This window comes from Cupriavidus sp. KB_39, from assembly GCF_052114485.1.
Lineage (GTDB): Bacteria > Pseudomonadota > Gammaproteobacteria > Burkholderiales > Burkholderiaceae > Cupriavidus.
Window position 1 is genome coordinate 1 of record NZ_JBFREV010000007.1, and the last position, 115,343, is coordinate 115,343.

Consider the following 115,343-nt stretch of genomic DNA (forward strand, 5'->3'; position numbering starts at 1 on the left):
CCTCCCTCGCACCAATCATCATTTGTGGGTTATTCGCCACAATTTCCTGCCTCACGCGGGCTACCCAGCCAACGGGGGTCGTCCCCTGCGTCGCGGCACAACCGGCCCCTAACGAGACCGGTCCCCCCCCTCAATTCAACGGAAAGCGCTTCGCCAATGCGGTGAACCGTGCATCTTCCTTGCGCACCTGTGCGGCGAATTCTTCTGGCGTGTTGACCAGCGGTTCGGCGCCAACGGCCGTGATCGCTTTTTGCAGTTCGGCATGACCCATGGCTTCGCGCACGGCGGCGTAGATGCTCTGGGTGACGGCTGGCGGCGTGTCTTTCGGTGCGAACAGGCCGAACCAGGTGGTGTACTCGTACTGCGGCATGCCGGTCTCCACCACGGTGCGCACATCCGGCGCCTCGCTGAACCGATGGGTGCCCTGGTTGGCGACGATCTTCAGCGTGCCCGCCTTCTGGTGCGGGAGCGCCGACGCCACGCCGGTCACGGCGAAGTTCACGTTGTTGGCGATCATGTCGGTGATGATGGCYGCGGTTCCCTTGTAGTTGACCACGATCAGGTTGGGCAGCGCTTCCGCCTTCAATTGCTGGCCGAAGAGCTTGGCGACGTTTTCGCCCGTGCCCATGGAGCAGGGCGTGGCGGCTGTCTTGCAGTACTTGATCAGTTCGGGCAGGGAGGTTGCGGGGAATTTTCCGTTGGCAACGATTACGCCCGGCGATTGCGCGATGTTGGTGACGGGTACCAGGCTGGTCAGCGGATCGGTGCCCGTGAACGAGGGCGCGTGCTTGGTGAGGACGATGGCCGGCGTTTGGAGCAGCAGCGTGTAGCCGTCGGGCTTGGCCTCGGCGACCTTGCGCGTGCCGATCAGGCCGTCGGCGCCAGGCAGGTTGACCACCAGCACCGGCTGGCCCCATTGCTCGCCCAGCAGTTTGGCCGTCGCGCGCGCGGAGGCGTCGGTGCCGCCGCCCGGTACGTAGGGCACGACGATGGTGACGGGGCGATTGGGCTTCCACGCCGTCTGCGCCAGCGCGGGTGTGACAGCGCCCCAGGTGGCGGCTGCCAGGACGGCGCAGCGCAGCAGCGGGCCCTGATAGGCGTGGCGGCGGGGGTTGGTGTGGGTGATCGGCATGTTGGGTCTCCTCCTGTGATTTTTTCTAGTGTCGATTGGCGGGTCAGCGCGCCCAGCGCTTCTCGAAGTCCCAGACCTCTTCGAAGCCGATCAGCCTGCAGAACTCGTTGAAGTCCGCCATGGGAATCTCGGGCGACAGGCTGGTGCCCGCCTCCTTGAGGTGGCGCAGGGACTTCTCCATCGCGGCGGCGGCGACCAGGCTGGTCATGGCGGGGAAGATGGCGAGCGAGTAGCCGATCTCCTTGAGCACGCTGGCTGGCAGGATCGGCGTCTTCCCGCCGTCAGCCATGTTGGCCATCATGGGCAGGTCGAAGGCGTCGCAGGCGCGGCGCATTTCTTCCTCGGACTGGGGCGCCTCGAAGAACAGGATGTCGGCGCCGGCCTTCGCATAGGCCTCCATGCGGCGCATGGCATCGTCCACGCCCAGGCTGGCGCGGGCATCGGTACGGGCGATGATGAGGAAATTCTCCTTGTCCTGACGGGCTTCCGACGCGACCTTGATCTTTTCGACCATGTCCTCGATCGGCACGCAGCGCTTATAGGGCGTGTGGCCGCACTTCTTGGGAAATTCCTGATCCTCGATCTGGATGGCGGTGACGCCGGCTTCCTCGTAGCCGCGCACGGTGTGGTGCACGTTGAGCAGGCCGCCGTAGCCGGTATCCGCATCGGCGATCAGCGCCGCCTTTGAGGTGCGGGTGATGGTGCGCATGCGGTCCACCATCTGCGTATAGGTGGCAATGCCGGCATCGGGCAGCCCCAGGCTGGAGGCGGTGAGCCAGTAGCCGGAGCCGTAGATGATCTCGAAGCCGACCTTGTTGGTCATGACGGTGGCGATCATGTCCTGCACGCCGGGGATGACGATGAACTCGCCGGCGGCAAGTTTTTGTCGGAGGATGGGATTGGCCATGGCGGCTCCAGTAGGCTAGAAAAGGGAAGGGAAGTGCGGCTTAGTCCATCGAGGCCAGCCACGGCTGGTCGCGCTGCACGCGCGCCTCATAGGCGCGCAGCGCCGCGTCATGACGCAGGGTGCGGTCTACCTCGTCTTCGGCCGAGAGCAGTTGCTCCGCATGGCCGTCGGCGAGCGTGACGGGAATGACGTTGCCATCGGGAAGCCGCAGGCTGCGTTCGGCCACCAGCAGGTGCAGCGGCGCATCTCCTGCACCGGCGAGTGCTTGCAAGAGGCGCGCATGATCCGCTGGCGTCACGGTGGCGGCCACCACGCCGTTCTTCACGCAGTTGTTGCGGAAGATGTCGCCAAACGACAGCGCGACCACGGCCTGCACGCCGTAGTCCGACAAGGCCCAGACGGCATGTTCGCGCGATGAGCCGCAACCAAAGTTCTGCAATGCGACCAGCACCTGCGGCGGCGACGGTTGGGCCATGAACGCCACTTCCGGGCGGCCTTCGGCCAGCCAGTCGGCAAACAGGTGCGCTCCCATGCCAGTGCGCTGCACCAGGCGCAGGAAGCGTCCCGGGAAGATGGCATCGGTGTCGATGTCGTCGCGCTGCATGACCGCAGCGCGGCCTTGGACTTCTGCGATAACGGCTTTCATGCGAGGTACTCCCGGGGGTCGGTCAAGCGTCCTTGCAGGGCGGATGCCGCGACGGCGGCGGGGCTCATCAGGTGGGTACGGCCGCCTTGTCCCTGCCGGTTCTCGAAGTTCCGGTTGGAGGTGGAAGCGCAGCGCTCGCCCGGCGCGAGGCTGTCGCCATTCATGCCGATGCACATGGAGCAGCCCGATTCACGCCACTCGAAACCCGCGTCGACAAAGACTTTCGCCAGGCCCTCGGCCTCGGCCGCGCGCTTGACGCTGCCCGAACCCGGGACCACCAGCGCACGTACGCCCTTGGCCACGTGGCGACCGCGCACCACATCGGCAGCGGCGCGCAGATCTTCCAGTCGACCATTGGTACAGGAGCCAATAAAGGCCACGTCGATCGGCACCGAAGACAGCGCCTGGCCGATCTTGAGACCCATGTAGGCGAGGTTTTCTTCCAGACGGTTGCGCTCGGCTTCCTCGCCGAGCATGGCGCCGTCGCCGACGTTGCCGGAGAACGCAGCGCTGTCGGCTGGCGTGGTGCCCCAGGTGACGAGCGGGGAGACGGTGGCGGCATCGAACGCCACGCTGCGGTCGTAGTCGCCCGTCGCATCGGTGCGCAGCGCGCTCCATGCCTGCGCGGCCTGCTCGAAATGGTCGCGCGCGGCGCCTTGTACGCGGTCGCGCAGGTAGGCGAGGGTGGTCGCATCCGGTGCGATCAGGCCGAAGCGTGAGCCGGCCTCGATGGTCATGTTGCAAAGCGTGAGCCGCGCCTCCATCGACAGCGCATCGACCATCGGGCCGAAGTATTCGACGCCGTAGCCATTGCCGCCGCTGGTGCCGATGTGATGGATGATGGCCAGCGCCAGGTCCTTGGCGTAGACGCCCCTGGCCAGCGCGCCCGAGATGGCGATGCCCATCGTGCGCGGCTTGCGCATCCACAGGCTCTGGGTGCTCATGACATGGGCGACTTCCGAGGTGCCGATGCCCCAGGCCAGCGCGCCCAAGGCGCCCAGCGTGGCGCTGTGCGAGTCGCCACAGACCACGGTGCTGCCCGGCAGCACGTAGCCCAGTTCCGGCGCGATGACGTGGACGATGCCCTGCAAGGGGTGGTCCAGGTCGAACAGGCGCATGCCGGTGGCCTGCGCATTGCGCCGCAGGGTGGCGATCTGCTCGCGGCTTTCCGCGTTGGGGATGTGGGTCAGGCGGTCGGCCGTGGTCGGTACGTTGTGATCCTGCACGGCGATGTGGCGCGGCGACGAGCGCAGCGCATGACCCGCCTCGGCCATGCTGGCGAAGGCTTGCGGACTCGATACCTCCTGCACCAGGTGCCGGTCGATATAGATCAGGTCCTCGCCGGCATCGTTACGGGCCACCGCGTGGGCCGCCCAGATCTTGTCGAATAGAGTTGTCATGGTGTGGGTTCACTCAGCATGGGTCGGTGGTGCCACCGTCCAAAGTCAATCGAGCTTGATGTGGGCAGCCTTGACGATCGCCTTGTTCTTGTCGAGGTCACGCACGATCTCGCGGCCATAGGCATCAGGCGTGCCCGGCGTGGCGACGATGCCGAGCGACGCCAGGCGCTCACGCATCGCGGGGTCGTTCAACACTTTCTGTAGCGCGGCGCTGAGCTTGTCGATCACAGGCTTRGGCGTGCGGGCGGGGGCCATCAGACCCACCCACGAGCTGATCTCGAAGTCCTTCATGCCGGCTTCGATCAGCGTCGGCACGTTCGGCAGCGAGGGGGCGCGCTCGCGCGACGTCACGGCCACCGCATCGACCTGGCCGCTCTTGACGAAGGGCATGGCGCCCGTCACCGCCGCGAAGGTCACGGGCAGGTTGCCGCCGACCACATCGAGCAAGGCCTGGCCGCCACCCTTGTATGGCACGTGGGTCATCGGGATGCCGGTGCGCTGATGGAACATCTCGCCGGCCAGATGGGTGGTGCTGCCATTGCCCGCGCTMCCGTAGGACATGCCCCCAGCCACCGTCYTGGCGTAGTGCTGCAAGTCCGCCACGGTCTTGATGCCCAGCTTCGGATTGGCGGCGATCATCAGCACGGCGTCACCGATCTTGCCGATGGGCGTGAAGTCCTTGACCGTGTCGAAGGGCACCTTGGCATAGACATTGGGATTGATCACCAGCGTGCCGTCATAGCCGAGCAGCAGCGTGTAGCCATCGGGATCCGCCTTCGCCGCCATCTGCGTGCCGATATTGCCGCCAGCGCCGGGCTTGTTATCGACGATGATCTGCTGGCCAAGCTGCTGGCCGAGCTTCTCTGCCACGATGCGGGCGCTGGTGTCGGTCACGCCGGCATTGGCGAAGGGCACGATCAGGCGGATTGGCTTGTTGGGATAGTCGGCTTGCGCATGCGCGGCGGATATGCCGCAAGCGGTCAATGCCAGGGTGGCGCCGAGCAGGCGGCGGCGGGCTTGGGCGGACAGGCTGAGAGGCTGTTTCACGATGGTTGTCTCCGGTCTTTGTAGTGGGGAAGGCATCGACGTGCCTTTTCTATGACGATTGCAGCGGAACTTCGAAGTCGGTGTGGCTCAGGCTCGTGGGTCGCGGGCGCGACGGTTGGCGGCTATCGCCATCAGGTTTTCATCGCGCCAGGCCCGTCGGGATTCCAGGTCTGACTGCGGCAGGTGCTCGCGGCGTTGCGCCTCCACTTCCCGGATCAGCGCCGGGTCCCAAGGTGTCTCGTGGCCGCGTGAATTCGCGATGCGCTGGTACAGCGGACCCAGCCGCACCGCATAGTCGGCCACGCCGCCCGGCGCGTTCAGGTCGATGGTTTCGAATGGCCCCATGAACGACCAGCGCCAGCCCAGGCCGTCGCGTATGGTCTTGTCGATGTCCTCGCAACTGGCCACGCCTTCCTGCGCCAGCGCCCACGCTTCGCGCAGCAGCACAGCCTGCAGCCGGTTCARGACGAAGCCTTCCACTTCCTTGCGCACGTGGACCACGGTCTGGCCCACGGCGCGCATCAGGGCGTCGGCAAAGTCGACTGTGCTCGACGCCGTCTCCGGCGACGGCACCAGCTCAACGACCGGGACCAGATAAGGCGGATTGACCGGATGGGCGATCAGCACGCGCGGCGAGATGGACAGGCCCAGGGCAAACGCCGATCCGGGGATGCCGGACGTAGAGCTTCCGACGACCATATCGGGGGAGGCCAGCGCGTCGAGATCCACCATCAGCTGGCGTTTCACCTCCACGCGTTCGAGCACCGACTCCTGCACATAGGCAACGCCTTCCACCGCCTCGGCCAGCGTGGCAACCGGCGTGATGCGGGCCAGCACGGTGGCGGGGTCCTCATCGATCAACCCGTGCCGCTGCAAGCCGGCCAGTTGCCCTTCGATGAGCGGCACCGCCTGGCGCGTGATCTCCGGGTTGGCGTCGAACATCGTCACGTTCAGGCCAGCCCGGGCAAAGACGATGGCCCAGCCGGCGCCTACCAGCCCGGCGCCGACGATGGCTACCGGGCGGCCGGCGCAGAGCGCCTGAATCTTATGGTTGTCGGTCATGTTGTCTTGGGTCTCCTGCTATGTGGCGTCGCGCTTGCGTACGGTGCCGCGCTCGACCAGCACGCAGGGCACATCCACGCTGCTCGCCATGACCTGTCCGCCGATCTGCTCGAACAGCAGGGTCCGCGTGGCGTGCACCATCTGCTCCACGTTCTGCTGCACGGTCGTCAGGTCGAAGGACGGCCACGCGGCTTGCGGCACGTTGTCGAAGCCCACCACGGAAACATCGCGCGGCACTTGCATGCCCAGTTCGGCACGCAGGGTCTCCAGCGCCGCGATGGCCATGTGGTCATTGGCGGCGAACAGCGCGTCCGGGCGGTTGTCGGGGTCACGGAACAGCGCGAGCACCGCGCGCCGCGCTTCGGCGAAGTCGTAGTCGCCGACGCCCCGGGCATGCAGCGGCAGGCCGGCTGCAGCGAGGGCATCGCATAGCCCGGCCTCGCGGTCGCGGCTGGTCGATGCGTTCTCCGATCCGGCCAGCCAGGCAATGCGGCGGTGGCCGGTGCGCACCAGCAGTTCCCCGACTTGCCGGCCGCCCGCGCGGTTCTGCGAGGTGACCGAACTGGTCGAGTAGCCGCCCATGGGGCCAACCTGTGCCACCCGGTTGAACAGCACTACGGGAATGCCGGCGTTGATGCAGTCGTTGGCAAGTGCCGACGACAGCGTCGTGGAGGCCATCACGATGCCATCGACCTGATACTGGAGGATGTCCGCCAGGACGTTGTCGGCCTCTTCCGTCTCGCTGATAAACAGCAGCACGTGATAGCCATCCTGCTGCAGCGCCTGGCACAGGCGTTCGATGACCACGGGGTAGAACTGGTTCTCCAGATAGCTCATGACCAGGCCGATGATCCGGCTGCGGCGGGTGATCAGGCTGCGGGCGATGGCATTGGGCCGGTAGCCGAGCTTGCGGGCGGCGGTCTCGATACGCTCACGCGTTTCGGGCGCCACGCTGGCGCCGGGCGTGAAGGTGCGGCTGACGGCGGACTGCGAGACTTCCGCCAGGCGGGCCACGTCGTGGGCGGTGACTTTTTTCATGCCGCTGTCCATCCCCCGTCAAGCATCAGCGCGCTGCCCGTCATCAGGCTGGAAGCGTCGCTGGCGAGGAACACCACCGGACCCATCACCTCGTCGATCCGACCCAGCCGGCCCAGCGCGATCTTGTCGAGCACAAAGCGGCGAAACGACGGGTCCTCGAACATCGGCGCGGTGAGCGTCGTCTCGATAAAGGTAGGGCAGAGCGTATTGACGCGGATGCCCGCCGGTCCCAGCTCCCAGGCCAGGGCCTTGCTCATGCCCTCGATCGCATGCTTGCTGGCGCAGTAGAGCGCACGGCGCGGGCTGCCCACGTGCCCCATCTGCGAGGAGACGTTGATGAAAGAACCGGGCAGGCCCGCCGCCTGCAGGCTGCGCGCCACTTCGCGGGAGACATAGAAGGTCGCCTTTACGTTCAGCGCAAAGACCGCGTCGATGTCTTCGTCGGACGTTTCGGTCAGCAGTTTGGGCCGATTCATGCCCGCGTTGTTGACGAGRATCTGGAACGGSGGGCGGCTGCTGATCGCGCGCTCGACAGCCGAGGGGTCCGTGACGTCCAGCACCATGAAGTCGGCGCTGCCGCCTTGCGCACGAATGGCGGCGCAAGCGGCCTCCAGCTCGGCMCCGGACCGGGCGGCCAGGGTGACCTCGGCACCAGCCTGTGCCAGTGCCACGGCCGCCGCCAACCCCAGGCCGCGGCCTCCGCCGGTGACGAGGGCGCGCTTGCCATCGAGACGAAAGCCGCCGAATGCCGGCAATGGCGTCACGGCTGTCACCCCTGCAACGCCGGCACCGGCGCGTACCACGGCACTTCGGGACGTTCGCCGTAGCGGCGCACGCGGATATTGGCCTGCTCGCCATGGCCCGCGAAGTTCTCCATATGGCACAGGCGCGAGCAGTATTCGCCGATCTCGGCGCTGGCGGCATCCGTCGTCACGCGCTGGAACGTGCAGGTCTTCAGGAATTTGCCGACCCACAGGCCGCCGGTATAACGCGCCGCCTTGTTGGTGGGCAGCGTGTGATTGGTACCGATGACCTTGTCGCCAAAGGCGACATTGGTGCGCGGTCCCAGGAACAGCGCGCCGTAGTTGGTCATCTGGTTCAGGAACCAGTCGGGATCGCGGGTCATCACCTGCACGTGCTCCGAGGCGATCTCATCCGCCTTCTGTAGCATCTCTTCACGCGTATCGCAGACGATCACCTCGCCAAAGTCCGCCCAGGCCTTGCCGGCGATCTCCGCCGTCGGCAGGATCTTGAGCTGCCGCTCGATTTCGGCCATGGTGGCGTGCGCCAGCGCTTCGCTATCTGTCAGCAGAACCGCCGGCGAGGTCAGACCGTGCTCGGCCTGGCCCAGCAAGTCGACCGCACAGATTTCGCCGTCTACCGAGTCGTCGGCAATGACCAGCGTTTCAGTGGGACCGGCGAACAGGTCGATGCCGACACGGCCGAACAGCTGGCGCTTGGCTTCCGCCACGAACATATTGCCCGGACCGACCAGCATGTCCACGGGTGCGATGCTGGAGGTGCCGACGGCCATCGCCACCACCGCCTGCACGCCGCCCAGCACCAGGATCTCGTCCGCGCCCGCCATGTGCATGGCGGCGACGATCGCCGGGTGCGGCTCGCCGTGGAAGGGGGGCGCCGTCGCCACCACGCGCTTGACGCCGGCGACCTTGGCGGTCAGGACGCTCATGTGGGCCGAGGCCAGCAGCGGATACTTGCCACCCGGGATGTAGCAGCCGACCGCATTGACCGGAATATGGCGGTGGCCCAGGAACACGCCGGGGCGGGTTTCGACCTCGACGTCGAGCATGGAGTCACGCTGGATCTGTGCGAAGTTGCGAACCTGTGCCTGCGCGAAGCGGATGTCCTCCAGTTCGCGCGCCGAGAGGCTGTTCATCGCCTTCTCAATGGCGGCCTGCGGCAGACGGAAATCCTGGGGGTCCCAGTTATCGAACTTCTTGCTGTATTCGCGCACGGCCGCATCGCCGCGCGCTTCGATGTCGCGGATGATGCCTTCGACGGTATTGCGAACAGCGCTGTCGTCATTGGCACGCGCCTGGACGTCACGTCCACGCTTGAGGTAGCGAATCATGGGGAGTTCCGAGGTTGGTTGTGCATACGTATGCACAGTAACTTTCTTGCATTCGTATGCAAACTCAGTGTTTTCCCTAGCCGATTCTGCGTGACGGGTAAGTCTCAAGTATTCTCCGAACCTGCCGTTAGCCGTGGATCACCCGAGGCCTAACACCAATAATATGCTCGAAAAAACCTATTTCCCCCGACTGCTCGCCGGCCTCCTCGCGGCAAGCCTGGCATTGTGTGGCGCCGGTGCATGGGCCAGTACCGATCCGATGGCAGCCGAAGGGCCGGCTGTGGAGGCGGACCGGCCGTCCGATGCGTCGCGGACGCGCCTTGTGGCGGAGCTTCAGCAGCGGATCAAGGACAAATCAGTTCGCGAACTGCGCGCGAGCGCCAATGGCGAGTACGCCACGACCCTGATGCTGGCGGAAGATGAAGTGGTCTGCTACGTCGGGCTGCTCTACCAGAACAAGCTGTGGCGCGTGTCGCGTTTCAGCTCGCTGGCGAGCGCCGAATCGGCATACCGCAAGGCCACCGCGCAGAGCGCGGCGCTGGCCGATCAGGCGATCCGCCGGCAAGTGCTGGCGACGGAGCAGCGCCAGTACGAGCGGGCGATCCARAGTGCGGAAGCCCAGGCGGACGCGCTGGCCACTGAACTGCGCGCCGAGCAGGCGCAGCGTGAGCAGTTCGCCGAGGACCAGAAGACGTTCCGCGCCGACAACGACGCCCGAGAGGCCGACAACCGCAGCGCGCGCAGCCAGTTGGCGAAGCTGCGGCAGGAAATTCGCCGCCTGGAGGCGTCTCTGGCGGACTCTGGCCAGAAGCTGCCGGCGCCGGACAAGGTGCGGCGCTAACAGCATCGCCCGGCCCGGGACCACAAGTCCCAGGCCGGACCGGATGAATCCATGGAGGGGGAGGGGCGCGAGCCCGCTCCCCCTTTTGCCATCCCGCTCAAGGATTGAACGTATCCCCGAGGACCACCCCTTCACGGCGCGGATCCGTGCCGCCCATCCACACCGCCGCGCCGCCTGACTGGCTGCGCAGGACCGTGTTGACCCCGCTCGCCTGCGCGCCGATCGATACCGTATGGCCCAAGGCACGCAGGCCCGTGACCAGCGGATCGTTGCCGCCGTTGCTTGTGGCGTCGATGTTCGGATGCTCGCCCCCGACCGTGGTGCTTGGGTTGTTGCTGGCACCGAAGTCGACGAGGCCCGAGGACTGCTGGGCGTCGAGCCCCCAGTCGAGCACACCCACGAGCGTCTTCACGACGTATTGCGGGATCGTGCCGCCGCCCGGCGAGCCGGTGGCCATCAGGAAGTCGCCAATCGACCCATCTGCGGCCTGACGGAACACCATCGTMGGCGCCATCGAGCTGCGCGGCCGCTTGCCGGGCTGCACCCGGTTGGCCACCGGTATGCCGCCGCTGTCGGTCGGCTGGGCCGAAAAGTCGGTCAGCTGGTTGTTGAGCAGGAAGCCGTTGGTCATGTGGAACGACCCCATGCTCGATTCAACCGACGTGGTCGCGCTGACCACGCTGCCGTCCGCATCGACGATCGTGAACTGGTTCGTGCCGTGCTCGATCAGCGACGCCACGCCGAGGGGCACCGAACCGAGGTTCCCAGCCGTGGCCGTGCCCATGCTGACCGTCGGCGAGATCAGYGCCGCGCGGGAGGCCAGGTACGGCTTGTTCAGCATGGTGTTGGCGGAGCCGCCGGGCAGGGGGACGAAGTCGGTATCGGCCACGTACTTGTCRCGGTCGGCGTAGGCCAGCCGTTCGGCTTCGCTGACGAAGTGCACGCCGAGCACGGTGGGCTTGCCGCCTTCGCCGTCGATGGCGGTCGGCTTCAGCGCGGCGAGGTCGAAGTTCTCGAGAATCCCCATCGCCGACAGCACCGTGATCCCGCCCGACGTCGGCGGCGGCGCCCCGCAGATCCAGTACGCGCGATACGTGATGCAGACCGGGTCGCGCTGCTTGGCCTGATAGTTGGCCAGATCGGCCAGCGTGGTCTTGCCCGGCGTGATCGCCGAGCCGTCCGTGGCGGCCGTCGTGCCGATCTTGGCGATGATGTCGCTGGCGATCTGGCCCGTGTAGATCGCATTGGCCCCGTTGGCAGCCATCTGCGTCAGGGTGTTGGCGTAGGCCGGATTCTTCAGCACCGTGCCGAGCGCCTTGGGCGTGCTGTCGGCGTTGAAGAAGTAGGCCAAGGCTTCGGGGTCACGCTTGAGCGACGTGGCGTTGCTCTGGATGGCGGCGGCCAGCCGTCCGCCGATCGGAAACCCGTTGGTGGCCAGCGTGATGGCATCCCCGAACAGGTCCTTCCACGCGAGCTTGCCATGCTCCTTCTGCACGCGTTCGATCAGGCGCGGGATGCCGACGGTGCCGATCGAACGGCCGCTGGCGCGGGCGCTCGGCACGGGCGGGTTCGTGTTGGTGGCGTCGTCGATATAGCGCAGATAGTTCTCGGTGGCGGCGGCCGGCGCCGATTCCCGGCCATCGTAGGCCTGCACGGCGCGCGTGCGGGCGTCGTAGTAGAGCATGAAGCCGCCCGAGCCCATGCCGGTGGCTTCCGGCACGGTCAGCCCGAGCACGGACTGGACGGCCACTGCGGCGTCTGCTGCGCTGCCGCCTTTCTTGAGCACCGCGCAGCCGGCCGCGCTGGCATAGGCGTTCGACGACGACACCATATAGGTCTTCGCGTAGACGGGCTTGAGCCCCTTGCGGTAGCCGGACGCCGGCTCGGGCAGGGAAGGGTCGCCGGGCTGGTTCGATCCCACCACGACCGTGCTGCCGTCGCTGGCCAGTACCTGGCAACTGGTATCGGCCTGTGGGGTGGTTGGGGTGGTGGGGGGTGTGGCGGGCTTGTCGTCGCTGCCGCCGCATGAAGCGATCAGCAGGGTACTGGCAACGGCGGTGGCCAGCGCCAGCGGGGTTTTCTGGATGCGCAACACGATCTTTCCTCCGGAACTACGACGTGAAAGAACGAGCCCGAGGGCTCGGACTGCAGTGCTGCAAGCTGTTTGGGCGTTGGCATGTCGTCGCGCACGGGCGTGCCCTCGCCCCGCTGGCGCGTGTTGGGCTGCGGTGTGAAAAAACGCGATAAGCGACCCCGTCCCCCGACGGGGGAACCTGTCGAGGGATGCGGTATCTGGAGCCGGATTCGGGAGGGTGGAGCGCTAAGACGAGTCGGTGTCAGTCATGACGCGCTAGACACTTTTGATGGGGAAGTGTCTAGCGTAGTACACCACTATCGATATGCAAGTGCGTTACGCCACGTTTCGTGGCGWTCAGCCGCGCGTGCCTGCCATGGCCTCGCCGTAGCGTTCCATGTGGAAGTCCGTATCGCCGAACAACACGTCCACCATSGYGAGCTGCTTGAAGTAGTCGCCGACCTCCAGTTCGTCGGTCATGCCCATGCCGCCGTGGAGTTGAACGGCTTGCTGGCCGATGAAGCGCGCCGCCCGGGCCACCACCACCTTGGCACCGGCAAGCATGCGCCTGCGCGCGGCAGCGTCGGTCTCGTCGAGCGCCTGTACCGCAACGTAGGCCATCGACAGCGCGAGTTCCTTGTGCACCAGCATCTCGGCCATGCGGTGCTGCAGGGCCTGGAACGTGGCGAGCGGCGTGCCGAACTGCCGGCGCGTGCGAAGGTATTCGCCCGTCAGTTCGATCAGGCGCTCCATCGCACCTACTGCAGCGGCGCACTGTGCGGCGATACCGTGGTCGAGCCCATGTTCGAGCGCAGCCAAGCCGATTTCCGCCTGTCCGATCCGCGCGGCGGCTGGCACTGTCACGCCTTGCAGCCGCAGGTCGGCGCCGCGCAGGCCATCCATGGTCGGATAGCTGGTGACGTGCAGCCCTTCTGTGTCGCGCGGCACGAGGAACAGCGCGAGATCGCCCTCAGGCGCCGGGACCCGCGCGCTGACCAGATAGGTGTCCGCCGCATCGCCATGCCAGACCAGCGATTTGATGCCATCGAGCCGATAGCTATCACCGTCACGCACGGCCGTCGCCTGCGCGGCTTCCGGCCGATAGCGCKTGCCCGGTTCGAGATAGGCGAGGGCGAGCACGCGCTCGCCGCTGGCAAGCGCCGGCAGCCATGCCGCCTGTTGCGCCGCGCTGCCATAGTTGCCGAGCACGGCCGTGCCGACCACCGCGCTCGGGATCACAGGTTCCAGCACCAGCCCGCGCCCCAGTTCCCGGTGCACCACCAGCTGGCTGGCCGGGCCTTCGCCAAAGCCGCCGAAGTCGGTCGACACGGTGAGGCCCAGCACACCTATCTCCGCCAGTGCGGCCCAGATGCCGCGATCGAACGCGCCACCCTGGCGAGCAATCTCCCGGCGCCGCGCAAACGGATACTCGGTCTCGACGAAACGCCGCAGGCTGTCCGCCAGCATCTGCTGTTCTTCGCTGTATTGGAAGTCCATGCCTGTGTCTCCCTTCAGAATCCGATGATCATCTTGGCGATGATGTTCTTCTGCACTTCGTTGGCGCCGCCGTAGATCGATGTCTTGCGCGTATCGAAGTAGGTGGCCGCAGCCGGCGATGCCCAATCCGGCCCGCTGACCGGCTGGACGGTGCCCGCCTCGCGCCACTCCGGCGCGTACGGCCACGCGTTCGGGCCCGCCACCTCCAGTTGCAGCATGGCGATGTCCTGCTGCAGCTCGGAGCCGCGGATCTTCAGGATCGAGGCTTCCGGACCGGGCCCACGGCTACCTTCCTGCGTGGCCACGCGCAGCAGGAGCATTTCCATGGCCATCAGGTCCATCTCAAGCCGGGCGATCTTGTCGCGCATGCGCACATCGTCGATCATCCGCCGGCCCTTGCCGTCGGTAGCCTCGGTGGCGTAGTGCTTGAGCAGGCGCATCTCGCGATGGCAATGGCCGATGCCGGCGATGGAAGTGCGCTCATGGCCCAGCAGGTACTTGGCGTAGGTCCAGCCGCGGTTCTCCTCGCCCACCAGGTTCTCGACCGGCACCTCCACGTCTTCGAACCACGTTTCGTTGACGTCGTGGCCCCCGTCGAGGGTGGTAATGGGACGGATCGTCACGCCGGGGCTCTTCATGTCGATCAGCAGCATCGAGATGCCGTCCTGGAGCTTGGCCTCGCCATCGGTGCGGACGAGGCAGAAAATCCAGTCGGCATATTGCGCATACGACGTCCACGTCTTCTGGCCGCTCACGATGTAGCGGTCGCCCTGGCGCACGGCGCGCATCTTCAGCGAGGCGAGGTCGGACCCCGCGCCGGGCTCCGAGTAGCCCTGGCACCAGAAGTCTTCCATGGTGGGGATGCGCGGCAGGAARYGGGCCTTCTGCGCMGCGTTGCCGTACTTCTGCAACACCGGCCCGATCATGGCCAGGCCGGTCGGCAGCAGGCGCGGGGCGTCGCCGTGGAAGGTCTCAATCTCGAAGATCAGCCGCTGGATGGCGTTCCAGCCGGTGCCGCCGTACTCGACCGGCCAGTTCGGCGCCCCCCAGCCGTGCGCCTGGAGGATGCGATGCCACCGCACGAAGTCGTCCTTTTCCAGACGCTGGTGATTGCGGACTTTGTCGGCGATGTCGGCGGGCAACTGGCTCCGCACGAAAGCGCGGACTTCCTCGCGGAAATCCTGTTCGGCTCGGGTGAATCGCAAGTCCATGCACGGCTCCCTGCTGGCTGTTGGTCGGATCAGGGGAACGAGCATAGCGGTGGGGCCCCCTCCGCCACCCTCCCCAACATGGGTAGGGGCGGGGAACGGGGTGATCGATACGAAGCAGGTATCGGGCGACATGAAGACGGTATTTGTCGCGGCCGGGGTGCGTCCGTAGCATGCGCTCCATCGTTTCGAGGAGATTGCGATGGAGGTGGAAGGTACTGCACGCGCCACGGGCGCAGTTGGCAAGGACGGCAAGGAGAGTAACGGGCCGCTGGCCGGGATACGCATCCTGGACCTGACCACGGTGTTGATGGGACCGTACGCCACCCAGATCCTTGGCGATCTCGGCGCGGACATCATCAAGATCGAGCCGCCCGGCGGCGACACCGTGCGTGGCATCGGTCCTGCCCGCAATCCCGGCATGGCGGGCGTTTTTCTCCATGCCAACCGCAACAAGCGCAGCGTGGTGCTGGATCTCAAGCAGCCAGCCGGGCGTGATGCGCTGCTGCGCCTGGCCGCTGACGCCGATGTGCTGATCTATAACGTCCGCCCGCAGGCCATGCAGCGCCTGCGGCTCGGCTACGCGGACATCGCGGCGGTCAATCCGCGCATCGTCTACGTGGGTGTCTACGGCTACGGCCAGCGCGGTCCCTACGCGGCCAAGCCGGCCTATGACGACCTGATCCAGGGCGCCGTGGGCATCCCGGCGCTGAGCACGCTGGCCGGCTCCGAAGAGCCGCGCTACGCGCCGAACGCCATGGCGGACCGCATCGTCGGCATGAGCGCCGCCAACGCGGTGACGGCCGCGCTGCTCTACCGCACCCGCACCGGTGAAGGCCAGTCGATCGAAGTGCCGATGTTTGAGACCATGGCGCAGTTCGTATTGGGCGATCACATGTACGGCGCGACCTTCGATCCGCCAATCGGCCCCGCCGGCTACGCGCGCCTGCTGAACGACAACCGCAAGCCATACCGCACGCGTGACGGCTACCTGTGCGTGATGGTCTACAACGACAAGCAGTGGAAAACGTTCTTCGCGCTGATCGGCCAGCCCGACGTCATGACGAACGAYCCRCGCTTCCACTCGATCGGCGAGCGCACGAAGCACATCCACGAGTTGTACCGGATGCTGGCCGAGGTGATGGCCACGCGCACGTCGGCGGAATGGACGGCGGTGCTCGAAGCGGCCGACATCCCAGTCATGCCCATGCACACGCTCGACTCGCTGATGAACGACCCGCACCTGCAGGCGGTGGGGTTCTTCGAGATGGTCGAGCATCCGAGCGAAGGCCGCATGCGCTCGATGACGGTGCCGTCACGGTGGTCGAAGTCCCAGCCGCATATCGCCCGGCAAGCCCCCCGGCTTGGCCAGCACAGCGCCGAGGTGCTGGCGGAAGCCGGCTACAGCCCGGCGGAGATCGAGGCCATGGCGGCGTCGGCCGCGACCCTCGTCGCGGACGCCTGATCGGGCATCCACCCCCAAGACATCGTTCCAGGAGATGCAGTGATGCACGAGCGAGATTCATCCATTGTCATCGTGGGCGCGCAGCGCACGCCCATCGGCGCGTTCCAGGGCGCTTTATCGACGTTCTCGGCGCCCGAGCTTGGCGCTGCCGCCATTGCCTCCGCCGTGGCGCAGGCAGGGGTGTCGGCCGATAGCGTCGACGAAGCCATCATGGGCTGTTGCCTGTTCGCCGGCCTTGGCCAGGCCCCGGCCCGGCAGGCCGTGCTTGGTGCGGGATTGCCGCCATCGGTGCCGGCGACGACGATCAGCAAGATGTGCGGGTCCGGCATGAAGGCAGCCATGCTGGCGCATGACCTGCTGCGCGCCGGCAGTTGCACGGTGGCGGTGGCGGGCGGCATGGAGTCGATGACCAACGCGCCGCACCTCGTGCCGCGCGGCCGGCAGGGCTACCGCCTCGGCCACGGGCAGTTCCTGGACCATATGTATCGCGATGGTCTTGAGGATGCGTATGAAGGCCATCTGATGGGCTATTACGCCGACCTGACCGCCGAACAGGCTGGCATCTCGCGCGCGGCGCAGGATGCGTTCGCCGCCGAAAGCGTGGCGCGTGCGCAGGCTGCGGTGCGCGAAGGCCGCTTTGTGGCGGAGATCGTCGAGCTGTCGCCGAAGTCGGGGAAGAGCCGCAATCGCGAGCCGCTGCGCGATGACGAGACCCCGGCGCGCTGCGACATCGACAAGATCCCACGTCTGTCGCCCGCCTTCCGCACCGAGGGCACGGTGACGCCAGGCAACGCGTCGTCGATTTCAGACGGCGCCGCCGCGCTGGTCATGATGCGCGAGGCGGATGCGCGGGCAAAGGGCATCGCGCCGCTGGCCCGGATCACCGCGCTCGCCACGCATGCACTGCCGCCGGGGCAGTTCTCGCTCGCACCGGTGGGCGCCATCCGCCGCGTGCTGGACAAGGCCGGCTGGCAGGCTGGTGACGTCGACCTGTTCGAAATCAATGAGGCCTTTGCGGTGGTGACGCTGCTCGCCATGCGCGAACTGAACCTGCCGCATGCGCGCGTCAACGTGAACGGCGGCGCCTGCGCGCTGGGCCATCCGGTCGGCGCGACGGGCGCCCGGCTGCTTGTGACGCTGGTCCATGCGCTGCGCGAACGGGGGCTGCGCCGTGGCGTGGCGAGTCTGTGCCTGGGTGGCGGAGAAGCCACGGCCATGGCGGTGGAGGTGGCATGAGCATGACCTTCGATCATTCCCCCGAACATCGCGAGATTCGCGAGGCCATCCTGAAGGTCTGCGAGCGCTTTGACGCCGAGTATTGGCTGGAGAAGGACAAGGTCGGCGGCTTTCCGACCGATTTCCATCAGGCGCTCGCCAGGGACGGTTGGCTGGGCATCTGCATCCCGCAAGCCTACGGCGGTTCGGGCCTCGGCATCACCGAGGCCGCCATCATGATGCAGGCCATCGCCGAATCCGGTGCCGGCATGAGCGGGGCTTCGGCCGTGCACATGAACATCTTCGGCCTGAACCCGGTGGTGGTCTTCGGCAGCGAGGCGCAGAAGCAACGCATGCTGCCGCCCCTGATTCAGGGCAGCGAGCGGGCCTGCTTCGCCGTGACCGAGCCCAACACCGGCCTCAACACTACGCAACTGAAGACGCGCGCGGACCGGCACGGCGATCACTACGTGCTGAACGGCGCCAAGACCTTCATCTCCACCGCCAGTTGCGTGGAGAAGATGCTGATCCTGGCGCGCACCACGCCGCTGGAGGCCATCAAGAGCAAGACGGAAGGCCTGAGCCTGTTCTACACGACCATCGACCGGAACCACGTGGAGACCCGCGAGATCGACAAGATGGGCCGCAAGGCTGTCGACACCAACCARGTCTTTATCGACGGCCTCAAGGTGCCCGTGGAGGACCGCATCGGCGAAGAGGGCAAGGGGTTCCAGTACATCCTGCATGGCATGAACGCCGAACGGATCCTGGTGGCGGCGGAAGCGGTTGGGCTCGGGCGCGTGGCGCTGGCGCGGGCCACGCAGTACGCCAAGGAACGTATCGTGTTCGACCGCCAGATCGGCAAGAACCAGGGCATCCAGCATCCACTGGCCGAATGCTGGATGGAGCTGGAAGCCGCCAACCTGATGGTGCTCAACGCGGCTGCGAAGTTCGATCGCGGCGAGCCCTGCGGCGCGGAGGCCAATGCGGCCAAGTACCTCGCGGCCGAGGCCTGCTACAAGTCCTGCCAGACGGCGGTGATGACGCACGGCGGCTATGGCTATGCCAAGGAGTATCACGTGGAGCGCTATCTGCGCGAAGCGCTGATTCCCCGCATCGCACCGATCAGCCCGCAGCTGATCCTGTGCTTCGTGGCCGAGAAGGTGCTTGGCCTGCCGAAGTCCTACTGAGGAGGCAACAGATGGATATGAAGCGTCGCCGCGCGGTCGGCCGGCGTGGAGAAGGAATAGCCGGCGGCTGCAGGGCTGCCTTTCGTCCCCTTACCGAAATCAGAATCCAAGCATGAGCGACTTCCTCAAGATCGAAACCATCGGACACGTGGCCGTTGCCACGATGAACCGCCCGCAGACCCGCAACGCCTTGTCGGATGACGATGCGATAGAGAGCATCGTCGACCTGTGCCAGGCGATCAACGACGACCTCTCGGTGCGTGTGCTGGTGCTGACCGGGGCGGGCCCGGCGTTCTCGTCAGGCGGTAACTTGAAGACGCTGCGCGATACCGTCGGCACCGGGCTGGGCGTGCCGGCGAATAGCCGTTACGCGTACCGGAACGGCATCCAGCGGCTGCCGCTGGCATTGCAGGCGCTTGAGGTGCCGACGATCGCCGCCGTGAACGGCCCCGCGTACGGTGCCGGCAATGACCTCGCGTGCATGTGCGATATCCGGATTGCCTCGGACAAGGCCGTGTTCGCGGAGAGCTTCGYCAAGTTGGGATTGCTRCCCGGCGATGGCGGGGCGTGGCTGCTGCCGCGTGCCGTGGGCATGTCGCGCGCCTGCGAGATGTCGTTCACGGGCGAGGCGATCGATGCGCAGCAGGCGCTGGCGTGGGGGCTGGTCTCGCGCGTGGTGCCTGCGGACGAGTTGATGCCGGCCGCCATGTCGCTGGCGGGGCGAATCGCCGCCAACCCGGGGCACGCGCTGCGCATGACCAAGCGGCTGCTGCGCGAAGGCCAGCAAACCAGCCTYGCCACGCTGCTCGAAATGTCCGCCGGCTTCCAGGCGCTGGCGCACCATACCGAGGAGCACGAGGCCGCGCTCGACGGTTTCCTGAAGCGCTAGCGTCACACCAGCCGGCCGTCGCCGGTCGGCACATAACCATAATGGAGACAACAATGCATCGACAAATCGCGGGCCTGTGCATGGCCGCCATGCTTTGCGCGACCAGCGGCGCCGCCGCCGCCGCGGACTACCCAGACCGGCCGGTCAAGATCGTGGTATCGCTGCCGCCCGGCAGCGGCGCCGACACCACCGCGCGTTTTATCGGCAAGCACCTGACCGAGAAGTTCGGCCAGCCCTTCGTGGTCGAGAACAAGCCGGGCGCCAACAGTTTCATTGCCGCGCGCCAGGTAGCCGAGTCGGCACCGGACGGCTACACGATGTTCGTCGCCAGCAACTCGCCGATGGTGACCAACGCGGCAGTCTTCCGCCAGCTGCCTTATGACCCGATCAAGGACTTCGTGCCCGTGGCGCGCATCGCGCGGTTCCCGATGGTGCTGGCGGTGCCCGCCAGCTCGCCGTACACGACGCTCGACGGACTGGTCACGGCCGCGCGCAACGCGCCGGGCAAGCTGAACTACGCAGCCGGCACGCCGACCTATCAGGTGGCGCTGGAACTGTTCCACGAAACGCGTGGTATCCGCGCCATGCCCGTGCCGTACAAGGGGACGTCGCTCGCCATGAGCGACCTCGCCGGCGGGAGCGTGGATTACACGATGGCGGAGGTGAGCGCCGTGATGCCGCTGGTGCGAGCCGGCAAGGTGCGCGCGCTGGCGGTAGGCAGCCCGGAACGGCTCAAGGAGCTGCCCGGCGTGCCCACCATCGCCGAGACCGGCAGCAAGGGCTACGAGGCGTTCGCCTGGACCGGCGTGTTCCTGCCGGCCAAGACGCCGCAGGCCGTGGTCGACCGGATTGCCAAGGCGGTGGGTGATCTCCTTGCGACGCAGGAAAGCGCGCGTTTCATCGAGACGATGGGCGGCACGGTGTTCCCGGCCACTCCACAGCAGTTCCGCGATTTCCAGGTCAGCGAGATCGAGCGGACACGGCGCATCGTCAAGACGGCGAATATCCACCAGGAGTAGTGCCGCCAGCCTCGCCCGCCAAGCCCGCTGCAGCGATGCTGCGGGCGACGGCGACGAAATTGCTCGCCGTGGCGGTCATCGCATCCGGCAGCGTGGCGAGTGCAACGCCCATGGCCTGTTGCATGGGCCAGTCCCGCARCCGCAGCAGCCGCACGCCGGTGCCGGCGTACTTGACCGCGTTGTTCGGCACCAGCGCCACGCCCAGCCCGCTATCCACCAGACTCAGGATCGATTGCACCTGCACCGCTTCCTGCGCGATGCGCGGCTTGATGCCGGCGCCGTGCAGCGCGCAGGTGATCAGCATGTGCATCGACGGCACCCGCGTGCGCGAGTACATGATGAAGGGCACATCCCCCAGTTCGGATAGGGCGATGTCCGCCTGTGCGGCCAGCGGCGAGTCCGTGCTGACGGCCAGCATGAAGTGGTCGCGCTGCAGCAGGGTCAGTTCGGCATTGGTGGGTTCGAGCACCGGGTAGCGCACCAGCGCCACGTCGAGCGAGTGGTCCTCGAGCCGGCTCAGCAGTTCCACGGTCGTCGATTCCTCGATGGCGAGGTCCACGCCCGGGTACTGTCGCCGATACGTACGCAGCAGTTCCGGCATCACTGAGTACGTGGCCGATCCGATGAACCCCAGCCGCAGCATGCCTTGCTCGCCCGCTTCGCCCTCGCGCGCGGCACGGCGCACTTCCTCCGAATAGAACAGCGTGCGGCGCGCGTTGCGCAGCACCACCTCGCCCGCCGGCGTCAGGCGCAGGCCCGACGGCAATCGATCGAACAGCGTCACGCCCAGCTCTTCCTCGAGCTTGCGGATCGACGTGGAAAGCGGCGGCTGCGCCATGTGCAGTTTTTCGGCGGCACGGTGAAAGTTCAGCGTTTCCGCAAGAATGAGGACTTGCCTGAGTTGACGAAGCTCCATGGGCGCGAAGAAGGGCGGTTGGCAATACGGCTGGCGTATCGGGCGGTCTCTATCCGGTATTGGACGCGGCCGGGCGGGGGCCATAGATTATGCCATCCCGGCACCGCAACAGGCGGCCTGCCGGCCATGCAARAACCGGAGCCATCTTGACGACTTTGCTTCCCACACCCGGCCTGATTGCGATCCCGCCCGAGGACGAGGCCCTGCGTGCACCGGTGCGCGCCTTCCTGCGCTCGGCGATGCGCGACGTCGCACCCGAGGTCCGCTCCCGCTCATGGCTTGGCTTCGATGCCAGCTTCAGCCAGGCGCTCGCCGCACAGGGCTGGATCGGCCTGACCCTGCCACGGGAATACGGCGGCGGTGGCCGCAGCGGCTTCGCGCGCTTCGTGCTACTCGAGGAATTGCTCGCTGCCGGCGCGCCGGTCTCCGCCCACTGGATCGCCGACCGGCAGACCGCGCCACTGATCCTGCGCTACGGCACGCCGGCGCAGCGTGACTTCTACGTGCCGCGCATCATTCGCGGCGAAGCGTTCTTCTGCATCGGCATGAGTGAGCCCGATACGGGCTCCGATCTCGCCAGCGTGCGCACCCGGGCCACGCGCAACGACGCGGGCTGGCTGCTCAACGGCCGCAAGATCTGGACGACCAACGCGCATCGCTCGCAGTACATGGTGGCACTGGTTCGCACGTCGGGCGTGACCGAGGATCGCCACCAGGGCTTGTCGCAGGTCGTCATCGACCTCTCGCTGCCCGGCATCACGATCCGCCCCATCCGCGACGTGGCCGGCGACGCCCACTTCTGCGAAGTGCTGTTCGAGGACGTGCAACTGCCCGCCGACGCACTGATTGGCGAGGAGGGCTCGGGCTGGAAGCAGGTGACGGCGGAGCTGGCTTTCGAGCGCAGCGGCCCCGAGCGCATCTATTCGAGCCTGGTGCTGGCGGAAACATGGCTGGCGGAGGTTCGCGCGGCGGGCGAGGTGTCGCTGGCATCCACCGAACTCGCGGGCCGGATCGTCGGCAATCTGGCGGTGCTGCGTGCGATGTCGCTGGCCGTGGCCGACAAGCTGAACCGGGGCGAGAACCCCGAGCAGGAGGCCGCGCTGGTCAAGGACCTCGGCACCGAATTTGAACAGGCGATGCCCGACTGGATCCAGACGGCGCTCGAGCGCGACGCGCAGGTGCCATCGCCCGCGCTCGCACGCACGCTGGCCTACGTGATGCAGCTCGCCCCAAGCTACTCGCTGCGCGGCGGCACGCGCCAGATCCTGCGCGGCATCATCGCCCGCAGCCTCGGATTACGCTGATACTGGAGATGGTTTGATGACCGATTCCCTGCTGGAAGGATTCGAGCGGCCCCTGCTCGATCTCTGCGACGACGAACAACTGCGCCGGACCGAAGCCGGCGAGGGCGCCGCCGACCTCTGGGCGCGCATCGACGCGCTCGGCTACACCGACGCGCTCTTGCCCGAGGCGAGTGGCGGCGCCGGGCTGTCGCTGTCCGACTTGTTCCCGCTGGCGCTGGCCGCGGCGCGTGCCGGACTGCCGCTGCCGTTTGCCGAAACCGCCGTGGCGCGAGCCATCCTGGCCTCGGCCGGCATCACGGCGGGCCCGGGTGCCATCGCCATCGCACCGCTCGCGCTGGAGGTCGGCGGACAGATCGTCTGCCSGGACGTGCCCGGCGCGGCGCTGGCCGACCATGTATTGCTGAGTCGAAACGACGCCTGGTGGCTGATGCCGACGGAAGGCGCGCAACGCGAGCCCGGWGCCTTCCGGCCGCGCGTGTCGGCYACGGTCCGCTGGCACAGCTCGGCGCAGGCGGTGGCGCGTATTCCCGCCGCCGGGGCCGATGCCGAGACGCTCTGCAACGCGCTACATGCCGTGGGCATGGCSGGCGCCATGCAGCGCATCCAGGCGCTCKGCGTGACCTACGCGACCGACCGCCGCCAGTTCGGGCGCGCCATTGGCCAGTTCCAGGCGGTGCAACAGGAGTTGAGCRTGCTGGCCGAGCAGGTGGCGGCAGSGGTGCTGGCGGCCCGGCTCGGCTGYGCGGCCAGCGCGGGATATCTGCCCGATCCGCTGCTCGCGGCGACGGCCAAGCTGCGAACCTCGGCGGCCGCCACGCGCGTCGCCGCCATCGCCCACGCGGTGCATGGTGCCATCGGCATCACCGAGGAACACGTKCTGGGGCTGTTCACGCGCCGACTGCACGAATGGCGCACCACGGCGGGCACGGAGTCGCGCTGCGCTGCGCGGCTGGGCGGCGCGCTGCTGGCCGAGCCGGCTTCGACGCTGTTCGACTTTGCCCGCACGCGTCTGGTCGCCGAGCGGCCGGCAGTGGCCATGGAGGGCTGAGATGGGGGATGCGAACCGCAAGGGGCCGCTGGCCGGCGTACGGATCGTCGAGCTGGCCGGCATCGGTCCCGGGCCGATGGCGGCGATGCTGCTGGCCGACATGGGGGCCGAGGTGATTCGCATCGAACGCGAGACGCCGGTGGACCTCGGCGTCAGCAAGCCGCTGCGCTACAACCTCACGCTGCGCAATCGCACATCGATTGCGTTGGACCTGAAGCAGCCGGCCAGTGTCGAACGCGTCCTGCAACTCGTGGCTGGCGCGGATGCGCTGATCGAGGGCTTCCGGCCCGGCGTGACGGAACGGCTGGGGCTCGGCCCCGACGTCTGCCTGGCGCGCAATCCCCGGCTTGTCTACGGCCGCATCACGGGCTGGGGGCAGGAGGGGCCGCTCGCCCAGGTGGCGGGTCACGACATCAACTACATCTCGCTGACCGGCACGCTCGATGCCATCGGCCGGCAGGGACAGCCGCCTTCCGTGCCGCTGGCGCTGCTCGGCGACATGAGTGGCGGGGCGCTCTATCTGGCCATGGGCGTGCTCGCCGCCATCCTCGAGGCGCGCGGCTCCGGCCAGGGGCAGGTGGTGGATGCGGCCATCGTGGACGGCACCGCGTCCATGGCGATGACGTTCTTCGGGCTGGCGGCGGCCGGGAAGTGGCAGCCCGAACGCGGCACCAACATCCTGGACTCCGGCGCGCCGTTCTACGATGTCTACGCCTGCGCCGACGGAAAATGGATTTCGATCGGCCCGATCGAGGCACGCTTCCATGCCGAGTTGCTGGAGCGCATGGGCATCCCGGCRGACGCCATCGGCCCGCAGATGGACACCGCGAGCTGGCCGCATACCCGCGAGGTGCTCGCGGCCGCGTTCCGCACCCGCACGCGCGCGGCTTGGTGCGATCTGCTCGAAGGCACCGATGTCTGCTTTGCGCCGGTCCTGTCGTTTGCCGAGGCGCCGTCGCACCCGCATCTGAAGGCGCGCGGCACATTCGTCGAGGTGGATGGCGTGGTGCAGCCCGCGCCGGCGCCACGCTTCAGCCGCACGCCTTCGGCCATGCCGACGCCGCCACAGGCGCCGCAATCGCCCGATGCCGACGGCGTGGATGCCGCGCTGGCCGCCTGGGGCTTGTCGCCCGAGGCGATTGCCGGCTGGCGGGGCGCCTGAGCCGGCGGCGGTTCGAGCGGTGGCAGGAAAGAAAACAGGCCCTTGCGGGCCTGTTTTCGTCAGGGGCTGGTGCGGTACCGCTCGCGCAGCGCCTGCTTGTACAGCTTGCCGGTCGGCAACCGGGGCATGCGGTCGATGAAATCCACCGAGCGCGGAATCATGTACCGCGCCACCTTCCCGCGCAGGTAGGCGATCAACTCCTCGCCGAGCGCCGCGCTGGGCACGATGCCTGGTGCCGGCTCGATGATGGCCTTGACCTGCTCGCCCATCTCGGCGCACGGAACGCCGATGACCGCCACGTCCCCGACCTTCTCGTGCGTGACCAGCGCGTCCTCGATCGCCTGGGGATAGATGTTGACGCCGCCGGAGATGATCATGAACGTCTTCCGGTCGGTCAGGTACAGGTAGCCTTCCTCGTCCACATAGCCCACGTCGCCCACCGTGGTCCAGTTGCGATGCCGGGGATGTCGCGCGGACTCGGTCTTCTCCGGATCGTTGTGGTAGTGGAACGCCAGGGTGTCCCGCTCGAAGTAGATCAGGCCCGGCTGCCCCGGGGGCAGGACGTCGCCCTCGTCGTTGCAGATGTGTAGCTTGCCGATGGCTTCGCGGCCGACCGAGCCCGGATGCGCAAGATAGCCGGCACTGTCGATCATCGTCAGCCCGCTGCCTTCGGTGGAGCCGTAGTACTCGTGCAGGATGGGGCCCCACCATTCGATCATGCGCAGCTTGACGTCGGCCGGGCAGGGCGCCGCCGAGTGCACGGCCATGCGCAGGCTCGACAGGTCGAAACCGTGCCGCTCCTGCTCGGTCAGCTTCATCAGCCGGACGAACATGGTCGGCACCCACTGGCTGTGCGTGACACGGTAGCGCTCGATCAGCGCCAGCGCGGCGAGCGGTTCGAACTTCTCCATGAACACGGCGGTGCCGCCCGTGGCTTGCAGCTGCAGCGCCCAGGCCAGCGGTGCCGCGTGGTAGAGCGGGGCCGTCGACAGGTAGACCATGTCGTCGGAGAAGTCGTAGTGGCGCAGTTGGCCGCGCCGGAACGGGTCGATGAAATCGGCCATCCGGGTCGAAGGCTGGGCACGCACGATGCCCTTCGGGCGTCCGGTGGTGCCCGAGCTGTATAGCATCAGGGCACCGAGGGTTTCGGCGTCGAGCGGGGCGTCCGAGACCGTCGCGACGACAGCTTCGTAGCTGTCCCAGCCGTCGATCGTGCCGTCCACCATCAGCCGCGCGGAGCAGTTCGGCATCAGCCCGGTCAGCCCTTCGGCCAGCTCGCGCATGGCATGGGAACTGATGACCACGCGCGACTCGCTGTCCTCGACGATGTAGGCCGCCTCGGCCGGCGTCAGGAACCGGTTGACCGGCGTGACGAGCAACCCGGAGCGCAAGGCCGCCCAGCCGATTTCGAAACAACGGAGGTTGTTCTCCAGCACCATGGCGATGTGGTCGCCCGGGCGCAGCCCCATTTGCTGGAGCCGCCGCGCGAGGCGGTTGGCACGCCGGTCCAGCTCGCCGTAGGTCAGGGAGATGCCATTGCTGCCATTGATGACGGCGATCCGCTCGGGGTGCCGCCGCGCGCGGTCGCCCAGGTGTGTCCAGTCTTCGTTCTGCATGGTCGTGTTGTCTCCGGGTGGCATCCAGCTATGGCAGCGTGTTGGCGAGCACCAGCGCGGCGGCGGCCGTGAACATGCCGCCCACCCCCTGCACRAAACTGCACTGCACGCCATCCACCTGCCGGAAGGCCTCGCCGCGCAGCTGGCGCACGGCCTCCAGGATCGCGAACATGCCGTACATGCCGGTATGCGTGTACAGGATGCCGCCGCCATTGGTGTTCATCGGCAGCTTGCCGCCGGGGCGGGTATGGCCGGCCTCGATGAAACGCGCGGCTTCGCCGTGCGCGACGAAACCGAGATCGGCCAGCCCGTAGAGCGGCAGGTGCGCGAAGGCGTCGTAGATCATCAGATGATCGATGTCAGCGTGGCTCACGCCAGACTCCGCGAACGCCTGGCGGCTCGACAGGCGGAACGCCTTCGAGCTGGTCATGTCGTCCATCATCGAGATTAGCGGGCTGTCGCAGGCCTCGCCCGAGCCGAGCAGGTAGACCGGGCTGTCCGCGCGCCGGAGGTTGCGCGCGCGCTCCGCCGTAGTGATAACCAGGGCCCCGCCGCCGTCGGTGACCACGCAGCATTCGAGCTTGTGGAACGGATAGGCGATCATCGGGGACGCCATCACGTCGTCCACGGTCAGCAGCTTGTTGCGGCTGGCGCGCGGGTTGCCGGCGGCCCAGTGGCTCTGCGCCACGACCACTTCGGCCAGTTGCTCGTGGGTGGTGCCGGTCTCCTTCATGTAGCGCAGCATCGGCAGCGTGAAGGTGTTGGGCGGCGCGCCGCTGCCGTAGGGCATCTCGAACTGGCCCAGCATCGAGAATGGCGGCACTGAGCGAGGCGGCCAGCCCACACGCGAGCGGCCGGACTGGCCGTGGAGCACCAGCACGGTGTTGCAGAGTCCGGCGCGGATCGCGGCGGCGGCGTGCCGCACGTGGACCATGAACGAGCAGCCGCCTACCGAGGTGCCGTCGTACCAGGCGGGCGTGATGCCGAGGTAGTGGGCGACGTCGATGGGGCTGTCCACGGCGCTCGTGATGCCGTCCACATCGGCCAGCGTGAGGCCGGCGTCGGCCAGCGCGCGGCGCGCGGCGTCGGCGCGCAGGTCCATCTCGKACAGGTGGGGCAGGGCGCCCAGTTCCGTCTCGGCGGCGCCGGCAATGGCGATGATCTGGTCGAGCCGGCTCATCGGGCGGCCTCCGTCTGGGGCTTGAACTGCGGCAGCATGACCTCGCCGCGCGGCTCGAACACCACTTCGAGCGGCATATCGAGCACGAGGTGCGCCGGGTCGGCGGGTACGCCGACGATATTCGTCATCATGCGCGGGCCTTCCTCGAGTTCCACCACGGCAATCACGTAGGGCGTCTGGCCGGCCCAGCCCGGCATGGCCAGGTGGCTGATCACATAGGAATACAGGCGCGCACGGCCGCTGGCGCGGACCCACGACAAGGTCTCGGCACCGCATTGGTGGCAGTGCGGGCGTGGATACAGCACGTGCGTGCCGCAGCTGTCGCAGACCTGGAGGCGCAGTTCGCCGGCCTGCGTGCCTTCCCAGAAGGGGCGCGTGCCGGGCACCGGCTGCGGCGTGAATTTCGCGACGGGGGATGGAGTCGGGGTCATGCCGGAACGCCCTCGCGGTGCGGGATCTCGCCCGAGATCAGCGCGTTGGGCGCGGCGCGGGCCACCAGATCGGGGATGTGCGCCGACAACTCCTCCGGCAGCCAGCGGCCCTCTTTCTCGATGCGAGGGCCGGCGTGCCAGCCCTCGGCCACCGTGATGGCGCCGCCGCGCACGCCGAACACGCGTCCGGTAATGGTGCTGGATTGCGTGCTGCCGAGCCAGACCACGAGCGGCGCGACGTTGCCGGCGTCGAGCGGATCGAAGCCGCCGCCGGCCTGCGTCTGTTCSGCCTGCGCGGCCATGCCGTTCTGTCGGAACAGGTCTTCGGTCAGGCGGCTCATGGCCGTCGGGTAGATCACGTTGACGGTGGCGCCGTAGCGCTCCAGCTCCCGTGCGGCAACGATCGACATATTGGCGATGCCCGCCTTGGCCGCGCCGTAGTTGGTCTGGCCGACGATGCCGTAAAGGCCCGACGACGAACTCGTGTTGATCACGCGCGCCTCGCGGGTGCGCCCGGCCTTGGCCTCGTCGCGCCAGTAAGCGGCGGCGTGGCGCATCGGCGCAAAGGTGCCGCGCAGATGGACGCGGATCACGGAGTCCCAGTCCGCTTCCGTCATATTGACGAGGGTACGGTCGCGCAGGATGCCGGCGTTGTTGACGAGCACGTCCAGCCCGCCAAAGTGGTCGATGGCGGTCTGGATCAGGCGTTGCGCGCCGTCCCAGTCCGAGATGTCGTCGGTATTGGCCACGGCTTGTCCGCCTGCCGCGAGGATTTCGTCGACCACCGCCTGTGCGGGGCCGCTTGCCGCGCCGGCGCCGTCAGGTGCGGCGCCCAGATCATTGACCACCACGCGTGCGCCGGCGCGTGCAAATTGCAGCGCGTACTCGCGCCCGATGCCGCGACCGGCGCCAGTAATGACGACGACGCGATCCTTGCAAAGCTCGCTCATGACACTCCTTCTGTGTGTGCGGGGGATTCGGAGGTACGGGGAATTCAGCGCCGGGCCTGCTGGATGGCCTCGACTGCGCGCCGATATCGTGTGGATTCGTTGGCAAGGTCCTGATCGGCCTGCGCGCCCGAGACGGACATCGCTTCGGAGCCGGCAAACGTCGTCAGGAATTGCAGGTAGGCCGGGGACCGTGTGATGGCGGCGACAGCCTGTTCCAGACGCCGCGCCGTGGCGTCGTCGGTCTGGCGGCGGACCGCGAGCCCGATCCAGACATACATCTCGTAGCCGGGGAAGCCCGTTTCGCGCAGCGTGGGCACGGCGGGCAGGTCCGGCAGGCGGGTCGTGGCGGTGCTGGCCAGTGCGCGCAGCTTGCCCGCGCGCACCAGCGGCATGGAGGCGCCGGCGTCGAGCAGGCCGAGGTCCACCGCACCGCCGATCACATCGGCCGATGCCTGCGAGAAGCCCTTGTAGCTGACCGCATTGAACGCCAGGCCACCTTGCTGGGCCAGCAGCATGCCGGCGACGCGGTAGGTGTTGCCGTAGTCGGCCAAACTGACGGCGCCGGGCGTGGCGCGGACGGTCTCCAGCGCCTGCTTCACGTCGGCGTAGGGCTTCTGCGGCCCCGTCACGAGCAGCGCGGAGTTGCGGTAGAGGAACGACACCATGCGGAAGTCCCGCTGGAGATCGTAGTTCGCGGCCTTGTTCAGTAGCGGACCGCTGAGCATGGAAGGCGTCACCAGCAGGATGCTGTAGCCGTCGGCCGGTGCGCTCAGGACGCTCTGCACAGCGATCAGGCCCTCCGCGCCGGGGCGATTCTCGACGATGACCGGCTGGCCCAAGGCAGCGCCGAGCTTGTCGGCGACGAAGCGCGACACGGCGTCGCCGCTACTGCCGGGGCCGATCAACAGGACGATGCGCAGCGGACGGGAGGGAAACGTTTCAGCGCGAACACCGCCAGCGCACAACCCCAGGGTCACAGCGAGTGCGGCCAGCATCGCGCGCCGCTTCGCCGTGGTGCAGCATGGAAACTTGCGTGCCATCGTCATCCCCTCGAAACATACGGTGTTCGGGGATGATGTAGGTCAAAGAGGGTAGGCTACCCTCCCTGTAATGGGGGGGCGGGTCTGCCCCAGTTGGGTGGGCGCGAACACGCCGTTCCTAATCGAGCTGGACATTGGCGCGCTTGACCACCTCGGTCCAACGCTTGTTGTCCTCCGCGATCACCTTGGCGAAGGTGTCGCTCGTGCCATAGAACGGCTGCGCGCCTTCGGCAATCAACTGCTTGACCATCGCCGGATCCGTGGCGACGGTCCGGACGGTGTCCTGCAGCTTCCTGATGACCTCTGCGCTGGTGCCGGCCGGTGCCATCAGGGCTGACCAAGACTCGGTCTCGGCGTTCTTGATGCCGAGTTCCTCAAACGTCGGCACGTCCGGAATCGCGGGATTGCGCTGGTGGCTCGCCACGCCGAGCAGCCGGATCTTGCCGGCCTTCGCATACGGCTGCAGGCCCGGAAGATTCGCGAACAGGATCTGGATCTGGCCGCCGAGGAGGTCGGTGGTCGCCGGTCCCGCGCCTTTGTACGGCACGTGGGTGAACTTGACGCCCGTCCGCAGCATGAACAGCTCGCCGATCATGTGGTTGACGGAGCCCTGGCCGGCGGAGCCCATGTTCAGCTTGCCGGGATTCGCCTTGGCGTACTGGAGCAGTTCGGCCATGTTCTTCGCCGGCGTGTTTGCGGAGACAGCCAGCACGTTCGGCACCGTGGCGAAGAGCGCGATTGGCGTGAAGTCCTTCGCGGGCGAGAAGGTCAGGTTCTTCGTCAGGAGCGGCTGGATGACCTGGCTGCCCATGGTGGCGTACAGCAGCGTGTAGCCATCGGCACGTGCCTTGGCCACATAGGCCGCGCCGATGGCGCCGCCGGCGCCCGGCTTGTTGTCGACGATCACCGGCTGTCCGAGCATCTGGGACATGCGCGTGGCCAGCAGCCGCGCGGTGAGATTCACAGTGCCGCCGGGCGCGAAGGGCACGACGAGGTCGATCGGCTTGTTGGGGTAGCCCTGCGCGCCGGCGGCCGAGCAGCACGCCATGGCCGCGATGAGCACGGTGGTGAACTTGAACATGGTTGTCTCCTCTATTCTTGATGTTGTCAGCCGGCGGCCAGGTTCCGGGTGCGCTGCTCCAGCAATGCGGCGGCGTCGTCGATGCGGGTGACGGTGGCGTCCAGCGCGGTGGTGCAGGTATCGAGCGCGCGGCGCTGCACGTCGAGCCGCTCGCGCACGCCTTGCGGGGCTGGCGCGCCGTACGACTGGCGACTGTTCACATTGCGGATCGGGTCCAGGCATTGGGCGACGTCCTCGGCCGAGAGCCCGGCGGGCCTGCCAACTTGCTCCGCAGTGGCGTCATCGATCATCGCTGGGGTGATCGCGGTCGCCGGCAGGCCCTCGTCGAGCGCACGCCGCACTACGGCGCCGATAATGTGATGGGCATCGCGGAACGAGAGGTCGGCCTTGCGGACGAGCAGGTCGGCCAGATCGGTCACCGTGGAGAAGTCGTTAGCCGCGCGCGACGCCATGCGTTCCCGCTCGGGCTGCACGTCCCGCACCAGCAGCTTCATCAGTTCCAGGCTCTTCAGGGCCTCTTCGCAGCTCTCCCAGCAGGTTCGCGTGCTTTCCCGGCTGCTGTCGCCGGAATGCGAGAAATGCGTGGATTTCACCGTCGTGAGGGCGGCCGAGGTCAGGCCGATCAGCTGGGCGGTCTTGCCACGCAGGTATTCGAGCACGACCGGGTTCTTCTTCTGCGGCATGATGCTCGACGTGCCGGCGATGCTGTCCGGAAACGTCAGGTAGCCGAATTCCGGCGTCGACCAGATATAGAAGTCCTGCACCATCCGGCTGCAGGTGATCATCATGATCGAGAGTGCCGCGCTCAACTCCAGCGCAAAGTCCCGGGACGCCACGCTGTCCAGCGCGTTGCCAAGCGGCTGGCTGAAGCCGAGCAGGGTGCTGGTGAGGGTGCGGTCGACCGGAAATGACGTGCCGGCGAGCGCGCAAGCGCCCATCGGGCAGCCGTCGAGGGTTTCCAGGACGTGCATCAGGCGGTCGATGTCCCGGGACCAGGCTTCCACCAGCGCCGACAGGTAATAGCCATAGGTGATGGGCTGCGCGGCCTGCATGTGGGTATAGCCGGGCATGACGTAGTCRGCGTAGGCATCCGCCTGGCTCAGCGCGGCRTCGCATAGCCCGGCCAGCGCCGAGCAGATCCGGATCACGAAGCCGCGCGCGCGGATCCGGTCATTGGTCGCCCCAATATCGTTGCGGCTCCGTGCCGTGTGCAGACGGCCGCCGACATTCTGGCCAATCAGGCGGATCAGGTGCGCCTCGTAGTTGAAATAGGCATCCTCCCGCGCTTCATCGAGTTCGACGACCTCGGGGCCCTCGCGCCGCATTTTCAGCAGGGCGTTGGCGAGGGTCGCCGTGGTGGTTTTGTCGAGAATCTCCTGCTGGTCCAGCATGACCAGATGGGCCAGGTTGATTTGCGTCAGCACTTCGAAATTCTTGGTAAAGAATTCACGCGTGGTACGCGGCTGGAAAATGTACTGGATAACCTCTTTGGCGGGAGGTTGCTTAAGCCGGCGGCTGACTTTGGATTCCATTTTCAAACTCGGTTGAAATAAACATACATCGAGTTTGGTTTGCGACAACCCATGCGTCAAATCAGCCGATCGCACTGTCTTATACAATTCCGATATGGGTTGAGGGCGGGGTGGCGCATGCGTCCCTGCGTGCCACAATCGCCATCTTTCGGGAGGCCGTTCCATGAACTTCAAAGAAATCGAGGCGTTCCGCGCCGTGATGATGTCGCGCTCCATGACCACGGCGGCCGGTCTTCTGCATACGTCGCAACCCAATATCAGCCGCTGGATCGGCTTGCTGGAGAGCAAGGTGGGCTTCCAGTTGTTTCAGCGCGTGGGGACCAAGTTGATTCCGACGGCAGAGGCCGAGGCGTTCTATGCGGATGTCGAACGCGCTTTCATCGGACTCGAATCTCTGGACGATAGTGCGAACACCATTCGCAGCCGGGGCACCGGGCTACTGCGCGTGGGGGCCGTCGGCTCCATTGCCGACAGCATATTGCCGGACGCCATGCGATTTTTTCGGCAGGATTTTCCCGATATTCCAGTGCTGCTGAATACGGGCAGGTCCGAGGTGGTGGCTAAATGGATCGCGAGAGGATTTTGCGATATTGGATTTTGCTCCGTTCCGACCGAACTACCGAGCCTGCAATATGAGGAAATCAATCTCGCGCGTGGCGTGGGCATTGTTCCCGCATCCCATCGGCTGGCGACACGTTCGGTCCTGAATCCGGCGGATTTCGAAGGGGAATCCTTCATTTCGCTGCCGGCGGAAAGCGCGAACCGGCGGGAGATCGACCGGCACTTTCCGATCGGCTCGCGGCTGCTGGCCATCGAAACGCCGTTTGCCACGACGATCTGCAAGATGGTCAGCAAGGGTCTCGGCGTGTCCATCGTGAGTCCGATCGTCAGCCACGCGCTTGGCTTGCCCGATGTGCGCGAGATTCCGTTTGCGGGCGAGGTCATGTTCCGCAGCTTCGCGGTCACGTCTGACCATTTCCCCTTGAATTTCCTGGCTAGCCGGCTGGCGGCGTGCGTGCGGCAGGCGTTCGACGCAGCGGATGACTGAGGCGGTTAATCCGCCGGTCGCCACTGGCCGGAGTCGTGGCGGACATCGACCCTTTCGCCATTCAGCCGCARTTGCTCGGCATTCATCGTCGCGGCAGCGGCAGGGTCAATATCGAATTTGATGTTGAGCGCCTGTTCGACGGGGGCACTTTCGACCGGCAACTCCCAGGTCAAAAATAGCTGTGTCCAATCCTGGTCCGAGGGAAAATCGGCCAAATCGAAACCATCGCTGCCGCGCCGAATGACGGCGTGCGGCTGGCAGGTATCGAAGATCATCACCGTCCCCCGTTGCAAGGGGATACGAAGATCCAGCGCCGGAAAATGCACGTCCAGCCCTTTGTCTTCACTCAGGAAGAGATTGCAGAAGGCCAGACCGGCGTATTGCTCTCCATCATGGTGATAGCGCGCGCCGCGGCAGGCCATGAGCGCGACGTCGGTCGACAAAATCATGCCGAAGGTGCGCGCCCAATCTGACACCGCCTGTACGCAGGCCGAGTAGTCGGGCCAGCGCATTCGCGCCCGTGGCAGGGACATCGCTTCGACATCGCCGGTTTCCAGCGACATATTGGACGCGATTTCCCGCGCCCAATCCGCGCGCAGCCGGGCCGGCGGTTCGGGAATGTCGACCGTGCCGGATAACACGACGTCACTCACACTCCGGCTGCGGATGGCATCGTCACTCCAGAAATAGGCAATGAGCGGTGCAGGAGAGGGTTGGGGGATGTGGTGCATGGCCGACAGTGTAATGCGTCGCCCTCATTCTGCAGGGCAGTGCTTCCTCGGTATTCCCGAGGATGTATTTTCATTGACGATTCAACGAAAATGGCATTTCCGGCCTGTGCACAGGCCGCTAATAACAAGAGCCCTCGCATGTCCCGTCTTGCCTCGCTGCGTCCCGCACTGCCAATTCTCATTGGCGCCTCCGTCATGCTGTCGCTCGCCATGGGCCTGCGGCAGAGCCTGGGCATTTTCGTGCCGCCCCTGACCCGCGACATCGGGATTTCAGTGGGCGATTTCACGATTGCCGTGGCGGTACAAAACCTCACCTGGGGTGTRTTGCAGCCATTTGCCGGCGCGCTGGCGGTACGAACCGGGTTCCGCCCGCTGATGGTCGGGGGCGCGTTGCTGTACCTGATCGGGCTGGTGCTGCTCGCCACGTCCCACGGACTCTGGGCGGTCGTGCTCGGCGCCGGGGTGCTGATCGGCATGGCGATGGCTTCCACCGGCACGGCGATGGCGATGGCCGCGGCATCGAGCGCCGTGAACGTTCAGGTGCGCAGCCTGGTGCTCGGCTGCGTGTCGGCCTGCGGTTCGCTCGGGGCGATGATCGCCGCGCCGCTGGGGCAGAGCATTGCCAGCGAATGGGGCTGGCGCATGGGCGTGGCCGCCTTTGTCGTGCTGGCGCTGGTGATGCTGCCCGCCGCCTGGTTTGCTGGCCGTTCTGACACTTCGCGCCAGGCGCCCACGCGGGCGCAGCCGGAGCTGAGTGGCCGCCAGGCCCTGATGGGCGCGCTGCGGCATCCGCCGTTCGTGGTCATGGCGCTGGCCTACACCGTCTGCGGGATGCAATTGGTGTTCCTGACGACGCACCTTCCCGCATACCTCGATATCTGTGGCATGGACCCGATGCTGTCCGCCAAGGCGCTCGGCATGATCGGCGGATTCAACGTGCTGGGCAGCCTGTTTTTCGGATGGGCGGGCGGGCGGGTCAACAAGCTGCTGTTGCTCGGCGGCATCTATATCTGCCGGTCCCTCGGCTTCATCTGGTTCTTCCACACCCTGCCGACCCCGGAAAGCACGCTGGTGTTCTCCGGGGTCATGGGGTTTCTCTGGCTGGGCGTGTCGCCGCTGGTGCAAGGATGGATTGCGCAGACGTTCGGCCTGCGCTGGCAGGCGATGATCGCCGGCGTGGCGTTCTTCAGTCACCAGATCGGCAGCTTTATCGGCGCCTTCGGGGGCGGCTGGCTCTATGACCTGATGCAGAACTACTCCGTCGCGTGGAAGGTGGGCGCCGCGCTGGGGTTGACCGTTGGCCTGATCCAGATCGCCTTCGCGCTGGTGCCGAGGGCGCCGTCGCCGGATCTGGTGCCGTCCTCCTAATCCAGCGCGCGGTTCCTCGACTCCACGTTGACGGCGCCAATGGCGACCGCCCCGGCGAGCAGCATGGCGGAGATCAAGGCCAGCGCCAGGGTGAAGTGCGTGGCCATCACCGGGGCAATGATCGAGGGCGCGAACAGTCCGCCGAAACGCGCCACGGCGCCGCACGTGCCCATGCCCGTGGCCCGCAGGTCGGTCGGATAGACCTCGGGGGTGAAGGCGTACAGCGCGCTCCATGTGCCAAGCAGCGAGAAGCTCATGAGTAGCGTCGAGCCGACCACCACCGTGGGATCGGTGCCAAAGCTGTACAGCATGCACCCCGCGGCGCTGAGCAGCAGGAAGCCGATCAGGGTGGGCTTCCGGCCCCAGCGTTCCACGCCATAGGCAGACAAGGCGTAGCCCGGCAACTGCACGATGGCGAGGATCACCAGGAAGACCTGCCCGCGCATGAAGGCGAATCCTTCGGCGCCGAGCTTGATCGGCAGGTAGACGAACACGCCGTAGTACGCGATGGAGACGAGCGCCCATGCCGCCAGCAGCGCCAGGGTGCGGCGCCGAAGACCGCCCGAGAACAGCGCAAGGACCGATTTTGGCGCGGCACGCTCCGCTTGCAGCGGCGGGATTTCCACCTGCCTGCCGTTCGCATCGGCCACACGCTGGAGCACCGCGCGCGCCGCGTCCGGCTTCCCGTTTCGGTTGAGGAACATCGGCGATTCCGGGATATAGAAGCGCAGGACCACGCCCACCAGCGCGGGAATGGCGGTGACAAGGAAGATCGCGCGCCAGGCCTGATCGCCATAGGACAGCGCTGCCAGCGCCAGCAAGGCCAGGCAGAGCGTGCCGAGCGCCCAGAAGGACTCCAGCAGGACCAGCCAGCGGCCACGGCGGTCGCGGGGCAGGAACTCCGCCATCATGGTGTAGTCGACGGGCAGCGTGCCGCCGACGCCAATCCCCGTGAACAAGCGCAGCACCAGCAGCCAGGTCAGGTCCGGCGCGAAGGCGGAGGCGACCCCGCAGATCGCGTCGATGACCACGGCCGTCATCAGCACGGGCCGCCGGCCGATGCGGTCCGCCAGTCGCCCGAAGAAGAACGCCCCCGCCAGCATGCCGACGAAGAAGAACGTGCCCGTTTGCAGCGCCTGGGGCACGGAGATGCCGAACGTCTTCGCAATCGACGGGGCGCTGAAGCCGATGGACAGCACCTGCATGGCGTCCGCCAGCCACACCAGGCCGAAGATGACAAAGAGCCGGTACTGGAACTTGCCGACGCCCGCGGCCTCGATGGCGCTTTCCAGAGACACCGGGGCGGCCGTAGCGTGGCGGGGGATGTGATCGAGCGTGCTGGTCATGTTGGGGGGAGACTGTCGATGGGAAGGTGTCAGGCCGATCGCTCGGCAGGGGCCCGGCTCAGGCGGCGAACTGCCTGCGGCGGTTGCCCGGTGGTGCGGACGAAGGCGCGCCGCATGCGCTCGCGGTCAGAGAATCCGACTTCCTGCGCGATCACGTCCAGCGAAAGTCGGCCTTTCTCCAGCAGCAGCCTCGCCGCCTCCACGCGCAGGTGTTCCACGGCCTTTGCGGGCGATTGACCGGTCTCCGCGCTGAATGCCCGGCTGAACTGGCGTGGACTGAGCCCGGCGACATCGGCCAGTTCGTCCACCGTCAGCGGATGGCGCAGGTTGGCGTTGGCGTGGTCGATGGCTTTCTGGATCCTGTCGGACTTCGGGTCGAGGTCGAGCAACGTGGAAAACTGCGACTGGCCGCCCGCGCGCCGATGATAGATGACCAGCTTGCGCGCCACCGTGCGCGAGACCTCCGCGCCGTGGTCCTTCTCGATCATGGCGAGCGCCATGTCGATGGTGGCCGTCATGCCTGCGGAAGTCCAGATCGGCCCGTCCACGATGAAAATCTGGTCCTCTTCGACCGCGATCTTCGGGAAGCGGCGCTGCAGGTCATGCGCGAACCGCCAATGGGTGGTTGCGCGCCGGCCATCCAGGACGCCCGCCTGCGCCAGGATGAAGGCGCCCGTGCATGGCGCCGCAATCCGCCTTGCCGTCTTCAGCGAACGGGCGACGAAAGCGGTCAACGCGGCGGAAGTGATGTCGATCTCGACCCCCGAGCCGAACATGACCGTGTCATAGGCGTTGTCGCCGAAGGGCTGCGAATCGACCCGAATGCCGGCCGACGACATCACCAGTCCGCCGGTCTCCGACAGCACCGTCACGTCGTAGGCCCGCTCTTCGAGGACGACGTTGGCCAGCTCGAACGCCGTGACGGCCGCCAGGCCCATCAGATAGAAGTTCGGAAAGACGACGAAACCGATCGTGTGCATGGTGATACCCGGGGTCATGTCCTGAATTGACGGTATATATGACATTTGAGACACGGTCAACGGCGAATATGATCGATATCAACCGCATTTCACCGAGTTGCTCCTATGGATCGTCGACTACTGATACTGGCGCTGGGCATGTTCGCCATGGGCACGGACAACTTCGTCGTCGCCGGCATCTTGCCCGGCGTGGCGGCTTCGTTGCACACATCGATCAGCATGGCCGGCCTGATGGTGACTTGCTACGCGTTGACCTATGCCGTGGCGGCGCCCGTGATGGCCGCCGTGGCGGGCAACTTGCCGAGAAAGCGGCTGCTGGTGACCGCGCTGGGCATTTTCGTGATCGGCAACGCCATCAGCGCGCTCGCTACCGACCTCCAGTGGGTGCTGCTGAGCCGGGTGCTGGCAGGCTTCGGCGCCGCGCTGTTTTCGCCGACCGCATTGGGTGTGGCCGCCGCGCTCGCCGCACCGGAGAAGCGCGGGCGTGCGCTGGCCACGGTCACAGCCGGCCTGACGGGGGCCACGGCGCTGGGCTCGCCACTCGGCACCTTTATCGGCGGATTCGGCGGGTGGCGGGGAACGCTCTGGTTCGTCACGGCGCTCGGTATCGTCGCGATGATCGGCGTCTGGACGATGCTGCCGTCCGTTCCGTTGCCAGCGGCCGTCCGGTTGCGGGAGCGGCTTGCTCCCTTGCGTGACAGGCGCGTCGCGCTGACCTTGCTCACGTCACTGTTCGCGTTCGGCGGGTTCCTGATGGTCTACACCTACGCCGGCGTGGTGCTGGCGCGCGTGACGGGTGGCGACGAACGCATTCTGGCTGGGATGTTGCTGGTGTGGGGCGTTGCCGCGACGTTCGGGAACCTCATGGCCGGCCGTCTCGTGGACCGCTTCGAGAGCCGCCACATCATCCACGCGATGCTCTGGGTGGCGATCCTCAACTTCTGTGCGCTGCCGTGGATGGCCGGCCACGCGGCGACGGCCCTGGTTTCGCTGGTCATCTGGGGCATTTGCGGATGGGGGCTCATCGTTCCGCAACAGCATCGGCTCGTCCAGTTGTCCCCGACGACGGCGCCGCTGGTGCTTGCGCTGAACAATACGGCTACCTATACRGGGCTGGCCTGCTCGGGCCTGCTGGGCGGGGTCGTAATCCAGTCGACAGGCGGGCAGTACCTGAGCCTGGTCGCGGCCGTGTTGATCGCCATGGCCTTCGGCTTTGCCATGGCCGCGCATCGAAGTATGGCGAGCCAGCGCCGAGGCATCCGCCCAGCGATGGTCTCCTGACTGCTCGCGAAATTCGCGCTTCACCGGAGCCCCCGCCGCACCAGCGGATTTCGTGATTCTCTCTGCATTTTCGGCCGTCACGGCGCACGCCAGTGACGGCTTTCGCACGTCTTCTCCCGTCTGAAAATTAAAGAATCGTCGATTTATCGGGCGGGCTGTCCTCCCTATTATTCGCTCGATTGCAGCGAAGCGTTCCCGACCACGGCAACACGTCCTGCAAACAGGCTGGCCACATCCGTACGCATGTTCGCAATGTCCAGATTCTCAGTCGTTTTACCTCTGCATGGATTCCTTCATGAAAAGCAAACTCCTCTCCGCCTTGATCATTGGTGGCACCGCAATGGCTTCGCAAATGGCTGCAGCCGCCGACGGTACGATCACCTTCACCGGCAACGTCACGGCGCAGACTTGTGCCATCAATGGTGGCGCTACCAATTTCGTGGTTGCCCTGCCGACCGTGTCGGCGTCCTCGCTCTCCGCAGCGGGCAAGACCGCCGGCCGCACGCCGTTCAGCATCGCGCTGTCGGGCTGCACGCCGACCGCAGGCAATGTGCGCACCTTCTTTGAGGCGGGTCCCAACACCGACGCCTCCACGGGTCGCCTGAACCTCACCGCAGGCGGCGCCCAGCGCGTGCAGATCGGCCTGCAGAACGCCTCGGACGAAACCAACATCAACGTCGGTTTCGCCAATGCCCTGCAAAACTCGAAGTCGGTTCCCCTGGCCTCTGGTGCCGCCACGCTGCGCTACTACGCCCAGTACGTCGCCACCGGCGCGGCAACCGCCGGCGCGGCCAATACCAGCGTGATGTACTCCATCGCCTATCAGTAAAGCCGTATCGGGTGGCGCGGTGTCGCGCCACCTTTTCACCCCTTGTTTCCTGAATACCGCGTGCAATCATGATCACCAACCAGAAAATCCGTTCCGTACTGACCGCAGCCGTGCTCGTGCTGAGCCTGCCTGCCGCGTGGAGCGCCCACGCTTCGGTGGTGATCGGCGGCACGCGTGTGGTGTACAACGCCAACGAAAAAGAAGCGACGATCAAGCTTTCCAATCAGGGAAATGCTCCGGCGCTGACCCAGGCCTGGCTCGACAATGGCGACCCCAAGGCCGCGCCATCTACCGTGGAGGTGCCATTTCTGGTCACTCCGCCCGTGATGCGCATTGATCCGAAGAAGGCGCAGACCCTGCGCATCCTCCATACCGGCGAGCCACTGCCGCAGGACAAGGAGTCGGTGTTCTGGCTCAACGTGCTGGAAATCCCGCCCAAGGCCGAAGCCAGTGGCGCGAACACCAACCATTTGCAGCTCGCGTTCCGCTCGCGCATCAAGATGTTCTATCGCCCCGCAAACCTGAAGGGCAGCGCACTGGACGCTCCGGGGCAGGTGGCCTGGCGGTTGGTGGCATCCGGCAATCAGTTCAGCCTGGAAGCCCGCAATCCGACCTCGTACCACGTTTCCTTTACCGCGCTGGAAGTGAAAGGCAGCGACGGCAAGGTCGCCAGCTTCGATGACGGCGGCATGGTGAACCCGGGCGAAACCCAGGTGTTCCCGCTCAAGGGCGACGTCACGCAGTCCGCAGCGCCCAAGGTCCATTACACCGCCCTCAATGACCATGGCGGAGCGGTCACCGGCGAAGCCGCCGCGACCCACTGAATAGCGGCGCTTGCCGGCGAAGCTGTCGCCGCGCAGGACGCCTCCAACGTATCCCCTATCTAGCGTTTTTGCGATGCCGCCATACGGCAGGGGATCGGCTTGTCTGAATTTGTGATGAAGATCCCCGTGTCCCACCAAAAACAACCCCTCGCATCCCGTTTCCGCCTGCGTCCGACCATGGTTTCGCTCGCGCTGTTCACCAGCGCCTCGGCGTGGGCGGATGGAATGGCCACCCCTACTGCTGGGGAGGTTGCCTTCAACGATATCTTCCTGCACCAGCCCGGTCACGGGCGGGTGGATGTCAGCCGCTTCAGCAAGGGGAATGCGGCCGTACCGGGTACGTACCGGGCGGATCTGCATGTCAACGAAGTCTGGCTGGGCCGGACTGAGGTTGTCTTGCGCCAGGCCGGCGCAGCAAACGAGGTGCATCCGTGTTTCGATCGCGCCCTGCTCGAGCGCATCGGCGTGGACCTTGCCGCGCTGACGCCGGAGGCCAAGGCGCTACTGGACGATGCCGCTGCCTGCCCGACGCTCGCGCAACTGGTGCCGGACGCTGTCGCGCACTTCGACAGCAGTGAGCAGCGCCTCGATCTGAGCCTGCCGCAAGTTGCCATGAGCCGCCAGCCGCGTGGCTACATCGACCCGAAGTATTGGGATGAAGGTGTGAGCGCAGGACGCCTGCTCTACAACGCCAGCGTTTATCACAATAGCGGGCAGGGTTTTTCCGCCACGCAGGGCTTCGTCGGGCTGAATGGCGGCGTGAACGCGGGCGCATGGCGTTTTCGTCACAACGGCAGCCTGACCCACCACGAACGCACCGGCACCCGCTACCAGGCGACGCAGACGTTTGTCCAGCGCTCGCTTGCTTCCATCAAGAGCCAGCTGGTCTTTGGCGATGCCTACACCGATGGCACCATGTTTGACAGCGTGGGCTTTCGAGGCGTGCAACTGTCGAGCGACGATCGGATGTATCCGGAGTCGCAGCGCGGCTATGCGCCGGTGGTGCACGGCATCGCCAGCAGCAATGCCCGGGTGGAGATCCGCCAGAACGGCAACACGATCTACGAAACCAACGTCGCGGCCGGCGCCTTCGAGATCAACGACCTGTACCCCACCGGCTATGGCGGCGACCTCGAAGTGGTGGTGACGGAGGCCGATGGCAGCGTGCACATCTCGAAGGTGCCCTATGCCGGCGCGGTGAATGCTCTGCGGCCGGGCGTGACCCGCTATGGCGTGGCCGCGGGCCAGTATCGAAGCGCCACRAGCAATGGCAAGCCGCTGATGATGCAGGCCACCGTGCAGCATGGCTTCACCAACCTGATCACAGGCTTTGGCGGGGTGACGGTTGCGCAGGACTATGCGTCCGGCGTGATTGGCGCCGCGCTTAACACCCGCTTTGGTGCGCTGGGCGCGGATATCACCCATGCCTCCACGCGGCTGCGCAACGAGCCGGACCGTCATGGGCAGAGTGTGCGGCTGAGCTTGAGCAAGCTGGTGGAACCCACCAACACCAACCTGACGCTGGCCGCCTATCGGTACTCCACGGGCGGGTACCTCAGCCTCGCGGATGCCGTCGCCCTGGGCGATCTGGACCGGAAAGACATGGGCGTGGCCTTGCACGGCACCCCACGCGGCCGGCTGCAACTGGTGCTGAACCAGGCGCTGCCGGGCGGCTACGGCAACTTCTACGTGAGTGGATCCACCCAGGACTACTGGCGGCGCAACGGCCGCGATACACAGTTCCAGCTTGGCTATAACAACAGCTTCCGGCGGGTCAACTATGGTGTCTCTGCCGCGCGCCAGTTCGACGTGAACACCGCGAGGTGGAACAGTCGCGTGATGCTGAGCCTGGGCGTTCCGCTGGGCAAGGCCACGCAGGCACCGTACTCGACGACCAGCGTACAGACCGGCTCGTCGGGGCCTACCTCGGTGAACCAGTCGGTGACTGGATCGTACGGCGTCGACAACGCATTCAGCTACGGCTTGAATGCCGGGTACACCGGAGGGGGCAGCGCGAGCCATGCCACGAGCGTCGGTGSGAACGCGTCGTATCAGTCGACACTGGCCGCGTTCACGGGCGGTGCCAGCAAGAGCAACACCTATACCCAGGCATCCGCCGGTATCTCGGGCGGCGTTGTTGCCTACAGCGGCGGCGTTGTCCTGACGCCGAGCCTGGGCGACACCCTGGCGATCGTCGAAGCGAAGGGTGCATCCGGTGCGCGGGTCGGGGGCGGCAATGGCTTGCGGGTGGATCCGTGGGGGCGTGCGGTGGTGTCGAGCCTGATGCCGTTTGCCCGAAACGAGGTGGAAATTGATCCCAAGGGCCTGCCGCTGGATGTCGAACTCAAGTCGACGCTGCAACAACTCGCCCCGACCGCCGGCGCAATCGTGAAGGTGTTGTTCGAGACGGCGAACCCCGGCCGGGCCGCCATCGTGCGCGTGCGGACGGCGGATGGCAAGCCGGTGCCGTTCGGCGGGGAAGTGCTCGACGCCGCGGGCGAATCGGTGGGCATGGTGGGGCAGGGCGGGCGAATCATCGTCCGTGGCCTGCAGAGCGATAGCGGCGAGTTGACGGTGGCTTCGGCCGATGGCGCGGGGCAGGCATGTCAGTTCAGCTATCGACTCCCCGCGCTGTCCGATGCGCGCAACGCGATCGGCATCGCCACCGTCGATGCGCAATGCCTGTAGCCGCGCGGCTTCGGCCCGCAATCGCCGCCGGAAAGCCGGAGGCAAATGCCAACAGCGGAGGATTTTTGATGTCAGTCATTACAGCAGCAAAGCTTGGGCGGACGATGGTGATCACCGTGGTGGCATGGCTGGCGCTTGCCCAGGGGCAAGCCCACGCCCAGGGTCTCACGTGTAACAGTCCCAATCCCGCCGTGTTCAATTTCCAGCTACCCGTGGGGACCTTCGCGGTGCCAAGGGATGCGCCGGTTGGCACGCGCATTTCCCCGTGGACCAGCAGACAAACYGCGGGCAGGCAGACGTGGCGATGCACTGTGCCGGCGGACGTGAACATCGGGCCGGCTTATCGGGCAGGGCTGCCGCGGGCCGGGCAACTCCACTATTCCGAGGGCGGGGAGAGTTTTCCGGTCTTCACCACGAATGTCCAGGGGGTTGGACTGGTGATCGGCGTCAATTCAGGGGCGGGGGGCAATTGGTATGGCGGCGATAACGCGAGGCTGCACGGCGTCCCGACAAATTGGGAGGTTGCCGTCGGGACAACAAGCAGTAGCCGCCAACCCATGGGGTTTGGGACGCGAATGAGTTTCGCATTCGTCAAGACCGGGCCGATTACAGCCGGCGCGGTGAATCTTCCGGGTGCTGTCCTGCAGGTCGGCATTGACGCAATGTACGACGGGAATCCGCAAGCCATCGTCGATGTGAGGGCAAGTGGCAGCCCCACCTTCTCCGAAGTGGCCTGTACCACGCCCAATGTCAACGTGAACATGGGCACGCGGTCGCACACGGATTTTCAAGGTGTGGGGTCCGCCGCGCCCGCGACCGCGTTCACCATTGACGTCAACAATTGTCCCGGGGGGCTGAATGGCATCCAGTATCGGGTGGATGCCGTCACCCAGGTACTTAATAGCGCCAATTCAGTGGTGGCCCTCGATGGGAATTCGAACGCGCAGGGCATTGGCGTGCAGTTGCTGGATGGCGCCGGTGCCGTGCTGCCGCTCGGGGTGGATAAGCCATTCACCGGATACAACCGCACGTCTGGCGGAAGCTACAAGATTCCGCTAAAGGCACGCTATTACAAAACTGGCGAAGTAATAAGGGGAGGCACCGCCAATACGGCAATGACCTTCACCATGACTTACCAGTAATGCATCAAAAGCAGATAAATATGTCAGTGATTCACACAAGAACCCTCCTTCGCACGACAGGAGGCGCCGTGATGGCGTGGTTCGCCCTCGTGCAGGGGGAGGCCCAGGCCGTGTCGTGCGACAGTCCCAACCCCTCGGTGTTCAACTTCCAGCTGCCCTCGGGCAACTTCGGGGTAGCGCGGGATGTGCCGATCGGCGCCCGCATTTCTCCGTGGACAGGCATGCAGAGCATGGGCCGGGAGGTGTGGACCTGCATGCTGGCGGCGTATCGGCCTGCGGGGCCGTACTATCGGTCAACCCTCCAGCAGTCTGGCGTGACATTCATTGAAAATGGCGTGAATTACCATGTCTACAATACCAATCTACAGGGCGTTGGCCTGGTTATCGGTGTGAATTCAGGGACGCGGCGCGAGTGGTATGGCGGTGACAACGCGAAGCCTGTTAGCGTGCCGCCGACCTGGGGCATTACCATGGGGACGACGAATCCCGGCGCGACACGGATGCAATGGGGAACGCGAATGAATTTCGCCTTCGTCAAGACCGGGCCGATCAGGGCCGGCACAGTGAGTCTGCCGGGCAGGGTCGCACAGGCTGGCATCGAGGAGTTCTACAAGCAGCTTCCCATGGCTGGCGTGGATGTCACAGTGAGTGGCAATCCCACGTTCTCCGAGCTTGCCTGCTCAACCCCCAATGTCACGGTGAATATGGGCACGCGCTCGAATATGGATTTTGGGGGGATCGGATCGCCCGCGCCCGCCACGTCGTTCGCCATCGACGTCAACAACTGCCCGGCGGGGATACAAGGCATTCAGTATCGACTGGATGCTGTCACGCGGGTTCTCGACGCCGCTAAATCGATCGTGGCGCTCGACAGCAACTCAACCGCGCGGGGCGTTGGCGTGCAATTGCTGGATAATGCCGGCGCCATACTGCCGCTCGGCGCGAACCGATCATTTACTGGCTATTGGCCCACGGCTGGCGGAAGCTACCGGATTCCCTTGAGGGCCCGCTATCACCAGACCGCCTGGGCGATAACCGGCGGAACTGCGAATACGGCGATGACCTTTACCATGACTTACCAATAGCGCGCGGCGGGAACGTGTGGCACGCCACGTAGCCGTGGCGGTGCGGCCTGTTATGCTCTGGACGTGACATCTCGTCGATAGGCCCCAATCCCCGTGCCGCGCCTGACCCCGAATCAATACCGACTGCTGTTCTCGATCTGCGCGGTGGCCGTGCTGGTCCTGTCGCTGCTGCCGCTCTCGGTGCCGCAGCCTACCACCGGCTGGGACAAATCCAACCACCTTCTTGCCTTCGGGGTGCTCGCGCTGCTTGGCGTGCGCGCCTGGGCCGGCCGCATGGCGGCGGTGCTGGCCGGCCTGATGGCCTATGGCGTGCTGATCGAATGGCTGCAAGGCATGACGGCGACCCGCTCGTCCGACTGGCATGACCTGRTCGCCGACGCCGCCGGGCTGGCGCTGGGCCTGCTGGTGCATGCCGCACTGACGCGGGTCTGGCCCAGTCTGTCGGCCCATCGGAATGAGCCCCGGGCCTGACGCGCGCCGGGGTCAGTTATCGAGCGATTCCAGCGTGTAGCTTGCGCCGGCATCCTGACCGAGCAAATCCACCAGCAGCGGCATCGCCTCCTCGATCGTCTCCTTGAGCCGCCATGGCGGGTTGACGATGAACATCCCGCTGCCATGCAGGCCGAGCCCGCCTTCCACCGGATGCTTCACAGTCAGCGTCACATGCAGCCAACTCTTCAGCGGCAGGCGCATCAGCTGCGCCGGCAGTTGGATCGACTCGCGCCGCTGCACCTGCGGATACCAGATCGCATAAACGCCAGTTGCAAACCGTTCGAGGCTGTCTTCCAGGGCCTGCACGGTACGCGCGTAGTCCTGTTTGTCTTCGTATGAGGGGTCGATCAGCACCAGCGCGCGGCGCGGCGGCGGCGGCAGGATGGCCTTGATGCCATTGAAGCCGTCGCCGTCGTAAAGCATGACTTTGCGGCCCGCGCCGCGGAAATTGTCGCGYAGCACCTGGATCTCGGTACTGTGCAGCTCGAACAGCCGCAGGCGGTCCTGATCGCGCAGCATCTGCCAGGCCAGCCATGGCGAACCCGGGTAGTGACGCAGGTTGCCGTCCGGGTTCTGGGCGCGCACCTGGTCCAGGAATTCGTCCAGGAACGGGGGCAGGGTCTGGCCATCGGCGGCAGCCTGCCAGATGCGCGAAATGCCGGTTTCGAACTCGGCCTTCTTCTGCGCGTAGGCGTGGTCCAGCGCGTAGAGGCCGGCGCCGGCATGGGTGTCGATGTACCAGAACGCCTTGTCCTTCTGCGTCAGGTGCTCCAGCAACTGGACCACGACGGCGTGCTTGAGGACATCGGCATGGTTGCCGGCATGGAAGGCGTGGCGATAACTGAGCATGATGAGGCGGGATAAAGCGGGATGACGGCGCGCAAGCGTCGGCGAAAAAAGCGTCGGCGGGCGCGTGGCGCGAAGGGCGCTATGCTACCATCCGCCGCCCCCGGAAGCCCGTTTTACGGCCCGTTCCTGCGGCTGTTGCCGTCCGAAGTGTCCCGTCCGCCGATGCCTGCCATGCCGCGTGCCCTCGAGTCCGCCGAGCCGATCCTCTCCCCCGACGGCATTCCCTTTTCGCCACGTTACGACGACGTCTATCACAGCACGGAAGGCGGGCTGACGGAGGCKCATCACGTGTTCCTGGGTGGCAATGGTCTGCCCGGCAACTGGGCGGGGCGCGACCAGTTCGTGATCGTGGAAACCGGATTCGGGCAAGGGATGAACTTCCTCGCCACCTGGCAGGCCTGGCGCGACGATCCGCACCGCTGCCGTCGGCTTCACTTCGTTTCCGTTGAAAAACATCCATTTACGCGCGATGGACTGGCGGCGCTGCATGCCGGACTCGGCGATTTGCTACCGCTCGCCGAACCGCTGCAAGCGGCCTGGCCCGATGCGCTGCCGGGCTTGCATCGACTCGAATTCGAAGGCGGTGCGGTCACGCTGACGCTGGCGCTGGGCGATATCGACGCAATGCTGCCCAAGCTCGCGCTCGGCGCCGATGCGTTCTATCTCGATGGGTTCTCCCCCTCCCGCAACGCGGACATGTGGTCCGAAACCGTCTTCCGGGGGGTATCCCGGCTGGCCCGGCCCGGTGCCACGCTCGCTACGTATACAGCGTCCGGTTCGGTGCGGCGCGGCTTGCAGGCAGTCGGGTTTGAGGTCGACAAGGCGCCAGGTTTCGGCGGCAAGCACGACATGACAGTGGCGCGCTTCGCCCCAGCCTGGAAGAACCGGCGCCATGCCCCGACACCCGCTGCGGAGTGGCGAGAGCGTCACGCCATTGTGATCGGCGCGGGGTTGGCCGGCTGCGCGGTCACMGAGCGGCTGGCAGCACGCGGCTGGCGCGTGACGCTGTTCGACGCCCATGATGGCCCGGCGCGCCAGACCTCCAGCCATCGCGCGGCGGCCATGCATGCCCATGTGTCGCCTGACGAAAGCCAGTTGTCCCGGCTCTCGCGCGCCGGCAATCTTCATGCGCTGCGCGCGTGGACGGCCCTCGCGGCGGCGGGGCACCCGGTGAACTGGCATGGCTGCGGCGTGCTCCAGATCGGGGAGGGTGATGCCGATAGTGCGGCCCAGCAGGCGGCGCTGGCCGCCCTGGGCTTCCCCGAATCGTTCGTCAGGTGGATGGACCCCACCGAAGCGGCTGTGCGCCACGATGCCACGGTGGCGCGCGGCGGGCTCTGGTTCCCGCGTGGCGGATGGGTGGCGCCGCCCGACATCTGCCGCGCCCAACTCGACAAGGCCGGCGCGGCCCTGGATGCGCGGTTCAACTGCCGGGTGGCCGCGATCGAATATGTGGATGGCGCCTGGCAGGCGAGGGCGGCCGATGGCAGCGTGCTGGCTGAGGCGCCGGTCCTGGTGCTGGCCAACGCCCATGAGGCCGAACGGCTCGTCTCCAACCGTTTTCTGGCCCTGCGCCGGGTGCGTGGACAGCTGACCGATCTCTCCCCGGCGCAGGTCGCGGCGATGGGTCGCTGGCCCGACTGCGTGGTGACCGGGGGCGGCTACCTGCTGCCGCAGGCCCCGGAGGGCGGGGCGCGCATCGGCTCGAGCTATGACGCTGACGAAGGCCCGCTGGCCGAGCGTCCCGAGGTCCACGCCGCCAACCTGGAGCGCCTCGCCACGCTGCTGCCGGACCGTGCCGCCGACATCGCCCATCTCGATCCCGCGCAGTTGACCGGCTACGTCGGCGTGCGCACCGTGACGCACAACCGCCTGCCGCTGATCGGCCCCCTCGCGGATGAGGCGCAGGCGCTGGCCCGGTCCGGGCCACTGCGCGGCGCCCACCTGCGGGACCTGCCCCGGATGCCGGGGCTCTACGCGGCACTTGCGTATGCGTCGCGCGGCCTCACATGGGCCGCACTGGGCGCGGAGTTGATTGCCAGCCAGATCGAGGGCGAACCGTTGCCCATCGAGTCGGATCTGGCCGATGCCGTCGMCCCCGCCCGGCTGCTGCTGCGGGCGCTGCGGCACGGCAACACGGCGGACGCGCCGGCTATCGATCCCGGGGCGGCCTCGGACGCGTCAGGGTAAAAACTGCCGGAAGCGAACAAAAACCGTGCGATAATCCCCGTTTTCCGTTTGCGCGGAAGCCCTTCGTTCGCGTCGGGATTCCGTAGGTTTCACTGGCCGCGGCCAGGCCGGTGCGCAGGCGGTTGCGCTTAAAACTACATTTCTGGATTGGATTAACGACCATGTCGAACGTCATTGAAAACCTCGGCAAGCTGGACCGTAAGGTAACCCTGGCTATTCCCAAGGCCGAAGTGCAGAAGGAAACCCAGGAACGCCTGGTGCGCCTGTCGAAGACGGTGAAGATGTCCGGCTTCCGCCCGGGCAAGGTGCCGATGAAGATGGTCGAGAAGCAATATGGCCAGCAGGTCGAGTTCGAAGTGCGCTTCGACAAGGCCGCCCGCAAGTTCTTCGACATCACGCAGGCCCAGGACGTGAAGGTTGCCGGCCAGCCYAAGTTCGACCTGAAGACCGACGGCGTGTCGGAAGACGAAGTGGCGTTCGAAGCCACCTTCGAGGTGTACCCGGAAGTCAAGCTGGGCGACCTGGCCACGGCTGAAGTGACCCGTACCCAGACGGAAATCGGCGACGCCGAGATCGACAAGACCATCGACATCCTGCGCAAGCAGCGCGTGCACTACCACGTGCGCGGCGAAGCCGGCGCCCATGGCGACGGTGGTGCCGATGACGCCGCCAAGAATGGCGACCGCGTGACGCTGGACTTCGTCGGCAAGATCGACGGCGTGGAATTCCCTGGCGGCAAGGCCGATGACTTCGSATTCGTGCTGGGCGAAGGCCGCATGCTGCCCGAGTTCGAGCAAGCCGCGCTGGGCCTGAAGCTGGGCGAGAGCAAGACGTTCCCGCTGGCCTTCCCGGCCGACTACCACGGCAAGGAAGTGGCCGGCAAGACTGCCGAGTTCACGATCACGCTGAAGAAGGTGGAGTGGGCGCACCTGCCGGAAGTGGACGACGGCTTCGCGAAGTCGCTCGGCATCGCTGACGGCAGCGTCGAGAAGATGCGCGCCGACATCCGCGAAAACCTCGAGCGCGAAGTCAAGCGCCGCACGCACGCCATGCTGAAGGACCAGGTCATGGAAGCGCTGCTGAAGGTGAGCGAGCTGGACGTGCCCAAGGCCCTGATCGAACAGGATCAGGAACGCCTGGTGGAAATGGCCCGCCGCGACCTCGAGCAACGTGGCATGCCGAACGCCAAGGACATGCCGATTCCGGCCGAGATGTTCACCCAGCAGGCCGAGCGCCGCGTAAAGCTGGGCCTGATCCTGGCCGAGATCGTCAAGGCACACGGCCTGCAGGCCAAGCCGGAGCAGATCAAGACGGAAATCGAGGACTTCGCGAAGAGCTACGAAGACCCGAAGGAAGTCATGCGCTGGTACTACGGCGACCAGCAACGCCTGGCGGAAATGGAAGCCTACGTGCTCGAAAACAACGTGGTAAATTTCGTGTGCGACAAGGCCAAGGTCACGGACAAGTCGGTGTCGTTCGAGGAACTCACCGCCGAGACCAACGCGCAGCAAGCCTGAGCGTTCGCATGACCGGATCGCGCCGCACGAATTGCGCGGCGCGCCCCGGTTGCGCGGCATCCGGCTTGGCGCGCAAGTGCTGGCCGGGGCCGATTGGCGCATTCCCTGAATACCTGGAGAACCTGCATGACCCGCAATGATTTGCTTGACCGTCTCGCCACGACGCAGGCCTCTGCTCTGGAAACCCAGGGTCTTGGGCTGGTGCCGATGGTCGTCGAGCAGTCCGGCCGGGGCGAGCGCGCGTATGACATCTACTCGCGCCTGCTCAAGGAGCGCGTGGTGTTCATGGTCGGCGAAGTGAACGACCAGACCGCAAACCTGGTCGTGGCCCAGCTGCTGTTCCTCGAGAGCGAGAATCCGGATAAGGACGTGTCGCTGTACATCAACTCGCCCGGCGGTTCAGTATCCGCCGGCCTGGCGATCTACGACACGATGCAGTTCATCAAGCCCGACGTGACCACGCTCTGCATGGGCATGGCGGCGAGCATGGGCGCCTTCCTGCTGGCGGCTGGCGCCAAGGGCAAGCGCAGCGCGCTGCCGAACTCGCGCATCATGATCCACCAGCCGCTGGGCGGCGCGCGTGGCCAGGCCTCGGACATCGAGATTCAGGCGCGCGAGATCCTGTACCTGCGCGAGCGCCTGAACAGCATCCTGTCGGAAGTGACCGGCCAGCCCGTCGAGAAGATTGCCCGCGACACCGATCGCGACAACTTCATGAGCGGCGACCAGGCCGTGGACTACGGTCTGATCGACAAGGTCATCTCGCGCCGCGGTTGAGCCGACGCCGGTGTGTCGGAGCGGGCGGCCCACGGCCCTGCGCCGGGGCTCCCGCCACACAGCCTGCGCCAAATGACGCAGGCTACACCGGAACGAGGCTGTGCGCCTCGTTTTTGCGTTTTGCCCCACACGCCGGGGAAGCCGCCGACTGCGCCAATTGTTTTGGCGTATGATGCGTTTAATGCGTTTCCCGTGGGGCTCTCCCGCCGTGCGGGGACCACACTGCTAATGTGACTGATTCCTATGGCGGACAAAAAAGGTTCATCCAGCGAGAAGCTTCTGTATTGCTCGTTCTGCGGCAAGAGCCAGCACGAGGTCAAGAAGCTCATCGCGGGCCCGTCGGTGTTCATTTGCGACGAATGCATCGACCTGTGCAATGAAATCATCCGTGACGAGGCCGCCGCGACCGATAAGGACGCCACGGCCGCCACGCGTTCGGACCTGCCCACGCCCCACGAAATCCGCGAAAGCCTGGATCAGTATGTGATCGGGCAGGAGCAAGCCAAGAAGATCCTGGCGGTAGCGGTGTACAACCACTACAAGCGCCTTAAGCATCTTGGCAAGAAGGATGACGTCGAACTCTCCAAGAGCAATATTCTGCTGATCGGGCCGACCGGCTCGGGCAAGACATTGCTCGCGCAGACGCTGGCCCGGCTGCTGAACGTCCCGTTCGTGATTGCCGACGCCACCACGCTGACCGAAGCCGGCTACGTGGGCGAGGACGTCGAGAACATCATCCAGAAGCTGCTCCAGAACTGCAACTACGAGGTCGAGAAGGCCCAGCGCGGCATCGTCTACATCGACGAAATCGACAAGATCTCGCGCAAGTCCGACAACCCGTCCATCACGCGCGACGTGTCGGGCGAGGGCGTGCAGCAGGCGCTGCTGAAGCTGATCGAAGGCACGATGGCCTCGGTGCCGCCGCAAGGCGGGCGCAAGCACCCGAATCAGGACTTCCTGCAGGTGGACACCACCAACATCCTGTTCATTTGCGGCGGCGCGTTCGACGGCCTGGAAAAGGTCATCATGCAGCGCTCGGACAAGACCGGCATCGGTTTTGCGGCMCARGTGCAGAGCAAGGAAGAACGTGATGTCAGCGAGGTGCTGCCCCAGACCGAGCCGGAAGACCTGATCAAGTTCGGCCTGATTCCGGAGCTGATCGGCCGCCTGCCGGTGGTGGCCACGCTGGCCAAGCTGGACGAGGCCGCGCTGATGCAGATCCTGGTCGAGCCCAAGAATGCACTGCTCAAGCAGTACCAAAAGCTGCTGGCGATGGAAGGTGTGGAGCTGGAGATTCGTCCGGCCGCGCTGTCCGCCATCGCACGCAAGGCCATCCGTCGCAAGACGGGGGCACGCGGTTTGCGTTCCATCCTGGAACAGTCGCTGATGGACGTCATGTACGACCTCCCGAACTACAAGGGCGTGCAAAAGGTGGTGATCGATGAAAATACGATCACCGGCGATGCACCGCCGCTGCTCATGTACGAAGAGCAGCAGCCCAAGGTTGCGGGGTCCAACTGACGAACGCGCCGGCCTACGTGGTGCATGCCACACCGGCTTAAAAATCAAGCGGCCGTTCGCCTGAAAGCGAACGGCTTTTTTTCTTCAATTCGACGATACGAACGGGAGGAAACGCGGGTATGCTGTTTCAGAGTGGGTCACAGGTGCTTTGCGCGGCACTTTTTCGCGCGGCATGACGGCACAAAGAATCGGGGGCGGTACCTTGCAATCGATTCCCGTGACCCTATTTACGCCTTAAATGACTGACTGGGGAAAATGATGTCCGGAACACAACTCCTCCCGGCTGAGCCGATTCGCCTCCCACTGTTGCCGCTGCGCGACGTGGTGGTGTTTCCGCACATGGTGATCCCGCTGTTCGTGGGTCGCCCGAAGTCCATCAAGGCGCTTGAGACTGCGATGGAGTCGGGCAAGAGCATCATGCTCGTGGCCCAGAAGACGGCTGCCAAGGACGAGCCGACGGCTGACGACCTGTACGAGGTTGGCTGCATCGCGAATATCCTGCAAATGCTGAAGCTGCCCGACGGTACCGTGAAGGTGCTCGTGGAAGGCACGCAACGCGCGAATATCACCGAGGTGAGCGAGGACGATTCGCACTTCATGTGCGAAGCCGTGCCTGTGCCGCCCGCGCCGGTCGAATCCGCCGAGACCGAGGCCCTGCGCCGCGCAATCGTGTCGCAGTTCGACCAGTATGTGAAGCTGAACAAGAAGATCCCGCCCGAGATCCTGACGTCGCTGTCGGGCATCGATGAAGCTGGTCGTCTGGCCGATACCATCGCCGCGCACCTGCCGATCAAGCTCGAGCAGAAGCAGAAGATCCTCGAGATGGTCAATGTGACCGAGCGTCTCGAGAGCCTGCTCTCGCAGCTCGAAGGCGAGATCGACATCCTGCAGGTGGAAAAGCGCATCCGTGGCCGCGTGAAGCGCCAGATGGAAAAGAGCCAGCGCGAGTACTACCTGAACGAGCAGGTCAAGGCGATTCAGAAGGAACTGGGCGAGGGCGAGGAAGGCGCCGACCTTGAGGAGCTGGATAAGCGCATCAAGGCCGCACGCATGCCCAAGGAGGCCAAGAAGAAGGCCGACGCCGAGTTCAAGAAGCTCAAGCTGATGTCGCCGATGTCGGCCGAAGCCACCGTCGTGCGCAACTACATCGACACGCTGGTCAACCTGCCGTGGCGCAAGAAGAGCAAGGTCAACAATGACCTCGCGAACGCCGAGCGCGTGCTTGACGAAGACCACTATGGCCTGGAGAAGGTCAAGGAACGGATTCTCGAGTACCTCGCAGTGCAACAGCGCGTGGACAAGGTGAAGGCGCCGATCCTGTGCCTGGTCGGCCCCCCCGGTGTGGGCAAGACCTCGCTCGGGCAGTCGGTGGCACGCGCCACGAACCGCAAGTTCGTGCGCATGGCACTGGGCGGCGTGCGTGACGAGGCCGAGATCCGCGGCCACCGCAGGACCTATATCGGCTCGATGCCGGGCAAGATCCTGCAGAGCCTGTCGAAGGTTGGCGTGCGCAATCCGCTGTTCCTGCTCGACGAGATCGACAAGATGGGCATGGACTTCCGTGGTGACCCGTCGTCGGCGCTGCTCGAGGTGCTGGACCCGGAACAGAACCACACGTTCCAGGACCACTACATCGAGGTGGACTTCGACCTGTCGGACGTGATGTTCGTGGCGACGTCGAACTCGCTGAACATCCCGCCGCCGCTGCTGGACCGTATGGAAGTGATTCGCCTCTCGGGCTACACCGAAGACGAGAAGGTGAACATCGCCACGCGCTACCTGCTGCCCAAGCAGATCAAGAACAATGGTCTGAAGGTTGGCGAGATCGACATCACCGAAGCGGCCATCCGCGACATCATCCGCTACTACACCCGGGAAGCCGGTGTGCGGTCGCTGGAACGCGAGGTGTCGAAGATCGCGCGGAAGGTGGTCAAGCTGCTGCTCCTGAAGAAGGAATCGGGCGCGGTGAAGGTCGATTCGGAGAACCTGGACAAGTTCCTGGGCGTGCGCAAGTACGACTTCGGCCTGGCCGGCAAGGAAAACCAGGTGGGCCAGGTGACCGGCCTCGCGTGGACCGAGGTGGGCGGCGATCTGCTGACCATCGAAGCCGCCATCATGCCGGGCAAGGGCAACATCACGCGTACCGGCTCGTTGGGCGATGTGATGAAGGAATCRGTCGAAGCTGCGCGTTCGGTGGTGCGTTCGCGGGCACGTCGCCTGGGGATCACGGATGAGATGTTCGAGAAGCGCGACATCCACATCCACGTACCCGAAGGCGCCACGCCCAAGGATGGTCCGTCGGCCGGCGGGGCGATGACGACTGCACTCGTGTCGGTGCTGACCGGCATTCCGGTGCGGGCGGACGTGGCCATGACTGGCGAGATCACGCTGCGCGGCGAAGTGCTGCCGATCGGCGGTCTCAAGGAGAAGCTGCTGGCGGCCCATCGTGGCGGCATYAAGCTGGTGCTGATCCCCGAGGAGAACGTCAAGGATCTCGCCGAGATTCCGGACAACGTGAAGAACGCCATCGAGATCGTGCCGGTCCGCTGGATCGACAAGGTGCTGGAGCTGGCACTCGAGCGCAAGCCCGAGCCGCTGGCCGAGGAAGAGGCCAAGCCCGCCGAGGTGGCGGACAAGGCCAAGGCCACGGTCGAGATGATTCATCACTGATTGACCGAGCGCTGTCAGGAAGATGCCGCGGGGTTCCCCCGCGGCATTTTTTTTGCGCGGCCGGGGTTGGCAACGCGGAAAGTCTCGTATTACAATCGCGGCCTCGCAACGCAAACAGCGGCAGCCAGGCAGTAACCGCCGAGTCGTGCGAAGCGAGATTACCCAGCGGGCGCGCAAGCCCGCGATGGTCTAGTGGGTGCTTAGCTCAGTTGGTAGAGCGGCGCCCTTACAAGGCGTAGGTCGGGGGTTCGAGCCCCTCAGCACCCACCACTTCACCATCCCAAGGGAACCCACGCAGGAGTGGTAGTTCAGTTGGTTAGAATACCGGCCTGTCACGCCGGGGGTCGCGGGTTCGAGTCCCGTCCACTCCGCCAAGCAAAATCGCCCGCGCATGCGGGTTTTTTTGTATCTGTTGTCTTCCCAGCCATTCCCCGCTCACGTGACGCTGCCGCATCAGCAAATGACGGTTTCGCGCCCGGCACCTGCTAGAATCGCGGAGTTTGTCTTCGTGCCAACCCCTTACCAGAATCAGCATGCTTGATTTCGTACGCAACAACCGGCGCCTGATGCTTTTGCTGCTGCTGGTGCTTGTCTTCCCGTCGTTCGTATTCTTCGGCGTGGAAAGCTATTCGCGCTTCATGGATACCTCGCACGACGTCGCCAAGGTCGATGGTCGCGCAATCACCGTGCAGGAAGTGGACAACGTGGTGCGCGACCAGAGCGAGCGCATGCGCCAGATGCTGGGCAATCAGTACGATCCGCGCATGTTCGAAGGTGCCGCCGCGCGCCAGTCCGTGGTGAACCAGCTGATCCTGCAACGCGTGGTGTCCGACGCCACCGCCAAGAAGAATCTGACGGTGTCCGATGCCCAGGTGGCGGCAGCCATCCAGAACATCCCGGCCATCGCCCAGCTGAAGACGGCGGACGGCAAGTTCGACGACAAGGCCTACATCCAACTGCTGGCCACGCAGGGCATGACGCCCGAGCAGTTCGATGCGCGCCTGCGCTTCGAACTGGCCACGCAGCAGCTTGGCGGCGCCGTGGGGACCACGGCGTTCGTGCCGAAGTCGCTGCTGGACCGCCTGATCGCCGTGCGCGACCAACAGCGTGACGTGCAGACGCTGACGATCAAGCCGGCTGATTTCACGTCCAAGGTCACGGCTGACGCCGCCGCGCTGAAGGCCTACTACGACGCGCATGTGTCGGCCTACACCACGCCGGAACAGGCGAAGGTGGAGTACGTGGTGCTGTCCGGCGACTCCCTGGCCGCGAGCCAGACCGTGACGCCGGAAGAGCTCAAGTCCTACTACGAGAGCAACATCGCGCGTTTCCGGACCGACGAGCAACGCCGTGCGAGCCACATCCTGATCTCAGCGCCCAAGGACGGCAAGGAAGCCGACCGCAAGGCCGCGAAGGACAAGGCCACCAAGCTGCTGGAAGACCTGCGCAAGCATCCTGAGACGTTCGCCGACGTGGCGAAGAAGCAGTCGCAGGATCCGGGTTCGGCGGAGAAGGGCGGCGACCTCGGCTTCATGGGCCGCGGCGCGCTGGTCAAGCCGTTCGAGGACGCCATGTACGCGCTCAAGGACGGCCAGATCAGCGATGTGGTGGAAACCGACTACGGCTACCACATCATCAAGCTGACCGGCATCAAGGCGGCCGAGACGCAGCCGCTCGAGGCCGTGCGCCCCGAACTGGAAGCCGAACTCAAGAAGCAACTGGCGAGCAAGAAGTACACGGAGCTGGCCGATGCCTTCGGCAACACCGTCTACGAGCAGTCCGAAAGCCTCAAGCCGGCCGCCGACAAGTTCAAGCTGACGATCCAGACCGCCGACAACGTCACCCGCACGCCGAACCTGGCGCTGGGCGCGCAGAACCCGCTCAACAATGAGAAGGTGCTGAAGGCCCTGTTCAGCGACGACGCGCTCAAGAACAAGCGCAACACCGAAGCGGTGCAGGTGGGCCCGACCACGCTGGTGGCGGCACGTATCGTCGACTATCGCCCGGCGACCGCGCGTAAATTCGAGGACGTGGAAGCCCAGGTGCGCCAGGCCTACGTCGCCCAGCAGGCTGCCGAACTGGCCCGCAAGGATGGCGAAGCCAAGCTCGAAGCGTTGAAGAAGGCCGACAGCGCTGCCGGCTTCGGCCAAGCTGTGACGGTGTCGCGTACCAAGGCAGACGGCCTGTCGCCGAAGGCGGTCGAGGCCATCATGCGCGCCGACACGACCAAGCTGCCCGCTGTGGTCGGCGTGGACCTCGGTGCGGATGGTTATGCGATCTATCGCATCGGCAAGGTCAGCTCGCCGACCCAGGCGAACCCGGGCCAGCGCGACGCCGAGTCGCAACAGCTGGCCCAACTGGCCGGCCAGGCCGAACTCGCCGCCTACTATGAAACGCTGAAGGCGCGGGCGAAGGTCAAGATCCTGCGTCCGATCACGGCCACCGACGTACCGGCCAGCGAAGGCGCAGCGCAGTAACCGGCGCGGCTTGCCAGCAAAAAACCCCTGCGGTCAGCGACCAGCAGGGGTTTTTTGTTTGGGGAGGACGATCTCAGCGCTTTTTCGCCGGCGCTTTCAGCAGCGGCTGCAACTGCGGCCAGACATTGTCGAGCAGCGTGGCCTGGGCGGCGGAGGTGGGATGAATGCGGTCGTCCTGGAACCACTCGGGCCGGGCGATCACCTTGTCGAGGAAGAACGGCACCAGACTCACGCGGTACTCGCTGGCCAGCTTGCTGTAGAGCGCGAAGAAGCGCTCGGTATAGTCGGGGCCGTAGTTCGGCGGAATCCGCATGCCGACCAGCACCACGCCGGCGCCCGCCTGGCGCGCCGCCGTCAGCATGCCGCGCAGGTTGGTTTCTGTGGATTGCAGGGACAGACCGCGCAGGGCATCGTTGGCGCCAAGCTCCACGACCACCACGGCCGGCTTGTGCCGGGCGAGCAGGTCCGGCAGGCGCGTCTTGCCGCCCGACGTGGTCTCGCCGCTGATGCTGGCATTGACGACGCTATAATCGAGGCGCTCCTTGTGCAGGCGGTCCTGCAGCAGGCTGACCCAGCCGGTGCCGCGCGCGATGCCATACTCGGCCGACAGGCTGTCGCCAAGCACCAGCACCGCGGGCGCAGCGGTGGCAGCCGGTTTCGCGGCCGTTGGCCTGGCCTGAGTTTGGGCCTGAGCCTGGGCGCCGGCCGGCAGCGCCGCCATCAACATCGCCGCGCCCAGCATCGCACCGCACGCCGCCAGCGCCCTGGGGCGCCAACCGTATCCAATCCTCTCGCTCATGTCCTCTTCCATTCTCGCTGTCGAGTCACTCGGAAAGACCGTTGCCGACACGACAGGTTCGCTGACGATTTTGCACGACGTCTCGTTTTCCGTCACGCCGGGCGAAACGCTGGCCATCGTCGGCGCGTCCGGCTCGGGAAAATCCACGCTGCTGGGGCTGCTGGCGGGCCTGGACCYGCCCAGCACGGGCTCGGTGCGGCTGCACGGCCAGGATCTGTTCACGCTCGATGAAGACCAGCGCGCCGCGCTGCGTGGCCGGCACGTGGGCTTCGTGTTCCAGTCGTTCCAGTTGGTGGGCCACCTGACAGCGCTCGAAAACGTGATGCTGCCGCTCGAGTTGCGCGGCGAGACCGACCGCGTGCGCGAGCGTGCCACGGAAATGCTCGTGCGCGTGGGCCTGGGCAAGCGCCTGACCCACTATCCGCGCACGCTTTCCGGTGGTGAGCAGCAGCGCGTGGCGCTGGCGCGGGCGTTCGTCGCCCGGCCGGACATCCTGTTCGCCGATGAGCCGACCGGCAGCCTCGACACGAGCACCGGCGAGGCCGTGATCGCGCTGATGTTCGAGCTGAACCGCAATGCCGGGTCCACGCTGGTACTGGTCACGCACGACCGCTCCGTGGCGGCGCGCTGCGCCCGCATCCTGACCATCGACGCCGGCCGCGTGGCCAGCGACGAGTGGATGGGCACCGAAGTCTGACGCTCCGGCGGGCGCGGCGTCAGCCGCGCGCCAGCACGGGGCGCGCGCGGGCGATCAGCGCCGCCGTGGACGCATCGTGCGTAGCCTGGGCGCTGCCATTGAGTTCGGCCTCGATCGGGCGCGCAAGGATCTTGCCCAGCTCCACGCCCCACTGGTCGAACGAATTGATATTCCACACCACGCCCTGCACGAACGTGCGGTGCTCGTAGAGCGCGATCAGCGCGCCGAGCACATGCGGCGTCAGGTCTTCCATCAGCAGCGTGTTGCTCGGGCGGTTGCCCTCGAACACCATGTGGGGCAGGCGGTCCTCGTCGGTCATGCCGGCCGCGCGTAGCTCCTCGGCGCTGCGCCCGCGCATCAGCGCCTCGGCCTGCGCGAAGCAGTTGGCCAGCAGCTTGGCATGATGGCCGGGCAGGCTGCGCGGCGGCACCAGCGGTGCCACGAAGTCGACCGGCACGATCTGCGAACCCTGGTGAATCATCTGGAAGTAGGCGTGCTGGCCATTGGTGCCGGCCGTGCCCCAGACCACGGGCGAGGTCTGCACGTGCGCYGGCTGGCCGTCCAGCTGGACCGACTTGCCGTTGCTCTCCATTTCCAGCTGCTGCAGGAACGCCGGGAAGAGTTCGAGCGAGGTCGAATACGGCGCCATGCAGCTGGTCGGCATGCCGAAGAAATTGCGATACCAGATGCCCAGCATCGCCATCACCACGGGCATGTTGCGCGCCAGCGGGGCGGTGCGGAAGTGATCGTCCATGGCGCGCGCGCCGAGCAGCAGGTCGTCGAAGGCATCAAAGCCCACGGCCAGCGCGATCGACAGGCCCACTGAAGACCACAGCGAGAAGCGGCCGCCAATCCAGTCCCAGAATTCGAACATGTTGGCGGGGTCGATGCCAAACTCGGTCACGGCCTCGCGATTGGTGGACACCGCCACGAAATGCCGCGCGAGCTGGTTCTCGGGAACGCCGTTGCGCAGGAACCAGTCGCGCATGCTGCGCGCGTTGGCCATGGTCTCGAGCGTGGTGAAMGTCTTGGAACAGACGATGACCAGCGTGCGCGCCGGGTTCAGTCGGACGAGCGTTTCGGCCAGTTCGGTGCCGTCTACGTTGGAGACGAAGTGGATGCGCGGCCCGGTCTGGTCGCCCAGGTGCGCCAGCGCGCGGCAGACCATGCGCGGGCCGAGGTCAGACCCGCCGATGCCGATGTTGACGACATCGGTGATGGTCTGGCCCGTGGAACCGGTCCAGGCGCCGCCGCGTACGCGTTCGGAAAAGTCCTGCATACGGCAGCGCACGTCATGGATGGCCGGCATCACGGAGACGCCATCGACCTTGAACGGCGCATCGGGCAGCGCGCGCAGCGCCACGTGCAGGGCGGCACGGTCTTCGGTGGTGTTGATGTGTTCGCCCGCGAACATGGCGTCCCGGCGCTGCGTCACGCCGGCTTCCTCGGCCAGCTTCATCAGCAGCGCGAAGGTTTCGAACGTGATGCGGTTCTTGGAGTAGTCCAGGTACAGGCCGGCGGCTTCCAGCGAGAAGTCCTCGACCCGCCGGGCGGCTTCGGCTTCGGCAAACCAGTCCTGCATCGGCGTATGGCGGATGGCGTCGTGGTGTTGGCGAAGGGCGGTCCAGGCGTGGAGTTCAGTCGGCATGCGGTGTTCGGTTTGTCTCAGGGGGGCAAACGCCCGGCGTGGCGGGCAGCGGTAGTATATCGCCGGAATTTGGCGGTACATGCGCGGTAACGGACGGATCTTTCCCGTCTTTTGTTCCGATTGCGTCACCAAGGGCGGATGGGCGGACGCACACGCTACCTTAGCAGCCATGGCGTCCGTGTTTTATCGGACATTGTCCGACGTGGTGCGTTCCCCTGCTGCCCCTCAAGTGCGGGGACGGGCGCGTGCCGCGAGCCGGCCCGCCACACGGCGCAGCAACGGCTCGCCGCCGGCCACGCAGACGCCGCCCACGCAGATCACGGCGATGCCGAGCGCGGTGGTCCAGTCCGGCAACTGCCCGAATGCGAAGTACCCGACCACCGTGGCCGAGAAGATCTGCAGGTACAGGAAGGGGCTCAGGAACGAGGCATCGGCGTACTGGAACGCGCGGATCACGAAGTAATGCCCAAGTGACCCGGTGATGCCGGCGGACAGCAGCAGCGCGGCCTGCGCCGGCGTGGGAACCGCCTCGAACCAGAAGAATGGCACGATGAGCGTGGTCAGCACCGCGCCGGTCACGCCGCTCTGGATCAGCGTGGTCATCGGCGCGTCATGGGCGGCGATGTGGCGCGTCAGCATTTGCAGCAGCGCGAACAACATCGCGGACAGCAACCCCAGCCCCACGCCGAGCGTGCTCAGTTCGCCGCCGGGCCGCACCACCACCAGCATGCCGGCGAAGCCGATGGCGACGCCGATCCAGCGCGTCCAGCGCGCGTGCGCCCCCGGGCGCTCACCGAGCAGCCACGGCGATAGCGCCACCACGAACAGCGGCGCGCAGAAGTTGAGGGCGGTGGCCTGCGCCAGCGGCATCAGGCGCAGCACGCTGAAGAACACCAGCGTCGATGCCAGCATCAGCACGCCGCGCAGCCACTGGAGGCGTGGCCGCGAGGGCCGATACTGCAGCCGCCAGCGCGTCGGCCCCAGCAACAGGAAGATGGCCACGACATGGCCGAGATAGCGCACCCAGGCCACCGCGACCACGGGCAGGCCCTGCTGGGTCAGCGTCTTGCCGGTGGCGTCGAGCAGGCTCAGGATCCATTGGCCGAGCACCAGCAGCGCGATGCCGGTCAGCAGGCGACGGCGCGGATCCTCGCCCGTGGTGAGACTGGCGGCCTGGGTCATGCCGTCCGGCCCTGGATCAGCGCATTGAGGATGTCGCGGGCGGGCAGATAGAGTTCGCTGGCAGTCATGCCCGCCGGGCCGGTGCCGCTGGCGACCAACCGGTCGGCGGCGCACCCATGGATCCAGACCGCCGCGCAGGCGGCGTCCTTCGGCGCCATGCCTTGCGCCAGCAGCGCGCCGATCATGCCGGCCAGCACATCGCCCGTGCCGGCCGTGGCCAGCGCGGCGTTGCCGGTCGGATTGATGGCGATGCTGTCCACGCCAGCCGCCGCGATGAGCGTGCCGGAGCCCTTCAGCACGATCGTGGCCTGCCATGCGGCGGCCAGCGCGCGCGCGGCGCCAAGGCGGTCACGCTGGATCTCGGCCACGGTGCAGCCGAGCAGCCGCGCTGCTTCCAGCGGATGCGGCGTCATCACGTGCGGCACGCCGCTGGCGCGCAACGCATCGGCCAGGGTCTTGTCGCCAGACAGCAGGTTCAGCGCATCGGCGTCGAGCACGAGCGGCGGGGGTGGGCTGGCCTTGGCGCAGGTGTCGATCCATTGCCCCAGCAGCTTGCCCGCCGCGCCGCCGGTACCCATGCCCGGCCCGATGACCAGCGCGGACATGGTCTCGACGGCCATGTCGGCCACATCGTGCAGCATCAGTTCGGGGTGGACCGGGTCCATCAACGGCGCCGGCTGGGCGAGGAAGCCCACATGCACGCGCCCCGCGCCCAGATGCAGCGCCGCCCGCGCGCCGAGCAGCGGCGCCCCGGCCATGCCGTGGCTGCCGCCGAGCACCGCCAGCGAGCCAAAGGTGCCCTTGTTCACCGCATGCGGGCGCCCCGGCAGCGCATCGCGGAATGCGCCCGGCAGGTTCACATGGGCGATGGCGGCCTGCGCCGGCGGATAGGGCAGGCCGAGCGGGGCGATGTCGATCTCGCCTGCGCAGTCGCGGCCGTCCAGCGTGAGCAAGCCCGGCTTGGCGGCGATGAAGGTCAGCGTGCGGCGCGCGCGGATGGCCGGTCGGCCCGCGCCGGTATCGGCGGACAGCCCGCTTGGAATGTCCAGCGCGTACACCGGCAGTCCGGCGGCGTTCACATGATCGATCCAGCGCGCCACGTTGCCGTCCGCCGGGCGGTTCAGGCCGATGCCGAGCAGGCCGTCGACCAGGGCAGTGCAGCCCGCCGGCCAGGGCGGCAGGGCAGCGGTGGTGTTGGACGGGTCGGCCGGCACGGCCAGCAGCGGCACGCCGGCCGTGCGGGCCTCGGTCCAGGCACGCGAGGCATCGGGCGGCAGCCGGTCGGTCTCGGCAGTCAGCCAGACTTCGACCTGCCGCCCCGACTGGTGCAGCCGCGTGGCCGCGACCAGCGCATCGCCGCCATTGTTGCCGGCGCCAGCCAGCAGGACGATGCGGCCCTCCGGCACCTGCCGCGCCAGCCAGTCGGCGGCGGCATGGCCGGCGCGCGTCATCAGCGTGAAGGCGGGCAGTGCCGCCAGCGCCGCATGCTCGATCTCTCGGATCGTGGCCACGTCATGAAGCGGCGTGGCGTCGGTGCCGGTGGGGTCGAGCGGCAGCCAGTCAGGCAGTGGGGAAGACGGGGAGGGCGAGGCGGTCATGGTCGGCATCAGGCCAGTATCAAGCGGAGGCCAGGCCGTAGCGCGCAGGGGTGAGGCCGTCCATGTCGATGGCCGGTCCGTCGCCTTGTCCCGCGCTGGCGGCAATCTGGTCCGCCGCGATTTTGCCCGATCCGCAGCCCATCGCCCAGCCCGTGGAGCCATGGCCGAGGTTCAGGAACAGGCCGGGCACGCGCGTGGCGCCGATCAGCGGCGGGCCGTCCGGCAGCATCGGCCGGGCGCCGGCCCACAGCGTGGCCTCGTTGTAGTGGCCCGCCACCGGAAACCAGTCGCGCGCCACCTTGATCAGCGTGTCGAGCGCAGCCGGGCGCGGGTCCAGCCGGCGCGAGCCGAGTTCGGCCGTGCCCGCCACGCGCAGCCGGTTGCCCATGCGCGTGATGGCYACCTTGTACGACTCGTCCATCAGGGCGGCGAGCGGCGCCTGTAGCTCGTCGCGCACCATGACCGTGGCCGAATAGCCCTTCACCGGATAGAGCGGCACGCGCAGCCCCAGCGGGCGCAGCAGCGCGGCACTGCCGACGCCGGCGGCCACCAGCACGCGGTCCGCCTGCAGGGTCTCGGGCGTGGCGCCGCGCGGAGCGGCCAGTTCGACTGTCAGGCCGCCACTGTCAGTGGGGCGCAGCCGGGCCACATCGGTATCGAGCCGGAATTGCACACCCGCCGCTTCGGCATGCTGGTGCAGCCGTCGCACGAACATCGGGCAGTTGCCCGATTCATCTTCGGGAAGATGGAGGCCGCCCGCCAGTGCCGTGTCGGCAGCCAGGCCGGGTTCGATCCGCCGGCAGCCGGCGGCATCGACCAACTGATGGGGCACGCGGTTCTCGCGCAGCACGGCCAGCGCCGGCGCGGCGAGGTCGAGGTCCCGYTGGGTGCGGAACAGTTGCAGATAGCCGCGCGACTGCTCGTACTCGATCTCCAGCGCCTCGCGCAGCCCATGCAGGCAGTCGCGGCTGTAGAACGCCAGGCGCTGCATGCGCAGCTTGTTGGCGCGGTAGCGCTCCGGCTGGCACTCGCGCAGCCAGCGGCCGATCCAGCGCCACATGGCCGGATCGGCGCTGGGCCGGAAGACAACGGGGGATTCGCGCTGGAACAGCGTCCGCAGGACCTTGCCCGGCATGCCCGGCGCGGCCCACGGCGTGACGTAGCCCGGCGCGATGACGCCGGCATTGCCGAAGCTGGCCTCCTGCGCCGGCGCGCCGCGCCGCTCGAGCACCGTCACGGAGAAACCGGCCTGGCGCAGGTACCAGGCGGAGCACACGCCGATCACGCCGGCACCGATCACAATCACATGCATCTTGGCGGTTTGTCCCTGTGTCGATGAACCCTCGATGGCGCCGCCGCTACTTCAGCTCCTTCGCCATCACCACGTCCGGCAGCCACGTGACCACGGCCGGCCAGACCGTCACGATGGCGATGGCGAGCACCATCATCATGAAGAATGGCAGCGATACCCGGGCGATGTAGTTACTGTCCTTGCCGGTCATGCTCTGTAGCACGAACAGGTTGAACCCGACCGGCGGCGTGACCTCGGCAATCTCCACCAGCAGTACGATGAAGATGCCGAACCATACCAGATCGAAGCCGGCCTGCTGCACCATCGGCAGTACCGTGGCAGTGGTCAGGGCGATCATCGAGATGCCGTCCAGGGCGGTGCCGAGGACGATGTAGATGATCGTCAGCACGCCGATCAGTGCCCACGGGGACAGGTGCAGCGCCGCCACCCACTCCGCCAGCGCGCGCGGAATGCCCGTGAAGCTCATGGTCACCGAGAGGAACGAGGTGGCGCCCAGCACGAACATGATCATCGCCGTGAGCCGCGTGGCCGACATCAGGCTGTCCCAGAACGCGCGGCGCGTGAGCGACCCGCCCATCCAGGCCAGCGCCAGCGACGCCACCACACCATAGGCCGCRGCCTCGGTGGCGGTGGAGTAGCCGGCCATCATGATCCAGGTGATGAACGCGATCAGCACGATGCACGGCATCAACTGGCGGATGGAAGCCAGCCGCGAGCGCCAGCCGAAGGTCTCGGCGGGCGGCACGCGCTTCGGGTTCATCAGCGCCCAGACCACGATGTAGCCCGAAAACAGCACCATCAGCAGCAGCCCGGGCAGGAAGCCGGCCAGGAACACGCGGATGATCGACACATCGGCAGATACCGCGTACACCACCATGGTGATYGACGGCGGAATCAGGATGCCCAGCGTGCCGGCCGTGGCGAGCGAGCCGAGCGTCATGCGCTCGTCGTAGCCGCGCCGGGTCAACTCGGGCAGCGCCGACTTGGCGATGGTCGCGCAGGTGGCCGCTGACGAGCCCGACACCGACCCGAAGATGCCGCAGCCCAGGATGTTCACGTGCATCAGCCGGCCCGGCAGCCAGTTGAGCCAGGGCGAGAGCCCCGAGAACATCTGCTCGGACAGCTTGGTCCGGAACAGGATCTCGCCCATCCACACGAACAGCGGCAGCGAGGCCAGCGTGTAGGAGGCGCTCGACGACCACCACGCGTTGGCGAGGTTGACCAGCGCATCGTGGTCCGAGAACACCACCAGCCCCACCCACGAGGTGACCGCGATGGCCACCGGAATCCACGTCCCCACCGCCAGGAAGACCACCAGCACGACCAGCAGGATCAATGCGACGACAACGGTACTCATCAGATCGTCTCCCCGAAGTCGCCCGACGCCAGCTTGGCCTCCTGCGCCAGCTGGTAGCGCGGCTTCAGGCGCCGCACCACGCGCAGCCATTCGTCGGCCACGGCGAGCAGGAAGCCCACCGCGCCGATCACGGCGAAGCTCTGCGGAATCCAGAGCGGAATCACGATCTGCCCCTGCGACACATCGCCAATATCCCAGCTCTGCCAGGCGAAGGTGCCCAGCGCCCAGGACGCGTAGCCGGCGAACAGCAGGCAGATGGAGAGCGAGAGCAGCTCCAGCATCCAGCGGCGGCGCGGCCCCACGGCCTCGAGCAGCATCTCCACGCGCACGATGCCGCCGTGCTGGAAGGTCTGTCCGAGGACGAGGAAGGCCGAGGCGGCGCAGAGCCAGGCGACGATGTCGTCGCCGCCCTTGAGCGTGATGGTGGTCTCGCGCGAGATCGACATGGCGATCATGACGATGCACACCGCAAGGATGCAGAGCGCGCCCAGCACGGCGCAGAAGTCCAGCCAGCGATCCAGCCAGCGCTTGTCAGGCAACGGAGTGGTCATGGGGGTTACTTCTTGTAGGCGCCGAGGATGGCCTTGCCGTCGTCGCCGGCGCTCTTGGCCCATTCGTCGACCATGACCTGGCCAACCTTCTGCATATCGCTCTTCAGCTGGGGCGAGGGCGGTGCCACGGTCATGCCGTTCTTCGCCAGCGTGGCCAGGTAGTCGCGCGTCTTCTGCTCGGAAACCTGCCAGCCGCGCTTCTCGGCATCGGCCACGGCCTTGAGCAGGGCGTCCTGCGTGGGCTTGTCCAGCGCGGCGAAGGCCTTCTTGCTGACCACCAGCATGTTCTTGGGCAGCCAGGCGTCCACGGTGTAGAAGTACTTGACCGATTCCCAGACCTTGGTGTCCACGCCGGTGGCGCCGGAGGACATGAACGAGTTGACCGTGCCGGTGGCGAGTGCCTGGGCGAGGTCGGCCGCCTGGATCGTCACGGGCTGGGCGCTGACCAGTTCGGCGATCTTCGACGTGGCCGGGTTATAGGCGCGCCATTTCAGGCCCTTCATGTCGGCGGCGCTGTTGATCGGCTTGTTCGCGTAGATGCCCTGCGGCGGCCAGGCCACGGCGTAGAGCAACTTCATGCCCTGGCGGTCCAGCACCTTCTCGGTCACMGGCTTGGAGGCTTGCCAGAGCTGGAAGGCATCGGCGTAGCTGGTGGCCAGGAATGGCACGGCATCCACGCCGAAGACCGGGTTCTCGTTGGCCAGCGTGGACATCAGGATCTCGCCCATCTGCACCTGGCCGGTCTGCACGCCGCGCTTGATTTCGTTGGCCTTGAGCAGCGAGCCATTGGGATGGAGCAGGATCTTGAGCTTGCCGCCGGTGGCCTTTTCCACGTCGTTGGCCATCTGCTGCAGGTTCTCGGTGTGCAGGTTGGTGGCCGGATAGCCGGTGGGCAGGTCCCACTTGGTGTCCGCCCATGCTGCCGTGCTGCCAAGCAGCAGGGCTGCCGCCGCAACTGCCATTGCCTTGACTCGCATCTCGATCTCTCCTGGTGTTGCGCGTGGGCGCCTGCCCGACTGCGCGGGTTGGAACTACCGGGCGCGCGTCAGATATCAGGCAATACAGGGTTCGATTGTCTGAGACATGACGTACGCCGCGATCACGCGCGCGGCTTCTGGCTCGGTCGCCGCGCGGTGAGCATTGCACGATGGCTTCGAATGCAAGGGCCGTGCCCAGTGGCTGCGCACCGGGCATGGCTTCGGGAATCCACAGGGTAGCAAGAAGCGCCCGGCGCCGACAGATAGGGTTCGTCTGGATGTGGCGGGCGCGCCGCGCGGGTCAGGACGCGGCCGGCTCGCGGGCGGGCGGGGGGAATTGCATCGCGAAACGGGTGGTGCCAGGCGCGGAGCGCACCGAGATGCTGCCGCCGTGCGCGGCGACGATGGCGCGGGTGATCGACAGCCCCAGGCCCACCGTCTCGGACTCCGGCCGGGCGCGCGACTTGTCGCCCCGGAAGAAGCGGTCGAACAAAGAGGGCAGCAGGTCCGGCGCGATGCCGGGGCCGTCGTTCTCCACGGCGACTTCCACCTCGCCCGCCTGCCGGGTGACGGTGACCGTAACGCTGCCGCGCTCGGGGGTGTAGCGCAGCGCGTTCGACAGCAGGTTGCTGAGCGCGCGCCGCAGCATCAGGCGGTCGCCGTCGATGCGCGCATCGCCCACCAGCCGCAGGGCGATGCCCTTGTCCTCGGCCAGCGCCTCGTAGAACTCGAACAGGGCCAGCACCTCGGTGCCGATCGAGATCGACTCCTTGTGGGGGAGGTCGAGCCCATGCTCCATCTTGGCCAGGTAGAGCATGTCGGAGACCATGCGCGACAGGCGCTGCAGTTCTTCGACGTTCGAGGCCAGCACGTCGCGGTAGCGGGCCGCGTCGCGCGGCTGCGAGAGCGCCACCTGGGTCTGCGTCATCAGGTTGGTCAGCGGCGTGCGCAGTTCGTGGGCGAGGTCCGACGAGAATTCGGACAGCCGGCGGAAGTCGTCCTGCAGGCGCGCCAGCATCGCGTTCAGGTCGGCGGCCAGGGCGGCCATCTCGACCGGCACGGCCTCCACGGGCATGCGCTGGTCGAGCTTGTCGCCGGTCACGGCCTTGGCGCGCGAGGCCATCGCACGCAGCGGCGACAGTCCGCGCCGCGCCGCCCACCAGCCGAACAGGCCGCTCGCCAGCACCGCCAGCGCCACGTAGAGCACCAGCGAGCGGCGGAACGCGCGCAGGAAATGCTCGTGGATGTCGGTGTCCATCGCCAGGATCACGCCGATGGGCYGGGCGGCATCGCCCGCCGGCACCGCCGCGCGCAGGCCCCGGTAGCGCTTGCCGGCCTGCTGCCAGGCGAGGCGATCTTCGCCTTCTTCGTGGACCGGCCGGGCGGCCAGCGCTGCTGCGAAGTCAAAATCCGGGGTGGCGTAGCGGGTGCGGCCATCGGGCTCGCGGAGGTGGATCAGCACGCCGGCGTGGTGCGCGTAGGGGTCGCCGGCATGGCCCGCATGAAGTGCTTGGGGCGAAGCGCCCGCCGCCAGCGATTTTTCGATGACGCGGAGGTTATCCCGCAGCAGCGCGTAGTCCTCATCGGCGAAATGGCTGTCCATGGCCGAGAGGATCAGCCCGGCCAGCCCGAGCAGCACCACCGCCGACGACAGCGAGAACAGCACTGTCAGCCGCGTGGTGAGCGAGTATCGGCGCCTCACGCCTCGTCCTCCGGCACCTCGAGCACGTAGCCCATGCCGCGCACGGTCTGGATCAGCTTGGGTTCGAAGTCATCGTCGATCTTGGCGCGCAGCCGGCGGATGGCCACGTCGATCACGTTGCTGTCGCTGTCGAAATTCATGTCCCAGACCTGCGAGGCGATCAGCGAGCGCGGCAGCACCTCGCCGCGCCGGCGGGCCAGCAGTTCCAGCAGGGCGAATTCCTTGCCGGTCAGCACGATGCGGCGGCCGGCGCGCGTGGCCCGGCGGCGGGCGAGGTCGAGCACAAGGTCGCCGATCTCGATGCGGTCCAGCTGCACGATGGCGGTGCCGCGCCGGAGCAGGGTCCGGACCCGGGCCAGCAACTCGGAAAAGGCAAAGGGTTTGACGAGGTAGTCGTCGGCGCCCAGTTCCAGCCCCTTGACCCGGTCGGCCACGCTGTCGCGGGCGGTCAGGAACAACACGGGCACGGGGTTGCCGGCGCCGCGCAGGGTCTGGAGGACGCGCCAGCCGTCCATGCCGGGCAGCATCACGTCGAGGATCAGCAGGTCGTAGGCCTCGGTCATCGCCAGGTGCCCGCCGTCCTGACCGTTGACGGCCAGATCCACGACGAAGCCGGCCTCGGTCAGGCCCTGCCTCAGGTATTCCCCGGTTTTCGGCTCGTCTTCCACCACCAGCAGCTTCATGCCCACTCCCATCCGTGCGAGGCAACAGTGTATGTCGCTCCCTCAACATGACAAGAAGATTACCGGAATGTAATGTTCGGGTCATTTGTCGGTTACTGCGAAGTCACTAAGCTGGCTGCGCCTATATAAGAGACACCAAGGATTCATTGCATGCGACCCATATCTCCGGCGGGGCTGTTGCTGTCATCGCCGCGCGGCCTGACAAGGCGTCGATTCGTTCAGGGCCTGGCGGCAGGCGGCGTGCTGGGGGCGGTTGGCGCCGTGCCGGCATGGGCGCAGGCGTCCACCGGCCCGGCCCGCGCCGGCAGCGGCACCGCGCCGGTGCTGCGCGGCACCGAGTTCGATCTCGTCATCCAGGACGCGGTGGTGGACTTCACCGGCCGGAAAACCATCGCCCCGACCATCAACGGCATGCTGCCCGGCCCCACGCTGCGCTGGCGCAAGGGCGATACGGTGACGATCCGCGTGACCAATCGGCTGAACGAGCCCACGTCGCTCCATTGGCACGGCATCCTGCTGCCGTACCAGATGGACGGTGTGCCCGGGATCAGCTTCCCGGGCATCGCGCCCGGCGAGACGTTCACCTACCGCTTCAAGGTGGCGCAGAGCGGCAGCTACTGGTACCACTCGCATTCCGGCTTCCAGGAGATGACCGGCGTSTACGGCGCGATYGTGATCGATGGCGATGACGACACGATCCGCGCGGATCGCGACTATTCGGTGCTGCTGTCCGACTGGACGGAAGAAGACCCGATGCGCATCCTGTCCAAGCTCAAGACCCAGAGCGACTACTACAACTACAACCGGCCCACGGTGGGCGACTTCTTCCGCGATGTGTCGCAGGACGGCCTGGGCGCCGCGCTGGAGAAGCGCAAGATGTGGAACCAGATGCGGATGAATCCGACGGATCTGGCCGATCTCTCGGGCGCCACGCTGACCTACCTGATGAACGGCGTCACGCCGGCCGGCAACTGGACCGGCCTGTTCCGCGCTGGCGAGACGGTGCGGCTGCGCTTTATCAACGGCGCCGGCAATACGTTCTACGACGTGCGGATTCCGGGGCTGAAGCTCAAGGTGGTCCAGGTGGACGGGCAGGGCATCGACCCGGTTTCCGTGGACGAATTCCGATTCGGCCCCGGCGAGACCTGCGACGTGCTGGTGACGCCGACCGACGACGCCCACACGGTCTTCGCCCAGTCGATGGACCGGAGCGGCTACGCGCGCGGCACGCTGGCCGTGCGGGATGGGATCAAGGCGCCCGTGCCGCCGCTGGACCAGCCCGAGTGGCTCACCCCGGTCGACATGATGGGCAGCATGGACCATGGAGCGATGGACCATGGGGCGATGGATCACGGCGCGATGGATCACGCTGCGATGGGGCACATGGACCACGGCGCCATGGATCACAGCCAGCACGGCATGGCCGCGCCSGACCGGCTCCGGGTGCCCAGCACCAAGGCGCGCCACGCGCGCACCGAATACGGCCCGAGCACCGACATGCGCGTCGACATGGCCCGCACCAACCTCGACGACCCCGGCATTGGCCTGCGCAACAACGGGCGGCGCGTGCTGACCCTCTCGGACATGTATACGATCGGCGGCCCGATGGACCCGCGCGGCCCGGGGCGTGAAGTCGAACTGCACCTGACCGGCAATATGGAACGCTACACGTGGTCATTCGATGGGGTCGAGTTCGGCAAATCGACGCCGGTGCGCTTCCGCCACGGCGAGCGGCTGCGCGTGATCCTCCACAACGACACGATGATGACCCACCCGATGCACCTGCACGGCCTGTGGAGCGAGCTTGAGGCGCCGGACGGCTCCTTCCAGGCGCGGCGGCACACCATCCCGGTTCAGCCCGCGCAGCGCATCAGCTTCCTCGTCACCGCCGACGCGCTCGGCCGCTGGGCCTGGCATTGCCACCTGATGATGCATATGGACGCCGGCATGTTCCGCGAAGTGGTGGTGGCATGATGACGCTGCAATTTCGGAAAAGAATGATTGTCGCCGCGCTGTTTTCCGGGCTGGGCACGAGCGCTGCGCTGGCCCAGCACGATGCGATGCAGGGTGGCAGCGCGCCCGCCGATGCGCGCGACCCGCACGCGTATTCGGATGGTTACCAGCTGGGCGTCGGCCAGTACGCACTGGGCGGCCATCGGTCCTTGCACATGATGGATGAGCACCCCTTCGGCTCGGTGCTGATCGATCGGCTCGAATGGGCGCACGGCAACGGCAACAATGCCGCCGCCTACGAGGCCCAAGCGTGGTTCGGCGGTACCTACAATCGGCTCGTGATCAAGGCCGAAGGGGGGGCCGCGCAGGGCAGGGTGCACGATGCGCGCACGGAATTGCTCTGGGGCCACGCGGTGGGCTCGTACTGGGACACCCAACTCGGCTTCCGGAACGATGTCGGCCATGGCCGGCCGGCCCGGAACTGGCTGGCGATGGGCATCCAGGGGCTGGCGCCGTACTGGTTCGAGCTGGACGCGACGGCCTATGTCGGCACRGAAGGGCGCACCGCGCTGCGCCTGGCGGCGGAATATGAGCTGCTGCTGACGCAGCGGTGGATCCTCCAGCCGCGTATCGAGGCCAATCTGTACGGGAAGAACGATCCGGAGACGGGCGTCGGCAGCGGGCTGTCGAGCGGGACGGTCGGCATCCGGCTGCGCTACGAGATCAGCCGGCAGTTCGCACCCTATRTCGGCGTGGAGCGCTACCAGTCGTTYGGCAATACCGCCGACMTGGTCCGCACGGCCGGTGGCCGCAGTGGCGAGACCCGCTTCGTGGCCGGCGTTCGCGCCTGGTTCTGAGCCGGTTTTTTGACTCAGGCCGACTTCACCTCGATAATTCGTCAACAATCTGTCGTGATTCGACGAATTTTATTCATCTTCGAAGGGAGACCTGCTTCATGGCACGCAAGCCAGTCCAGGCCAGCGCGTCCGACGACGCGCCATCGGCCGCCGTCCGGCCTCCCGCCACGCTGGGCCGCGCCGCCGGCGTCAACATCGTCTCATCGTCGCACCTCGTCTCGGTGCGGAGCCCGGAATTGTCCGAGTTCGAGTTCGGCCTGAACACGGCCTACAACGCCTACAGCCGCTGGGTGGTGCGCTGCATGGGCGCGGCTGGCGTGCGCGACCTGACCTTCCTGGACGTGCTGGTGCTCCACCACGTCAATCACCGGGGCCGGGCCAAGCGGCTGGCCGATATCTGCTTCGTGCTGAATGTGGAAGACACCCACCTTGTCACCTACGCGCTGAAGAAGCTGGCAGGACTGGGGCTGGTCGCCGGCGAGCGGGTGGGCAAAGAGGCCACCTACGCCACCACGCAGGCCGGCGCCGAGGCCTGCGCCCGCTATCGCGAGATCCGCGAGCAGTGCCTGACCAGCAATTTCACCGAAGGTAGCGAGGAAAACATCGAGATTGGCGAACTTGCGCGCCTTTTGCGGGTGTTGACCGGCTTGTACGAGCAGGCGGCACGCTCGGCGACGTCGCTCTAAGCATCGGCTATCAATCAAGTGATTCATGRCGCACTAAAGCGGTGCGTCCGCWGCACTTGCCGGTGTCGCAGCCGATTTGGACGTCCATGTCCGCCTCCGTCCCATTGCGCAATGCAAAAAGCGGGCCCCGGCAAGGTACAATAGCGGTTTCCCGCCAGCCGGTTCCCCACTCAGCGGTGCCGGCGGCCGCCAGCCCCGACCTCCCTACGCCTCCCGACCGCTACGATCATGGCGCATTTCTCGTGCTTCCCCGGCGCTTTGGCGCTTTCCGCCTTCCGCCAGCAACGCCTGCTTGCCACGCTCAAACAGATCGATGCCGATATTGAATCGGTACATGGCCAGTTTCTGCATTTCGTCGATACCGACACCCCGCTTTCCGCCGAAGACCAGTCGCGCATTGCCGCGCTGTTGACCTACGGCACGCCGTTCACGGCCCAGACCGAGGGCGACCGCTTCGTGGTGATTCCGCGTTTCGGCACGATCTCGCCATGGGCCAGCAAGGCCACGGACATCGCGCATAACTGCGGGCTGTCCCACGTGCACCGCATCGAGCGTGGCGTGGAGATCACCGTGATCTGCAAGAAGGGCCTGCTGCGTGGCCGCAAGACGCTGGACGCCGACGTGCGTGCCGCCGTGGCCGCGCACCTGTTCGACCGCATGACCGAAACCGTGATCGCCTCGCGCGAGGACGCCGCTGGGCTGTTCCAGGAACTGCCGGCCAAGCCGCTGCGCTTCGTGGACATCGCCACCGGCCGCGCCGCGCTGGAGGAGGCCAACACGGCGATGGGTCTCGCGCTGTCCGAGGACGAGATCGACTATCTGCTCGACGCCTACGCCAAGCTCGGCCGCAACCCGACCGACGTGGAACTGATGATGTTCGCGCAGGCGAACAGCGAGCACTGCCGCCACAAGATCTTCAACGCCACGTGGACGATCGACGGCGTGAGCCAGGACAAGTCGCTGTTCGCGATGATCCGCAATACGCACCAGYTGAATCCGCAGGGCTCGATCGTCGCGTATTCGGACAACTCGGCCGTGATGGAAGGCGATATGGCCGAGCGCTGGTTCCCGCGCGGCGCGGACCAGCAGTACGGCCGCCACGAGGCGCTGACCCACACGCTGATGAAGGTGGAGACCCATAACCACCCGACCGCGATCTCGCCGTTCCCGGGTGCCTCCACCGGCGCCGGCGGTGAAATCCGCGACGAGGGCGCCACGGGCCGGGGCGCCAAGCCCAAGGCGGGCCTGACCGGCTTCACGGTGTCGAACCTGATGCTGCCGGACGCCATCGAGGCCTGGGAAAACGCCCGCGATGCCGCCCAGCCGGTGGCCCATCGCAATCCGGACGACAAGGCTGGCGTGACCGGCAAGCCGGACCGCATCGCCTCGCCGCTCCAGATCATGATCGAGGGCCCGCTCGGCGGCGCCGCGTTCAACAACGAATTCGGCCGCGCCAACCTGGGCGGCTACTTCCGCGTCTACGAGCAGAACGTGGCCGGCACGGTGCGCGGCTATCACAAGCCGATCATGATTGCCGGCGGCATCGGCAATATCGACGCGGGCCATACCCACAAGGACCCGCTGCCGGCCGGCACGCTGCTGATTCAGCTCGGCGGCCCAGGCATGCGCATCGGCATGGGCGGCGGCGCCGCCAGCTCGATGGCCACCGGTACCAACACGGCCGACCTCGATTTCGACTCGGTGCAGCGTGGCAACCCCGAGATGGAACGCCGCGCGCAGGAAGTCATCAACGCCTGCTGGCAGCTTGGCGACGACAACCCGATCCTGTCGATCCACGATGTGGGCGCGGGCGGTATCTCGAACGCCTTCCCGGAGCTCGTGGACGGCGCTGGCCGTGGCGCGCGCTTCGACCTGCGTCAGGTGCACCTGGAGGAGTCGGGCCTGTCGCCGGCGGAAATCTGGTGCAATGARTCGCAGGAGCGCTATGTCATGGCGATTGCGCCGGACAGCTTCCCGCGTTTCCAGGCCATGTGCGAGCGTGAGCGCGCCCCGTTTGCCGTCGTCGGCGTGGCCACCGAGGAGCAGCAGCTGCAACTGGTGGACGCCCACGTGGACGCCGCGCTCAAGGAGCACTTCACGGTAGACATGCCGATGGACGTGCTGCTGGGCAAGCCGCCGCGCATGCACCGCGACGTGACCCGCGTGACCAAGGAACTGCCGCCGGTGGACGTGACCGGCATCGCGCTGGAGCAGGCGGTGCGCGACGTGCTGCGCCACCCCACCGTGGCCAGCAAGTCGTTCCTGATCACCATCGGTGACCGTACCGTGGGCGGCATGAACGCGCGCGACCAGATGGTCGGCCCGTGGCAGGTGCCGGTGGCCGATGTGGCCGTGACCACGCTCGACTACAAGGGCCGCGCTGGCGAGGCGATGACCATGGGCGAGCGCACGCCGCTGGCCGTGATCGACGCACCGGCCTCCGGCCGCATGGCGATTGGCGAGGCGCTGACGAACCTGGCGGCCGCACCGGTCAAGGACCTCGGCAAGGTGAAGCTGTCGGCCAACTGGATGGCCGCCTGCGGCGTGGCGGGCGAGGATGCCAAGCTGTACGACACCGTGCATGCCGTTGGCATGGAACTGTGCCCGGCGCTGGGCATCAGCATTCCGGTCGGCAAGGATTCGCTGTCCATGCGCACCAAGTGGCAGGACGCCGACGGCGACAAGGAAGTCGTGGCACCCGTGTCGCTGATCATCTCGGCGTTTGCCGCCGTGGATGACGTCGACAATACCCTGACGCCGCAGCTTCGCACGGACCAGGGTGACAGCGTACTGATCGCCATCGACCTGGGCCGCGGCAAGAACCGCATGGGCGGCAGCATCCTGGCGCAGGTGACGCAGCAGGTGGGCGACCGCGCGCCGGACGTCGACAACGCCGACGACCTGAAGAACTTCTTCAACGTGATCCAGCGCCTGAACCGTGAAGGCAAGCTGCTGGCCTACCACGACCGCTCGGACGGTGGCTTCATGGCTGCCGTGGCGGAAATGGCGTTCGCGGGTCACTGCGGCGTGTCCCTGAACGTGGACATGCTCGCGCTCGACCCGACGCAGGAACAGGACTATGGCGATGCCAAGAACTGGGCCCAGCAGGTGGCGGAGCGCCGCAACGAGCAGACGCTGCGCGCGCTGTTCTCCGAGGAACTGGGCGCCGTGATCCAGGTGCGACTCGACGAGCGCGACGCGGTGTTCGGCGTGCTCCGCGAAGCCGGCCTGTCGGCCTGCAGCCACGTGATCGGCAAGCCGAATGCGACCGATCAGCTCGAGGTGTACCGCGACGCCAAGAAGGTGTTCGGCGCTGCCCGTGCCGAACTCCAGCGCAACTGGTCGGAAGTCAGCTGGCGCATCGCGCGCCTGCGCGACAACCCGGCCTGCGCGGACAGCGAGTACCAGCTGCTCCAGGACGATACGGACCCTGGCATCAGCCCGGTGCTGACGTTCGACCCGGCCGAGGACATCGCCGCGCCGTTCATCGCCACCGGCAGCCGTCCGCGCGTGGCCATCCTGCGTGAGCAGGGCGTCAACTCGCACCTCGAAATGGCATACAGCATGGACCGCGCCGGTTTCGATACGCACGACGTCCATATGAGTGACCTGATCGCCGGCCGGGCAAGCCTGGCCGACTTCAAGGGCTTCGTGGCGTGCGGCGGCTTCAGCTATGGCGACGTGCTGGGTGCCGGCGAAGGCTGGGCCAAGACCATCCTGTTCAACGCGCAGATGGCCGAGCAGTTCGCGGCCTTCTTCAACCGCCAGGACACCTTCGCGCTCGGCGTTTGCAACGGTTGCCAGATGCTGAGCAACCTCGCCCCGATCATCCCGGGCGCCAATGCCTGGCCGAAGTTCACGCGTAACCAGTCGGAACAGTACGAAGCGCGCTTCGTGACCGTGCAGGTCGAGCAGTCCTCGTCGATCTTCTTCGCCGGCATGGAAGGCAGCCGCATTCCGATCGTCGTGGCACACGGCGAAGGGTTTGCCGACTTCTCGCAGCAGGGTGATATCCATGCCGCCAAGGTGGCGCTGCGCTTCGTCGACAACAAGGGCGCGGTGACGCAGGCCTATCCGCTGAACCCGAACGGCTCGCCGGACGGTATCACCTCGGTCACGACCGTGGACGGCCGCTTTACGGCCCTGATGCCCCACCCGGAGCGCGTGTTCCGTGCAGCCACCATGAGCTGGGCCCCGGACGCCTGGAAGCAGGCCACGGACGGCGGCAGCCCGTGGATGCGCATGTTCCGCAACGCACGGAAGTGGGTCGGTTGATCGCTGCAAGGCGCTAGCCGGCCGGAAATCCCAGAAAAGCCCGCGCAAGCGGGCTTTTCTTTTGCTCATTTGCCATGCGCAAGCCCCCAGTCTCCGCGCTTGCTGGTGGAGAGCCGCAGCGAGACAAGCGCCTCGGCCATCTTGACGGCGCAGGACACGCCGTCGATGACCGGCGCGCCAATCGCGTCGGAGATCTCGTCGCACAGGTCGGTCATGCCCGCGCAGCCCAGGACGATGCAGTCGCTCTGGTCCTCGGCCAGCGCCTCGCGGCAGGCTTCAGTGATGATGTGGCGCGCATCCGAGCCCGGCCGCTCCAGTTCCAGCCTGGCCGAGAAATCGTCGGGTCAGGGGTGATGCCAGAGATACTTGAAGCCGAGGTCGGGGGGAAGCGAGGTCAGGCCCTCGCGGGGTTCAAGGTGGGGTCGATGGGCGCCGTGTCTGCCTGGAGCCGGGCGCTCCAGGGCAGGTAGCGCGAGTACAGCAGGCGCATGCGGTCGGCGTCGGGCGGCACGGGCAGCTCGCCGTGCATCTCCATATAGGCGATCGTGGCCTGGAGCAGCTTGGTCTGTGCGTAGCGGTCGCGCTCGGGCAGGTGGGGGTGGAGATGGCGCCAGCGCATGCCCGTGCAATCGATATGGGGCATGCCCAGCGCGCAATAGACGATGCCGCGCGAGTAGAGGTGCCACAGGTGCCAGTAGCCGCTTGTCACGCCCATGCTTGCGATGCGCTCCCAGGATGCCGGATGCCGGTCCGGAACAGCCCGGCGGCCCGTGGGAAACATCTTACCGAGCGCACTGTGCCGGGGGAATGTCGAAATCTCGCCAAAGTGTGCGCCAGCGCGCCCGGAAAACAAAAACCGGCGCCTGGGCGCCGGTTTCGGTATCGGGAAACGCCGGGATCCTTACTGGATCTTGGCCTTTTCCTTGATCGACTTCATCATCGCCTGGAACTGCTCGCGCTGCCAGGCCTGGTCGCCCATCAGCATCTGTTGCAGCTGCGGCTTCACTTCCTCGAACGACGGGATCTTGGCGTCGCGCGTGTCCACCAGTTCGATGATGTGCCAGCCAAACTGGGTCTTGACCGGCGTTTCGGTCATCTGGCCCTTCTTCAGGCCGGTCATCGCGGCCGAGAACTCGGGCACGTAGCTGGTGCTGTTGGCCCAGTCCAGGTCGCCGCCGTTGACAGCCGAGCCGGTGTCCTTCGACGAAGCCTTGGCCACGTCCTCGAACTTGGCGCCGCCCTTGATCTTGGCGATGATCGCCTTGGCGTCGGCTTCCTTCTCCACCAGGATGTGGCGGGCGTGGTATTCCTTGCCGTTGCCGAACTGCGCCTTGATCTTGTCGTACTGCTTGCGCAGTTCGTCGTCGTTGGCGCCGTTGGTGCGCACGTAGTCCTCGAACACCGCGCCGGCCAGCACGTTGAGCTTGGCCTGCTCGAGTTGCTCCTGCACGTCGTCGCGCTGGGTGATGCCGCGCTTGTTGGCTTCCTGCAGCAGCAGTTCCCGGTCGATCAGCATGGTGCGGGCCCGGTCGCGCAGCTCGGGGCTGGCGGGCTGGCCGGTGCCGGCGATCAGCTTGTCCAGCTTGGCCGAGGGGATGGGCTTGCCATTCACAACGGCGGCGTTCTGGGCGATTGCGGGCAGGCTGCCAGCAGCAAGCACAGCCGCCAGGCTGAACGAGAGGACGGTGGTCTTCATGGAATCAGGTCTGAGAGTTGCGGGTAGCGTCGCGTGAAGCTTCGCGGGATTGATATTCTTGGTCGGTGTAGGCGCTGACGGCCAGCGCATGAATCTGCGCCGGGAACAGGGCGCGCAGCGCATCATACACCATGCGATGGCGGGCAACCCGCGAGTGGCCCGCAAACAACTCGCTGACGATCAGCACATCGTAATGGCCTCCGCCCGAGGCTGCGCCGGCATGGCCGGCATGGGCCGCGCTGTCGTCGCGCACGGTCAGGCGGGAGGGGTCGAGGGCCGCACGCAGCAGCGTCTCGATGGTGGCGGGGTCTGCAGCCATCCGGGTTCCTTGTAGCGTGGCGTCCGGCTTACTCGGACGGGGTTTCCTGGATATGGCGCGACATCCAGATGCTCTGCAGCACGATGAACACCAGCATCAGCCCCATGCTGCCGAACAGCTTGAAGTTGACCCAGGTATCCGTGGAGAACGTGTATGCCACGTAGAGGTTCAGCAGGCCCATGGCGGCGAAGAAGCCCGCCCAGGCGGCATTCAGGCGGCCCCACATCGCGTCCGGCAGGGTGACCTGCTTTTCCATCATGGCCCGCACCAGGTTCTTGCGCCAGCCGATGACAGAGCCCACCAGCGTCACCGCGAACAGCCAGTAGAGCACCGTCGGCTTCCACTTGATGAAGGTCTCGTTGTGCAACAGGATCGTTGCACCGCCAAACACGCCAATGATCAGCAGGCTGACCCATTGCATCGGCTCCACCTTTCCATGGCGGATGCGCACCCAGGCAATCTGGAGCACCGTGGCAATCATCGCGACGGCCGTGGCCGGATAGATGCCGAACAGCTTGAAGGCGATGAAGAACAGGATGACCGGAAACAGGTCGAAAAGAAATTTCATGCGGACGATTGTTGATTGGCGGGCTTGCCGAGCGCAGAGGCCCGCGGCCGCGCCATTGTACTTGGGGAATGGCGCGCGGCGGGCATCCGAAGCAACGATTACATCACTCGATGAATCACCCGCGATCGGAAGGATCCCGATCGTCGAATTTTAGCGCAGCCGAGTTGATGCAATAGCGCAGGCCGGTGGGGGCCGGGCCGTCCTCGAACACGTGGCCCAGGTGGCTGCCGCATTCCTTGCAGCGCACTTCCACGCGGGTCATGCCGTGGGTGTGGTCCGTGTGCTCGTCGATTACCTCGCCGTTGATTGGCTTGAAATAGCTGGGCCAGCCGCAGCCGGCGTCGAACTTCGTGGCCGATTCGAACAGCGGCGTGCCGCACCCCACGCAGTGGTAGATGCCCTGGTTCCAGTGGTCCCAGTAGCGGCCCGTGAACGGGCGCTCGGTGGCGGCTTCGCGCGCGACGCGGTACTCGATGTCGGAAAGTTGCTCACGCCATTCGGCGTCGGTTTTCTTGGTGGTCATCTTGCGTCCTTCTCATTAGGCGGTGGCGCGGGGCCCCAGTCTTGCTTGGTCGGACTCGCGCSGCAATCCTTACAGATTCAGAAATTCACGTTATGTCGATGTCACGACGAGCAACTGACTTCGAGCCCGGACGCCCAGTCCGGCGGCAGGGCGGCATAGGCTTCCGACTCGGGTTGCTCGTCGAATGGCCGGGACAGCACGGCCAGCAGCCGGTCTACCTCGGAGAAATCCTTGTCGCGCGCGGCGCGGATCGCGGTTTCTGCGAGGTGGTTGCGCAGGATGTACTTYGGGTTCACGGCGAGCATGCCGGCGGCGCGCGTAGCGTCGTCGGACTGCTCGGCCTGCAGCCGGGCGCGGTATTCGGCCGCCCAGGCGTCCCAGGCGGCGCGGTCCAGGAACAGGTCGCGCACCGGGGTGTCGGCGTTCGCATCCTTCCCCGAGATGCGGGCGAGGTTGCGCCAGAACAAGGTGTAGTCCACGCGGTTGGCGTGCAGTACCCGGAACAGGTTGGTCAGCAGCGCCTCGTCCTCGTTTTCCTGCCCGCCCAGCGGGCGCAGGCCCAGCTTGGCGCGATAGTGGCGGAAGAAGGCGGCGGCGTAGCGGTCGCGGAACGGGTCGAGCGCCTCGCGCGCGGCGGCCACTGCAGCTTCCTTCGCTGCTTCCTTGGCGGCCTCGGGATCGGCTGCATCGGCCGCATCGGTATCGCGCCAGAGCGGGAGCAGCGCCTGCGCCAGGCAATGCAGGTTCCAGAACGCCACCTGGGGCTGCTGGCTGTAGGCGTAGCGGCCCTGCTGGTCGGAATGGTTGCAAATATGGTTGGCGTCGAAGGCGTCCAGGAAGCCGAACGGACCGTAGTCGATGGTCAGGCCCAGGATCGACATATTGTCCGTGTTCATCACCCCGTGGCAGAAGCCGACGGCCTGCCAGTGCGCCACCATGTCCGCAGTGCGCAGCGAGACCTCGCGCAGCAGCGCCTGGTAGGGGTTGCCGCCGGCGTCGCGGCAGGCGGGGTAGAAGCGGTCGATGACGAAATCGGCCAGCTCGCGCAGCGCGGCATGGTCCTCGCGCGCGGCGAAGTGTTCGAAATGGCCGAAGCGGATAAAGCTCGGCGCCAGGCGCGTGACCACGGCGGCGGTCTCGATGGTCTCGCGGCGCACCGGAGCGTCCGAGCCGACGATGGCCAGCGCCCGCGTCGTCGGCACGCCCAGCGCGTACATGGCCTCGGAGCACAGGTATTCGCGGATCGACGAGCGCAGCACCGCGCGGCCATCGGCCATGCGCGAGTAGGGCGTCAGGCCGCCCCCCTTGAGCTGGATTTCCCACGGGCCGTCGTCGCGCTCGGCCTCGGCGAGGCGGATGGCACGGCCATCGCCCAGTTGCCCGGCCCAGACGCCGAACTGGTGGCCCGAGTAGACCGTGGCCAGCGGGTCGGCCCAGTCAGGCACGCGGTTGCCGATAAAGGTGTCGAGGAAGTCCGGCTGGCTGGCTTCGGCGCCGATCGTCTGCGGGTTCCAGCCCAGCAGCGCGGCGGCAGCCGGGGCCACGCTGACCAGGTAGGGCGAGGGCAGCGGCGTGGGCTGCAGGCGCGTGAAGAAGCGCTCGCCCAGCGCGGCAAAGCCGGGCGCGGTGCGGAACGGTACGGGGGACTCAGGGGGCATCGACGTCCTGCTTTGCGATCTGCGGAGGTGAATAGGGGGTGCCGAAGTGCGCTTGCAGGCTAGGGGAAAACGACATATTGAGACGCATCAGGGCACGCAGTATTGTACTTGCACCGGTTTTCCCCTGTCGGCCGAGGGGGTGTCCACCGGGGCGCCATGCCTTATCGATAGCGGACATCAATCTCGTGCATGACGTGGACGCGCATGCGGCGAGGAGCACGGGAACATTCCGCCAAAAATAAGCACGGTTGTTCGTTTTTCTCTGCCGACCACGACAAGACTGGAGACATTCCATGGCATTGATGGGTCAAATGATGAGCGCGCCGCTGCTCATTTCYTCCATCATCAAGCACGCTGCGCGGTATTACGCCAGCACAGAAATCGTCTCGCGGCGGACCGAGGGCGACCTCCACCGCTACACCTACCGCGATTGCGAACTGCGGGCCCGCAAGGTGGCCCAGGCCCTTGGCGCGCTCGGCGTGCAGCAGGGCGAGCGGGTCGGCACGCTGGCGTGGAACGGCTATCGCCACCTGGAGATCTACTACGGCGTCTCCGGCATGGGCGCCGTCTGCCACACCATCAATCCCCGGCTGTTCCCGGAACAGATCGCCTATATCGTCAATCACGCCGAAGACCGCTACGTGTTCTTCGACGCCACCTTCCTGCCGTTGGTGGAAGGCGTGGCGCCGCACTGCCCGAACGTGAAGGGCTGGGTGATGATGACCGACCGCGCCCACATGCCGGCCGACGCCAAGGTGCCGCTGCTCTGCTACGAGGACCTGATCGACGCGCAGGATGGCGACTACACCTGGCCGGAATTCGACGAAAACCTGGCCTCCAGCCTCTGCTACACCTCGGGCACCACCGGCAATCCGAAGGGCGCGCTGTATTCGCACCGGTCCACGGTGCTGCACTCGTATGCGTCCGCGCTGCCCGATGCGCTCGGCTGCTCCGCGCGGGACGTGATCCTGCCCGTCGTGCCGATGTTCCACGTCAACGCCTGGGGCCTGCCGTACTCGGTGCCGCTGGTCGGCGCCAAGCTGGTGCTGCCGGGGGCCAAGCTGGACGGCCCCTCGCTCTACGAACTGTTCGAACAGGAAAAGGTGACCTTTTCCGCTGGCGTGCCGACGGTCTGGCTCGGTTTGCTCCAGCATGTCAATGCGAACAATCTGAAATTCTCGACGTTCCGTCGCACCGTGATCGGCGGTTCGGCGGCGCCGCCGGCCATGATCCGCGCGCTCGAGGCGCTGGACGTGGAGGTGATCCACGCCTGGGGCATGACCGAGATGTCGCCGCTGGGCACCTCGTGCAAGCTGCTGGCCCGCCATGAGGACCTCCCCGAGGACGCGCGCCACAAGATCCTGGAGAAGCAGGGCCGGGTGATCTATGGCGTCGACATGAAGATCGTCGATGGCGAAGGCGCCGAGCTGCCGTGGGACGGCAAGGCCTTCGGCGACCTGTATGTGCGCGGCCCGTGGGTGATTTCCACCTACTTCCGCAACGACAACACGCCGCTGGTCGATGGCTGGTTCCCCACMGGGGACGTGGCGACCATCGACGAAGAGGGCTACATGCAGATCACGGACCGCAGCAAGGACGTGATCAAGTCCGGCGGCGAGTGGATTTCGTCCATCGACGTCGAGAACGTGGCTGCCGCCCACCCGGCGGTGCATATGGCCGCGTGCATCTCCGCCTATCACCCCAAGTGGGACGAGCGCCCGCTGCTGGTGGTGGTCAGGCGGCCCGGCATGGACATCACGCGCGAAGCGCTGCTGGCCTTCTTCGAGGGCAAGGTCGCCAAGTGGTGGATCCCGGACGACGTGGCGTTCGTCACCGAGATGCCGCTGACGGCCACCGGCAAGATGCAGAAGCTCAAGCTGCGCGAGCAGTTCAAGGATTACAAGCTGCCAACCGCCTGAGTCAACCGGCGTAGACCGGGGCCGGGTGCAATTCCCATCCATAACAGGCAGCAACAGGCAGGCGGCAACCCCGCCCGCGGCGGTGCCAATCGCCATTCGATAACGAGAGTGAAGGAGACAGGTATGACGAAGATGCGTCCGCTGGTGGCTGGTGTGGCGGTATTTGCGGCACTGGGTTCCACGCTGGTGTCGGGCATGGCGGGGGCGGAGACGGTGAAGATTGCCTTCATCGATCCGCTGTCGGGGCTGATGGCCCCGGTGGGACAGAACCAGCTCAAGAGCTGGCAATACGTGGCCGAGGTGGCCAACCAGAAGAACTGGGCCGGCGCGCACAAGTTCGAGGTGGTGGGGTTTGACAACAAGCTGTCGCCGCAGGAAAGCCTGACCATCCTGAAGCAGGCCGTGGACCAGAACATCCGCTATATCGTGCAGGGCAACGGCTCCTCGGTGGGGCTGGCGCTCGAAGACGCGGTGGCCAAGCACAACGAGCGCAATCCGGGCAAGGAAATCGTCTACCTGAACTACGCGGCGGTTGACCCGGACATGACCAACAGCAAGTGCAACTACTGGCACTTCCGGCTGGACGCCAACTCGGACATGAAGATGGAGGCGCTGACCACCTTCCTGGCCAAGGACCAGAACGTCAAGAAGGTCTACCTGATCAACCAGAACTACTCGTTCGGCCACCAGGTGACGCGCGCCGCCAAGGACTACCTGAAGCGCAAACGTCCGGACATCCAGATCGTGGGCGAGGATCTGCACCCGCTGGCGCAGGTCAAGGACTTCGCGCCGTATGCGGCCAAGATCAAGGCGTCGGGCGCCGACACGGTCATCACCGGCAACTGGGGCAGCGACCTGGCCCTGCTGATCAAGGCCGGCAAGGACGCCGGGCTGACCACGAACTACTACACCTACTATGCCGGCACCACGGGCGTGGCAACGGCCATGGGCGCTGCCGGCGCCGAGCGGGTCAAGTACGTGGGCTACTACAACCCGAACAACAAGGGGTTCAAGGGCTCGGACATCATCGAGGGCTTCAAGAAGAAGTACAACGACGATTTCTACGTGATGGCGTCGTACACGGGCATCGCCATGCTGAGCCAGGCCATGAAGAAGGCCAACTCCACCGATCCGGTGAAGGTGGCCCACGCGCTGGAGGGGCTCAAGGTGGAGAGCATGAACGGCACCGTGGAAATGCGTAACACCGACCACCAGGCGCAGCAGYCGCTCGTGGTGGCCACGTGGACCAAGGTGGACGGCAAGGAAGTCAAGTACGACGCCGAGAACACCGGCTACGGCTGGAAGACGAACGCGGAGCTCGACCAGTTCGTGGCCGCCCAGCCCACGTCCTGCCAGATGAAGCGCCCGGGCTGATCCGGCCGCGACCGGCATCTGAGCGATCCGGGGCCGGACGGGTTTCCGTCTGCCCCGGATCGGCGGACAATCACGCTTTTGCCCTGGGCGCCACACGTCCACCGAAGGACCCGCCGTGGAATTTTTCGTCATTTCGCTATTGAACGGCATCAGCTACGGGCTGCTGCTGTTCATGCTGTCATCGGGGCTCACGCTCATCTTCAGCATGATGGGCGTGCTCAATTTCGCGCATGCCAGCTTCTATATGCTGGGCGCCTACTTTGCCTACACCATCGCCAGCAAGATCGGCTTCTGGCCGGCGCTGATCCTGGCCCCGCTGCTGGTGGCCGGAGCCGGCGCGCTGGTCGAGCGCTTCGGGCTGCGCACCGTGCACAAGTTCGGTCACGTCGCCGAATTGCTATTCACCTTCGGCCTGGCCTACCTGATCGAGGAAGGCGTGAAGCTGGTCTGGGGACTGGCCGCGGTGCCGTACCGGATTCCGCCGGAACTGGACGGGCCGCTGTTCACGGTGTTCACCTCGTCCTTCCCCACCTACCGGGCGTTCATGATGCTGGTCTCGCTCGGCATGCTGGTGGCGATCTACCTCGTGCTGACCCGCACCCGCATCGGGCTGGTGATCCAGGCCGCGCTGACGCACCCGGAAATGGTCGAGGCCCTCGGCCACAACGTGCCGCGCGTGTTCATGATGGTCTTCGGCGGCGGCGCCGCGCTGGCGGGGCTGGCGGGGGTGATCGGCGGCAATGCCTTCGTGACCGAGCCGTCGATGGCGGCGGCGGTGGGCTCCATCGTCTTCGTGGTGGCTGTGGTGGGCGGCATGGGGTCGCTGGTGGGGGCGTTCATCGCCTCGATYCTGATTGGCGTGCTGCAAACCTTCGCGGTGACGATCGACGCCTCGCTGGCSGGCCTGTTCGGCAGCCTGGGGCTCAACGTCAGCGACGCCACGCCACTGAGTTCGGTCTGGAAGCTCACGGTGGCCCAGGTGGCGCCCGTGATGCCGTACCTGCTGCTCGTGGTGATGCTGATTTTCCGCCCGCGCGGGCTCATGGGCACCCGGGAGAGTTGAGCGATGGAGACCACGACCATGCAACAGACTCCCAACGCGGTGGTCACCGGCCGCACCATGCGCTACCGCCCGCTCAACCTCGCCCGCTGGATCATCTGGGGCGCCACGGCGCTGCTGATGCTGGTGATGCCGATGATCTTCACGGGCGGCTTCGCCGTGACGCTGATGTCCCAGATGGGCATCATGATTATCTTCGCGCTGTCGTACAACATGCTGCTCGGGCAGACCGGCATGCTGTCCTTCGGCCATGCGGTCTACGCGGGCCTCGGCGCGTTCATCGCCGTGCATGTGCTGAACATGATCGGTGCCGGCAAGGTCTGGCTGCCGGTGTCGATGCTGCCGCTGGTGGGCGGGCTGGCCGGCGCGTTCTTCGGCGTGCTGTTCGGCTACGTGACGACCAAGAAGTCCGGCACGACCTTYGCCATGATCACCATGGGCATCGGTGAGATGGTGTTCGCCAGCTCCCTGATGTTCCCGGACTTCTTCGGCGGCGAGGGCGGCATTTCCACGAACCGGGTGGTCGGCGATCCCTTCCTGGGCATCACCTTTGGCCCGGGCCGGCAGGTCTATTACCTGATTGCCCTCTGGTGCCTGGCGTCCATGGTGGCGATGTACGCCTGGACCCAGACGCCGCTCGGCCGCATCGCCAACGCCGTGCGCGACAACCCGGAGCGCGTCGAATTCATCGGCTACAACACCCAGCGCGTCCGCTTCCTCGTAGTGATTCTTTCGGCATTTTTCGCGGGTATCGCCGGGGCCTTGTCGGCGATCAACTTCGAGATCGTCTCCGCCGAGAACGTCAGCGCGGTGCGCTCGGGCGGCGTGCTGCTGGCGGCCTTCATCGGCGGTGCGGGGGTGTTCTTCGGTCCGGTGATCGGCGCCGTGGTCTTCGTACTGTTCGCGGTGGCGCTGTCGGACCTGACCAAGGCCTGGCTGCTCTATCTCGGCCTGTTCTTCGTGATGATGGTGATGTTCGTGCCGGGCGGCATCGCCAGCCTGCTGCTGATGCAGATGCCGCTGCTGGCGAAGAAGCGCTTCGGGCGGATGCTGCCCAGCTACGGCCAGGCGGCCGTGGCCGGCCTGGTGCTGCTGGCGGCGCTGATCCTGACCGTGGAGCTGGTCTACAAGGTGCAGGTGGATAGCGCCAACGGCACGGCGATGCGGCTGTTCGGCGTGGCGTTCGACGCCGGCACGGTGGCCCCGTGGATCTTCGCGGCGGCGCTCTGGGCCGTGGGCTACGTGGCGTGGCGCTGGGCGGGGGGCCGCGTGCGCGCCGAACTCGACAAGATCCAGGCGGAATTCGGAGGTCAGGCATGACGGCGGCCATGACAGGCGGGGGCACGCCCGCGCTGGAACTCATCGATGTGCGCAAGAAGTTCGGCCAGACCGAGATCATCCGTGGCGTGACGCTGGCCATCGGCAAGGGAGAGCGCCACGCGATGATCGGGCCGAACGGGGCGGGCAAGTCCACCACGTTCAACCTGATCTCGGGGCGGTTTGCGCCTAGCTCGGGCACGGTCAGGCTGAACGGCCAGCCCATCAGCGGGCTGCGGCCGTTCGAGATCAACCGGATGGGGCTCTCACGCAGCTTCCAGATCACCAATATCTTCCACCGGCTGTCCGTGTTCGAGAACCTGCGCTGCGCGGTGCTGTGGTCGCTCGGCTACAAGTATTCGTTCTGGCACCGGCTCTCCGAACTGCGCGACGCCCGCGAGCGGGCAGACGAGGTGCTGGAGCTGATCGGCATGCAGCATCGGCGCAATTCGCAGGCCGGGCTGCTGACCTATGCCGAGCAGCGCGCGCTGGAGATCGGCATCACCATCGCGGGCGGCGCCGAGGTGATCCTGCTGGACGAGCCCACGGCCGGCATGAGCCGGTCGGAATCGGACCACGCGGTCGAACTGATCCGCAAGGTCACGGTCGGCAAGACGCTGGTGATGGTGGAGCACGACATGAGCGTGGTCTTCGGCCTGGCGGACCGGATCTCGGTGCTGGTCTACGGCGAGGTCATCGCCACGGACACCCCCGAGGCCATCCGCAACAACCGCAAGGTCAAGGAAGCCTACCTGGGCACGAGCCTCGACGAACCCGTGCCGGAAGGAGCGCACTGATGGGCAAGCGGATGCTGGACGTTACCGGGCTGCACGCCTATTACGGCAAGAGCCACATCCTGCACGGCGTGGACGCCCATATCGACGAGGGCGAGATCGTGGCGCTGCTGGGCCGCAACGGGGTGGGACGCTCGACCATGGCCAAGGCGATCCTCGGCATGGTCAAGGCCGAGGGGTCCGTGCGCTTCCGCGACGAGGAAATCCTGGGCCGCCGCACGTTCGAGATCGCCCATGCGGGCATCGGCTATGTGCCGGAGAACCGCGACATCTTCCCAAGCCTGACCGTGCGCCAGAACCTGCTGCTGGGCGAGAAGCGCAACCCGCGCCAGTCATCGCCGCGCTGGTCGGTGGACGATATGTATCAAATGTTCCCAAGGCTGAAGGAGCGCGAGAACACGTCAGCCGGCGTGCTCTCGGGCGGCGAACAGCAGATGCTGACGCTGTGCCGCACCCTGATGGGCGACCCCGACCTGATCCTGATCGACGAACCCACCGAAGGCCTCGCGCCCATGATCGTGGCGCTGGTCGGCGATTTCCTGAAGACGCTGAAGGAGCGCGGCGTGTCGGTGCTGCTGATCGAACAGAAACTGGCGATCGCGCTCGATATCTCCCAACGGGTGTACGTCATGGGCCACGGCCACATCGTGTTCGAGGGCACGCCGACCGAACTGAAGGCGAATGGACAGGTGCGGAAGGAGTGGCTGGAGGTTTGAGGGTTACTTCCGCCGCCCCGCGCCCGGGCGGCTCTTTGTCTTGGCACGCTTCTTAGTAGGCGCAGCCGGGGTGAGGGCGGCCAGCCAGGCATCAGTCGTGGTTTTCATCATGCTGGACGTTGCCAACGCGGCCTGGCGTTTGGCTTCGGCGGTCGCGCGGCCTCGGGCGGCGCCCGCTACGGCGTTGGCGCCGCTCAGCCACATGCTCAGCATGGGGTTTTTCTTCAGCCAGGGGTTCTTCATCGTCGGTTCCTTGGAGTTCGTCGATCGTTCGTCGATCAATAAGGAACCGGGGCGCACGATGCGTGCCAGTGCGGGACGCCGCCGGGCGTGGCGAGGGATRGGGTGGCGTTGCAGARTCGCCCGACCGTTCCGCTCGCGCGTTGTAACGATGGCGGCAGTTGGCGGCTCAAGCGCCGTGCGTGGCGTGGTGCGACGATGGGAACGGAACTTGCGGGACGGGTTCGCTACAACGAACGTTGCGCAGGAGGCGCCATGAGCATCTTCAAGGACATTCTGAACAAGCTGCTGCACCGGTCCCAGCCSGCCCAGTCGCCGGCCGGCACGGCAACCGCCACGCCCGGCACGACCTCGCCTGYCGCGAGCCCCAATCCGGCCAGCCCCGGCGCAACCGTCCCGGCCGGCGCGAGCGCCGCGGGTGGCGCTGCAAAGCCGCTGTCGGCCGTCGATGTGGAAGCGGTCATGGACAAGGCCGTCACCGAGTCGGGGCAACAACTGAACTGGCGGACGTCGATTGTCGACACCATGAAGGCGCTCGGCATCGACAGCAGCCTGGAACACCGCAAGGAACTGGCGAAGGAGCTGAACTACACCGGTGACATGAACGACTCCGCCGCCATGAACATCTGGCTGCACAAGAAGGTCATGACGGAGCTGGCCGCGAACGGCGGCAAGCTGCCGCCGAACCTGGCGTCGTAAGTCAACGAAAGGGCGGGGGCGCGCCGGTGTGGACGTCTCTCGATCACCAATCCAGTGATCAGTGATCGAGGGGCACTATACCGGCCAACCTCCGGTGAACAGTCCGATCAGCGTCGTTACGAGCCAGGGCAGCGACCATGCCCAGTTCAGCCATATTGACCGCTGGCGGATCCAGAGCCCAGCGAGGGCGAACAGCCAGTAGCAGGCAGTCAGTCCCTGACGGTAAAGATGGGCGAGCGGGTCCTGAAACCCCTCCGACTCCCAGATCGGCCCATACACGGGATAGGTGGCCTGCGGGCCTTCGAGGACATTGGCTGCCGCCAACAGGCATTGGAGCGCAAGGGCCAGGAGGTGGCACATCAACATCCCCGACCAGACCATCCGCAACCCGCGTTCGATATTGGACCAGGGCATGTCAGGGATAGATATAGGCGTGCAGGACGATGCCGAACAGCAGTGGCATCGACCATGCCCAGTTTAGCCAGCGGCGGCGTTGCCGGACCCACAGCCCAGCCAATGCGAACAGAAGCAGGAAGATCTGTTCCCCGCTCGATTCGAAGTATGCGCGAAGGTTGGGGAATCCCTGGATCCGCCAGAGGGGCGGGCCGTTGTCGTCAGCAGGGTGCGGAATGCCGGCGACCGTCGCGAGGTCCGCSCACACGCTTAGGAAAAGAACGACCAGCAGCACGGACCAGAGGATGCGACAACCACGTTCAATAGCGAACCACGACATCCATGTCCTTTCCATACTTTAGAAATGCATCAACGAATGAAGGCATGTCGGAGGTCAGGTCTATACAGCCTGCCGAGCCGGCGACCCAGCCACCATGGATCGAGAAATCGCTGCGTCCATGTGTCCGGGTGCCCGGGAGTGGGTCCAGCCATACCCGGCGCTTGCCCCAGGACATGACGCAGCCCGGCCAGGTTCCACTTCCCTTCACGATGCCGAAGGCGCGGATGATGCACCGTCGTCGATCGGACCAGGAGTAGTTTTCCCACCGCTGCAGGCGGTCTTGCCTTGCACTGTAGTGGCCTTCGGGAATGGGCCCCAGATGCCGGGTTGCCTGATGTTCCTTGTCTGTATGTCCGGGCGCGCCCGAGACAGCATGCCACGACTGGTGCGCGCCATTCTCAACCCAAATGAGACGTGTGCCGTTGAAGTGCAACGTCGCTCGACGGGACTCCATGCGACGTATGGTCTCGGCAAGTCCGAGCATGCGAACGATCGATTCAGTATCGTTGCCAGCGGCGGCGGCAATCCCCAAGCGGCGGCCCGCCAGTTCGCGGAGCTCGGTTGCCAGATCCTGGCTCGCGTCGACTTCCCTGGCGATGTCTCTGGCGTCCATATGGGCCTCCACTCAAAGGTGAACGCCCAGCCTACCTATCCGACCGCTGCCCGCCTTGCGCGGGATCAATTGCCCGCATACTGTCTCAAACCTCAACACCCTTACCGCTTCGTTGCCTTCGGCAGGTCGAACGGCATGTCCTCATAGTCGATCAGCCGGGTCTTTTTGACGATCCGGTAGCCGATCCACAGGGCCAGGAACATCGGCACGCCGATATAGGTCGCCAGGATCTCTGGCCAGCGGTTGGCAATATCGGCGAATGCCTGGTAGTTCTGGCCGGCCACGATGACCACACACAGCACGCCGGCGAAGATCGGGCCGAAGGGGTAGAGGGGGGACCGGTATGCGAGGTCGCTCACGCTGTAGCCCTGGTAGACCAGCCCGCGCCGGAAGCGGTAGTGGCTCAGGGCGATGCCGAGCCAGGCGAAGAAGCCGGTCATGGCCGAGGTATTGAGCAGCCACAGGTACACCGCCTTGTCGCCAAACAGTGAACTGAAGAAGCACAGCGCGCCGATGCCGGTGGTGATCAGCAGCGCGTTGAACGGCACGCCGCTCGGCGTCAGCCGGGCGAACATGCGCGGGGCGCGGCCGCTGACGGCCAGGCCGTACAGGATGCGGGTGGAGACATACATGCTCGAGGTGCCCGCCGACAGCAGCGCCGTCAGCACCACCGCGTTCATCAGCCCCGCCGCGAAGGCCAGCCCGGCGTGGCGGAAGACCAGCGCGAACGGGCTCACGCCCACGTCGGTCACGTCGTTGCGGAGCAGGCTCKGGTCGGTGTAGGGAATCAGCACGCCGATGATCAGGATCGCCAGCACATAGAACAGCAGGATGCGCCAGAACGTCTGCCGGATGGCGCGCGGCAGCGTGCGGGCCGGGTCGGTGGCTTCGCCGGCGGCCACGCCCACGGTCTCGGTGCCCTGGAACGAGAACCCGGCGATCATCGCCACCGCGAACATCCCCGGCAGCCCGCCGACGAACGGCGCCTCGCCCATGGTGAAGTTGTGCCAGCCCGACTGCGGCCCGCCGTGCATGATGCCGACAATCATCAGCACGCCCACACCGAGRAACACCACCACCGTGACCACCTTGATCAGCGCGAACCAGTATTCGGCCTCGCCGAAGCCGCGCACCGAGAACGCGTTGAGCGCGAACATCAGTGCCAGGAAGCTGGCGCTCCAGGCCACGCCCGGCACGTCCGGGAACCAGTACTGCATGACGAGYTGGGCGGCGGTCAGTTCCACCGCAATCGTCACGGCCAGGCTGAACCAGTAGTTCCAGCCCAGCGCGAAGCCGAAGCCTTCCTCGACATAGACCGCGCTATAGGTGACAAACGAGCCGGCCACGGGCATGTGCACGGCCAGTTCGCCGAGGCTGGTCATCAGGCAATAGACCATCAGGCCGATCAGGCAGTAGGCGAGCAGGGCGCCGCCGGGGCCGGACTGGGCGATCGAGGCGCCGGAGGCCACGAACAGCCCCGTGCCGATGGCCCCGCCGAGGGCGATCATGGTCAGGTGGCGTGCCTTGAGCTGGCGGCGCAGGTCGTCGTGCTCGACGACGGGATGTTGATGCGGATGGGGATGCGAGTGAGTGGAAGACATCAGGTAGACACAGGGTCGCTGCAACGTCAGGGAATACCGGCGGCCTCGTAAGCCGGCCGGGGCGCGCGGGGACGCCATACCCATAAAAACGAAAAGGCGCGAGTCTAACCTGTCCTTTTTAGTGGATTGGAGGGCGGCGTCAAATAAAGTCGAACCCGGGCCGCAGGGTGGTTGAAAAGTGCCTCCGCCGCCATGACGGGCATCAAGCGGGCCGATTCCCTACGGGTTCCCCCTGAGGGTTTCGGCCCGCTTCGAGGCTCACCATGAACGCCGGATGGAGCGGCCATGAAGCCCGCGCATGACAGGGAATCCATCGCAGAAAATTGAAATTGAACGACCGTGCTATTTTGTGTATGCTTGATCCGCTTTCGGGCCCGACAGCCCGTGGAGCAAGGGATTGCGGGGTGAGGAGACATTTCACGACACCGCCGCGCAAGGCCCCGGCCGTAACAAAAATTCGAGAATTCGAATCCCGAGACAACCAAAGACCAAAGGAACCAGCATGACAGCGCAGTATCAGGTTCAGGACGGCGTTGCCGTCATCACGCTCGACAATCCCCCCGTCAACGGCCTGGGTCACAGCACCCGGCTGGGCATCGTCGAAGGCTTGACCCGTGCGCTGGACGATGCGGCCGTCAAGGCCGTCGTCATCACCGGCGCCGGCAAGGCTTTCTCGGGCGGCGCCGACATCCGCGAATTCAACACGCCGAAGGCCACGCAGGAGCCGACGCTGCATTCGGTGATCCGCGCCGTGGAAGCCTCCGCCAAGCCGGTYGTGGCCGCGATYCACTCGGTCGCCATGGGCGGCGGGCTGGAACTGGCGCTGGGCTGTAACTACCGCGTGGCCGCCAAGGGCGCGCAGATCGCGCTGCCGGAAGTGAAGCTGGGCCTGCTGCCCGGCGCCGGTGGCACGCAGCGCCTGCCRCGCGTGATCGGCCTGGAGCATGCGCTGAACATGATCGTCTCGGGCACGGCCATCCCGTCCGAGAAGTTTGCGGGTTCGAAGCTGTTCGATGAAATCGTCGACGGTGACGTGCTGCCCGCCGCCATCAAGTTCGCCCAGAACGTTGGCGCGGCCCCCGGCCCGTACCCGAAGGTGCGCGACCTGAAGGTGCGCCACGAGAACGCCGAGGGCTTCCTGGCCTTCGCCAAGACCACCGTGGCCGCCGTAGCCAAGAACTTCCCGGCGCCGCTGAAGTGCGTGGAGGCCGTGGCCGCCTCGCTCAAGCCGTTCGAGCAGGGCCTGAAGGCCGAGCGCGAAGGCTTCATGTACCTGGTCGGCACGCCGGAATCGCGCGCGCTGCGCCATGCCTTCTTCGGCGAGCGCGCCGCCAGCAAGATTCCCGATGTGTCCAGCGACACGCCGGTGCGCAAGGTCGAGCGCGTGGCCGTGATCGGCGCCGGCACCATGGGCGGCGGCATCACCATGAACTTCCTGAACGCAGGCATTCCGGTGACCATGCTGGAAACCAAGCAGGAAGCGCTGGACCGTGGCGTGACCACGATCCGCAAGAACTACGAGAACAGCGCCAAGAAGGGCAAGCTCACGCAGGAGAAGGTCGAGCAGCGCATGGGCCTGCTGAACACCACGCTGTCCTATGACGACATCAAGGACGCCGACATGGTCATCGAGGCCGTGTTCGAGGAAATGGGCGTCAAGGAAATCGTGTTCAAGAAGCTGGACGAAGTGATGAAGCCCGGCGCGATCCTGGCCTCCAACACCTCCACGCTCGATGTGAACAAGATCGCCTCGTTCACCAAGCGTCCGCAGGACGTAGTCGGCATGCACTTCTTCAGCCCGGCCAACGTCATGAAGCTGCTGGAAGTGGTGCGTGGCGCGGAAACCGGCAAGGACGTGCTSGCCACGGTGATGCAGATCGCCAAGAAGATCAAGAAGACTGCCGTGGTGTCCGGCGTCTGCGACGGCTTCATCGGCAACCGCATGATCGAGCAGTACAGCCGCCAGGCTGGCTATCTGCTGGACGAAGGCGCGCTGCCCGAGCAGGTGGACAAGGCCATCGAGAAGTTCGGTTTCGCCATGGGCCCGTTCCGCATGGGCGACCTGGCCGGCAACGACATCGGCTGGGCCATCCGCAAGCGCCGTGCCGTGGACAAGCCGGACATTCAGTACTCGAAGACCGCCGACAAGCTCTGCGAGCTGGGCCGCTTCGGCCAGAAGACCGGCGCCGGCTGGTACGACTACAAGCCGGGCGACCGCAAGCCGTACCCGAACCAGCAGGTCAACGACATGATCGTCGAGCACTCGAAGGCGCTCGGACTCACGCGCCGCAAGATTTCCGACGAGGAGATCGTGGAGCGCCTGGTGTTCGCGCTGGTCAACGAGGGCGCCAAGATCCTGGACGAAGGCATTGCCTCGAAGGCGTCCGACATCGACATGGTCTACCTGACTGGCTACGGCTTCCCGCTGTTCCGCGGCGGCCCGATGCTGTACGCGGACCAGGTTGGCCTGTTCAACGTGGTCCAGGCCATGCAGCGCTACGCCAAGGGTTATCACGGCGAAGCCTGGAAGCCGGCCGCACTGCTGACGAAGCTGGCCGACGAGGGCAAGGGCTTCAACGGCTGACCCGCCACCGATATAGATAGTAGATAGCGTGAGGAAGCGGATTCGACCATGACCTACGGCGCGCAGGACTGCCTGCTGGTGATCGACGTGCAGAACGACTTCATGCCCGATGGCGCGCTGGCCGTGCCCCGTGGCGATGAAGTGGTGCCCGTCATCAACCGGCTGGCGCGGGCGTTCGGCCATGTGGTGATGACGCAGGACTGGCATCCCGCCGGGCATGCGTCGTTCGCCACCAGCCACGCCGGCCGCGCGCCGTTCCAGACCACCACGCTGGCCTATGGCGAGCAGGTGCTCTGGCCGGACCATTGCGTGCAGGAGACCCCGGGCGCCGCGCTGCATGCGGACCTGTGTATCCCGCACGCAAGGCTGGTGCTGCGCAAGGGCCATCATGCGGACGTGGACAGCTATTCCGCGTTCCTGGAGGCCGACCGCACCACCCGCACCGGGCTGGCCGGCTACCTGCGGGAGCATGGCGTCACCCGCGTCTTCTGCGCCGGGCTGGCCACGGACTACTGCGTGGCCTGGAGCGCGCTCGATGCGCGCGCCGCCGGCTTCGAGGTCGTGGTGATCGAGGACGCCTGCCGCGCCATCGACCTGAACGGCTCGCTGGAACAGGCCTGGGCGGACATGACCGCCGCCGGCGTGGTCCGGGCGACGTCGGCCCAGGTCCTGGAAGGCCATCCCGCCGCCCCACGCTGAACACACTGAATAACTCGCAAGAGACACCAAGATACCGAGGAGCAAGACATGAACGAGGCAGTCATCGTATCCACGGCCCGCACCGGGCTGGCCAAGAGCTGGAAGGGCGCATTCAACATGACCCACGGCGCGACCCTGGGCGGTCACGCGGTCCAGCACGCCATCGCGCGCGCCAAGATCGAGGCGGGTGAAGTGGAAGACGTGCTGATGGGCTGTGCCAACCCGGAAGGCGCCACCGGTGCCAACATCGCGCGCCAGATCGCCCTGCGCGCCGGCTGCCCGGTGACCGTGCCCGGCGCCACCGTGAACCGCTTCTGCTCGTCCGGCCTGCAAACCATCGCCATGGCCGCACAGCGCGTGATTGCCGATGAAGGCGACATCTTCGTGGCCGGCGGCGTGGAGTCCATCTCGTGCGTACAGCAGGAGATGAACCGCCACATGATCCAGGAAAGCTGGCTCAACAAGAACAAGCCGGAAATCTACTGGAGCATGCTCCAGACCGCCGAGAACGTGGCCAAGCGCTACAACATCTCGAAGGAGCGCCAGGACGAATACGGCGTGCGCAGCCAGCAACGTGCCGCCGCCGCGCTGGAAGCCGGCAAGTTCAAGGACGAGATCGTGCCGATGACGGTCCTCGCAGGCGTGGCCGACAAGGCTACCGGCCAGCTGATGACCAAGGAAGTGACGATCGACGCCGACGAGGGCATCCGCGCCGACACCACGCTGGAAGGCGTGTCGAAGATCCGCACCGCCATGCCCGGCGGCGTGGTCACGGCCGGCAATGCCTCGCAGTTCTCCGACGGCGCCTCGGCAGTGGTGGTGATGAACGCGAGCGTGGCGGCCGCCCGCGGCCTGCAGCCGCTGGGCGTGTTCCGCGGCTTTGCCGTGGCCGGCTGCGAGCCTGACGAAATGGGCATCGGCCCGGTGTTCGCGGTGCCCAAGCTGCTGAAGAAGGCCGGCTTGAAGGTGGACGACATCGGCCTGTGGGAGCTGAACGAGGCCTTCGCGGTGCAGGTGCTCTACTGCGCCGACACCCTCGGCATTCCGATGGACCGCCTGAACGTGAACGGCGGCGCCATCGCCGTGGGCCACCCGTACGGCGTCTCCGGCGCCCGCCTGGTCGGCCATGCGCTGATCGAAGGCAAGCGCCGTGGCGTGAAGTACGTGGTCGTGACGATGTGCATCGGCGGCGGCCAGGGCGCTGCCGGGCTGTTCGAAGTGCTGTAAGTCTTCTCCCGCTTGATGGTTGTCTCCCCTCTCCCTCTGGGAGAGGGGCGGGGGAGAGGGCAGGCGGTTCAACATGCGCTATCGCATCGAGACATTCCCGCCCTCTCCCCCAACCCCTCTCCCGCAAGCGGGAGAGGGGAGCAACATCCCTCATCCCCTCAGCCCGGAGCCTCGCATTCCATGTCGCTGATTCTTTCCCGCCGTGACCTCAATTTTGTGCTCTATGAGTGGCTCAAGGCGGAGGACCTCACCCAGATTCCCCGTTACGCCGACCACTCGCGCGAGACCTTCGACGCCGCGCTGGACACCTGCGAGAAGATCGCCACGGACCTGTTCGCGCCGCACAACAAGAAGAGCGATGCCAACGAGCCGCACTTCGATGGCGAGACGGTCACCATCATTCCCGAAGTCAGCACCGCGCTGCGCGCCTTCTGCGACGCCGGCCTGATGGCCGCCGGGCAGGACTACGAGTACGGCGGCATGCAGCTGCCGGTCACGCTCGAGAAGGCCGCGTTCGCGTACTTCAAGGCGGCCAACGTCGGCACGAGTTCGTATCCGTTCCTGACCATCGGCAACGCCAACCTGCTGCTCACCCACGGCACGGCGGCGCAGATCGACACYTTTGTTCGCCCCGAACTCGAAGGCCGCTTCTTCGGCACGATGTGCCTGTCGGAGCCGCAGGCGGGCTCGTCGCTGTCGGACATCACCACGCGGGCCGACTACGAAGGCGAATCGCCGCTCGGCCAGCAATACCGGCTGCGCGGGAACAAGATGTGGATCTCGGCCGGCGAGCACGAGTTGTCGGACAACATCGTCCACCTCGTGCTGGCCAAGATTCCCGGCCCGGACGGCAAGCTGATCCCGGGCGTCAAGGGCATCTCGCTGTTCATCGTGCCGAAGTTCCTCGTCAATGGCGACGGCTCGCTCGGCGAGCATAACGACGTGGTGCTGGCCGGCCTGAACCACAAGATGGGCTATCGCGGCACCACCAACTGCCTGCTGAACTTCGGCGAAGGCATGAAATATCGCCCGGACGGCAAGGCTGGCGCCATCGGCTACCTCGTGGGCGAGCCCCACAAGGGCCTGGCCTGCATGTTCCACATGATGAACGAGGCCCGCATCGGCGTGGGTCTGGGCGCGGTGACGCTGGGCTACACCGGCTACCTCCATGCGCTGGACTACGCGCGCAACCGTCCGCAGGGCCGGCCGGTCGGCCCGGGCGGCAAGGACCCGGCGAGCCCGCAGGTGAAGCTGGTCGAGCATGCCGACATCCGCCGCATGCTGCTGGCGCAGAAGAGCTATGTCGAAGGCGGCCTGGCGCTGAACCTGTACTGCGCGCGGCTGGTGGACGAGGAACACGCGGCCAAGGCTGCCGGCGAGGCCGAGCGGCACCGTGAACTGTCCCTGCTGCTCGACATCCTGACCCCGATCGCCAAGAGCTGGCCGTCGCAATGGTGTCTGGAGGCGAACAACCTCGCCATCCAGGTGCATGGCGGCTACGGCTACACGCGCGAGTACAACGTCGAACAGTTCTATCGCGATAACCGCCTGAACCCGATCCACGAAGGCACCCACGGCATTCAGGGGCTGGACCTGCTGGGCCGCAAGGTCGTGATGCAGGACGGCGCCGCGCTCCGGCTGGTCGGCGAGCGCCTGCGCGCCACGTGCGAGCGTGCGGTCGCCACGGGCGACAAGACGCTGGCGGCGCAGGCCGCCGCGCTCGGCAAGGCGTCGCAGCGGCTGGCGGAAGTCACCGCCACGCTGTGGTCCGCAGGGGACCCCAACGTCACGCTCGCCAATGCCTCGGTCTATCTGGAGGCGTTCGGCCACGTGGTGGTGGCGTGGATCTGGCTGGAGCAGGCGCTGGTGGCACAAGCCGCGCTGCCGCAGGCACAAGGCGAAGACGCCGATTTCTATCGCGGCAAGCTGGCGGCGGCGGCGTTCTTCTTCCGCTTCGAGCTGCCGAAGGTGTACCCGCAGCTCGACCTGCTGGCCACGCTGGACCGTACGACGCTGGACATGCAGGACGCCTGGTTCTGACCCCCKGCRCGCCCGCATCCAYAAGAAAACAAGGAGACAAGCATGCAYACCATCCAGCAACTGTTCGACCTCAAGGGCCAGACCGCGCTGATCACCGGCGGCTCGCGCGGGCTCGGGCTGCAGATTGCCGAGGCGCTGGGCGAGCAGGGCGCGCGCATCGTGCTGTCCGCCCGCAAGGCCGACGAGCTGCAGGCCGCGCAGGCGCATTTGCAGTCGCGCGGCATCGAGGCCGACTGGATCGCCGCCGATGGCGCGCGTGATGACGAAATCGCGCGGCTGGCCGATGAGTCGCTGGCCCGGCTCGGCCACATCGACATCCTGGTCAACAACGCCGGCGCCACCTGGGGCGCCCCGGCCGAAGACCACCCCGTGGAAGCGTGGGACAAGGTGATGAACCTGAACATCCGCGGCCTGTTCCTGCTGACGCAGCGCGTGGGCAAGCTGTCGATGATCCCGCGCCGCCATGGCCGCGTGATCAACGTGGCGTCCATTGCCGGGCTGGCTGGCAACCCGCCGGGCAGCATGGAGACGATTGCCTACAACACTTCCAAGGGCGCCGTGGTCAACTTCACGCGCACGCTGGCGGCCGAGTGGGGCGAGCACAACATCACCGTCAACGCGCTGGCGCCGGGCTTCTTCCCGTCGAAGATGACCAAGGGCTCGCTGGAGCGGCTGGGCGTGGAGGCGATGTGCGCCGGCGTGCCGCTGCACCGCCTGGGCGACGACGAAGACCTCAAGGGCGCCGCGCTGCTGTTCGCCACGGCGGCGGGCAAGCACATCACCGGCCAGATCCTGGCCGTCGACGGTGGCGTGAGCGCGGTCTGAGCGCAACCTGAGCCCCATCTGAGCCATGACACAAGACAACGGCTTCAACCTCAAGATCCCGTTCCTGGCCGACCTCGGCGTGCGCTGCAACTTCATGGAGGGCGGGCGCAGCGAGATCGAACTCGACCTGCGCGAACGCCACCAGAACAGCTGGGACATGGCCCACGGCGGCGTGCTGATGACGCTGCTGGACGTGGCGATGGCCGTCGCCGGCCGTTCGATGGACACCGATGGCCGGGGCGTGGTCACCATCGAGATGAAAACCAGCTTTATGGCGCCGGGGCGCGGCAAGCTGCGCGCGCGCGGRCTGGCCGTGCATCGCACCTCGACCATGGTGTTCTGCGAGGGCGAGATCGTCGATGAGGCCGGCGCCATCGTCTCCAAGGCCTCMGGCACCTTCAAGTACATCAAGCGCAAGCCGCCCCAGCGCAAGCCCGGCTCGCCTGACTCCGGCGCGGACGGCTGARYGCCGCGCCGCGTTTTCTCGTATTTTTCCGAACGTATCTCCTGACCGAGCGAAGGAACCCATCATGTCGAAGCAAACCTATCAGCGCATCGTCCTGGCATCGCGCCCCGAGGCCGCCGTCACGCCCGACAACTTCCGGCTGGAGCAGGCGCCCGTGCCGGAACTGGCCGATGGCCAGGTGCTCGTGCGCAACCACTATTTGTCGCTGGACCCGTACATGCGCGGCCGCATGAGCGAGGGCAAGTCGTACGCCAACCCGCAGCCGCTGGGCGAGGTGATGATCGGCGGCACCGTGGGCGAGGTGGCGGCGAGCAAGAATCCGAAGTGGAACGTGGGCGACAAGGTCGTCGGCATGTTCGGCTGGCAGGAATACGGCGTGACCGATGGCGGCGGCATCCAGAAGGTCGACACCACGCATATCCCGCTGTCGGCCTACCTCGGCTCGGTGGGCATGCCCGGCGTGACCGCCTGGTACGGCCTGAACAAGATCATCGCGCCGAAGGCGGGCGAGACCATCGTGGTCAGCGCCGCGTCCGGCGCGGTGGGCAGCGTGGTGGGCCAGTTGGCCAAGCTGGCCGGCTGCCGCGTGATCGGCGTGGCCGGTGGCAAGGACAAGTGCGACTACGTGGTCAAGGAACTCGGCTTCGACGCCTGCGTGGACTACAAGGCCGCCAAGGACGCCAAGGAACTCTATGCGATGGTCAAGGAAGTCACCCCGGACGGCATCGACGGTTACTTCGAGAACGTGGGCGGCGACATCCTCGACGTGGTGCTGGCCCGCCTGAACGCCTTCGCGCGCGTGGCGGTGTGCGGCCTGATCGCCGGCTACGACGGCCAGGACATGCCGATCCGCAATCCGCGGGCGATCCTTGTATCGCGTGCACGCATCGAGGGCTTTATCGTCTCCGAGCACATGGACGTCTGGCCGCAGGCGCTCAAGGAACTGGGCACCTACGTCGCCCAAGGCAAGATCAAGTTCCGCGAGAGCATTGCCGAAGGGCTGGCCAGCGCGCCGGAAGCCTTTATCGGCCTGCTGAAGGGCAAGAACTTCGGCAAGCAGCTCGTGAAGCTGGTCTGACGCTAAACGTATACATATAGAGGGAGACACCCCATGAACGCCCCGCAATCCGCACCCCGCCCCGACGACATGGCCGAGGGCCTGTCCGAGGAGGTCAAGGCCCGCTACCGCAACCTGCCGCGCCCGCCCAAGTTCGACACCCCGGCGCAGGAGCGGCTGCACCGCAAGCAGCGGCTGGCGGCGGCGTTCCGGCTGTTCTCGAAATTCGGATTCGATGAAGGCGTGGCTGGCCATATCACCGCGCGCGACCCCGAGTTCGAGGACACCTTCTGGGTCAACCCGTTCGGCGTCCATTTCAGCCAGGTGACGGTGTCGAACCTGATCCGCTGCGACCACCACGGCAACGTGGTGGAGGGCGACTACCCGGTCAACGCGGCGGCGTTCGCCATCCACTCGCGCGTGCACGGGACCCGGCCGGACGCCGTGGCGGCGGCGCACTCGCACAGCACCCATGGCCGCGCGTGGTCCACGCTGGGCCGCAAGCTCGATCCGCTSACCCAGGACGTCTGCGCCTTCTACGACGACCACGCGCTGTATGACGACTTCGGCGGCGTGGTGGTGGAACTCGACGAAGGCCAGCGCATTGCCAACGCGCTGGGCGACAACAAGGCCGCCATCCTCCAGAACCACGGCCTGCTGACCGTCGGCAAGACCGTGGACGARGCCGCGTGGTGGTTCATCACGATGGAGCGYTCGTGCCAGGTGCARCTSCTGGCGGAGGCYGCGKCGGCGCGYACCAACGCCCCGCTCAAGATGATTGGCGAGGCAGCGGCGCGGCAGGCATACTCCATCGTCGGTACCGCACAGGCGGGCTGGTTCCAGTTCCAGCCGCTGTACGCGCGCATCGTGCGCGAGCAGCCCGACCTCCTGGAATAAGCCCCCAATCGATCCAACCCGACCTGACCGGACCCGCATCGCATGCCTGACATCATCCTGCATCAGTACGCCACCTCGCCGTTTTCCGAGAAGATTCGTCTCGTGCTCGGCGCCAAGGGCTTGACCTGGAACGCGGTGGAGATCCCACCCATCCTGCCCAAGCCCGACCTGCTGGCGCTGACCGGCGGCTACCGGCGCACCCCGGTGATGCAGATTGGCGCGGACATCTATTGCGATACGGCGCTGATCTGCGACGTGCTGGACCGGCTGGCCCCCCAGCCGCCGCTCTATCCGGCCATCCAGGCTGCCTCGGCGCGGTTGGCGGCGGCGTGGATCGACAGCGCGCTGTTCACGGCCTCGGTCACCTACACGATGCAGCCAGCCGGCGTGCAGGCGATGCTGGCGCACCTGACGCCGGGCCAGGTGCAGGCGTTCATCGCCGACCGCAAGGCCATGCGCGGCGATACCAACGCGCTGCGCATGCCGCTGCCCGAGGCCGCCGCGATGCTCCACGACACGCTGGGCCGCCTGCAGGAGCAGTTCGCAGCCGGCGTGCCGCATGTGGCCGGCCCGGAATTGTCGATTGCCGATTTCTCGCTGTTCCACAACCTCTGGTTCATCCGCCGCGCCACGCCGCTGGCGGCGATCCTCGACGGCTACCCGCTGGTCAAGACCTGGTTCGCGCGCATGCAGGCGTACGGCCACGGCAAGCTGCGCGTGGTGCCGCCCGAGACCGCCATCGCCGACGCGCTGAACCACGACCCGCTGCCGCACGACACCACCATCCTGCCCGGCAGCGGCCTGGCGGCGGGCGACCCGGTCACGGTCACGCCCACCGATTATGCGAAGGATCCCGTCGCCGGCGTGCTGCTGACGCTGACCGGCCACGTGGTCACCATCCGCCGGCAGGACCCGCGTGCCGGCGCCGTCAACGTCCATTTCCCGCGGCAGGGCTACCACGTGCAGTCCGCCGCCTGACATCCCTATATAAGAAGGCATCTGCCGGAGGAGACGATATGAAGCAGTTCGAGAGCAAGGTGGCGGTGATCACCGGCGGCGCGTCCGGTTTCGGCAAGGAATTCGCCCGGATCGGTGCCTCGCTGGGCATGAAGCTGGTGCTGGCCGATGTGCAGGAGGATGCACTCGACACAACCGTCGCCGAATTCAAGGCGCAGGGCGTGCAAGTCATCGGCCTGCGCACCGATGTGTCGCGCGCCGAAGACATGCAGGCGCTGGCTGACGCGGCGATGACCGCGTTCGGCGAAGTCCACCTGCTGTTCAACAACGCCGGCGTCGGCGCGGGCGGGCTGCTCTGGGAAAACACCCAGAAGGACTGGGACTGGGTGCTCGGCGTGAACCTCTACGGCGTGATCCACGGCGTGCGGATCTTCACCCCGCTGATGCTGGCCGCCGCCGCGAAGGACCCGGCCTACCAGGGCCATATCGTCAATACGGCGTCGATGGCGGGGCTGCTGAACCCGCCGGCGATGGGGGTCTACAACGTCTCCAAGCACGCGGTGGTGTCGCTATCGGAATCGCTCTACCAGGATCTGAGCCTGGTCACGGAGCAGGTGCATTGCTCGGTGCTGTGCCCGTACTTCGTGCCGACCGGCATCAGCCAGTCGCAGCGCAACCGGCCGGCCGGGCTGGCCAATGAGGCACCGCCCACGCGCTCGCAACTGGTGTCGCAGGCGTTGTCGGACAAGGCCGTGCATTCGGGCAAGGTGACGGCGGCCGATGTGGCGCAGCTCACTTTCGACGCCATCCGCGACGAAAGCTTCTATATTTACTCCCACCCGCAGGCGCTGGAGACGGTGCGGCAACGCATGGAGGACATCGTCGGCCAGCGCAATCCGGGCGATCCGTTCGGCGACAAGAAAGAAGTGCGCGCCGGCCTGATCGCCGCGCTGCGCGGCTGAACCGAGCCACCCTAACRTAAAGGAGTGGCGATGGAGACCGCGATGACCGCACCCGCTGTGATTCAGCACCTGCAGTTTGCCAACCTGCCCAACGGCACCCGCCTCCATTACGCGAGCGCCGGGGAGCAGGGCAGGCCGCTGATCCTGTTCGTGCATGGCTTTCCCGAGTTCTGGTACGCCTGGGAGCACCAGTTGGCGCAGTTCGGCCAGACCCATTTCGCCGTGGCGCCGGACCTGCGTGGGTTCAACCTGTCCAGCAAGCCGGCCGAGCCGGACGCCTACAAACCGAAGCATCTGGTCGAGGATCTCGTGCAGTTCGTGCGCGCGCTGGGCTACCAGCGCTGCGTGGTGGTGGCGCACGACTGGGGCGGGGCGATCTGCTGGAACCTCGCCATCCAGCATCCGGATCTGGTCGAGCAGTTGATCATCATCAACTCGCCCCATCCCTATGTGTTTGCGCGCGCGCTGTCGGCCGATGCGGCGCAGCAAAAGGCATCGGGCTATATGAACTGGCTGCGCAAGCCGGGGTCCGAGCAGGCGCTGGCCGCTGACGAATTCGCGCTGCTGGAGAAGATGCTGACGGGCGATGCCGACCGGCTGCCCGCCTGGTTCAACGGCGAGACGCGCACGCGGTACCACGCGGCGTGGTCGCAGCCGGGCGATGTCGGGAGCCATCCGCTTACGGGGGGTGTGAACTACTACCGCGCCTCGCCGATGCACCCGCCCGGGCCGGGCGAAGCCGCGCCGGACATCTCGCGGCTCGATCCGTCGGCCTTCGTCGTACGCGTGCCCACGCTGGTGATCTGGGGCGAGAACGACCGCGCGCTACCGAAGACGCTCGCGGACGGGCTGGAGGACTTCGTCCCCGACCTGCGCCTGGAGCGGATTCCGGAAGGCACGCACTGGATCATCCACGAGCAGCCCGAGCGGATCAATCTGCTGATCCGCAGCGCGCTGCCGTGATCGATCGTGGAGGGTGGTGAAGGTGACTAGGTGAGCCGCTCGCGATACAGGCGGTAGTTCTCGTCATCGAAGCAGACGAAGGTCACCTGCTCCAGGCTCGGCGCCTTGGGCAGGGCGTCCCGCACGGCGCGGATGGCGATGTCCACGGCGCGCTCGCGCGGAAAGCCGTAGATGCCGGTGCTGATGTTCGGGAAGGCGAGGGTGCGCAGGCCCTGCTCGCCGGCCAGCCGCACGCTGTTGCGGTAGGCGTTGGCCAGCAGCGCGTCCTCGTTCTGGCTCCCGCCTTTCCAGACCGGCCCCACCGCATGGATGACATAGGGCGCCGGCAGCAGGCCGCCCGTGGTGATGACCGCTTCGCCGGTCGGGCAGCCGCCCTGTGCATCGCGGATCGCCCGGCACGCGTTCATGATGGCCGGCCCGCCCGCGCCGTGGATGGCGCCGTCCACACCCCCGCCGCCCAACAAGCCGTTGTTCGCGGCATTGACGATGGCATCGACCTCCAGCCGCGTAATATCCCCGTGTACAACCTGCAAGTGCTCGCCTGTCATGGTGTCTCCCGATGGAATACGCTCTCAGCATAGCCGCTGATGTGGTCGATGATCGCGCAAAAGCGTCGCCAAAACACATCGCCGGAATGATTTCGTCATGCTGCAACCGCAAAACGCTGGCATGATACGGAAAACGAACGATCGTTCACTATTCGAACCTCGACAATATTCAGAGACAGCTTCCTCGGGTCAGTCCATGTCCGCCAAGCCTTTGCCGACCGATTCCGCGTCCGGTGTTCCTCCTGGCAAGTCCTCCCAGCCGCTCGACCCGCAAGTTGCGCAGTTGCTGGACCTGATCGCGCGCGCCAAGCGCCCGCCGATCCACGCGCTGGACGTGGCGGACGCCAAGATTGCGTACGAGAAAAGCGCCCCGATCCTCGATATTTCGCCGCCGCCCGTCCATGACGTGGAGAACTTCGCCATCCCGGCGCGCGACGGCCATCAGATTCCGGTGCGGCTCTATGCACCGCGCGAGGCAAGCTGGGCCGATCCGCTGCCGTTGCTGGTGTATTTCCACGGCGGCGGGTTTACAGTGGGGAGTGTCAATTCGCACGATGCGCTGTGCCGCACGTTCTGCATGGGCGCGGAATGCCWGGTGTTGTCGGTGGACTACCGGCTCGGGCCGGACTGGAAATTCCCGACGGCCGCCAACGATGCGTTCGACGCGCTGCACTGGGTCGTCGCCGAAGCCGAGCGGCTGGGCGCCGACCCGGCCCGGATCGCGCTCGGCGGCGACAGCGCCGGCGGCACGCTGGCCGCAGCCAGCGCCGTGGCGGCCCGCAACGCCGGCCTGGCGCCGGTGCTGCAACTGCTGATCTATCCAGGCACGAGCGCGCGGCAGGACACACCCTCGCACCGCGCACTGGCCGAGGGCTACCTGCTCACTGGCGACATGATCCAGTGGTTCTTTTCGCACTATCTGGGCCAGGACGCCGACCGTGACGACTGGCGCTTCGCGCCGCTGGACGGGGGCGGTACCGGCGCCGATGTGCGCGGGGTATGCCCGGCCTGGATCGCCGTGGCCGGCTACGACCCCTTGCATGACGAGGGCGTGGCCTACGCCGCCAAGCTCCAGGCGGCGGGCGTGCCGGCCACGCTGGTCGACTATCCGTCGATGATTCACGATTTTTTCAAGCTCGGCCGCTTCGTGCCGGCTGTACTACAGGCGCACGCCGACGCCAACGGCGCGCTCCGTCAAGCATTCAAGACCTGAAGTCGCAATATTGCAGAACTGCAGCAGAAGAAGGAGACATTGACTTATGCAACGCCGCCATTTCATCGCCCGTGCGGGCATGCTCGCCGCCACGGCCGCGATCGGTTTCGCAGCCCTGCCGGCCCACGCGCAGGCGGAAAAATTCCCAACCCGGCCGATCCGCCTGATCATCGGCTACACGGCGGGCGGTTCCACCGACATCCCGTTCCGTGTGCTGGCCGACAACGCCTCGAAGATCCTCGGCCAGCCCGTGATCGTCGAGAACAAGCCGGGTGCCGGCGGCGTGCTGCCGGCCCAGTTGATGCAATCCACGGCGCCTGACGGCTACACGCTAGCCCAGGTCGCCATGCCGGTCTACCGCCTGCCGTACACCACCAAGATCAACTGGGATCCGGTGAAGGATCTGTCGTACGTCATCAACCTGGCCGGGTATTCGTTCGGTCTGGTGGTGCCGGCCGATTCGCCGATCAAGACGATGCAGGAGTACGTGGCCTACGCCAAGGCCAATCCGGGCAAGCTGACCTACGGCTCGCCAGGCTCGATGACCACGCTGCACCTGACCATGGAAGAACTGGCCATGCGCCAGGGCGTGCAGTTCTCGCATATTCCTTACAAAGGCAACTCGGAATCGATGCAGGCCCTGCTGGGCGGCCACGTGATGTCGGTGGCGGACACGCCGGCGTGGGCGCAGTATGTGGAGCAGGGCAAGCTGCGCCTGCTGTCCACCTGGGGCGAGAAGCGCTCGGCGCGCTTCCCGAACGTGCCGACGCTAAAGGAACTCGGCATGGGCATCGTCCAGACGTCGCCGTTCGGGCTGGTGGTGCCGAAGGGCACGGACCCGAAGATCGTGCAGAAACTGCATGACGCGTTCAAGAAGGCGATGGAAATGCCGAACTACCGCGAGTCGCTCGCCAAGTTCGACATGGAGCCGTACTACATGAGCAGCGAGCAGTACGCGGCTTTCGCCGCCGAGACGGTCAAGAAGGAAAAGGCCATCATCGAGAAGCTGGGCCTGGCCAAGGCACAGTAATTCGCTGAATGACGATGACATGCGGGCGCCCCTCGAGGCGCCCGTATTGGCTTGGGGAATACGAAACATGGCGAAAGAGGATTTCCGCCACAGCGTGCCGCTGCGCGTGCGCTGGGCCGAGGTGGACCCGCAGTCCATCGTCTTCAACGCGCACTACCTGACGTATTGCGATATCTGCGTGACCGAGTACTGGCGCGCGGTGGGCATCCGCTATCCCGAAGACGTGCTCCACGCGCACGGCGTGGACATYTTCGTGGTGAAGTCGACCCTGGAATACCACGCCTCGGCGCGGTTCGACGACGTGCTGGAGATCCGCGGCCGCATGGCCCGCCTGGGCCGCTCGAGCATGCTGTTCCGCGTGGAAATGTATCGCGGCGACGAACACCTGATCACCGGGGAGGTGATCTACGTCTGCGCTGACCCGGCCACGCAGAAATCGGCCCCGATCCCCGGGCAGGTCAGGGAGACGATCGAGGCGTACGAGGTGGTGAAGCCGGAGCGGTAGGGCGGAGGCTTTCGGGGACGAAAACCTCCGCAATCGAACCGCAGTCGGACGGTTTAGCCCCCGATTCCCGCATCCTCCATATAGCCGCGGATCACGTCATCGAAGCTCGCGTCGCTCTGGAAGCCCAGTTCGACGGCGCGGGTGACGTCCCATGCCGCCGGCCAGGTGCCGACGATGTTCTCGATGCGTTCTTCGCGCTGCCAGGTGACGCGGTCGGCCACGGTGTCGCCGGCCACGCGCCGGAGCGCCTCGACCATCTGCTTGGCGGTTACCGACAGGCCCGGCAGGTTCACCACGCGGCGGTTGCCGAAGCGCGCGCCGTCCAGTTCCAGGCCGTTGACCAGCGCCGTGATGGCGCCGCGCGGCGAGAGCAGCCACAGCGACGTCTCGGGGGCCACCGGGCAGTTGGCGGCCTCGCCGGCCAGCGGTTCGCGGATGATGCCGCTGGCGAACGACGACGCCGCCGCGTTGGGCTTGCCCGGGCGGACGCTGATGGTCGGCAGGCGCAGTACGCGGCCATCGACGAAGCCGCGTCGGCTGTAGTCGGACAGCAGCAGTTCGCCGATGGCCTTCTGCGCGCCGTACGACGACTGCGGGTTCAGCGCGGTGTCGTCCTGCACCACGGCCGGCAGCTTGCCGCCATAGACGGCCACCGAACTCGTGAACACCACGCGCGGGCGGTGGCCCAGCTGGCGGCAGGTTTCGAGCAGCGCGCGCGAGGCATCGAGGTTCACGCGCATGCCAAGGTCGAAATCGGCCTCGGCTTGCCCGCTGACCACGGCGGCCAGGTGGAASACKGCGCCGGTATCGGCATCCATCGCGCGGGCCAGCACGGCCGGGTCGGAGAGGTCGCCGGTGACCACGCGCACGCGCGCATCGTCGATCTGCGGCGCCACGACGTCCAGCAGCGTCAGGCGGTCGATCGTGACGGCCTTGCCGTCGAGGTTCAGGCTGCCGCGCTTGAGCAGCAGGCGGGCCAGTTGCAGGCCGAGGAAGCCGGCGCCGCCGGTAATCAGTACATTCATGGTTGCAGCTCAGTCGTGTAGACGTTCAGTTYAGCGATTGAGGTACGGCTTCAGCCAGCCGAGACCCGCCGAGGTGCCCGCGCGCGGGCGGTACTCGCAGCCGATCCAGCCGTCGTAGCCGAGTTCGTCGATCACGTTGAACAGGTAGGGATAGTTCAGTTCGCCCAGATCCGGCTCGTGGCGGTCCGGCACGCCGGCGATCTGGATATGGCCGATGCCCGCGAAGTCGCGCTTGAGCTTGACCGCKAGGTCGCCCTCGACGATCTGGCAGTGGTAGCAGTCGAACTGCACCTTCAGGTTGGCGGCGCCCACCTGCTGGCAGATGGCCTGGCCGTCGTCCTGGCGGTTCAGGAAGTAGCCCGGCATGTCGCGCGTGTTGATCGGCTCGATCAGCACCGTCACGCCCTGCGCGGCGGCCGAGGCGGCGGCATAGGCCAGGTTCTCGAGATACGTGGCACGCGCCTTCGCGCGGTCCGCATCGGCCGGCACCAGGCCGGCCATCACGTGGACGCGGTCGTTGCCGATCACGCCGGCGTATTCGAGCGCCCGCGCGAACGCGGTGCGGAACTCGGTTTCGCGGCCGGGCAGGGCGGCGATGCCGCGCTCGCCCGCGCCCCAGTCGCCCGGCGGCGCATTGAACAGCGCCTGGGTCAGCCCGTTGTCATCGAGCCGCTTGCGGATCTCGGCGGCCGGATGATCGTACGGGAACAGGTATTCCACCGCCTGGAAACCGTCCGCCGCCGCGGCGGCGAACCGGTCCAGAAAATCGTGCTCGGTGTACATCATCGAGAGGTTCGCGGCAAAGCGCGGCATGGCGGTCTCCTAGGAGGAATGGAATCAGCGGTTGACCATCTTAGCGGGCGTCAGCCACACCAGCAGCGCGCCCACCACCAGGATGCCGGACAGCACATACATCGGCAGCTGCGTGCTGTGGGTCAGATCCTTCAGCGTGCCCACCATGTACGGCGAGACAAAGCCGGCGAGGTTGCCCACCGAGTTGACCACGGCGATGCCCGATGCGGCGGCGATGCCCGACAGGAACGCCGTCGGCAGCGACCAGAACAGCGGTGCGCAGGTCAACACCCCGGCGGCCGCCAGGGACAGCGCGGCGATGGCTACCACRGTATTGTCGGTGAACGAGGCCGCGATGGCAAAGCCCACGGCACCCATCAGGGCCGGCACGATCAGGTGCCAGCGGCGTTCGCGACGGGCGTCGGCGCTGTGGCCGAGGATGTTCATGACGACGATGGCGCAGACGAACGGAATCGCCGAGAGCAGGCCGATCTTCAGGTTGCCGCTTACGCCGCTGGCCTTGACCAGGGTCGGCATCCAGAACGTCAGCGCGTACTGGCCGGTCACGAAGCAGAAGTAGATCAGGCACATCCACCACACGCGGCGGTCGCTGAACACGGCGCCCAGCGAATGCACGCCGCGCTGGCCGTTGGCCGTGGCGGCGGCGCTGGCGTTGCGCTCGTCTTCCTCGATATTGCGCTTGAGCACGCGCTTTTCATCGGCGTCGAGCCACGGGGCCTTGTCGATGCCGTCGCGCAGCACGAAGACCGTGACGACACCGATCAGGAATGCCGGCAGGGCCTCGATGAAGAACATCCACTGCCAGCCGGCCCAGCCGTGCGTGTCGTGGAAGGCGTCCATGATCCAGCCCGAGAGCGGGTTGCCGAACATGCCGGCCACCGGAATGCCCGACATGAACAGCGCGATCATCTTGGCGCGGCGGTCGGCCGGGAACCAGTAGGTGAGGTACAGGATCACGCCGGGATAGAAGCCCGCTTCAGCCARACCGAGCAGGAAGCGCATGATGTAGAACGTGGTCGGCGTCTTCACGAACACGAAGAGCGCCGAGATGATGCCCCACGTGATCATGATCCGCGCGATCCAGATGCGCGCGCCGATGCGGTGCATCAGCAGGTTGCTGGGCACCTCGAACAGGAAGTAGCCGATGAAGAACAGCCCGGCGCCGAGGCCGAACACGGTTTCGGAGAATTGCAGGTCCTGGGCCATCTGCAGCTTGGCGAAGCCCACGTTCACGCGATCGAGGTAGGCGATCACGTAGCAGAGCATCAGGAACGGCATGATGCGCCAGAACACCTTCTTGTAGGCGCGTTTCTCGATGACGGCGTCGGCGTCGAGCCGGCCGCTGGCGGGAATGGCAGCCGCGCCGGCCGCCGTGTGGGAAGTATTCACGTTTGAGGTCTCCAATTTCATGGCCGTCGGATGACGGCCGGCAATCGTTGGCGCGCACGCATCCCGCGCGGGGCCGGGGGCACCACGCAGCTCGCGTCGCGAAAATCGTCGCGTTTTGTCCTAGGGGGGCGTTCTACTGATCGACGTCGGGCCTGCCCGGGCTACCAGCGCGCCTTGAAGGCGTCGCGCAGTTCGGTCAACGCAGCCTCATCGAGGCTGGCGCGGTCGGCAAAGCCGGCCTGGTCCTTGAGCATCATCCATAACTTGGCGGTCTCCTCCAGTTCTTCCAGCGCGTACGCCGCGCGCGAGACACTGTCTTCCCACACCACCGGCCCGAGGCGCGCCAGCAGCACGCCGCGCACGTCGTTGGCCAGCGTGGCCACGCGCGCGGCCACGGCTGGGTCGCCGGGACGGTGGTAGGGAATCAGCGGTATATGACCCACCTTCATCACGTGGTACGGCGTGAGAGGGGGCAGGACATCGTCGGGCTGCCAGACGCCAGCCAGCGTCAGCGCCACCAGGTGCGTGGAGTGGGTATGGACCACGCCATGCACGTTCGGATTGTTGTCGTAGACGGCGCGGTGCAGCGTCAGCGTCTTGGACGGCTTGTCGCCGGACACCCAACTGCCGTCCRGGCCGACCTTGGCCACGGCGGCCGGGTCGAGCGTGCCGAGGCAGGCGTCGGTCGGCGTGATCAGCCAGCCGTCATCGAGCCGGGCRCTGATATTGCCCGCCGTGCCGACCGTGTAGCCGCGCTGGTAGAGGCTGACGCCGACGCGGCAGATCTCCTCGCGCAGCGCGGATTCCGTCTTGCCGCTCATTGCGCCGCTCCCAGCGCGCGCAGCGCCTCGTCGAAGAAATTCTCGCCGCCGAAGTTGCCCGATTTCAGGGCCAGCGCGAGTGGCGTGGCGTCCAGCGTGACCGTGGCGGGCACGCCCGGCGCGATCTGCGTGCCGATACGCAGCGCCTGYACGGCGAGCGACTGGACCACGGCGCCGGAGGTCTCGCCGCCGGCCACCACGAAGCGGCGCGTGCCCGAGGCCTTGAGCGCGGCGGCGATGCCAGCCAGCGCGGCCTCCACCAGATGGCCGGCGCGCTCCACGCCCAGTTCGGCCTGCACGGCCTTGACCTGATCCGGGGTGGCGGTGGCGTAGATCAGCACGGGTTCAGCGCGATCGGCGGCAAAGGCCAGCGCCTCGTCCACCACCGGCTCGCCACGGGCCAGCCGGAGKGGGTCGA

Annotated in this window: 101 protein-coding genes, 2 tRNA genes and 1 pseudogene (1 of these 104 running past the window's edge); 52 read left to right on the forward strand and 52 right to left on the reverse strand. The window is 66.4% G+C overall.

The features are described from left to right. Nucleotides 1–130: 130 nt before the first annotated feature. The 9 genes from AB4Z27_RS07410 to hisD all read right to left on the reverse strand — a co-directional run bounded on the left by AB4Z27_RS07410 (nucleotide 131) and on the right by hisD (nucleotide 9,324). Entirely contained in the window at nucleotides 131–1,132 is a 1,002-nt protein-coding gene (locus AB4Z27_RS07410) for a Bug family tripartite tricarboxylate transporter substrate binding protein (protein WP_092293002.1), read from the reverse strand. Nucleotides 1,133–1,175: 43 nt separating this feature from the next. Beyond that, complete coding sequence (locus tag AB4Z27_RS07415) at nucleotides 1,176–2,039, reverse strand: isocitrate lyase/PEP mutase family protein (RefSeq protein WP_092293004.1); 864 nt, start codon at nucleotides 2,037–2,039, stop codon at nucleotides 1,176–1,178. A 40-nt stretch (nucleotides 2,040–2,079) separates the two neighbouring features. After that, a complete protein-coding gene (leuD, locus tag AB4Z27_RS07420; protein WP_441644162.1) occupies nucleotides 2,080–2,685 on the reverse strand; it encodes a 3-isopropylmalate dehydratase small subunit in 606 nt (201 codons plus the stop codon). Next, nucleotides 2,682–4,085, reverse strand: coding sequence for a 3-isopropylmalate dehydratase large subunit (leuC, locus tag AB4Z27_RS07425; RefSeq protein WP_092293008.1), 1,404 nt, complete (start codon nucleotides 4,083–4,085; stop codon nucleotides 2,682–2,684). Before leuC ends, leuD begins: the two co-directional genes overlap by 4 nt. 45 nt (nucleotides 4,086–4,130) lie before the next feature. Further along, nucleotides 4,131–5,132 carry a Bug family tripartite tricarboxylate transporter substrate binding protein gene (locus AB4Z27_RS07430; protein ID WP_441644163.1) on the reverse strand — a complete coding sequence of 334 codons (1,002 nt, stop codon included), beginning with the start codon at nucleotides 5,130–5,132 and terminating at the stop codon, nucleotides 4,131–4,133. Between the two features lie 87 nt (nucleotides 5,133–5,219). Next, nucleotides 5,220–6,194, reverse strand: a complete 975-nt coding sequence (locus AB4Z27_RS07435) for a 3-hydroxyacyl-CoA dehydrogenase (RefSeq protein WP_092293011.1) — start codon at nucleotides 6,192–6,194, stop codon at nucleotides 5,220–5,222. An 18-nt stretch (nucleotides 6,195–6,212) separates the two neighbouring features. Further along, a complete protein-coding gene (locus AB4Z27_RS07440; RefSeq protein ID WP_092293329.1) occupies nucleotides 6,213–7,232 on the reverse strand; it encodes a LacI family DNA-binding transcriptional regulator in 1,020 nt (339 codons plus the stop codon). After that, nucleotides 7,229–7,996 (reverse strand): SDR family NAD(P)-dependent oxidoreductase, encoded by a 768-nt coding sequence (locus tag AB4Z27_RS07445; RefSeq protein ID WP_255370750.1) that lies wholly within the window; start codon nucleotides 7,994–7,996, stop codon nucleotides 7,229–7,231. Before AB4Z27_RS07445 ends, AB4Z27_RS07440 begins: the two co-directional genes overlap by 4 nt. A gap of 5 nt (nucleotides 7,997–8,001) precedes the next feature. Continuing rightward, the gene (gene hisD / locus AB4Z27_RS07450) at nucleotides 8,002–9,324 is read right to left on the reverse strand and encodes a histidinol dehydrogenase (RefSeq protein ID WP_441591074.1); all 1,323 of its coding nucleotides are present in this window, start codon (nucleotides 9,322–9,324) and stop codon (nucleotides 8,002–8,004) included. Nucleotides 9,325–9,487: 163 nt separating this feature from the next. On the opposite strand from hisD, the gene AB4Z27_RS07455 reads away from it, so the two are divergent. Further along, complete coding sequence (locus tag AB4Z27_RS07455) at nucleotides 9,488–10,165, forward strand: DUF2968 domain-containing protein (RefSeq protein WP_092293017.1); 678 nt, start codon at nucleotides 9,488–9,490, stop codon at nucleotides 10,163–10,165. Nucleotides 10,166–10,262: 97 nt separating this feature from the next. Here AB4Z27_RS07455 and AB4Z27_RS07460 read toward each other — a convergent pair whose 3' ends face one another. The 3 genes from AB4Z27_RS07460 to AB4Z27_RS07470 all read right to left on the reverse strand — a co-directional run bounded on the left by AB4Z27_RS07460 (nucleotide 10,263) and on the right by AB4Z27_RS07470 (nucleotide 14,947). After that, on the reverse strand, nucleotides 10,263–12,251 hold the full coding sequence (locus AB4Z27_RS07460) for a gamma-glutamyltransferase family protein (protein WP_441591174.1): 1,989 nt from the start codon (nucleotides 12,249–12,251) through the stop codon (nucleotides 10,263–10,265). Between the two features lie 345 nt (nucleotides 12,252–12,596). Beyond that, nucleotides 12,597–13,736: an acyl-CoA dehydrogenase family protein gene (locus AB4Z27_RS07465; RefSeq protein ID WP_441644164.1), complete on the reverse strand. Its 1,140-nt coding sequence runs from the start codon at nucleotides 13,734–13,736 to the stop codon at nucleotides 12,597–12,599. A gap of 14 nt (nucleotides 13,737–13,750) precedes the next feature. Next, nucleotides 13,751–14,947 (reverse strand): acyl-CoA dehydrogenase family protein, encoded by a 1,197-nt coding sequence (locus AB4Z27_RS07470; RefSeq protein WP_441644165.1) that lies wholly within the window; start codon nucleotides 14,945–14,947, stop codon nucleotides 13,751–13,753. A 199-nt stretch (nucleotides 14,948–15,146) separates the two neighbouring features. Here AB4Z27_RS07470 and AB4Z27_RS07475 point away from each other — a divergent pair, with 199 nt between their 5' ends. The 5 genes from AB4Z27_RS07475 (at nucleotide 15,147) to AB4Z27_RS07495 (ending at nucleotide 20,722) form a co-directional block, all read left to right on the forward strand. Next, on the forward strand, nucleotides 15,147–16,409 hold the full coding sequence (locus tag AB4Z27_RS07475; RefSeq protein ID WP_441644166.1) for a CaiB/BaiF CoA transferase family protein: 1,263 nt from the start codon (nucleotides 15,147–15,149) through the stop codon (nucleotides 16,407–16,409). A gap of 42 nt (nucleotides 16,410–16,451) precedes the next feature. Then, the gene (locus AB4Z27_RS07480; RefSeq protein ID WP_441591070.1) at nucleotides 16,452–17,645 is read left to right on the forward strand and encodes a thiolase family protein; all 1,194 of its coding nucleotides are present in this window, start codon (nucleotides 16,452–16,454) and stop codon (nucleotides 17,643–17,645) included. A 2-nt stretch (nucleotides 17,646–17,647) separates the two neighbouring features. Then, nucleotides 17,648–18,814: an acyl-CoA dehydrogenase family protein gene (locus AB4Z27_RS07485; RefSeq protein WP_092293027.1), complete on the forward strand. Its 1,167-nt coding sequence runs from the start codon at nucleotides 17,648–17,650 to the stop codon at nucleotides 18,812–18,814. Between the two features lie 112 nt (nucleotides 18,815–18,926). After that, nucleotides 18,927–19,703 (forward strand): crotonase/enoyl-CoA hydratase family protein, encoded by a 777-nt coding sequence (locus AB4Z27_RS07490; protein WP_441644167.1) that lies wholly within the window; start codon nucleotides 18,927–18,929, stop codon nucleotides 19,701–19,703. Between the two features lie 53 nt (nucleotides 19,704–19,756). Further along, nucleotides 19,757–20,722 carry a Bug family tripartite tricarboxylate transporter substrate binding protein gene (locus AB4Z27_RS07495; RefSeq protein WP_092293032.1) on the forward strand — a complete coding sequence of 322 codons (966 nt, stop codon included), beginning with the start codon at nucleotides 19,757–19,759 and terminating at the stop codon, nucleotides 20,720–20,722. Here the strand turns inward: AB4Z27_RS07495 and AB4Z27_RS07500 are convergent. After that, a complete protein-coding gene (locus tag AB4Z27_RS07500; protein WP_092293034.1) occupies nucleotides 20,694–21,638 on the reverse strand; it encodes a LysR family transcriptional regulator in 945 nt (314 codons plus the stop codon). The two genes, AB4Z27_RS07495 and AB4Z27_RS07500, sit on opposite strands and share 29 nt — an antisense overlap. 146 nt (nucleotides 21,639–21,784) lie before the next feature. On the opposite strand from AB4Z27_RS07500, the gene AB4Z27_RS07505 reads away from it, so the two are divergent. From AB4Z27_RS07505 to AB4Z27_RS07515, 3 genes are read left to right on the forward strand one after another with little or no spacing between them, the layout of a single operon-like run. Further along, the gene (locus tag AB4Z27_RS07505) at nucleotides 21,785–22,942 is read left to right on the forward strand and encodes an acyl-CoA dehydrogenase family protein (RefSeq protein ID WP_369823380.1); all 1,158 of its coding nucleotides are present in this window, start codon (nucleotides 21,785–21,787) and stop codon (nucleotides 22,940–22,942) included. Nucleotides 22,943–22,958: 16 nt separating this feature from the next. Beyond that, nucleotides 22,959–23,990: an acyl-CoA dehydrogenase family protein gene (locus tag AB4Z27_RS07510; protein ID WP_441644168.1), complete on the forward strand. Its 1,032-nt coding sequence runs from the start codon at nucleotides 22,959–22,961 to the stop codon at nucleotides 23,988–23,990. A 1-nt stretch (nucleotide 23,991) separates the two neighbouring features. After that, nucleotides 23,992–25,152, forward strand: coding sequence for a CaiB/BaiF CoA transferase family protein (locus AB4Z27_RS07515; RefSeq protein ID WP_441591067.1), 1,161 nt, complete (start codon nucleotides 23,992–23,994; stop codon nucleotides 25,150–25,152). Between the two features lie 59 nt (nucleotides 25,153–25,211). Here AB4Z27_RS07515 and AB4Z27_RS07520 read toward each other — a convergent pair whose 3' ends face one another. The 7 genes from AB4Z27_RS07520 to argH all read right to left on the reverse strand — a co-directional run bounded on the left by AB4Z27_RS07520 (nucleotide 25,212) and on the right by argH (nucleotide 32,982). After that, on the reverse strand, nucleotides 25,212–26,768 hold the full coding sequence (locus AB4Z27_RS07520) for an acyl-CoA synthetase (RefSeq protein WP_092293043.1): 1,557 nt from the start codon (nucleotides 26,766–26,768) through the stop codon (nucleotides 25,212–25,214). Nucleotides 26,769–26,796: 28 nt separating this feature from the next. Continuing rightward, nucleotides 26,797–27,948 carry a thiolase C-terminal domain-containing protein gene (locus tag AB4Z27_RS07525; RefSeq protein ID WP_441644169.1) on the reverse strand — a complete coding sequence of 384 codons (1,152 nt, stop codon included), beginning with the start codon at nucleotides 27,946–27,948 and terminating at the stop codon, nucleotides 26,797–26,799. Then, nucleotides 27,945–28,379, reverse strand: a complete 435-nt coding sequence (locus AB4Z27_RS07530; protein WP_441591065.1) for a Zn-ribbon domain-containing OB-fold protein — start codon at nucleotides 28,377–28,379, stop codon at nucleotides 27,945–27,947. The genes AB4Z27_RS07525 and AB4Z27_RS07530 overlap by 4 nt, the downstream gene beginning before the upstream one ends. Beyond that, nucleotides 28,376–29,329, reverse strand: coding sequence for an SDR family oxidoreductase (locus AB4Z27_RS07535; RefSeq protein WP_092293047.1), 954 nt, complete (start codon nucleotides 29,327–29,329; stop codon nucleotides 28,376–28,378). The genes AB4Z27_RS07530 and AB4Z27_RS07535 overlap by 4 nt, the downstream gene beginning before the upstream one ends. Nucleotides 29,330–29,373: 44 nt before the next feature. Beyond that, nucleotides 29,374–30,369, reverse strand: a complete 996-nt coding sequence (locus tag AB4Z27_RS07540; protein WP_441591064.1) for a Bug family tripartite tricarboxylate transporter substrate binding protein — start codon at nucleotides 30,367–30,369, stop codon at nucleotides 29,374–29,376. A gap of 118 nt (nucleotides 30,370–30,487) precedes the next feature. Continuing rightward, nucleotides 30,488–31,450 carry a Bug family tripartite tricarboxylate transporter substrate binding protein gene (locus AB4Z27_RS07545; RefSeq protein WP_092293051.1) on the reverse strand — a complete coding sequence of 321 codons (963 nt, stop codon included), beginning with the start codon at nucleotides 31,448–31,450 and terminating at the stop codon, nucleotides 30,488–30,490. A gap of 26 nt (nucleotides 31,451–31,476) precedes the next feature. Then, nucleotides 31,477–32,982 carry an argininosuccinate lyase gene (gene argH / locus AB4Z27_RS07550; protein WP_441644170.1) on the reverse strand — a complete coding sequence of 502 codons (1,506 nt, stop codon included), beginning with the start codon at nucleotides 32,980–32,982 and terminating at the stop codon, nucleotides 31,477–31,479. A gap of 163 nt (nucleotides 32,983–33,145) precedes the next feature. Between argH and AB4Z27_RS07555 the strand changes: the two genes are divergently transcribed. Further along, nucleotides 33,146–34,030 (forward strand): LysR substrate-binding domain-containing protein, encoded by an 885-nt coding sequence (locus tag AB4Z27_RS07555; protein WP_092293055.1) that lies wholly within the window; start codon nucleotides 33,146–33,148, stop codon nucleotides 34,028–34,030. A 5-nt stretch (nucleotides 34,031–34,035) separates the two neighbouring features. Here the strand turns inward: AB4Z27_RS07555 and AB4Z27_RS07560 are convergent, their stop codons facing one another. Continuing rightward, nucleotides 34,036–34,761, reverse strand: a complete 726-nt coding sequence (locus AB4Z27_RS07560; RefSeq protein WP_441591063.1) for a hypothetical protein — start codon at nucleotides 34,759–34,761, stop codon at nucleotides 34,036–34,038. Between the two features lie 138 nt (nucleotides 34,762–34,899). Between AB4Z27_RS07560 and AB4Z27_RS07565 the strand changes: the two genes are divergently transcribed. After that, complete coding sequence (locus AB4Z27_RS07565; RefSeq protein ID WP_441591062.1) at nucleotides 34,900–36,129, forward strand: MFS transporter; 1,230 nt, start codon at nucleotides 34,900–34,902, stop codon at nucleotides 36,127–36,129. Here the strand turns inward: AB4Z27_RS07565 and AB4Z27_RS07570 are convergent. Beyond that, complete coding sequence (locus tag AB4Z27_RS07570) at nucleotides 36,126–37,475, reverse strand: MFS transporter (RefSeq protein ID WP_092293061.1); 1,350 nt, start codon at nucleotides 37,473–37,475, stop codon at nucleotides 36,126–36,128. The two genes, AB4Z27_RS07565 and AB4Z27_RS07570, sit on opposite strands and share 4 nt — an antisense overlap. 29 nt (nucleotides 37,476–37,504) lie before the next feature. Next, nucleotides 37,505–38,455 carry a GlxA family transcriptional regulator gene (locus AB4Z27_RS07575; protein ID WP_092293333.1) on the reverse strand — a complete coding sequence of 317 codons (951 nt, stop codon included), beginning with the start codon at nucleotides 38,453–38,455 and terminating at the stop codon, nucleotides 37,505–37,507. A 105-nt stretch (nucleotides 38,456–38,560) separates the two neighbouring features. On the opposite strand from AB4Z27_RS07575, the gene AB4Z27_RS07580 reads away from it, so the two are divergent. The 7 genes from AB4Z27_RS07580 to AB4Z27_RS07610 all read left to right on the forward strand — a co-directional run bounded on the left by AB4Z27_RS07580 (nucleotide 38,561) and on the right by AB4Z27_RS07610 (nucleotide 46,775). Then, nucleotides 38,561–39,736, forward strand: a complete 1,176-nt coding sequence (locus AB4Z27_RS07580; RefSeq protein ID WP_092293063.1) for an MFS transporter — start codon at nucleotides 38,561–38,563, stop codon at nucleotides 39,734–39,736. 295 nt (nucleotides 39,737–40,031) lie between these two features. Then, the gene (locus tag AB4Z27_RS07585; RefSeq protein ID WP_092293065.1) at nucleotides 40,032–40,565 is read left to right on the forward strand and encodes a fimbrial protein; all 534 of its coding nucleotides are present in this window, start codon (nucleotides 40,032–40,034) and stop codon (nucleotides 40,563–40,565) included. A gap of 68 nt (nucleotides 40,566–40,633) precedes the next feature. Further along, nucleotides 40,634–41,389 (forward strand): fimbria/pilus periplasmic chaperone, encoded by a 756-nt coding sequence (locus AB4Z27_RS07590; RefSeq protein WP_092293067.1) that lies wholly within the window; start codon nucleotides 40,634–40,636, stop codon nucleotides 41,387–41,389. Between the two features lie 114 nt (nucleotides 41,390–41,503). Next, nucleotides 41,504–44,077, forward strand: a complete 2,574-nt coding sequence (locus tag AB4Z27_RS07595) for a fimbria/pilus outer membrane usher protein (protein WP_441644171.1) — start codon at nucleotides 41,504–41,506, stop codon at nucleotides 44,075–44,077. Nucleotides 44,078–44,145: 68 nt separating this feature from the next. After that, nucleotides 44,146–45,219, forward strand: a complete 1,074-nt coding sequence (locus AB4Z27_RS07600) for a fimbrial protein (protein ID WP_441591059.1) — start codon at nucleotides 44,146–44,148, stop codon at nucleotides 45,217–45,219. A 71-nt stretch (nucleotides 45,220–45,290) separates the two neighbouring features. Continuing rightward, on the forward strand, nucleotides 45,291–46,304 hold the full coding sequence (locus AB4Z27_RS07605; RefSeq protein WP_218158025.1) for a fimbrial protein: 1,014 nt from the start codon (nucleotides 45,291–45,293) through the stop codon (nucleotides 46,302–46,304). 93 nt (nucleotides 46,305–46,397) lie between these two features. Beyond that, the gene (locus AB4Z27_RS07610; protein ID WP_441644172.1) at nucleotides 46,398–46,775 is read left to right on the forward strand and encodes a VanZ family protein; all 378 of its coding nucleotides are present in this window, start codon (nucleotides 46,398–46,400) and stop codon (nucleotides 46,773–46,775) included. 12 nt (nucleotides 46,776–46,787) lie between these two features. Here AB4Z27_RS07610 and AB4Z27_RS07615 read toward each other — a convergent pair whose 3' ends face one another. After that, nucleotides 46,788–47,645 carry a 23S rRNA (adenine(2030)-N(6))-methyltransferase RlmJ gene (locus AB4Z27_RS07615; RefSeq protein ID WP_092293071.1) on the reverse strand — a complete coding sequence of 286 codons (858 nt, stop codon included), beginning with the start codon at nucleotides 47,643–47,645 and terminating at the stop codon, nucleotides 46,788–46,790. Between the two features lie 171 nt (nucleotides 47,646–47,816). Here AB4Z27_RS07615 and mnmC point away from each other — a divergent pair, with 171 nt between their 5' ends. The 8 genes from mnmC (at nucleotide 47,817) to AB4Z27_RS07655 (ending at nucleotide 58,797) form a co-directional block, all read left to right on the forward strand. Next, on the forward strand, nucleotides 47,817–49,835 hold the full coding sequence (mnmC, locus tag AB4Z27_RS07620) for a bifunctional tRNA (5-methylaminomethyl-2-thiouridine)(34)-methyltransferase MnmD/FAD-dependent 5-carboxymethylaminomethyl-2-thiouridine(34) oxidoreductase MnmC (RefSeq protein ID WP_441644173.1): 2,019 nt from the start codon (nucleotides 47,817–47,819) through the stop codon (nucleotides 49,833–49,835). A 161-nt stretch (nucleotides 49,836–49,996) separates the two neighbouring features. Further along, nucleotides 49,997–51,352, forward strand: coding sequence for a trigger factor (tig, locus tag AB4Z27_RS07625; protein WP_441644174.1), 1,356 nt, complete (start codon nucleotides 49,997–49,999; stop codon nucleotides 51,350–51,352). Between the two features lie 126 nt (nucleotides 51,353–51,478). Next, nucleotides 51,479–52,129, forward strand: a complete 651-nt coding sequence (gene clpP, locus AB4Z27_RS07630) for an ATP-dependent Clp endopeptidase proteolytic subunit ClpP (RefSeq protein WP_092293077.1) — start codon at nucleotides 51,479–51,481, stop codon at nucleotides 52,127–52,129. A 243-nt stretch (nucleotides 52,130–52,372) separates the two neighbouring features. Beyond that, nucleotides 52,373–53,650 (forward strand): ATP-dependent Clp protease ATP-binding subunit ClpX, encoded by a 1,278-nt coding sequence (gene clpX / locus AB4Z27_RS07635; protein WP_092293079.1) that lies wholly within the window; start codon nucleotides 52,373–52,375, stop codon nucleotides 53,648–53,650. A gap of 258 nt (nucleotides 53,651–53,908) precedes the next feature. Further along, entirely contained in the window at nucleotides 53,909–56,320 is a 2,412-nt protein-coding gene (gene lon, locus AB4Z27_RS07640; RefSeq protein WP_092293081.1) for an endopeptidase La, read from the forward strand. Nucleotides 56,321–56,514: 194 nt separating this feature from the next. Beyond that, nucleotides 56,515–56,590 (forward strand) — tRNA-Val (locus AB4Z27_RS07645). Nucleotides 56,591–56,617: 27 nt separating this feature from the next. Next, nucleotides 56,618–56,694: transfer RNA gene (locus tag AB4Z27_RS07650), tRNA-Asp, on the forward strand. A gap of 159 nt (nucleotides 56,695–56,853) precedes the next feature. Further along, nucleotides 56,854–58,797, forward strand: a complete 1,944-nt coding sequence (locus tag AB4Z27_RS07655; RefSeq protein ID WP_441644175.1) for a SurA N-terminal domain-containing protein — start codon at nucleotides 56,854–56,856, stop codon at nucleotides 58,795–58,797. Between the two features lie 73 nt (nucleotides 58,798–58,870). Here the strand turns inward: AB4Z27_RS07655 and AB4Z27_RS07660 are convergent, their stop codons facing one another. Continuing rightward, entirely contained in the window at nucleotides 58,871–59,596 is a 726-nt protein-coding gene (locus tag AB4Z27_RS07660; RefSeq protein WP_255370755.1) for an arylesterase, read from the reverse strand. Here AB4Z27_RS07660 and AB4Z27_RS07665 point away from each other — a divergent pair. Next, nucleotides 59,595–60,293 (forward strand): ABC transporter ATP-binding protein, encoded by a 699-nt coding sequence (locus AB4Z27_RS07665; RefSeq protein WP_441644176.1) that lies wholly within the window; start codon nucleotides 59,595–59,597, stop codon nucleotides 60,291–60,293. The two genes, AB4Z27_RS07660 and AB4Z27_RS07665, sit on opposite strands and share 2 nt — an antisense overlap. A 19-nt stretch (nucleotides 60,294–60,312) precedes the next feature. On the opposite strand, the gene pgi is transcribed toward AB4Z27_RS07665, so the two are convergent. The 9 genes from pgi to AB4Z27_RS07710 all read right to left on the reverse strand — a co-directional run bounded on the left by pgi (nucleotide 60,313) and on the right by AB4Z27_RS07710 (nucleotide 71,303). Then, nucleotides 60,313–61,941 carry a glucose-6-phosphate isomerase gene (gene pgi / locus AB4Z27_RS07670; RefSeq protein WP_092293088.1) on the reverse strand — a complete coding sequence of 543 codons (1,629 nt, stop codon included), beginning with the start codon at nucleotides 61,939–61,941 and terminating at the stop codon, nucleotides 60,313–60,315. A 225-nt stretch (nucleotides 61,942–62,166) separates the two neighbouring features. After that, a complete protein-coding gene (locus AB4Z27_RS07675) occupies nucleotides 62,167–63,123 on the reverse strand; it encodes a DMT family transporter (protein WP_441644177.1) in 957 nt (318 codons plus the stop codon). Further along, complete coding sequence (locus tag AB4Z27_RS07680) at nucleotides 63,120–64,721, reverse strand: NAD(P)H-hydrate dehydratase (RefSeq protein ID WP_177219890.1); 1,602 nt, start codon at nucleotides 64,719–64,721, stop codon at nucleotides 63,120–63,122. Before AB4Z27_RS07680 ends, AB4Z27_RS07675 begins: the two co-directional genes overlap by 4 nt. A 19-nt stretch (nucleotides 64,722–64,740) precedes the next feature. Next, nucleotides 64,741–66,033 carry a D-amino acid dehydrogenase gene (locus AB4Z27_RS07685; RefSeq protein WP_092293094.1) on the reverse strand — a complete coding sequence of 431 codons (1,293 nt, stop codon included), beginning with the start codon at nucleotides 66,031–66,033 and terminating at the stop codon, nucleotides 64,741–64,743. Nucleotides 66,034–66,079: 46 nt separating this feature from the next. After that, complete coding sequence (locus AB4Z27_RS07690) at nucleotides 66,080–67,390, reverse strand: TRAP transporter large permease (protein WP_441591054.1); 1,311 nt, start codon at nucleotides 67,388–67,390, stop codon at nucleotides 66,080–66,082. After that, entirely contained in the window at nucleotides 67,390–67,941 is a 552-nt protein-coding gene (locus AB4Z27_RS07695) for a TRAP transporter small permease subunit (protein WP_092293098.1), read from the reverse strand. The genes AB4Z27_RS07690 and AB4Z27_RS07695 overlap by 1 nt, the downstream gene beginning before the upstream one ends. A 5-nt stretch (nucleotides 67,942–67,946) precedes the next feature. Then, complete coding sequence (locus AB4Z27_RS07700; RefSeq protein ID WP_092293100.1) at nucleotides 67,947–68,918, reverse strand: TRAP transporter substrate-binding protein; 972 nt, start codon at nucleotides 68,916–68,918, stop codon at nucleotides 67,947–67,949. Between the two features lie 301 nt (nucleotides 68,919–69,219). Beyond that, nucleotides 69,220–70,620: a heavy metal sensor histidine kinase gene (locus AB4Z27_RS07705; protein ID WP_441644178.1), complete on the reverse strand. Its 1,401-nt coding sequence runs from the start codon at nucleotides 70,618–70,620 to the stop codon at nucleotides 69,220–69,222. Further along, entirely contained in the window at nucleotides 70,617–71,303 is a 687-nt protein-coding gene (locus AB4Z27_RS07710; RefSeq protein WP_092293104.1) for a heavy metal response regulator transcription factor, read from the reverse strand. The genes AB4Z27_RS07705 and AB4Z27_RS07710 overlap by 4 nt, the downstream gene beginning before the upstream one ends. A 150-nt stretch (nucleotides 71,304–71,453) precedes the next feature. On the opposite strand from AB4Z27_RS07710, the gene AB4Z27_RS07715 reads away from it, so the two are divergent. The 4 genes from AB4Z27_RS07715 to purL all read left to right on the forward strand — a co-directional run bounded on the left by AB4Z27_RS07715 (nucleotide 71,454) and on the right by purL (nucleotide 79,074). Next, a complete protein-coding gene (locus AB4Z27_RS07715) occupies nucleotides 71,454–73,277 on the forward strand; it encodes a copper resistance system multicopper oxidase (protein ID WP_092293106.1) in 1,824 nt (607 codons plus the stop codon). Beyond that, nucleotides 73,277–74,113 carry a copper resistance protein B gene (locus AB4Z27_RS07720; RefSeq protein ID WP_441644218.1) on the forward strand — a complete coding sequence of 279 codons (837 nt, stop codon included), beginning with the start codon at nucleotides 73,277–73,279 and terminating at the stop codon, nucleotides 74,111–74,113. Before AB4Z27_RS07715 ends, AB4Z27_RS07720 begins: the two co-directional genes overlap by 1 nt. A gap of 98 nt (nucleotides 74,114–74,211) precedes the next feature. Next, nucleotides 74,212–74,799, forward strand: a complete 588-nt coding sequence (locus tag AB4Z27_RS07725; RefSeq protein WP_092293110.1) for a winged helix DNA-binding protein — start codon at nucleotides 74,212–74,214, stop codon at nucleotides 74,797–74,799. Nucleotides 74,800–75,027: 228 nt separating this feature from the next. Continuing rightward, on the forward strand, nucleotides 75,028–79,074 hold the full coding sequence (gene purL / locus AB4Z27_RS07730; RefSeq protein WP_441644179.1) for a phosphoribosylformylglycinamidine synthase: 4,047 nt from the start codon (nucleotides 75,028–75,030) through the stop codon (nucleotides 79,072–79,074). 65 nt (nucleotides 79,075–79,139) lie between these two features. On the opposite strand, the pseudogene AB4Z27_RS07735 reads toward purL, so the two are convergent. The 7 genes and pseudogenes from AB4Z27_RS07735 to AB4Z27_RS07765 form a co-directional block, all read right to left on the reverse strand. Further along, a pseudogene (locus tag AB4Z27_RS07735) lies at nucleotides 79,140–79,397 on the reverse strand (aspartate/glutamate racemase family protein); the annotation flags it as partial. Nucleotides 79,398–79,468: 71 nt separating this feature from the next. Then, the gene (locus tag AB4Z27_RS07740; RefSeq protein ID WP_092293114.1) at nucleotides 79,469–79,789 is read right to left on the reverse strand and encodes a hypothetical protein; all 321 of its coding nucleotides are present in this window, start codon (nucleotides 79,787–79,789) and stop codon (nucleotides 79,469–79,471) included. 186 nt (nucleotides 79,790–79,975) lie between these two features. Then, on the reverse strand, nucleotides 79,976–80,770 hold the full coding sequence (locus tag AB4Z27_RS07745) for a peptidylprolyl isomerase (protein WP_092293117.1): 795 nt from the start codon (nucleotides 80,768–80,770) through the stop codon (nucleotides 79,976–79,978). Nucleotides 80,771–80,774: 4 nt separating this feature from the next. Continuing rightward, a complete protein-coding gene (locus AB4Z27_RS07750; protein ID WP_092293119.1) occupies nucleotides 80,775–81,089 on the reverse strand; it encodes a BolA family protein in 315 nt (104 codons plus the stop codon). Nucleotides 81,090–81,117: 28 nt separating this feature from the next. Further along, on the reverse strand, nucleotides 81,118–81,657 hold the full coding sequence (locus AB4Z27_RS07755) for a septation protein A (protein ID WP_092293121.1): 540 nt from the start codon (nucleotides 81,655–81,657) through the stop codon (nucleotides 81,118–81,120). 115 nt (nucleotides 81,658–81,772) lie between these two features. Further along, on the reverse strand, nucleotides 81,773–82,180 hold the full coding sequence (gene msrB, locus AB4Z27_RS07760) for a peptide-methionine (R)-S-oxide reductase MsrB (protein ID WP_092293123.1): 408 nt from the start codon (nucleotides 82,178–82,180) through the stop codon (nucleotides 81,773–81,775). A gap of 101 nt (nucleotides 82,181–82,281) precedes the next feature. Beyond that, nucleotides 82,282–83,838, reverse strand: coding sequence for a protein adenylyltransferase SelO (locus AB4Z27_RS07765; protein WP_441644180.1), 1,557 nt, complete (start codon nucleotides 83,836–83,838; stop codon nucleotides 82,282–82,284). 293 nt (nucleotides 83,839–84,131) lie between these two features. On the opposite strand from AB4Z27_RS07765, the gene AB4Z27_RS07770 reads away from it, so the two are divergent. From AB4Z27_RS07770 to AB4Z27_RS07795, 6 genes are all read left to right on the forward strand, one after another. Beyond that, the gene (locus AB4Z27_RS07770; RefSeq protein WP_092293127.1) at nucleotides 84,132–85,757 is read left to right on the forward strand and encodes a 3-(methylthio)propionyl-CoA ligase; all 1,626 of its coding nucleotides are present in this window, start codon (nucleotides 84,132–84,134) and stop codon (nucleotides 85,755–85,757) included. A 123-nt stretch (nucleotides 85,758–85,880) separates the two neighbouring features. Continuing rightward, nucleotides 85,881–87,131: a branched-chain amino acid ABC transporter substrate-binding protein gene (locus tag AB4Z27_RS07775; protein ID WP_441644181.1), complete on the forward strand. Its 1,251-nt coding sequence runs from the start codon at nucleotides 85,881–85,883 to the stop codon at nucleotides 87,129–87,131. A 115-nt stretch (nucleotides 87,132–87,246) separates the two neighbouring features. Then, on the forward strand, nucleotides 87,247–88,194 hold the full coding sequence (locus AB4Z27_RS07780; protein WP_092293131.1) for a branched-chain amino acid ABC transporter permease: 948 nt from the start codon (nucleotides 87,247–87,249) through the stop codon (nucleotides 88,192–88,194). A 3-nt stretch (nucleotides 88,195–88,197) separates the two neighbouring features. Continuing rightward, a complete protein-coding gene (locus AB4Z27_RS07785; protein WP_092293132.1) occupies nucleotides 88,198–89,511 on the forward strand; it encodes a branched-chain amino acid ABC transporter permease in 1,314 nt (437 codons plus the stop codon). Further along, nucleotides 89,508–90,305 (forward strand): ABC transporter ATP-binding protein, encoded by a 798-nt coding sequence (locus tag AB4Z27_RS07790; RefSeq protein ID WP_369823378.1) that lies wholly within the window; start codon nucleotides 89,508–89,510, stop codon nucleotides 90,303–90,305. The genes AB4Z27_RS07785 and AB4Z27_RS07790 overlap by 4 nt, the downstream gene beginning before the upstream one ends. Then, nucleotides 90,305–91,018, forward strand: coding sequence for an ABC transporter ATP-binding protein (locus AB4Z27_RS07795; RefSeq protein ID WP_092293134.1), 714 nt, complete (start codon nucleotides 90,305–90,307; stop codon nucleotides 91,016–91,018). Before AB4Z27_RS07790 ends, AB4Z27_RS07795 begins: the two co-directional genes overlap by 1 nt. A gap of 3 nt (nucleotides 91,019–91,021) precedes the next feature. On the opposite strand, the gene AB4Z27_RS07800 is transcribed toward AB4Z27_RS07795, so the two are convergent. Continuing rightward, the gene (locus AB4Z27_RS07800; RefSeq protein ID WP_441591044.1) at nucleotides 91,022–91,261 is read right to left on the reverse strand and encodes a hypothetical protein; all 240 of its coding nucleotides are present in this window, start codon (nucleotides 91,259–91,261) and stop codon (nucleotides 91,022–91,024) included. A 252-nt stretch (nucleotides 91,262–91,513) separates the two neighbouring features. Between AB4Z27_RS07800 and AB4Z27_RS07805 the strand changes: the two genes are divergently transcribed. Further along, nucleotides 91,514–91,957 (forward strand): DUF3597 domain-containing protein, encoded by a 444-nt coding sequence (locus AB4Z27_RS07805; RefSeq protein WP_441644182.1) that lies wholly within the window; start codon nucleotides 91,514–91,516, stop codon nucleotides 91,955–91,957. Nucleotides 91,958–92,032: 75 nt separating this feature from the next. Here the strand turns inward: AB4Z27_RS07805 and AB4Z27_RS07810 are convergent, their stop codons facing one another. The 4 genes from AB4Z27_RS07810 to AB4Z27_RS07825 form a co-directional block, all read right to left on the reverse strand. Beyond that, the gene (locus AB4Z27_RS07810) at nucleotides 92,033–92,371 is read right to left on the reverse strand and encodes a hypothetical protein (protein ID WP_092293140.1); all 339 of its coding nucleotides are present in this window, start codon (nucleotides 92,369–92,371) and stop codon (nucleotides 92,033–92,035) included. Nucleotide 92,372: 1 nt separating this feature from the next. Then, nucleotides 92,373–92,690, reverse strand: coding sequence for a hypothetical protein (locus AB4Z27_RS07815; protein ID WP_441644183.1), 318 nt, complete (start codon nucleotides 92,688–92,690; stop codon nucleotides 92,373–92,375). After that, nucleotides 92,671–93,303: a hypothetical protein gene (locus AB4Z27_RS07820; RefSeq protein WP_441591042.1), complete on the reverse strand. Its 633-nt coding sequence runs from the start codon at nucleotides 93,301–93,303 to the stop codon at nucleotides 92,671–92,673. Before AB4Z27_RS07820 ends, AB4Z27_RS07815 begins: the two co-directional genes overlap by 20 nt. A gap of 101 nt (nucleotides 93,304–93,404) precedes the next feature. Then, the gene (locus tag AB4Z27_RS07825) at nucleotides 93,405–94,904 is read right to left on the reverse strand and encodes an amino acid permease (protein ID WP_441644184.1); all 1,500 of its coding nucleotides are present in this window, start codon (nucleotides 94,902–94,904) and stop codon (nucleotides 93,405–93,407) included. Between the two features lie 502 nt (nucleotides 94,905–95,406). On the opposite strand from AB4Z27_RS07825, the gene AB4Z27_RS07830 reads away from it, so the two are divergent. The 11 genes from AB4Z27_RS07830 to AB4Z27_RS07880 all read left to right on the forward strand — a co-directional run bounded on the left by AB4Z27_RS07830 (nucleotide 95,407) and on the right by AB4Z27_RS07880 (nucleotide 107,581). Beyond that, the gene (locus tag AB4Z27_RS07830) at nucleotides 95,407–97,488 is read left to right on the forward strand and encodes a 3-hydroxyacyl-CoA dehydrogenase NAD-binding domain-containing protein (protein ID WP_092293149.1); all 2,082 of its coding nucleotides are present in this window, start codon (nucleotides 95,407–95,409) and stop codon (nucleotides 97,486–97,488) included. Nucleotides 97,489–97,536: 48 nt separating this feature from the next. After that, nucleotides 97,537–98,187 (forward strand): bifunctional nicotinamidase/pyrazinamidase, encoded by a 651-nt coding sequence (gene pncA, locus AB4Z27_RS07835; protein ID WP_441591041.1) that lies wholly within the window; start codon nucleotides 97,537–97,539, stop codon nucleotides 98,185–98,187. 48 nt (nucleotides 98,188–98,235) lie between these two features. Next, nucleotides 98,236–99,414: an acetyl-CoA C-acyltransferase gene (locus AB4Z27_RS07840; RefSeq protein WP_092293153.1), complete on the forward strand. Its 1,179-nt coding sequence runs from the start codon at nucleotides 98,236–98,238 to the stop codon at nucleotides 99,412–99,414. 180 nt (nucleotides 99,415–99,594) lie between these two features. Further along, entirely contained in the window at nucleotides 99,595–101,454 is a 1,860-nt protein-coding gene (locus tag AB4Z27_RS07845; RefSeq protein WP_441591040.1) for an acyl-CoA dehydrogenase, read from the forward strand. Nucleotides 101,455–101,496: 42 nt separating this feature from the next. Beyond that, a complete protein-coding gene (locus tag AB4Z27_RS07850) occupies nucleotides 101,497–102,279 on the forward strand; it encodes an SDR family oxidoreductase (protein ID WP_092293158.1) in 783 nt (260 codons plus the stop codon). Between the two features lie 25 nt (nucleotides 102,280–102,304). Then, the gene (locus AB4Z27_RS07855; RefSeq protein ID WP_092293161.1) at nucleotides 102,305–102,745 is read left to right on the forward strand and encodes a PaaI family thioesterase; all 441 of its coding nucleotides are present in this window, start codon (nucleotides 102,305–102,307) and stop codon (nucleotides 102,743–102,745) included. Nucleotides 102,746–102,809: 64 nt separating this feature from the next. After that, nucleotides 102,810–103,823 carry an NADP-dependent oxidoreductase gene (locus tag AB4Z27_RS07860; protein WP_092293163.1) on the forward strand — a complete coding sequence of 338 codons (1,014 nt, stop codon included), beginning with the start codon at nucleotides 102,810–102,812 and terminating at the stop codon, nucleotides 103,821–103,823. A 33-nt stretch (nucleotides 103,824–103,856) separates the two neighbouring features. Then, nucleotides 103,857–104,699 (forward strand): class II aldolase/adducin family protein, encoded by an 843-nt coding sequence (locus AB4Z27_RS07865; RefSeq protein WP_441644185.1) that lies wholly within the window; start codon nucleotides 103,857–103,859, stop codon nucleotides 104,697–104,699. A gap of 42 nt (nucleotides 104,700–104,741) precedes the next feature. After that, nucleotides 104,742–105,677 (forward strand): glutathione S-transferase family protein, encoded by a 936-nt coding sequence (locus AB4Z27_RS07870; protein WP_092293169.1) that lies wholly within the window; start codon nucleotides 104,742–104,744, stop codon nucleotides 105,675–105,677. A 38-nt stretch (nucleotides 105,678–105,715) separates the two neighbouring features. Next, the gene (locus tag AB4Z27_RS07875; protein ID WP_441644186.1) at nucleotides 105,716–106,618 is read left to right on the forward strand and encodes an SDR family oxidoreductase; all 903 of its coding nucleotides are present in this window, start codon (nucleotides 105,716–105,718) and stop codon (nucleotides 106,616–106,618) included. Between the two features lie 30 nt (nucleotides 106,619–106,648). Next, the gene (locus tag AB4Z27_RS07880; RefSeq protein ID WP_092293174.1) at nucleotides 106,649–107,581 is read left to right on the forward strand and encodes an alpha/beta fold hydrolase; all 933 of its coding nucleotides are present in this window, start codon (nucleotides 106,649–106,651) and stop codon (nucleotides 107,579–107,581) included. A 26-nt stretch (nucleotides 107,582–107,607) separates the two neighbouring features. On the opposite strand, the gene AB4Z27_RS07885 is transcribed toward AB4Z27_RS07880, so the two are convergent. Beyond that, nucleotides 107,608–108,129: an O-acetyl-ADP-ribose deacetylase gene (locus tag AB4Z27_RS07885; RefSeq protein WP_092293176.1), complete on the reverse strand. Its 522-nt coding sequence runs from the start codon at nucleotides 108,127–108,129 to the stop codon at nucleotides 107,608–107,610. A 196-nt stretch (nucleotides 108,130–108,325) separates the two neighbouring features. Between AB4Z27_RS07885 and AB4Z27_RS07890 the strand changes: the two genes are divergently transcribed. The 3 genes from AB4Z27_RS07890 to AB4Z27_RS07900 all read left to right on the forward strand — a co-directional run bounded on the left by AB4Z27_RS07890 (nucleotide 108,326) and on the right by AB4Z27_RS07900 (nucleotide 110,877). Then, nucleotides 108,326–109,342 carry an alpha/beta hydrolase fold domain-containing protein gene (locus tag AB4Z27_RS07890; protein ID WP_441644187.1) on the forward strand — a complete coding sequence of 339 codons (1,017 nt, stop codon included), beginning with the start codon at nucleotides 108,326–108,328 and terminating at the stop codon, nucleotides 109,340–109,342. A gap of 46 nt (nucleotides 109,343–109,388) precedes the next feature. Beyond that, nucleotides 109,389–110,372 (forward strand): tripartite tricarboxylate transporter substrate binding protein, encoded by a 984-nt coding sequence (locus AB4Z27_RS07895; protein ID WP_441644188.1) that lies wholly within the window; start codon nucleotides 109,389–109,391, stop codon nucleotides 110,370–110,372. A gap of 67 nt (nucleotides 110,373–110,439) precedes the next feature. Further along, a complete protein-coding gene (locus AB4Z27_RS07900) occupies nucleotides 110,440–110,877 on the forward strand; it encodes a YbgC/FadM family acyl-CoA thioesterase (RefSeq protein WP_092293182.1) in 438 nt (145 codons plus the stop codon). 53 nt (nucleotides 110,878–110,930) lie between these two features. Here the strand turns inward: AB4Z27_RS07900 and denD are convergent, their stop codons facing one another. From denD to otnK, 5 genes are all read right to left on the reverse strand, one after another. Continuing rightward, the gene (denD, locus tag AB4Z27_RS07905) at nucleotides 110,931–111,902 is read right to left on the reverse strand and encodes a D-erythronate dehydrogenase (protein WP_441591037.1); all 972 of its coding nucleotides are present in this window, start codon (nucleotides 111,900–111,902) and stop codon (nucleotides 110,931–110,933) included. 30 nt (nucleotides 111,903–111,932) lie between these two features. Next, complete coding sequence (gene otnI, locus AB4Z27_RS07910) at nucleotides 111,933–112,715, reverse strand: 2-oxo-tetronate isomerase (RefSeq protein ID WP_092293185.1); 783 nt, start codon at nucleotides 112,713–112,715, stop codon at nucleotides 111,933–111,935. A gap of 24 nt (nucleotides 112,716–112,739) precedes the next feature. Continuing rightward, complete coding sequence (locus AB4Z27_RS07915; protein ID WP_092293187.1) at nucleotides 112,740–114,104, reverse strand: MFS transporter; 1,365 nt, start codon at nucleotides 114,102–114,104, stop codon at nucleotides 112,740–112,742. A gap of 161 nt (nucleotides 114,105–114,265) precedes the next feature. Next, complete coding sequence (gene otnC / locus AB4Z27_RS07920) at nucleotides 114,266–114,925, reverse strand: 3-oxo-tetronate 4-phosphate decarboxylase (RefSeq protein ID WP_441644189.1); 660 nt, start codon at nucleotides 114,923–114,925, stop codon at nucleotides 114,266–114,268. Beyond that, nucleotides 114,922–115,343, reverse strand: the end of a protein-coding gene (gene otnK, locus AB4Z27_RS07925) for a 3-oxo-tetronate kinase (RefSeq protein ID WP_441644219.1). 883 nt of this gene lie beyond the right edge of the window; only the last 422 of its 1,305 coding nucleotides appear in the window; its start codon lies beyond the right edge, outside the window — the gene reads right to left on this strand; its stop codon occupies nucleotides 114,922–114,924. The genes otnC and otnK overlap by 4 nt, the downstream gene beginning before the upstream one ends.

Coding starts and splice junctions, on each gene's coding strand:
- AB4Z27_RS07790 (WP_369823378.1), top strand. CDS start 89,508: ATGACGGCGGCCATGACAGGCGGGGGCACGCCCGCGCTGGAACTCATC.
- AB4Z27_RS07740 (WP_092293114.1), bottom strand. CDS start 79,789: ATGGGCGTGACAAGCGGCTACTGGCACCTGTGGCACCTCTACTCGCGC.
- AB4Z27_RS07675 (WP_441644177.1), bottom strand. CDS start 63,123: ATGACCCAGGCCGCCAGTCTCACCACGGGCGAGGATCCGCGCCGTCGC.
- leuD (WP_441644162.1), bottom strand. CDS start 2,685: ATGAAAGCCGTTATCGCAGAAGTCCAAGGCCGCGCTGCGGTCATGCAG.
- AB4Z27_RS07840 (WP_092293153.1), top strand. CDS start 98,236: ATGAACGAGGCAGTCATCGTATCCACGGCCCGCACCGGGCTGGCCAAG.
- AB4Z27_RS07555 (WP_092293055.1), top strand. CDS start 33,146: ATGAACTTCAAAGAAATCGAGGCGTTCCGCGCCGTGATGATGTCGCGC.
- AB4Z27_RS07440 (WP_092293329.1), bottom strand. CDS start 7,232: ATGAAAAAAGTCACCGCCCACGACGTGGCCCGCCTGGCGGAAGTCTCG.
- AB4Z27_RS07575 (WP_092293333.1), bottom strand. CDS start 38,455: ATGCACACGATCGGTTTCGTCGTCTTTCCGAACTTCTATCTGATGGGC.
- msrB (WP_092293123.1), bottom strand. CDS start 82,180: ATGACCACCAAGAAAACCGACGCCGAATGGCGTGAGCAACTTTCCGAC.
- AB4Z27_RS07710 (WP_092293104.1), bottom strand. CDS start 71,303: ATGAAGCTGCTGGTGGTGGAAGACGAGCCGAAAACCGGGGAATACCTG.
- AB4Z27_RS07520 (WP_092293043.1), bottom strand. CDS start 26,768: ATGCAGAACGAAGACTGGACACACCTGGGCGACCGCGCGCGGCGGCAC.
- AB4Z27_RS07880 (WP_092293174.1), top strand. CDS start 106,649: ATGGAGACCGCGATGACCGCACCCGCTGTGATTCAGCACCTGCAGTTT.
- AB4Z27_RS07495 (WP_092293032.1), top strand. CDS start 19,757: ATGCATCGACAAATCGCGGGCCTGTGCATGGCCGCCATGCTTTGCGCG.
- AB4Z27_RS07755 (WP_092293121.1), bottom strand. CDS start 81,657: ATGAAATTTCTTTTCGACCTGTTTCCGGTCATCCTGTTCTTCATCGCC.
- clpP (WP_092293077.1), top strand. CDS start 51,479: ATGACCCGCAATGATTTGCTTGACCGTCTCGCCACGACGCAGGCCTCT.
- AB4Z27_RS07660 (WP_255370755.1), bottom strand. CDS start 59,596: ATGAGCGAGAGGATTGGATACGGTTGGCGCCCCAGGGCGCTGGCGGCG.
- AB4Z27_RS07820 (WP_441591042.1), bottom strand. CDS start 93,303: ATGGACGCCAGAGACATCGCCAGGGAAGTCGACGCGAGCCAGGATCTG.
- AB4Z27_RS07680 (WP_177219890.1), bottom strand. CDS start 64,721: ATGACCGCCTCGCCCTCCCCGTCTTCCCCACTGCCTGACTGGCTGCCG.
- AB4Z27_RS07545 (WP_092293051.1), bottom strand. CDS start 31,450: ATGTTCAAGTTCACCACCGTGCTCATCGCGGCCATGGCGTGCTGCTCG.
- AB4Z27_RS07480 (WP_441591070.1), top strand. CDS start 16,452: ATGCACGAGCGAGATTCATCCATTGTCATCGTGGGCGCGCAGCGCACG.
- AB4Z27_RS07795 (WP_092293134.1), top strand. CDS start 90,305: ATGGGCAAGCGGATGCTGGACGTTACCGGGCTGCACGCCTATTACGGC.
- AB4Z27_RS07800 (WP_441591044.1), bottom strand. CDS start 91,261: ATGAAGAACCCCTGGCTGAAGAAAAACCCCATGCTGAGCATGTGGCTG.
- AB4Z27_RS07605 (WP_218158025.1), top strand. CDS start 45,291: ATGGCGTGGTTCGCCCTCGTGCAGGGGGAGGCCCAGGCCGTGTCGTGC.
- AB4Z27_RS07895 (WP_441644188.1), top strand. CDS start 109,389: ATGCAACGCCGCCATTTCATCGCCCGTGCGGGCATGCTCGCCGCCACG.
- AB4Z27_RS07860 (WP_092293163.1), top strand. CDS start 102,810: ATGTCGAAGCAAACCTATCAGCGCATCGTCCTGGCATCGCGCCCCGAG.
- AB4Z27_RS07725 (WP_092293110.1), top strand. CDS start 74,212: ATGGCACGCAAGCCAGTCCAGGCCAGCGCGTCCGACGACGCGCCATCG.
- AB4Z27_RS07870 (WP_092293169.1), top strand. CDS start 104,742: ATGCCTGACATCATCCTGCATCAGTACGCCACCTCGCCGTTTTCCGAG.
- AB4Z27_RS07875 (WP_441644186.1), top strand. CDS start 105,716: ATGAAGCAGTTCGAGAGCAAGGTGGCGGTGATCACCGGCGGCGCGTCC.
- pncA (WP_441591041.1), top strand. CDS start 97,537: ATGACCTACGGCGCGCAGGACTGCCTGCTGGTGATCGACGTGCAGAAC.
- AB4Z27_RS07530 (WP_441591065.1), bottom strand. CDS start 28,379: ATGACCCCGACTCCATCCCCCGTCGCGAAATTCACGCCGCAGCCGGTG.
- AB4Z27_RS07695 (WP_092293098.1), bottom strand. CDS start 67,941: ATGACCACTCCGTTGCCTGACAAGCGCTGGCTGGATCGCTGGCTGGAC.
- AB4Z27_RS07590 (WP_092293067.1), top strand. CDS start 40,634: ATGATCACCAACCAGAAAATCCGTTCCGTACTGACCGCAGCCGTGCTC.
- AB4Z27_RS07810 (WP_092293140.1), bottom strand. CDS start 92,371: ATGCCCTGGTCCAATATCGAACGCGGGTTGCGGATGGTCTGGTCGGGG.
- AB4Z27_RS07745 (WP_092293117.1), bottom strand. CDS start 80,770: ATGAAGACCACCGTCCTCTCGTTCAGCCTGGCGGCTGTGCTTGCTGCT.
- leuC (WP_092293008.1), bottom strand. CDS start 4,085: ATGACAACTCTATTCGACAAGATCTGGGCGGCCCACGCGGTGGCCCGT.
- hisD (WP_441591074.1), bottom strand. CDS start 9,324: ATGATTCGCTACCTCAAGCGTGGACGTGACGTCCAGGCGCGTGCCAAT.
- AB4Z27_RS07585 (WP_092293065.1), top strand. CDS start 40,032: ATGAAAAGCAAACTCCTCTCCGCCTTGATCATTGGTGGCACCGCAATG.
- AB4Z27_RS07885 (WP_092293176.1), bottom strand. CDS start 108,129: ATGACAGGCGAGCACTTGCAGGTTGTACACGGGGATATTACGCGGCTG.
- AB4Z27_RS07570 (WP_092293061.1), bottom strand. CDS start 37,475: ATGACCAGCACGCTCGATCACATCCCCCGCCACGCTACGGCCGCCCCG.
- AB4Z27_RS07540 (WP_441591064.1), bottom strand. CDS start 30,369: ATGGCACGCAAGTTTCCATGCTGCACCACGGCGAAGCGGCGCGCGATG.
- AB4Z27_RS07750 (WP_092293119.1), bottom strand. CDS start 81,089: ATGGCTGCAGACCCCGCCACCATCGAGACGCTGCTGCGTGCGGCCCTC.
- AB4Z27_RS07415 (WP_092293004.1), bottom strand. CDS start 2,039: ATGGCCAATCCCATCCTCCGACAAAAACTTGCCGCCGGCGAGTTCATC.
- AB4Z27_RS07655 (WP_441644175.1), top strand. CDS start 56,854: ATGCTTGATTTCGTACGCAACAACCGGCGCCTGATGCTTTTGCTGCTG.